The following is a 108492-nucleotide window of genomic DNA, read 5'->3' as shown; positions in this document are numbered from 1 at the left end:
CCTGGGGTGAAGACGCCGCCGTCGCTGGTGAATATCTATAAAGAGCTCAAGCGCGACCTGAATATCGACATTCCCGATCACGGCAACCTGCAGCATTGGGCGGAGCAGGGCGTGTTGCTGCTTAACACCTCGCTGACCGTGGAGCATGGCATTGCTGGCTCCCACGCCAAGATCGGCTGGCAGACGTTTACCGACAAGGTGATCGAGGTGGTCAGTCAGCAGCAGGAGCGCCTGGTGTTTTTGCTATGGGGCGCCCATGCACAGAGCAAGGAAAAACTGATCGATGTCAGCAAGCACCTGGTGCTGAAATCCGTGCACCCTTCGCCGCTGTCGGCGCACCGTGGCTTTATCGGCAACGGCCATTTCAGCCGCACCAACAAGTTCCTCCAGCAGCATGGGCTAAGTCCGATTGACTGGCGCCTGCCCGAGTCGGCTTAAACGCTGCACTGTTGCTCGGCCAGATCCCTGCGCAGGTCGCGCAAGCGGTGACTCAGGCGCTCGCGCTGCGCTTCATCGCTATTGCTCAACAGCTGACTGAACAGCGTGGCCAACGCCAGGCGTGAGCGGCCATAACTGGCGCGGTACTCGTCGCTGTAGAAGCGCTCGCGTTGTTGCAGCAGCGGCGTCAGCCGCTCGGCGAAGTCGGCGCTATCGCGTTCGGCGACCACTTTGCGCAGTTCGGCTTGCCACAGCTGCCTATTCTCCAGCCACAGACGGTTCTGCTCACCGAGGCTGTTGGCCCAATCAGCAATATGTTCTGTCTGCGCCTTATTCAGGCGGCCGAGCCAGGGCCGTAGGCGTTCCTGCATGCGCGTCTGGCGTTCGCTGATCTGGGTGGTCAGGGGCGGGTCGAGAAAGTCCTGGCGGTCTTCCAGGTTGTCTTCATCCAGCGCCGCGTAGAGCTCGCTAACCTGCTGCTCGCTCAGGCCCTGCAGCAGTTCGATAGCGGTGGGAGTGATCTCGATGCCGATGCGTTTGAGCGCGGCATCGAACTGGACGAATTGTTCAAGCAGCTGAGCGCTGTCTGGCTGCGGCTGGGCGAGGATGCTTTCGGTGGTGTGCAGCCAGTCGATATAGCGCGGCAGCTCGGCGCTGCAGTGCCACTGCAGATGTGTCTGTAAGCGGGGTTTTAGCCAGGCCTGTTGCTGGCTGTCGAGGTTCAGGTAATTGTTCAAGCGCCAGGGCAGCAGCCAGTCCAGGTTGCGATAGGCCAGGCCTGCACGGCTGCAGGCGCTGATCAGCAGGCTCAGGCAGAGCAATAGCAGCAGGGTTTTCACGGCAGGCCAACGCAATACGCTCATGGAGGATGCCTCGGTGGTGAAGGCCTGAGGGTACGTCAGACGTGCCTGTGTGCGTTGCCGTAGACATATCTGTTAAACAAAAACTGCCGGTATGCAGGCAAAAAAGAGCCCGCACAAGGCGGGCTAAACGTGGTCGCTAAAGTGCTTTCAGCTGCGTTGCCAAAGCCTGAATAACGGTTCGGCGAGAAACATCACCAGAAACAGCCGCAGCACCTGCAGGGCCGTGACCAGCGCCACCGAGAGGTGTAGGGCCTCTGCGGTCAGGCACAGTTCGGTGATGCCGCCGGGCATCATGCCGAGCATCAGTGCGTTCTGGTTTTCCCCGGCCAGCCAGCCCAGGCCTTGGCCCAACGCGGCGGCGGCGAGCATGGCGAGCAGACAGAACAGCAGGATGCGTGCGAGAAAACCCGGTGCGCTGCGAAAGAAATTGCGGTCGAAGTGACAGCCCAGGGCGCAGCCGATCAGCCATTGGCCGGTCTGGCCGAGGCCATCGGGCAAGCCCAGGTGCAGATCGAAGCTGACACTGGCTACGGCGCAGACAGTCAGCGGGCCTAGCATCCACGGGTTGGGTTGGCCCAAACGTCCCCATAGCCAAGCCAGTAGCGCGCCAGCTGGTAGCAGTACCGCCAACCAGGGCCAACTCACCGCTGCAGGTGCTGGCGGTGCGATGGGTGGCAGGCTCCAGGTGAAGATTGCCGGAATCAGCAATACCACCAGCAGTAATCGCAGGCTATGGGCGGCGGCCACCTTGGCGGTTTCGGCGTTGTGCCGTTGCGCCAGGTTGACCATCTCGCTGGCACCACCCGGCATGCTGGCGAAGAACGCAGTGGCGCGATCGAGGCCGGCGCGGCGCAGTACGATGATGCCGATCAGGCTGAGCAGCAGGGTGAGCAGGGCGCCGAGCAGAATCACGCCGAAGTGACTGAGCAGTTGGCCGAATACTTCACTGGTGAAATGCAGGCCGATGGCGCTGGACACCAGCCATTGGCCGGTCTTGCGTCCGCCTGGCAGTTCGCTGATCAGCCAGCCGCTGCAGCGGGCGGCGATCACCGCCAGCAGCGAGCCGATGATCCACGGCAAAGGCCAGCCGATCAGGCTGGCCAGATAGCCGCCTAACAGGCCGACCAAAGGGGTGGCCCACCAGCTTTGCCAGCCGGTGAGCGCAGACGACTTAGGCATTGGCCAGTTGCGCCGCACGGCGCGAACGCCACCAGCGCAGGCCTGGCAGAGCCAACATCAGCGCGGTGAGTGCCCACAGGCACAGGCTGATCGGGCTGTTCCAGAGGATGCTCAGGTCGCCAGCAGAGATCGACAGGGCGCGGCGCAGGTTATCTTCCATCAGTTCGCCGAGGACGAAGCCGAGGATCAGTGCCGACAGCGGGAAATCCAGCTTGCGCAGGATATAGCCGAATACGCCGAGGCCGATCATCAGCACCAGGTCGAAGGTGGTGCTGTGCACCGCGTAGACGCCGACCATGCTGATCACGGTGATCGCCGGCACCAGCACCCAGTTGGGTACGCTGAGCATGCGGGCGAACAGGCCAACCAGCGGGATGTTCATCACCAGCAGGATCACGTTGCCGATAAACAGCGAGGCGATCAGGCCCCAGACCACATCCGGTTGCTGTTCGAACAGCAGCGGGCCTGGGGTGATGTTGTACAGCGTCAGTGCGCCGATCATCACCGCCGTGGTGCCCGAGCCCGGTACGCCGAGGGTCAGCATGGGGATCAGCGAGCCGCAGGCCGAGGCGTTGTTGGCCGCTTCCGGCGCCGCCAGGCCACGCAGGTCGCCGTCGCCGAACTTACCGTTCGGGCCGGCCATGCGCTTTTCCGTCATATAGGTCATGGCGCTGGCAATAGTCGCTCCGGCACCCGGCAGCACACCGATAACGAAGCCGGCCACGGCGCTGCGCACCATGGTCCAGAAGCTGAAGCAGAATTCCTTGAAGTTGAACAGCAGACGGCCGCTGGCCTTTACCGCTTTCTGGCCGTTGTGGGTTTTTTCCAGCATCAGCAGCACTTCGCTGACGCTGAAGAAGCCGATCACCACGATGACGAACTGGATGCCGTCCGACAGGCTGACGCTGCCGAAGGTGAAGCGATACACTCCGGTGGTCGAGTCCACGCCAACGGTAGCCAGGGCCAGGCCGATCAGCGCGGCCATCAGGGTTTTCACCGGCTTGTCGCCGACCATTCCGCCGAGGCAGGCGATGGCGAAAATCATCAGCACGAAGTATTCGGCCGGGCCGAAGGCCACCGCCCACTTCGCCAGGATCGGGGCGAAGAGCACCACGCCACAGGTGGCGATGATGCTGCCGATAAACGAGCTGACGGCCGACAGTGACAGGGCGATTCCGGCCTTGCCCTGGCGAGCGAGTGGGTAACCGTCGAGGGTGGTCATCACTGCCGCGGCGTCGCCCGGTACGTTTAGCAGAATCGCCGAGATACGTCCGCCATACTCACAGCCCAGGTACACGGCGGCGAGCAGGATCAGTGCGGTTTCCGGCGACAGGCCGAGGGCGAAGGCCAGTGGCAGCAGCAGCGCCACGCCATTGATTGGGCCCAGGCCTGGGAGCAGGCCGACGATGGTGCCGACAAAGGCACCGAACAAGGCTACCAGCAGGTTTTCCGGTCGGGTCGCGACTTCGAAGCCTTGCATCAAGAAATTCAGGGTTTCCATTTTCAGCTCTCCACGAAGGCTTCGAACAGGCCGAGGGGCAGCGGCACATCCAGCAGGTAATCAAACAGGCCATACAGCAGCACACCCATCAGTACGGCGCTGATGGCGCAGGGCAGTGGGCGACCGGTAAACAGCAGGCCAAGGGCGAAGGTGGCCAGCGTGGTGCTGATGACGAAACCGAGCACTTCGAACAGCAGCGCGTAAGCCAGCAGCGCCAATATGCACAGCACGGCGCGCACGGCAGCGCGGGTATTCAGCGTCTGCTCGAGCAAGCCGGGCTTGAAAACCAGCCACAGGCTGCCAGCAGCCATCAGGCTCAGCAGCAGCAACGGATAGGCGCGCGGCCCCACCGGGTCGTAGGCGAAGGGTGCCTGGAAGCCCCAGGCGATGACGGCGAGAACGGCGCAAAACAGCAGCCAGCTCGCGGCGAACAGGCGAACGTACATGGTGGATTACCTAATCGAGGGTCAGGGAAAGACCGTGAAGCCGTAGGATGGGTTGAGCGCAGCGATACCCATGGGGTATCACAGCATGGGCCGCGCCGCTGTGCGGCTAACCTACGTGGCCCGACCCATCCTACGAATTGCGGCGTGGCCGCTTATTGCATTAGGCCGAACTCGCCAGCCAGCGCCTTGTATTCCTCAACTTGCTTGAAGACCAAGGTTTTCAGCTCGTCGCCCGTCACCGACAACGGCAGCAGGTCGCGCTGCTCGCGCAGGGTGGCGAAGTCTTCACGGGCGAGCAGGCTGTCGAACTGCTGTTTCCACCAGTTGTACTGCTCGTCGCTGACCTCTGGGCCCATATAGAAGCCGCGGATCACCGGCCAGGAGATGTCATAGCCTTGTTCCTTGGCGGTGGGGATGTCGGCCAGTTTGCCGGGCAGACGTTCATCGGACAGCACGGCGAGGATGCGTACTTTCTTCGCCGCCAGCTGCGGGGTGACTTCGCCCAGACCGCTGGAGGTGACCTGAACATGGCCGCCGAGCATGGCAGTGAGGGTTTCGCCGCCACCTTCAAAAGCCACGTAGCGCAGGTTTTTCGGGTCGATGCCGGCCAGGCGGGCGATCAGCGCGGTCTGCATCCAGTCCTGGCCGCCGATGGTGGCGCCAGCGCCGAAGACGATGCTGCTCGGGTCTTTTTTCAGGGCCTGAACCAGGTCGTCCAGGCTCTGATACGGCGAGTCGGCACGTACGGTGATGGCGCCGTAATCGGTGCCTACGGCAGCCAGCCAGCGCACGCCGGTTTCGTCGTAACGGCCGAATTTGCCTTGCGCCAGGTTGAGCAGAGAGCCACTGGAAAATGCGGTGATGGTGCCCGGATCATCGGCACGCTGGGCGATCACCGCGTTATAGGCCACCGCGCCGACACCGCCGGGCATATAGGTGACGCGCATCGGTGCTTTCAGCAGGCCGCTGTCTTTCAGGCCGCTCTGCGCCAGCTTGCAGGTCAGGTCGAAGCCGCCGCCGGGCTTGGCCGGGGCGATGCATTCCGGGCGCTTGGGTTCGGCAGCCAGCAGTTGGCCGGCAAAGGCCATGCAGGCGGTGGCCAGGGCGATGCGGGTAAAGGCAGTTTTCATGGGGTATTCCTCTGAGCTCTTATTGTGGATTACCAGATCGGCAGCGTGTAGCCGACGATGACGCGGTTCTCGTCCGCATCGCGGGCGAAATCGGATTTGAAGCTGGCGTTGCGCAGGCGTACGTAGACATCTTTCAGTGGCCCGCTTTGCACCACGTACTTGACCTCGATGTCGCGTTCCCACTCGCCGCCGGTGTCATCAGTGCCAGCGATTTGCGCGTCGCTGCCTTTGATGTAGCGGGTCATAAAGCTCAGGCCGGGTACGCCGAGCTTGCCGAAGTCGTAGTCGTAACGGGCCTGCCAGGAGCGCTCGTCGGCGTTGGCGAAGTCGTTGATCTGCACGAAGTTGACCAGGAACGGGTCGCTGCCATCGATGTAGGCATAACCGGTGTCGCCACTCATGTCCTGAAAGCCCAGGCCCAGTTTGTGACCGTGGATGGCGTAGCTGAGCATGGCGCCCACGGCGCGGTTGTCGATCTTGCCGGCATTGGATGCGCCGCTGTCCTTGCTCAGCATCAGGCGTATATCGGCGCTGAGGGTGCCGCTGCCCAGCGGTTGGCTGGCGAGCAGGCCGAAGAAGTGCTGGCGGTAGATATCGTCGAGGTCGGCGAAGTAATAGCGGCCTTTGAGCTGCTGGTTGAAGCTGTAATCGAGGCCCATCAGATCTAGGTGATCAGCTGTCACGCCGCCGGCGAAGCGACGGTTCTTGCTATTGAGGATCAGCTCTTCGGAGTTGGTCGAGGCACGGTCGATCACCTTGTCCAGGCGTCCGCCGGTAAAAGTCAGGCCTTCGAGTTCGCTGGAGGTCAGTAGGCCGCCTTCGAACACCTGCGGCAGCAGGCGGCTGTCGCTGGCCTTGACCACGGGCAGTTCTGGAACGTGTGAGCCATAGCGCAGCTCGGTATTGGAGACCTTGACCTTGGCCGTCAGGCTCAGGCGGCCGAACTGGTCTGGGGTGCCACCATCGTCCTGTACCGGCAGCAGGTCGGTGCCGGTGCGGCCACCGCCGGAATCCAGTTTGACCCCAACCAGACCCAGGGCATCAAGGCCGAACCCCACGGTGCCTTCGGTGTAGCCGGACTGGACATCGAGCCAGAAACCCTGGCCCCACTCTTCACGCTTGTTCTGCTGGCTGCTGGTGCCTTCGCGGAAATCACGATTGAGGTAGATATTGGTGGTGGTCAGGCTGGCTTTGCTGTCAGCCACGAAATCGGCATGGGCAGCGGGGGCAAGCAGCGCGGCGGCGATGGCCAGGCTAAGCAGGTGAGCAGGCGCAAGCGCCTGATGAGATGCAGTCGGCATCCTGTGGTCTCCATTGTTGTTTTTGTCACGACTGCGCACCACTGCGTCAGTCGTTCAGGTCGGTGGATCGAGCCACCTGAAACCGATGCTAGGGGGTCAAGCTTTCACCAGGCTTTCAGTTTGAAAGAAAGTCGCTGGGGCATTCGCAGCGGCTTCTGCGCCGTTACACTGGGCGCATAACAACAAGTTTGTGGAGTGCTATTACCGTGCGAATCCTGCTGGTCGAGGACCATCTGCCCCTGGCTGAAAGCGTGGCTCAGGCCCTGCGTGGCATCGGGCTTAATGTGGACATGCTGCATGACGGCGTGGCGGCCGATCTGGCCCTAAGCAGCGAGGATTACGTCCTGGCGATTCTCGATATCGGCCTGCCGCGCCTGGATGGCTTTCAGGTGCTGGCGCGTTTGCGTGAGCGCGGCAAGACCCTGCCGGTACTGATGCTCACCGCCCGTGGCGAGGTCAAGGACCGCGTACATGGCCTCAACCTCGGTGCTGACGATTACCTGGCCAAACCCTTCGAATTGAGTGAGCTGGAGGCGCGGGTCAAGGCGCTGCTGCGGCGTACCGTGCTCGGTGGTGAACGCCAGCAGCGCTGCGGCAACCTGCTGTATGACCTGGACACCCGGCGTTTTACCCTGGCTGACGGCCTGCTGACCCTGACCTCCCGCGAACAAGCGGTGCTGGAGGCGATGATTGCCCGGCCCGGACGGGTGATGAGCAAGGAACAGTTGGCCGCTCAGGTGTTTGGCCTGGATGAGGAAGCCAGCAGCGACGCCATCGAAATCTACGTGCACCGCCTGCGCAAGAAGCTCGAAGGCGGCGGGGTACGCATCGTCACCTTTCGTGGCCTGGGCTATTTGTTGGAGGCAGTCGGTGACTGAGGGTTGGAGGCCGTCGGTGGCTGGACGCGGCAAAGCCATGGCGAACCAACCGGGTAGCCTGCGCGGACGGCTGATCCGCCGCCTGGCGCTGCTGCTGGCGTTGATTCTGCTGGTCAGTAGCCTGAGTGCCTACTGGAGTGCGCGCCGCGCTGCCGACACCGCCTATGACCGTACCCTGCTGGCCTCGGCGCGGGCGATTGCCGATGGGTTGTACACCACCGCCGAGCGGCTGAATGCCAACGTGCCTTATGTGGCGCTGGACACCTTCGCCTATGACAGTGCCGGGCGTATCTACTACCAAGTGCTGGATGTGCAGGGCGCGCTGGTGTCGGGCTATGAAGATCTGCCTGCGCCGCCGGCCCATATCAAGCGCACTGAGGATTATCCGGCGCTGGCGCGTTTCTACGACGCGGAATTTCGTGAACAGGGCGTACGGGTAGTCAGTCTGCTGCAGCCGGTCAGTGAGCCGGGCCTCAACGGTGTGGCGGAAATCCGCGTGGCAGAAACCCAGGGCGCGCGTGAGCGCATGGCCCGCGAGCTGTTGCTCGGCACCTTGCTGCGCATGGGCGTGCTGTCGCTAAGTGCATTGCTCTTGGTGTGGCTGGCGGTAAGCGCTGCGCTGCGGCCACTGGAAGCCTTGCGCCGCAGTGTGGCGGCGCGCACCAGTGATGATCTGCAGCCGCTGTCGGATCTCGGCATGCCGCGCGAGCTGCGTCCATTGATTGATGCGCTGAACCAGTTCAATGCTCGGCTGCGCAGCCTGTTCGAGCGCCAGTCACAATTTATTGCCGATGCCTCCCACGAGCTGCGCACGCCCCTGGCGGCACTCAAGGCGCGGGTCGAGTTGGGGTTGCGTGCCCAGGAACCTTCGATTTGGCGCAGCACGCTGGAAGAGGCGGCGCTGAACACCGACAAGCTGACCCATCTGGCTAACCAGCTGCTCTCGCTGGCGCGTATCGAAAGCGGCGCACGGGCGATTGCCGAGGGCGGCGCGCAGCATCTGGATCTCAGCCAGCTGGCGCGTGAGCTGGGCATGGCGTTGGCGCCGCTGGCCCATGCGCGGGGCATCGCCCTGGCGTTGGAAGCTGAGCAGCCGGTGTGGGTCAGTGGCGAGCCGACGCTGCTCAACGAGCTGTTGTGCAACCTGCTGGATAACGCGTTAGCGCACACCGCTGCCGGCGGCAATGTGATCCTGCGGGTATTGCTGGCAGGGGTGCTGGAGGTCGAAGACGATGGCCCGGGGATTCCGTCAGAAGAGCATGAGCGGGTCTTTGCGCGTTTCTATCGGCGCAGTAACAAGGGCTCTGGGGCGGGGTTGGGTTTGGCGATTGTCGGTGAAATCTGCCGGGCGCATCAGGCCGAAATCAGCCTGCATCAGGCGCAGCCACAGGGTTTGTTGGTGCGCGTCGAGTTTGCCGGCGTAGAAGTCTGAGTCAGGGCGCCAGGCTAAGCGGTTGCTGAATTTCCAATAGGTATTGGGCGACCTTGCCGCTTTCGCGCAGTTGCGCCAGGCCCTGGTTGAAGCGGGCGATCAGCTCAGCATTGCCAGGCACCTCCCGCGAGAGCAGCAGGTGCAGGCTGTCGCTGCGCAGCGGCTTGGGGTGAAAGCTCAGTTGCGCGCGTTCGGCGGCGCTGAAGTGCTGATGCAGCATGTCGAAGCCGACCACTTTGTCCATCGGAAACAGATCGACGCGGCCGGCAATCAGTTGGCGAAAGGCGGTTTCATCACTGGTCACTCGATTGACCCGCAGTTGTCCACTGGCTTCAGCCTGCTGAAAGGCTTCGCCGTAGTCATAGCCGCGAGTGCCGACCAGACGTCGGCCTTGCAGGTCGCCAACCTGTTGCCAATCAAAGCTGTAGCCCTTGCGGTGGAACAGGTAGTAACCGCTTTCCACCACCGGGTCGCTGATAAAGAACTTTTCTTCACGTTCACTGCTGTGTAGCCAGACCGCACTGCCATCGCGTTTGCCGCGCTCGGCCAGTTGCAGTGAACGTGCCCAGGGGTGGAATTCCCAAGCCACATCAATCCCCTGCAGAGCAAAGGCTTCGGCAACGATGCGTGAGGCAACGCCCTTATGCGGCAGTTGTTCGCCCAAGTAAGGCGGCCATTCACCGTTGGTCAGGCGCACCGGTTCTGCAGCGGTCAAAGCACCGCAAAACAGGCTAAACAGGGCAGATAACAGCAGGGCGCGCATGAGCCGTAAGCCAATTGTGGGGACTGTATTCAGTCTAGTTGCATTCGGCTGCATGCGCGTGAAGGGCTTTACTGGAGCATGCTCATGGCCGCTTCCATCGCGGCGGAGAGATCTTCGTCTTCATTCAGATTCTGGCTTGGGTCCAGGCCGAGTTTGCGGAACGCCGGGATCTGGCTCCAGTCCAGCTGGGTATAAGGGTGCTCGCTGCCCAGATAGCTCTGCAGGGTGGCAACCTGAACGATATCGACATAGTCGACCTTGGCGCTGTCGCGAGTGAAGTCCAGGTACTGGCTGGGCACCATGGCGATCAGCTCGGGGAATTCCCAGGCACGCAGGATCTTGTCGCCGATGATCGGGTGAATCTGCTCGATCACATGGTTGAGGCTGATCGAGTCAGCCAGCAGCTCGCTGTGCTCTTCGGCGTAGGTGAGGATTGGCAGCACGCCGATCTGATGCACCAGGCCGGCGAGGGTGGCTTGGTCGGGCAGCAGGCGCGTGTAGTGTTTGCAGAGAACGTGGCAGATGCCGGCAATTTCTGTGCTTTTGTTCCACACTTCGCGCATTTTGCGGTCAACTACGTCGCTGGTAGCCTGGAACATTTGTTCCATGGCGAGGCCCGTGGCCAGGTTGCAGGTGTAGTTGATGCCGAGGCGACCGACGGCCATCTGCAGGTCGGTGATTTCCTTGTTGGTGCGCAGCAGCGGGCTGTTCACCACCTTGATGATGCGCGCCGTCAGGGCGGCATCATTGCCGATCACTTTGCTCAGTTGCGGGATGCCGATATCCGGATTCTCTGCTGCCTCGCGGACTTTCAGCGCGACCTCCGGCAATGTCGGCAGAACCAGTTCATCACTGTCGATGGCCTGGATCAGTTCCTTTTGGACTTTCTCGGCAAGCTTGCTCATGGGCAATTCTCTTTAGGCGGTCAGGCAATAGTAAGTGTAGTAAGTGCTTAGCGCTGTATTTCGCGGTCTGGGTCCAGTGTATACGGCAAATCGAGCACGCTCAGCGTGCTGCCTTCGGCAGAACCCAGGTGAATCACCCCATTCAGGGCGGCTTCGTCCTGCAGTACGGCAAGCAGTTCGACGCCTGCCGGACTGCGCGCGGCCAGCACCACTTCACCAACGCTGGAGCTGTGGGGCGGCGAAAACAGCGCAGTGGCGGGCTCTGGCAGCTGATTGTCGTGCAGCTCCAGGCGATACAGGCGGCGTTTGAGTTTGCCCAGGTACTGCATGCGCGCGACGATTTCCTGGCCGGTGTAGCAGCCTTTTTTGAAACTCACGCCGCCTACGGCCTGCAGGTTGATCATCTGCGGAATAAACAGCTCGCGGGTGCTGCCCATGACCTGGCCGATACCAGCGCGTACTTGCGCCAGTAGCCAGTCATTCAGCGGCGCTTGCGGCAGGTGGCTGGCCAATTGCGCCTGTACGGCCGCGGGCTGACCGGCGGGCAGCCAGAGTTCGGCGCGGCCATCGCTCAGGCGCAGGGCCAGCAACTCATTGCTGCGTGCGACGCTGTCGGCGGTCTCGGCAAGCTCAAGGCCAAGCCTGCGCAGGGCGTCATCGCCATTGCTTAGGCCGATGCGCAGCCAGTCCTGGCTTTCGTCGGTGAGCTTGGATTTGCTGAAGACGGCGTATTTCTTCAGGTCAGCCAGTTGCGTTTCGAGCAAATCGCTGGCCATCGCCAGCAGGAAACCGTCATCTACGCTGACAATGCGAAAACTCGACTGCATGCGGCCCTTGGGGGTGCAGCGTGCGCCCAGGCTGGAATGGTTGTCGCTCAGGTAGTTGAGGTTGCAGGTGACTTGGCCCTGGAGGAACTTGTTGGCGTCCGGGCCGCGCACGGCGAGGATGCCTTCGTGGCTGAGGGTGCAATAGAACGCGGTATCGGCCATGGTGGATTAGGTATCGCTGGATAAAAGTTAGGGGGCTCATCATAGAGCGCGCCTCGCGCCTTGTCAGCGCTTGCCGCTGCTTCGTCTCGGCGCAATGCCTGGTCGGGTGATGCGTGCGGTCAACAGTGGGGCTTTTCATCGGTATACTGCGCGCCTTATCCAAGGAGCATACCCATGGTTGACTCGATTGAACTCAATCGTCTTTTTTGGCACAGCCGCCGCGGCATGCTGGAGCTGGATGTGCTGCTGGTGCCGTTCGTCAGGGAGGTGTACCCACACCTCGATGAAGCTGACCGTGAGCGCTATCGCAAACTGCTCGAATGTGAAGATCAGGATATGTTCGGCTGGTTTATGCAGCGCGGCGAGCCGGAAGATGCCGATCTCAAGCGCATGGTTCGGATGATTCTGGACCGTGTCCAGCCCAAGTGATGCCTTCGAGTGTCAGTGGCAGCCTTCACGGCGGCTGCTGGCCTGCTATGCCCTGATTCAGGGGGGGGCGCTGCTCAGTCTGGTGCTGGTGGATATTCCCATTTGGGCGCGGTTGCTCGGAATGGGCTTCTGTTTCGCCCATGCTGCCTGGGTACTGCCACGCCATCTGCTGCTGAGTGCGCCACAGGCTTACCGGGCGCTGCGTTACACGGCGGATGGTTGGCAGGTACATAGCGCGGCGCAGGGCTGGCAGGCTATCGAGTTGCACCCTGATAGCCTGGCTTTACCGCAGGTTGTGCTGCTGCGCTTTCGTCTGGCCGGGCAGCGCCGCGTACGCTCGCTGTGCATTGCCAGCGATAGCCTGGCGCGTGATCAGCACCGCCGCTTACGGGTGAGGCTGAAATTCAGTCGCCATAGGTGGGCGGCAGCAGAATAGTATCCTTGGCCTCGGTCAACTGCTGCGGGTAGTCCAGGGTGTAATGCAGGCCGCGGCTTTCGTGGCGCAGCATGGCCGAACGGATCATCAGCTCGGCAACCTGGGCCAGGTTACGCAGCTCGATCAGGTCACGGCTGACCTTGTAGTTACTGTAAAACTCGTGAATCTCATCAAGCAGCAGGCGTACGCGGTGTTCGGCCCGTTGCAGGCGCTTGTTGGTGCGCACGATGCCGACGTAGTCCCACATAAAACGCCGCAGTTCGTCCCAGTTGTGCGCAATGATCACGTCCTCATCCGAGTCGGTGACCTGGCTGGCGTCCCAGCTCGGTAGCGTGCTCGGCATGCTGATCTGGTCGAGCTCAGCGAGGATGTTCTCGGCCGCTGAGCGGGCATAGACGAAGCATTCCAGTAGCGAGTTGCTGGCCATGCGGTTCGCCCCATGCAGGCCGGTAAAGCTGGTTTCACCAATGGCATACAGGCCGGGGATATCGGTGCGGCCGCTCTGGTCGACCAATACGCCGCCGCAGGTGTAGTGCGCAGCCGGTACTACTGGAATCGGTTCTTTGGTGATGTCGATGCCGAAGTCCAGGCAGCGCTCATAGACGGTAGGGAAGTGCGATTTCACAAAGTCAGCCGGTTTGTGGCTGATGTCGAGGAACACGCAGTCGATCCCTAGGCGCTTCATCTCGTGGTCGATGGCGCGGGCGACGATATCCCGCGGCGCTAGTTCGGCGCGCTCATCGAAGCGCGGCATAAAGCGTTCACCGTTGGGTAGCTTGAGCAGTGCGCCTTCACCACGTAGCGCTTCGGTGACCAGAAAGCTCTTGGCTTTTGGGTGGTACAGGCAGGTCGGGTGGAACTGATTGAATTCCAGGTTGCCGACTCGACAGCCGGCGCGCCAAGCCATGGCGATACCGTCGCCGCAGGCGCCGTCCGGGTTGCTGGTGTAGAGATAAACCTTGGCTGCACCGCCGGTGGCGAGAATCACAAAACGTGCGCTAAAGGTGTCGACCTCGCCGCTGGCGCGGTTGAGCACGTAAGCGCCCAGGCAGCGCTGGCCCTCCAGGCCAAGTTTGCGCTCGGTAATCAGGTCGACGGCGACACGCTGCTCCAGCAGTTCGATATTGCTGCGCTGACGGGTCTGTTCCAGCAATGTGTTGAAGATCGCCGCGCCCGTGGCGTCGGCAGCATGGATGATGCGTCGGTGGCTGTGGCCGCCTTCGCGGGTCAAGTGGAATTCGAAGCCGCCGTCTTCGCGAGCGGTCTGGTCGTCGCGGGTAAAGGGCACGCCCTGGTCGATCAGCCACTGGATGGCTTCGCGGCTGTGCTCCACGGTGAAGCGCACAGCGTCCTCGCGACACAGGCCGCCACCGGCATTGAGGGTGTCTTCGACATGCGACTCGATGGTATCGGTATCGTCTAGCACTGCCGCCACACCACCTTGCGCCCAGTAGGTCGAGCCGTTGGACAGGTTGCCCTTGCTCAGAACGGCAATGCGCAAGTGTTCAGGCAGGGTGAGGGCCAGGGTCAGGCCGGCGGCACCGCTACCGATAACCAGAACGTCGTGTTGGTAATGTTGGCTCATGTCCGAATTCCGCGAAAAGCGGCCTCTAGTATATAGAGGGGGGGGGCTGCACAATAGCCGGCTTATGACCAAGTGCGTTACTCGGGAACTTTTTAAGCGTTTCGGGTTCCATAGGCGGTTGTTTAGATGGTAATTCGCCTGAGTCAGGCGTCTTTGCAGCGGCCTGCGGTTTTGCCTTGCCGACGGCTGGTCCAGACTACAAGCGCAGTGGTGGAGTCCCTTTGCTGCGCTATTCCGTGCAGGACTTTTAAGTGTTCTGCAGGAAGCTTGTTTGAAGGAGAGAACTTTTGCGTAATGCCCAAGTCTACTTTGGCAGACCGAGTAAAGGGTTGGCGTTACGCTCCTTCAAACCTTATGAGGAGTTTTCATGCTAACCCAGGAAGATGATCAGCAACTGGTCGAGCGCGTACAGCGTGGCGACAAGCGTGCATTTGATCTATTGGTGCTCAAGTATCAGCACAAGATTCTCGGGTTGATCGTGCGTTTTGTGCATGACACCCATGAGGCACAGGATGTGGCGCAGGAAGCCTTCGTCAAGGCATATCGGGCGTTGGGTAATTTTCGTGGGGACAGTGCGTTCTACACTTGGCTGTATCGCATTGCCATCAACACAGCGAAGAACTACCTGGTGTCGCGTGGTCGGCGCCCACCAGACAGTGATGTAAGTGCTGAGGATGCCGAGTTCTATGATGGCGATCATGCCCTCAAGGACATCGAATCGCCGGAGCGCGCCCTGTTGCGCGACGAGATCGAGGCCACCGTGCACCGCAGCATCGAACTGTTGCCGGAAGATTTACGTACAGCGCTAACCTTGCGTGAATTTGATGGTCTGAGTTACGAGGACATTGCCAGCGTCATGCAGTGTCCAGTCGGCACCGTGCGTTCGCGAATTTTCCGGGCGCGTGAGGCTATTGATCGATCCCTGCAGCCGTTGCTGCAGGAAACCTGAGACAGCGGCGTCAGCCAAGAGAGGAACCGCCATGAGTCGTGAAACCCTGCAGGAATCGCTGTCCGCGGTGATGGATAACCAAGCGGATGAACTTGAATTAAGGCGAGTGCTGGCGGCCAGTGATGACCCTGAATTGCGTGCAACCTGGTCGCGTTACCAGATTGCTCGGGCGGTTATGCACAAAGAGCTGCTTGAGCCGCGTCTGGATATTGCCGCTGCTGTATCCGCAGCCCTTGCTGATGATGTTGCCCCGGTTGCGCAACAAGTACAGCACGGCCCTTGGCGCACTGTGGGTCGCCTGGCTGTTGCAGCTTCGGTTACCGTGGCAGTGCTGGCGGGTGTGCGTTTTTACAACCAGGACGACATCACCGGTGCCCAATTGGCGCAGCAATCCAGTCAGCCGGTGTTGAATATCCCTCAGGTCAGTGGGCCGGCCATGCTGGCAGGCTTCAATACATCCGAGGAACAAGCGGCTCCTGCGGCCAGTGCTGTGGGGCAGGGTCAGCCTGGCTGGCATGAGCAGCGTCTGCCTGCTTATCTGCGCCAGCATGCGCAGCAGGCAGCCATGAGTACGAGCGAAGGTGCGCTGCCTTACGCGCGTGCAGCCAGTCTGGAAACCCGTTAACGGCCCGTTGTTAAGGAATCGCATGCGCTTTATTCCTTTAGGCGTTCTGTTGCTGGGCAGTTGGCTGGCGCTGCCGGCAATTGCCGATGAAGGTCGTGCCTTGCTGCAGCGTTTGGCAGATGCCGAACGCACACAGAGTTTTCAGGGCACCTTTGTTTACGAGCGCAATGGTAGTTTTTCGACACACAGCATCTGGCACCGTGTCGGTGAGGGTGGTGCCTTGCGTGAGCGCTTGTTGCAGCTGGATGGCTCCGCGCAGGAAGTGTTGCGTGTCGACGGTCAGGTGCAATGCGCAAGTGGTGCATTGGCTGACCAATTGATCGACAGCCAGCTGTGGCCCGCCCGGGCGCTGAATGCCGAGCAGTTGAATGAGTGGTATGAGCTGCGTGTGCTCGGCAAGTCCCGCGTGGCGGGACGGGCCACCAACGTGCTGGCCCTGGTGCCGCGCGATCAGCATCGCTATGGCATCGAGTTGCACCTTGATCAGCAAACGGGCTTGCCGCTCAAGTCCTTGCTGGTCAATGACAGGGGGCAGTTACTTGAGCGCTTCCAGTTTACCCAGCTGCAAACCGAAGTACCTGCAGGCTCTAACCTTGAGCCTGGCACAGGTTGCCGTCCGGTGCGTTTGTCTCCTGCTCAGATGGATGCAGTCGAAGCCTGGCGTTCTGACTGGTTGCCGCCAGGCTTTAGTCTGAGTTCGGTTACCCAACGCCGCAGCCCAGCATCGGACGAGCCAGTCGCCTGTCAGGTGTATGGCGATGGCCTGGCGCGCTTTTCCGTCTTCATGGAGCCTTTACGTGGCGCCGCCGTTGAGGACGTCCGTACCCAGCTGGGCCCCACTGTAGCGGTTTCGCGCAGACTGAAGACTGATGATGGCGACGTCATGGTCACCGTGGTCGGCGAAATACCCTTGGGCACAGCTGAGCGAGTGGCCTTGTCGATGCGTTCAGCGGCCGAGGTGGAGCAATGATCGAGGAGCAGGGGCGGGTCGTTGCGGTTGAGTCCGGCGCTGTCTGGGTCGAAACCCTGCGTAAAAGCACCTGCTCCAGTTGCTCTGTCAAAGCTGGCTGCGGCCAGGGTTTGCTTGATCAGCTCGGGACAAATAGTCGTCGTGGTTATGTGCGTGCATTGTCAGATCTGCAGCTGAATGTTGGCGATGCAGTCATTATCGGTGTGCGCGAAGATCTGCTGGTGCGTGGTTCGCTGCTGGTTTATCTGCTGCCGTTGCTCGGTTTGTTTGCTGCGGCTGTTCTTGCTGGGCAGGCGGGCTTGAGCGAGCCCTGGGTCATACTCAGTGCGCTGTTCGGTTTTGCCTTTGCCTGCTGCGCGGTGCGCTGGCGCAGTCGTGTCACCGCCGGTGATCCGGCGTTACAACCGGTGGTGTTGCGTGCATTGCTTGGCGGTGCCGTAGCAGCGTTTTAAGACTTTTGCTGGCCTGATGGGGAGTTGTATGTCGAAGCTTGGTCTGAAATCTTCATTTACTGCGTTATTTGCCGTGCTGCTGATGGGGCAAGCGTTGTTTGCTCAGGCGAGCCTGCCGGATTTTACCGAGCTGGTTGAGCAGGCGTCGCCTGCGGTCGTCAATATCAGTACCCGGCAGAAAATGCCGGATCGCGCGGTTGCTGGCAGTGGTCAGCTCAATGTGCCTGACCTGGAAGGTCTACCGCCGATGTTTCGCGAGTTCTTCGAGCGCAATATTCCGCAGATGCCACGTGCGCCTGGCGGTGGTCGTCAGCGTGAAGCTCAGTCGCTGGGCTCGGGCTTTATCATTTCCGCTGATGGTTACGTGCTGACCAATAACCATGTGATTGCTGATGCTGATGAGATCATCGTACGCCTGTCAGATCGCAGTGAGTTGGAAGCCAAGCTGGTCGGCACTGACCCGCGTAGCGATGTTGCGCTGCTTAAAGTTGAGGGTGCTGGCTTGCCAACCGTCAAGTTGGGCAAGTCAGAAGAGTTAAAGGTCGGCGAGTGGGTCTTGGCGATTGGTTCGCCATTCGGCTTCGATCACTCGGTGACCGCCGGGATCGTTAGCGCCAAAGGCCGTAGCTTGCCAAACGAGAGCTATGTGCCGTTTATCCAGACGGATGTGGCGATCAACCCGGGTAACTCTGGCGGCCCACTATTCAACCTGGCCGGTGAAGTGGTCGGTATCAACTCGCAGATTTTCACCCGCTCCGGTGGCTTTATGGGGCTGTCGTTCGCCATTCCCATGAGTGTAGCGATGGATGTGGCCGACCAGCTCAAGGCTGAGGGCAAGGTCAGTCGTGGCTGGCTGGGTGTGGTGATTCAGGAGGTGAACAAGGATCTGGCTGAGTCGTTCGGTCTGGATAAGCCGGCTGGTGCGCTGGTGGCGCAGGTGCTGGAAGAGGGGCCTGCTGCCAAGGGCGGCTTGCAGGTAGGTGATGTGATTCTCAGTCTGGATGGTAAGCCGATCATCATGTCTGCTGACCTGCCGCATCTGGTCGGTGCGCTGAAGCCAGGTAGCAGCGCCGAACTGGATGTGGTGCGCGATGGTGCACGCAAGAAGCTGAAGCTGAGCATTGGTGCGCTGCCTGAAGATGGCGAAGCACTGGCTGGCACTGCCGCGCCTGGGGTTGAACGCAGCAGCAATCGTCTTGGGGTCAAGGTGGTTGAGTTGACTGCCGAGCAGAAGAAGAGTCTTGATCTTAAGGGTGGTGTCGTGATCTCCGAAGTGCAGGATGGTCCGGCTGCGCTGATTGGTTTGCGTCCGGGTGATGTAATCACTCATCTGAACAATCAGGCGATCAACTCGGCCAAGACCTTTACCGAGGTGGCGCAGGCGCTGCCGAAAAATCGGTCGGTATCGATGCGTGTACTGCGTCAGGGGCGCGCCAGCTTTATTACCTTCAAGCTGGCCGATTAACGGTGCAGGCAGGCTAAAAGGGCGACTTCGGTCGCCCTTTTACATAGTGCTGCCGTGCGGCCTTGATGACGTGCAAGGTGGCTTTCGGGTACACTTCGCGGCTATTTTCGGCGGGCAGTCGCCTGCGACCTTTTTGAGTGTTGATCCGTGAGTGATTTGAGTCATATCCGCAATTTCTCCATCATCGCCCACATTGACCACGGCAAGTCGACCTTGGCCGACCGGTTTATCCAGATGTGTGGCGGCTTGGCCGACCGTGAAATGGAAGCCCAGGTACTGGATTCCATGGATCTGGAGCGTGAGCGCGGGATCACCATCAAGGCGCACAGCGTTACCCTGTATTACAAGGCTAAAGACGGCATCACCTATCAGCTGAACTTCATCGATACCCCCGGTCACGTAGATTTCACCTATGAGGTCAGCCGCTCCCTGGCAGCCTGCGAAGGCGCACTGCTGGTGGTCGATGCCGGTCAAGGCGTGGAAGCGCAGTCGGTTGCCAACTGCTACACCGCCATCGAGCAGGGCCTTGAGGTCATGCCGGTGCTGAACAAGATCGATTTGCCTCAGGCTGAACCCGACCGGGTCAAAGAAGAGATCGAAAAGATCATTGGTATTGATGCAACCGACGCTGTGACCTGCAGCGCCAAGACCGGTCTGGGTGTGGATGAGGTGCTTGAGCGGTTGGTGCACACAATCCCGGCACCGACCGGTGATATCGATGCGCCATTGCAGGCGCTGATCATCGACTCCTGGTTCGACAACTACCTGGGTGTGGTCTCCTTGGTGCGTGTGCGCCATGGCCGGATCAAGAAAGGTGACAAGGTGCTGGTGAAGTCCACTGGCAAGACGCATTTGGTGGACAGCGTCGGGGTTTTCAACCCCAAGCATACGGCCACCGCCGATCTAAAAGCCGGCGAAGTGGGCTTTATCATCGCCAGCATCAAGGATATTCACGGCGCGCCGGTGGGCGATACCCTGACTTTGGCGGCCACCCCTGATGTGGAAGTGCTGCCCGGCTTCAAACGCATCCAGCCGCAGGTCTACGCCGGCCTGTTCCCGGTCAGCTCGGATGATTTCGAGGACTTCCGCGATGCCCTGCAGAAACTCACGCTGAACGACTCGTCGCTGCAATATTCACCGGAAAGTTCCGATGCCCTGGGCTTTGGCTTTCGTTGCGGCTTCCTCGGCATGCTGCACATGGAGATCATTCAGGAGCGCTTGGAGCGCGAATACAACCTGGATCTGATCACCACGGCGCCAAGTGTAATCTTCGAAGTGGCGCTGAAGAGCGGCGAGACGATCTACGTCGATAACCCGTCCAAACTTCCGGATGTCTCGTCCGTAGAAGACTTTCGCGAGCCGATCGTGCAGGCCACTATTCTGGTGCCGCAGGAGCATCTGGGTAACGTGATTACCCTGTGTATCGAAAAACGCGGTGTGCAGCGTGATATGCAGTTCCTTGGTTCTCAGGTTCAGGTGCGCTATGACCTTCCGATGAATGAAGTGGTGCTCGACTTCTTTGATCGCCTGAAATCCACCAGTCGTGGTTATGCCTCTCTGGACTACCATTTTGATCGCTACCAGTCGGCCAATCTGGTCAAGTTGGATGTGTTGATCAACGGTGACAAGGTCGATGCGTTGGCGCTGATCGTGCACAAGGACAACGCTCATTACAAAGGTCGTCAGTTGACCGAGAAGATGAAAGAGCTGATTCCTCGGCAGATGTTCGATGTGGCCATTCAGGCAGCCATCGGTGGGCAGATTGTGGCGCGGACTACGGTCAAGGCGTTGCGTAAGAACGTATTGGCCAAATGTTACGGCGGTGACGTCAGCCGTAAACGCAAGCTGCTGGAAAAGCAGAAGGCCGGTAAGAAACGCATGAAGCAGGTCGGTAACGTGGAAATTCCACAGGAAGCCTTCCTCGCTGTGCTCAGGTTGGATAGTTAAGGTCCTATGTCGATCAATTTCCCGCTGTTACTGGTTATCGCCGTCGCCGTTTGTGGTGCGCTGGCGTTGTTCGATCTGATCTTTCTGGCTCCGCGCCGGCGAGCGGCTATCAACACCTATCACGGTCAGGTCAGTGAGCCTGATGAGGCGGTGGTGGAACGCTTGAACAAAGAACCTTTGCTGGTGGAGTACGGTAAATCGTTCTTCCCGGTGCTGGCGATTGTGTTGGTGCTGCGCTCGTTTCTGGTCGAGCCTTTCCAGATTCCATCCGGCTCGATGAAGCCAACCCTGGAAGTGGGCGATTTTATTCTGGTCAACAAGTTTGCCTATGGCATTCGCCTACCGGTGCTGGACACCAAGGTGATTGAAGTCGGTGACCCGCAACGTGGCGATGTGATGGTGTTTCGTTACCCGAGCGACCCGAACATCAACTACATCAAGCGCGTGGTCGGCCTAGCCGGTGACCGCATTGCCTACAGCAGCGACAAACGTCTGACTATCAATGGTAAATCTGTAGCGCAGCAGTTGATTGGCGATGAGCCAGGTAGCCTGGGCAGTGCGACGCTGTATAACGAGAAACTGGGTGAGGTAGAGCACCAGATCCGTAAGGAAATGCAGCGCTATCGGGTTGAGCCGGGCCGCGAGTGGGTAGTGCCGCAAGGGCATTACTTTATGATGGGTGACAACCGCGACAACTCCAATGACAGCCGTTACTGGAATGATCCGGCCATCCCCAAACCGCTGCTGGGCATGGTGCCGGACCAGAATATCGTAGGCAAAGCTTTTGCCATCTGGATGAGCTGGCCTGATCCCAAGTCGCGCAACCTGCCGAATTTCTCCCGCGTAGGTCTGATTCACTGACCTGCTGACGAATTTGCGACGCTGTTAAATGCAGCGTCTCAGGCTATATATAGTCTTGCCTCCAGCCGTAATGGCTTTTACATAACTTGAATATGGGGACAAATATGAAATCTGTGCATTCGCAAAAGGGAATGTCGATTCTTAGTTGGTTGATGGTGTTGGCGGTAGTCGCTTTTTTAGCTAGTGCGGCGTTCAAGGTTTTGCCGCATTACTTCGACTATATGTCGCTGGAGAAAATGATTACTTCGGTTGAGACCGATAAGGCAGCTGATGTTCGCAGCGTCAATGACTTTTACAGCCATATCAGCAAGGGCATGCAGGTCAATAGCATTCGCGATTTGAATATGGAGGACGCGATTAAAGTAAAAATCGAAAACAACGAATTTCGCGTGCACCTGAAATATGAGAAGCGTGAGCCGTTGATCGAAAATATCGATCTGGTCGTGCGCTTCGATAAAGAATTCCGCGTGCGTATGCCGTGAGTGCGTCGTTAGCCCGTCTCGAGCGGCAGCTCGGTTATACCTTCAAGGACCAGGAGCTGATGATCCTGGCCCTTACCCATCGCAGTTTCGCCGGGCGCAATAACGAGCGTCTGGAGTTTCTCGGTGATGCGATCCTCAACTTTGTTGCTGGTGAGGCGCTGTTTCAGCGTTTTCCGCTGGCCCGTGAAGGGCAGTTGTCACGTTTGCGCGCGCGTCTGGTCAAGGGTGAGACCCTCGCCATTCTGGCCCGTGGTTTCGATCTGGGTGAGTACCTGCGCTTGGGCTCTGGTGAGCTGAAAAGTGGTGGTTTCCGCCGTGAGTCGATTCTCGCCGATGCTCTGGAAGCGCTGATCGGTGCCATCTATCTTGATACTGGGATGGATGCGGCTCGCGAGCGTGTGTTGGCTTGGTTGACCACTGAGCTGGACAGCCTGACCCTGGTCGACACCAACAAGGATCCGAAAACCCGTCTGCAGGAGTTTCTGCAGTCACGTGGCTGTGAACTGCCACGTTATGAAGTGGTGGATATCCAGGGTGAGCCGCACTGCCGGACATTCGTGGTCGAATGTCAGATCACCCTACTTAATGATAAAACCCTGGGGCAGGGTGCCAGCCGGCGTATCGCCGAGCAGGTTGCGGCCGCTGCCGCGCTGATCGCCCTGGGTGTGGAGAATGGCAATGACTGATTCACCTGTTACACGCTGTGGCTATGTCGCCATCGTCGGCCGGCCCAACGTGGGCAAGTCGACGCTGCTTAACCACATTCTCGGGCAGAAGCTGGCGATTACCTCGCGCAAGCCGCAGACCACGCGACACAATATGCTCGGCATCAAGACCGAGGGTGAGGTGCAGGCGATCTATGTCGATACCCCCGGCCTGCACAAAAACAATGAAAAAGCGCTCAACCGCTACATGAACAAGAACGCCTCGTCGGCGCTGAAGGATGTCGACGTGGTGATCTTCGTGGTCGATCGCACTCGCTGGACCGATGAAGACCAGATGGTGCTTGAGCGCGTTCAATATGTTGAAGGCCCGGTAATTCTGGCGATCAACAAAACCGATCGCATCGAAGATAAGACCGAGTTGATGCCACATCTGGAGTGGCTGGCCACCCAGTTGCCGAAGGCCGAAATCGTGCCGGTCTCCGCACAGCATGGGCATAACCTCGATACTCTGGAAAAACTGGTGGGAGAGCATTTGCCGGAAGGCGTGCACTTTTTCCCGGAAGATCAGGTCACCGACCGTTCCAGCCGCTTCTTCGCCGCCGAACTGGTGCGCGAGAAAATCATGCGCCAGCTGGGTGCCGAGTTGCCGTACCAGATCACCGTGGAAATTGAGGAGTTCAAGCGCGATGGGCGCATCCTGCATATCCACGCCCTGATCCTGGTCGAGCGTGATGGCCAGAAAAAAATCATAATCGGCGACAAGGGTGAGCGGATCAAACGCATTGGCCAGGAAGCACGCAAGGACATGGAGGTGATGTTCGACTCCAAGGTCATGCTCAACCTCTGGGTCAAGGTCAAGGGTGGCTGGTCCGATGACGAGCGCGCCCTGCGCTCCCTGGGTTACGACAACATCTGAGTTGCCCTCGGGCGCGCTTGCGCCCGCTTTGCGAGTAAACCCATGCTTGCCCCTAGTCAACCCGCCTATGTCCTGCACACTCGTGCCTACCGCGAAAGTAGTGCGCTGGTGGACTTTCTCACTCCGCAGGGTCGTCTGCGTGCAGTATTACGCGGTGCACGGGGCAAGGCCGGCAGCCTGGCACGGCCGTTTATCCCGCTGGAGGCCGAGTTTCGCGGACGTGGTGAGCTGAAGAATGTTGGCCGTCTCGATCCCGCCGGTATCCCCAATCTGCTGGTGGGCGAGGCGCTGTTTAGCGGTCTGTACCTCAATGAGCTGCTGATTCGCCTGCTGCCTGCTGAAGATCCCCATCCCACTATTTTTGAGCATTACGCCATGACTGTGCTGGCCCTGGCTGAGGGCCGTGCCTTGGAGCCTTTATTGCGCTCTTTTGAATGGCGTCTGCTCGATGAGCTGGGCTATGGTTTCGCCCTGGATCTGGACAGCGAAGGCCAGCCTATCGCCCCCGCGGGTTTGTATCGACTGCATACCGAAACCGGGCTGGTGCCGATTGGCCAATTGCAGCCCGGCGCTTTTCAAGGGTCCGAATTGTTGGCGATGGCCGACGCGGATTGGACTGCGCCCGGCGCCCTGGCTGCTGCCAAGCGTCTGATGCGCCAGGCTCTAGCCCCCCATTTAGGTGGCCGACCACTGGTCAGCCGCGAACTGTTTATGACGCTCAAGGAGCCAAGCCGTGACTGATGCCAATCGTATTCTGCTGGGTGTAAACATCGACCATGTGGCCACCCTGCGTCAGGCCCGTGGCACCCGTTATCCGGACCCGGTCAAGGCCGCGCTGGACGCCGAAGAGGCCGGGGCCGACGGTATCACCGTGCACCTGCGTGAAGACCGCCGACATATCCAGGAGCGTGATGTGCGCCTGCTCAAGGAAGTCATGCAGACGCGCATGAACTTCGAGATGGGCGTGACCGAGGAAATGCTCGCCTTTGCCGAAAGCATTCGCCCTGAGCACGTCTGTCTGGTACCGGAGACGCGTCAGGAGCTGACCACCGAAGGTGGCCTGGATGTGGCAGGACAGGAGGCGCGGATTTGCGCCGCCGTGGAGCGACTTAGCAAGATTGGCTGCGCAGTGTCGCTGTTTATTGACCCGGACCCGCAGCAGATCGAGGCGTCCAAGCGCGTCGGCGCACCGGCCATCGAGCTGCACACCGGTCGTTATGCCGATGCGCATACCCCGGAAGAGGCGGCGCGTGAGTTGGCGCGAATTCGCGACGGTGTGGCCTGCGGTCTGCAGCATGGGCTGATTGTTAATGCCGGTCACGGTCTGCACTATCACAACGTGGAGCCGGTGGCAGCGATTGCCGGGATCAACGAGCTGAACATTGGCCATGCCCTAGTGGCGCACGCGCTATTTGTCGGCTTTAAGCAGGCGGTGGCAGAGATGAAGACGCTGATCGTCGCGGCGGCCAACCGCGGCTAGCTAAAGATGTAAGTGGGTCCGGCAGGCGGTGGATATGCAGGTGCATGTCCACCTTACGGGATTATGGCTTGCGGGCGATCAGCACCGCCCGGCTCGGTGCCGGCAGGCCTTCGATGGTGCGGCTATGGTCGGCCGGGTCGAGAAATTCCGGCAGCGACTGGAAGCGCATCCACTCGGTCGAGCGCTGCTCTTGCACGCTGGTTGTGCTGACATCTACGCAGCGCACATCGACGAAGCCGGCGCGGCGTAGCCACAGTTCCAGGGCCGGTACCGAAGGCAGGAACCAGACGTTGCGCATCTGTGCGTAGCGGTCCTCGGGAACCAGCACCTGCTGCGCGTCACCTTCCACCACCAGGGTTTCCAGCACCAGTTCGCCGTCCTTGACCAGGCAGTCCTTGAGGTCGATCAAATGATCGATGGGGGAGCGGCGGTGATAGAGCACGCCCATGGAAAAGACTGTGTCAAAGCCTTGCAGCTTGCCGGGTAATTCTTCGAACGCCAGCGGCAGGTGCCAGGCGGGCAGGTCGGGCAGGTAGTTCTTCATCGCCAGGAACTGGCAGAGAAACAGCCAGTTGGGGTCGATGCCGATCACACTGTCCGCGCCCGCGCCGAGCATGCGCCACATGTAGTAGCCGTTGCCGCAGCCGACATCCAGCACGCGCTTGCCTTTGAGGTCGAGGTAGGGCGCAACTCGCTGCCATTTCCAGTCCGAACGCCATTCGGTGTCGACATGCACGCCAAACAGGTGAAATGGCCCTTTGCGCCAGGGGATCAGGCCCTGCAGTGCGGTTTTCAGCGTAGCGCGGGTTGGTTCGTCGCAGCCGCCGTCGAAGGTGAAACGGTGCAGCAGCTCCAACTGTTCGACGTTCAGTTCCGGCAGGGCCTGTACTGCGCCGTACCAGCGCGGCAGGTCGCCATGGCCGATGGCCAGTTTGGCGTCGATCTGCCCGGGCAGATCGGCCGACCAGTCCTGCAGCGGGGTACCGGCAAGGGTGGCTTGTAGGGCGTCGAGGTCGAGGCGGCTGATCATGGCAGGGCAATCATCGAGGCGAAGTTAAGGCACTGGAACCATGGCACTACCTGACTGAAGCCGGCGGAGAGCAGGCGTTCGCGGTGCTGCTCGAGGCTGTCGGGCAGCATGACCTTCTCGATGGCGCTGCGCTTCTGGGCGATTTCCAGTTCGCTGTAACCGTTGGCCCGCTTGAAGGCGATATGCAGCTCGCTCAGCAGTTCGTGCTGCTGCGCGTCCTCGAAACGCAGCTTCTCCGAGAGAATCAGCGCGCCACCGGGCAGCAGGGCCTGGCGAATCCGCGTGAGCAATTCGAGGCGTTGGTCAGGCTGGATAAATTGCAGGGTGAAGTTCAGTGCCACCAGCGAAGTTGGCTGCAAGTCGAGGCTGAGAATGTCGGCTTCAATCACCTCGACGGGCAGCAGCTCCTGAAACATCGCGTCCTGCGCATGCAGGTATTCGCGGCAGCGCTCGACCATGGCGCTGGAGTTGTCCACGGCGATCACTCGGCAATCGTCGATCTGCACGTGGCGGCGCAACGCCTGAGTCACTGCACCGAGGGAGCTGCCGAGGTCATACAGCACGCTATGCGGCTGGGCGAACTGACCGGCAAGTACGCCGATGTTCTCGACAATGGTCGGGTAACCCGGCACCGAGCGTTTGATCATGTCGGGGAAGACCCGCACCACATCTTCGTTGAACACGAAGTCCGGCACCTGGGCCAGGGGTTGGGCGAAAAGACGGTCGGGCTGTTTGCTCACGATGGCTGCGCACTGGTCAATAAAGCCGGGCATTTTAGCCAAGTGCGCGGTATAGCCAAACCTTGATTGCCGTTATTGGTCGCAAATCTGTGCGGCGATGGCTTAGCGGGCCTGTTTAAAGGCCGAGGCCGCGATAGCCCATTGTCCTAGCCAGTAGCTGAGCATGATCGCCAGTGGCGCCGCCTCAAAGGGAGCAACAAAGCGGTTGATACCGATTAGGCTGTCGGACAGCACAAATAGCGCGGCACCTACAGCGGCCAGGCGCGTTGAGGCACTGGGCAGCCCTGGTTGACCGAGGCGGGCGAGGGCGCGCCAGAGCATGGCGCTGATAGCCAGAGCGTAACAGGCCACGGGGATCAGCAGCGGACCCAGGTTGGCACTGGCGAGGATGGCAAACATCGTCCCGCCTGTGCCCAGGGCCAGCAGCAGGGCCAGCCAGGCCGGTTGTTTGCAGTCGCTGAAGTAGGCGCGCAAGTAGGCCAGATGCGCCAGCAGGAAGGCGCCGAGGCCGAAGACGAACAGATCCGCCGGCCAGTCGAGCAGAATGTCGCCTGCCAGCGAGGCAAGCAGACCAAGGCAGATCCAGCGTCTATACAGTCCCCCGGGTGCCGTTCGCAGCCACAGCAACAGGGCGATGACCGGGATGCCTTTGCTGAGCAGGCCCAGCTCGCTCAGACCGTTAAGCCGTGCATAGAGAAACACGGCAGCGCCCAGCAAACCCGGTAGCAGATAACGCATGAGCTTTTCCTTGAAGCGCGCAAGGTCTGCACTATGGCGTGTCGCCAATTAACTGACCACGCCGTGGATGCCAGTTAGAGCAGCATTTCGCGCCAGTAGCAGGCTGTTGAAAAACTACCTACGGTGTCATCGCCGCGTTAAAAACAGGCTGGGACGCGGCGTCTCAAAATGCTCATTTCAGCTTTTCGCCTGTTATTGCTTTACGCTGCCTGCCTACGTTTTCAACGGTCTGCTAGCGCACCTTGATCGTGCAGTTGAAGCGCTGTGCGGGCACAACGCCGACTTCCCAGGGGCGCTCATAGGTCAGGATCAATTGGCCTTCACCGGCCTGCGCGACCTCGAAACGCCAGGTGGAAACCCCGGCGCTGCCGACCAGGCCGGCATCTTCCGGGTTGCTGTAGACCTCGGGACCAAGGCTTTTCAGCACCTGTGGCGCGGAGTCACGCAGCAGCCAGCGGAAACCGGTGGTGGGGTTGCTCGGCAGGCGCAGGTTGAATTGCTGGCCGACGTGCAACGACAGCGGGCATTTGCCCTGCTGGTTCTGCTCCAGGGTAACGCTGCTGGGCTTTTGTGCGCAGGCTGCGAGCAGTGCAAGGCTGAGTGCCACTGTCAGGCGGGGGGCAAGCATGGTGAACTCCTGGCAAAAGTCGAGGCTGCCAGCATAGCCGCTAGGGCTGCCCTGCGGGAGCCCGTGCTGCGAACGCCGCCTGCAATGGCGCGCGCAACTGCTGGACATACTCGTCGATCAGCGGTGTGAGCAGGGCAAAGCATTCGTGTGGTGCCAGGCGTACTTCGCGGCTGTCGATCAGCTCATGTTCCAGGCGCTGCAGCGCCTGCTGCAATGAGGCGCCGACGGGTGATTGTTCCAGCAGCAGGCAGAGTTGCTGAATCTGCTGTTTCAGGCTTGGCGGGGATTGACTGTAATTGGCCGCACGTACGCTCAGACCGCGCAGGCGCGCAAGGTTTTCCAGGCCATGGCAGGCCTGGGCGATGCCCTCTATTTGTGAATTGCCAGCCTGGTGCAGGCGGGACTCGAGTGTGGCGATAACCTCCAGCAAACCGTCGATAACCTGGCAATGCGCGGCAAAGTCCGCCGGGTTGCGCCGCAGGCGTGGCCAATCCTGCTGTAGCGGGGCAAGTTGCAGGCTCGGGCCGGGCCAGTTCAGCCAGAGCTGGTCGAGTTGACGGGCCAAGACGTTGCGCTGGCTGGTGCTGAGCAGATCTTGTTGGGCACCCAGACCACGGTGTTTTTGCAGGGTTTGCAGCAGATCAATCGCGCGTTGCAGCAGTTCAGCTTGCAGCTCATTGAGATGCTGCTGGTGGCGTTTGCCGGCGAGCTGGCTGAGGAAGTGGCCAGTGAGTAACAGCGCCAATGCCAGGGCGAGAGCAATGCTGATGACCATAAGCTGGTTTCCTGAAACCGAACGGTTTTCCGGTCGAGCAAATCCCTTGCCAGGCATCGCAAAGGCCCAGTTTCAGGCGTTTTGCATGGGCTGGCGGCCAACTGTTTGCCCTGTATTCGGGCGCTTTTAATGGTGTGGCGAGTTTTTGGTGCGGGTGCTGCCCATTTGTCGTGCAGGCTGCAGTTTTACCGGGCAAAAGGTTAAAGTTGCACCTCTGCTTTCCAGGGTTGCACTTTTCATGTTCAACGCGCGATTGATGCGTCTTGATGACCAAGCCCACGAACACACCCACGACCATCATCAACTGGTGTTGTCGCTGGCTGGGCGCGCGGAGTTTGAGGTCAACGGTCGCGGCGGCGAAGTCTGCCGGATGCGTGCCTGCCTGGTGCCAGGGGATGCCGATCACCAGTTCGCCGGTATGGGTGATAACCGCATGCTGATCATCGATCTGGATGAGCAGGGCACCTCCAGCGAAGACCTGCAATTGCTGACTCGCCTGTTCGAAACCCCGCGTTACCCGCAACTGGATGCCGATTTCCAGAACCTGCTGAGCTATGCCGGCGCCGAGCTTGAACGTTATGGCTCTGATCCATTGCTGCCTCGCGCGTTGGGCGGTGTGCTGCTGCGCGCCCTGCACCTGCGCCTGTTTGGCGAGCCCCATACGCGGCCTGTGGGGGCGCTGAATCTGGAAAGAATCGACAGCTATATCTTCGAACATCTGGCGCGGCGCATCAGCGTGGCCGAGCTGGCGCAGGTGGCTTGTCTGAGCCCCAGTCATTTCCATGCACAGTTTAAGGACAGCGTCGGCCTTACGCCGCACCAGTACTTGCTGAAAACCCGTCTGGACCGCGCCGTGCGGCTGTTGCGCGAAAGCGGCCTGCCGCTGATTCGCATCGCTGAAGAGTGCGGTTTTTCTAGCCAGAGCGCGCTGACCACCGCCATGCGCCGCTACCTGGGCCTGACGCCGAAACGCCTGCGCAGCGCCGAATAAGCCCTTCGTGCCGGGCTGCTGTCCATCGCGGATGGCGGGCATAACCGGCAGCGACCCCGACGAAGCGTGAACTTCTTCACGCTGCCGACTAAGCTGTGGCTCACAGAGACATTTACTGTGCCCGGGCAAGGATGCTGTTCATAGTCAAGTGTGCCCCCCCCAGAGTACGAGTAGTCTTGATGAACAAGCACCTGCACCTGTCGTTCACGCTTTCGCTGCTGGGGATGTTGCTGCTCGGCGTACCGCTGCATGCAGCCAGCCTGCAAGCCGAGTTGGTGGATAGCCAAGGCCAGCCTTTGGCCAATGCCGTGCTCAGTTTGCGCAGCGCGGTTGCACCTGAGGTTGCACCTGCTGCTGCGGTGATGGATCAGCGCTCACAACAATTTGCGCCAAATGTGTTGGCCGTGCGCAGCGGCACCTCGGTGTCGTTCCCCAATAGCGACAATATTCGCCATCACGTTTATTCGTTCTCCCTCGCCAAGCGCTTTGAACTGCGCCTGTATCAGGGCACGCCCAGCGAACCGGTGATTTTCGACACGCCCGGCGTAGTGGTGCTTGGCTGCAATATCCATGACTGGATGGTGGGTTATGTCTATGTCACCGACGATCCCTGGTTTGCCGTCAGCGATGCGCAGGGCAAGCTGAACCTGGAGCAGCTGCCGGCCGGCACGTACACAGTCAGCCTGTGGCACCCGCAAGCGCCGGAGATGTTGCCGCAGGCTGCCGGCCAGGTGCAGCTGACGGAGGCCGGCAGCCAGCAGCGCTTTACCCTGGCCATGCAGGCGCCTGCCACCCAGGCAGCACCGAGTGCGCCGGCCAGCGCCTTTGGTGATGCGTTCAAGAAGGCTCGCGATGCTGCGCAATAGTTTTCAGGCGCGCATCGCCGGCGTACTGGTACTGCTGCTGTTGGTGGTGATCGGTGCGCTCTATGCGGCCGTGCAGACCGCCACCAACGCCGCCGTACGCAGCCAGGCCCGTGAGCAGCTGGATGTGGGCAGCCTGGTGTTTCAGCAGTTGCTCGAAGTGCGCGGCCGTCAATTGCACGATGCGGTGCAGGTGCTGGCCGCCGATTTTGGCTTTAAGGATGCCGTGGCCAGTGGCGACACTGAGACCATTCGCTCGGCCCTGACCAACCACGGTGCACGGATCAACGCCAGCGCGGTAATGATGCTGGACCTGGATGGCAATCTGGAGGTCAGCAGTGATCGGCAGATCAGCGGCAAAACAGCCCAGCGCCTCAGCGCACAGGTGATGCAGCGCCAGCGCGAGGGCGTGCAGATATTCCTGATGCCGATTGCCGACAAGATCTACCTGCTGGTGCAGGCCACGGTCACCGCGCCGTTGCCGATTGCGCGGGTGATGATGGGCTTTCAGGTTGATGATGTATTTGCCGCCGAATTACGCGAACTGACTCACCTGGACCTGACCCTGTTGGCGACCCAGGACGGCGTGGCCGATATCTGGATCAGCACCCTGCAGCCGGCACAGCGTGAGCAACTGCAAGGCAGCATGGCCGAGCTGGCAAATGATGCGGTAAGCCTGATCGGTGCCGAGTCTTACCTTAATCAGACCCTGGTGCTGGCCAGCGGCGATGGCTTTGAGGTGCGCGCGCTGCTGCATAAGTCCCTGAGCCAGGCGCAGCAGGCGTTTGCGCCTCTTGATCAGAATATTCTGCTGATTGCCCTGGTGGCGCTGACTGCCTCCCTGGGAGGTGCCCTGTTGCTGGCGCGTTCGGTGTCGCAGCCGGTGCAGCAATTGGCGGCCGTCGCCGAGCGGGTGCGGCAGGGCGATTATCAGGCCAGCCTGGACCTGCAGCGTGGTGATGAGCTAGGGCGTTTGGCCACGGCCTTTAAGGCCATGCAGCAAGGTATCGCCGAGCGTGAGCGGCAGTTGGCGCACAACGCGTTGCATGATGCGCTGACCGGCTTGCCAAACCGCACCCTGGCGTTGGAACGACTGGGCAGCGCGATTACGGCCGGACGGCCCACTGCGTTGCTGTACCTGGGGGTAGGCAATTTTCGCGCGGTCAATGAAAGCCTGGGCGCGGAGGGCGGCGACCTGGCGTTGCAGCAGCTGAGTCGACGCCTGCAAGCGGTTCTGCGCCCTGGCGATAGCGTGGCGCGGATTATTGGCGATGAGTTTCTCCTGCTGCTGGAAAACACCGACAGCGACAGCGCCGTGGGCATCGCCGACAAGGTGCAGCAGCTGCTGCTCAAACCGTTGCGCGTCGCCACCCATGACTTCGCTCTGGATTGCCGTATCGGCATTGCCAGCTACCCGGTCGATGGCAACGCCGCGGAAGAGCTGCTGCGCCGAGCGAGCATCGCCATGCAGGATGCCGCCGGCATGCCCAGCCATCTGCAGGTCTACCAGCGCGGTCGTGATGATGCCCAGCAGCGGCAGATTCGCCTGATTCGTGATCTACGCCATGCGCCGAGCAAGGCCGAGCTGTTGCTGCACTATCAGCCGAAACTGGACATTGCCGCTGGCCAGGTGCGTCAGGCCGAAGCCTTGCTGCGCTGGCAGCATCCGGTGCTGGGCATGGTCTCGCCGGGCGAGTTTATTCCGCTGGCCGAGCGCACCGGCAGCATTCAGCTGTTGACCGCCTGGGTGATTGAGGAAGTCATGCGCCAGCTGCGTGAATGGGCCGGGCGCGGGCTGCGCGTGCAGGTGTCGCTGAATATCTCCACCGAAGATCTGATCGATCCGCAGTTGCCTGCGCGGGTCAGTGCACTGTTGGCCGAGTACCAGGTGCCGCCCGAGCAGCTGATTTTTGAAATCACCGAAAGCGGGGTGATGCTCAATCCCGAACTCGCCCTGCAGGTGCTGCATGGTCTGCGGGCATGTGGCATCAGCTTGTCGGTAGACGACTTTGGTACGGGCTATTCTTCCCTGACACAACTCAAGCGTATGCCGGTGCAGGAACTGAAGATCGACCAGTCGTTTATCCGTGACCTGGACGATGCCAGTGAAGACTCGGTGATCGTGCGCTCGACCATCGAGATGAGCCACAGCCTGGGCCTCAAGGTTGTGGCCGAGGGTGTCGAGTTCGAGCGCAGCCTGCAACTGCTCGGGCGCTGGCAGTGCGATACCGCTCAGGGCTACCTGATCAGCCGGCCGTTGGCGGCGAAAGCCTTTGAAACCTGGATGGCGCAATACACCCATGCCTCCTCGACCCTGGTGCATTGACCATGAGCCAACTGCCTCGCTGCATTGCCCTGTTGTTCGGTCTACTGGCCAACCTGGCCTGGGCCGACGGCCGCTTGCTGGCCACGGGTGGCGCCAGCAGCATTGAAGGTGCGGCAGGTGGCGGGATTACCCCCTGGGCGGTGCTCTCCGGTTATGGCGAACGCGGTGAGTGGGGCGCGGATGTATTTGCCACGCGGGTGGAAACCGGCGATTACCGCCTGGATGTGGCCGGTGTTGGCGTAGCCTTCGATAACCGCATCGAACTGTCCTATGCCCGTCAGCGCTTTGATCTGGGCACCCTGGCGCGCAATCTGAATCTGCCGGAAAACAGCCTGAGCCAGGATATCTTCGGCCTTAAGGTGCGCCTGTTTGGTGACCTGATCTACGACCAGCTGCCGCAGGTGTCATTGGGCATTCAGCACAAACGCCAGAAGGATTTTCTGATCCCCAGCCTGGTGGGCGCGCAACGCAGCGAGGATACCGAGGGCTATATCAGCGCCAGCCGGCTGATCCTCGGTGGCGCCTTTGGCTACAACCTGCTGCTCAACGGCGGTGTCCGTTATAGCCGGGCCAACGAGCTGGGCCTGCTGGGGTTTGGGGGGGATCGCCGTGACCGTCATTCCGTACTCAAGGAAGGCTCCGTCGCTGTGCTGTTCAACCCGCGCTGGGCGCTGGGCGTGGAGTACCGCGAGAAGCCGGACAACTTAAGCTTTGCCGGCGAAAGTGACTGGGCGGATCTGTTTCTCGGTTACTTCCCCAACAAAAACCTGGCTGTGGTGCTGGCCTATGCGCGTCTGGGGGAAATCGCCACGCTGGATAATCAGGACGGGGTTTATCTGTCCGTTCAGGGGAGTTTCTAAGCATGCGCAGTCTGCTGCTGGTGGTTGTTCTGAGTCTGGCGGCCTGTGCCCAGCAAGCGCCGAAAGACGACAGCCTGTACCGTGACCTGGGTGAGCAGGCCGGAATTACCCGCATTGTCGAAGGCATGCTGCTGAATATTGCCGCCGATGCGCGCATCGTCCGACATTTCGAGAATATCGACATCGTGCGCCTGCGCGACAAGCTGGTGGAGCAGGTTTGCGTCGAAGCCGGCGGCCCGTGCACCTACACCGGCGACAGCATGGAAGAAAGCCACAAGGGCCAGAACCTCACTCCCAGCGACTTCAACGCCCTAGTGGAAAACCTGCAGGAGGCAATGAGCGCTCAGGGCGTGCCCATGCCTGCGCAGAACCGCCTGCTGGCGCGGCTTGCGCCCATGCGCGCGCAGGTGATTGATCGTTAGTGTGCTGTCTCGGTGTCAGGTTGGGCGAAGGACTAGGGATTTATACCGAGGCGCTGGCCTGGTTGTGGATCGAGGCTTTGCTACGTCGGCGGTAGAGCAGAACTGCCCATGCCCACAGCCCTAACTCCAGGGCAAAGGACCAATGCAGTAGGAAATTCAGCCACCAGGGGCTGAACCGCGCGGGTACGCTAAAGAGCGCATAGGGTTGGTCTACCAGGGGCGCGAACCACCAGATATCGCCCACGATGCTGTCGAGTAGTAGATGCAGCACACCAGCAGCACAAAAGGTGCTGGCCAGTAAGGCTGCTTTGCTGCGATCACTCTGTCGGTAAACAATCAGGCTGAGTATCAGAGCGCCGATCCAGGCTATTGGCCAATGGCTGAAGTAGGTGTGGTGATGATGCTGGCGTTGGTCGATCAGATGGAAATACAGCATATCCAGATCAGGGGCGACGCCACCCAGTAGCCCCGCGCAGATAAAAGCCTTGGCAGGAAGACGTGCAGCGAAAAGCTTGCTGTGTAAGAGCGCTGCAGCGATGTAGGCTGCTGGCGCATGTCCGATGATCATCTGTATCTCGTCCCTGAGTTGCGTTCGTATGCCGTATGAGCGGTGCAGATGCTCTGCTTTCAGTTTGCTTAGCGCAAGGTCTGGGCAATCGCCAGAATATCGGCGCGGTGGCTGATCACCAGGCTGAGTTCGCCGTTCTCACCGATAAAGTCCTGCGGCGGCATCAGCTTCTGGTAGGCGGCCAGCTCTTGCAGGGGCGGCAGGTCAGCGTCTGGGGTGCGTTCCTTGATGGCGTGGTAGAGCGCCAGGTTGACCAGATCGAGCAATTGCAGGTTATGTCCTGGGCTGCGCTGCCAGTTGCCAGTGTCGCGGATGATCTCGATATATTCGTTATCCACTGACCATTTCTTCAGCACGATAATGCCGAGCGATTTGCTGTATTCGCGGCACAGCTTGTAATACAGCTCGCTGGAGGGCGTTACGCTTTCATTTCTGAACGCCGAGAGTACGGCCAGGGTGCCCACTTCACTGAGCAGACTGGCCAGCAGGGCGTGTTCCGCCGTCACATGGCCCAGCAGGCGTGCCAGCATGGCGCTGGTGCTGGCTTTGATTACCAGGCGCTCCCAGGCATCGACAAACAAGCGCTTATGCCCTGGGCTGTGCAAGGTGAACAGGCTTTTGATGCTGTGCACCATGGTGATTCGGTCGACTTCACCCATGCCAAGCAGGCCGATCACTTCGTGCAGCGTCTTGGGCGCCAAGGTATGCCGATACAACGCGCTGGACGCATGCTTCATCAGCAGGGCGCTGAGGGCCGGGTCGCGGCTGATCAGGCGCACCAAATCTTTTAGCGAAATATCCGGGTCACCCAAGGCACGGCGGATATCCAGGGTAATGGTCGGCAGGCTGGGCAATTGCTCTTCGCCTTGCATCAACTGCGAGACTACGCGCCGGTAGATTGAGTAATCGGATGCTTCGCTCTGCAACGCACACCTCCAGCTTTATGGATGCAGTCTAGATGGCCGTTACACGCGTGGTACAAGCGGCGATGGATGGCTGTAATCCACAAGGAATATAGCGTTGCGCTTTAAACAGCTGTTTGCAGTAAGTTCCTGTGCCTGGAGTTTTCTGCAAAAACTCCAGAGTTTTTTGTAAGAAGCGGTCATGCCTCTGCCACTAAATTCCGTGCTCGATTTACGCGGTGCGCAGGTTTCTGCCCATCGGCTTGCTCCGGCAAGCCTGTGAGTTGGGCTAGACCTAATACAGACAGTGAGCAAATAAAGGGATAAGGCGTGATCGTAATAGCCCGTCTGACCTTGTCCGAAATTGCGCCTGCGCAGGCCGTGGTGAGTGGTGCTGAGTTTTTACCGGCGTGCAGCGGTTGTCAGAACCTTGAATGCGCGCAGGGCCTGGCCAGGTGTCAGGCGCTGGCAGGTAGTTAAAAGGATTTTCACGGGCGAATGTCTTGCGGCATACGCCCGTTGTTGTATTGGGGCCTTAAAGCCTTTTTACGATCTCGCGAGCTTAAGCGTTGTAGGGCGGTTTTTAGTCCAGCAGAGAAAGCGCGCCGCAGATCGTAAGCAGGTTCTTTGTGCCTCGGTTGCGGTAACCGGCTTCACCTGCATAGGCAGGCGTGCAATGCCACATTGGCGACGGGGGCTACTCCCTGTTGCTTGAATAACAACAATCAAGAGGGGAACTCCCCAATGACTGCAAATACTCCGATGCTCGTCACCTTTGTGGTGTACATCGCACTCATGGTGCTGATTGGCCTGTTCGCGTACATGCGCACCAAGAACCTTTCCGACTACATCCTGGGCGGTCGTAGCCTGGGCAGTTTCGTCACCGCCCTGTCGGCAGGTGCGTCGGACATGAGCGGCTGGCTGCTGATGGGCTTGCCGGGTGCGGTATACCTGTCCGGTCTGTCCGAAGGCTGGATCGCCATCGGCCTGATTGTCGGTGCTTACCTGAACTGGTTGTTTGTTGCTGGCCGTCTGCGCGTACAGACCGAGCACAACGGCAACGCCCTGACCCTGCCGGATTACTTCACGCACCGCTTCGAGGACAGCAGCCGCGTGCTGCGCATTTTCTCCGCGCTGGTGATTCTGGTGTTCTTCACCATCTACTGCGCCTCGGGCGTGGTGGCCGGTGCCCGTCTGTTTGAAAGCACCTTTGGCATGTCCTACGAGACTGCGCTGTGGGCCGGTGCTGCAGCGACCATCGCCTACACCTTTATCGGTGGTTTCCTGGCGGTAAGCTGGACTGACACCGTGCAGGCCACCCTGATGATCTTCGCGCTGATCCTCACCCCGGTCGTGGTGCTGATTGCCACCGGCGGTGCCGATGCGACCTTCGCGGCGATCGAGCTGAAAGATGCGACCAGCTTCGACATGCTCAAGGGTGCGACCTTTGTGGGCGTGATCTCGCTGATGGCCTGGGGCCTGGGCTACTTCGGCCAGCCGCACATTCTGGCGCGCTTTATGGCGGCTGACTCGGTGAAGTCGATCCCGGCAGCCCGCCGTATCTCCATGACCTGGATGATCCTGACCCTGGCGGGTGCCGTGGCTGTGGGCTTCTTCGGTATTGCGTACTTCTCCGCCAACCCGGATCTCGCTGGCCCGGTAACCGAGAACCCGGAACGCGTGTTTATCGAACTGGCCAAGCTGCTGTTCAACCCATGGATTGCCGGCATTCTGCTGTCCGCCATTCTGGCTGCCGTGATGAGCACCCTGAGCTGCCAATTGCTGGTGTGCTCCAGTGCCCTGACCGAAGACTTCTACAAGGCTTTCCTGCGTAAAGGTGCTTCGCAGACCGAACTGGTATGGGTCGGCCGTGGCATGGTGCTGCTGATTGCGATCGTCGCCATCATGCTGGCCGCCAACCCGGAAAATCGCGTGCTGGGCCTGGTGTCCTACGCCTGGGCAGGCTTCGGTGCTGCGTTCGGTCCGGTGGTGATCCTCTCGCTGGTCTGGAAGCAGATGACTCGCAACGGCGCGTTGGCCGGCATGCTGGTCGGCGCCCTGACCGTGATCCTGTGGAAGAACTTCCTCGGTCACCTGGGGCTGTACGAAATCATCCCGGGCTTTATCTTCGCCACCCTCGCCATTCTGGTATTCAGCAAGATCGGCAGCGGCCCATCGGCCAGCATGATCAAGCGCTTCGATGAAGCCGAGAAGGAATATCAGTCGGTCTGATGGCTTGAGATACCTGGCAACTGACTGGTCGCTCAGTTGCCCCGCGGAGTTGCTTCGCGGTGATGTGCGTGCGACCCGATAGCGCTTCGCCGGCCCACACCTTTGGTGTCGGGCCGGTTTTTTTATGGCTGGCCATCCGTGGCCGCCACCCTACGGGCCGTCGCGAGGCGGCGTTAAAAATTGTTCCAGATAATTTTTTATTGTCTGCCTGCTATCAGAGTGCACTCAGTGGGCCGCGTCGCTATGCGGCGTTAAAAAGGACTCCCGGCCATTTTTATGCCAGCAATAAACTTTCAGGCCGCGCGCCGCGCTTTCGATTGGCCACTGGTTTGGCTAATGTGGCTGGGTTTGCCTTAATCGAGCTGTCCGTACAGGTTCTGCATGACTCAATCACCGAAAGACCCGCTGCATGGCGTGACCCTTGAAGCCGTTCTCACCGCTCTGGTTGCCCGGTACGGCTGGGATGGGTTGGCCGAGCGGATTGATATCCGCTGCTTCAAGAGCGATCCGAGCATCAAATCCAGTCTGACTTTCTTACGCAAGACGCCCTGGGCGAGAGACAAGGTCGAAGCCCTGTATATCCGCTCGCAGGCGCGCAAATAGGCCCTAAGGCCCTGTTCGAAATCTGGCACCCTTGTTGCAATACCTCTGCAAACGCCGCGAAGCGTCAAAAAACCGCGGCCAGTGGAGGTAGTGATGAGCCAGGGTGTTGAATTCAATCGCTTGATGCTGGAAATGCGTTCCATGCAGGCCGACGCCATGGCGCGTCAGAAGCCTGTCGCCAGCACGCCGGAGCCCGGTGCACCGAGCTTTTCCGAGATGCTCGGGCAGGCGGTGGGCAAGGTCAACGAAACCCAGCAAGCCTCCAACAAGTTGGCCACAGCCTTTGAAATGGGCACCAGCGGCGTGGATTTGACGGACGTGATGATCGCTTCGCAAAAAGCCAGCGTTTCCTTTCAGGCCATGACCCAGGTGCGCAACAAGCTGGTTCAGGCCTATCAAGACATTATGCAGATGCCGGTTTAAGGGTAGGGCTGAATCATGGCTGAAGCCGTCGCTGCAAACGTACCTGCCACCACCGGTGGTGATGAGCCGAAGAAACCGTTGTTCGGCCTGACCTTTCTGGAAAACCTCTCCGATATGTCGATGTTGCGGCAGATCGGTTTGCTGGTTGGTCTGGCCGCCAGTGTGGCGATCGGTTTTGCCGTGGTGCTCTGGTCGCAGCAACCCGATTACCGCCCGCTGTATGGCAGCCTCGACGGCATGGATGCGTCTCAGGTGATGGAGACGCTGGACGCTGCCAGTATCAAGTACACCGTGGAGCCCAACTCCGGCGCGCTGCTGGTCAAGTCCGATGACCTGGCGCGGGCGCGTATGCGCCTGGCCGCTGCTGGCGTTGCGCCCAAGGACAATAGCGTCGGTTTTGAAATCCTCGACCAGGAGCAAGGCCTGGGCACCAGTCAGTTTATGGAAGCCACCCGCTACCGTCGTGGCCTGGAAGGTGAGCTTGCGCGTACGGTTGCCAGCCTGAATAACGTCAAATCGGCACGAGTGCACCTGGCCATCCCGAAAAGCTCGGTGTTCGTCCGTGATGAGCGCAAGCCCAGCGCCTCAGTACTGGTTGAGTTGTATTCCGGGCGCGGCCTGGAGCCGAGCCAGGTGATGGCGATCGTCAATCTGGTAGCCAGCAGCGTGCCAGAAATGAACAAGGCCCAGGTCACCGTGGTCGACCAGAAGGGCAACCTGCTCTCGGATATTCAGGAAATGTCCGAGCTGACCATGGCCGGTAAGCAATTTGATTACAGTCGCCGCATGGAAAGCCTGTTTACCCAGCGCGTGCACAACATTCTGCAGCCAGTGCTGGGTTCGGGCCGCTACAAGGCTGAAGTGTCGGCTGATGTGGATTTCAGCGCGGTGGAATCCACCTCGGAAATGTTCAACCCGGATCAACCGGCGCTGCGCAGTGAGCAGTCGGTCAACGAACAACGTACCAGCAGCCTGCCGCCGCAAGGTGTGCCGGGTGCGCTGAGCAACCAGCCACCTGGTGCGGCCGCCGCACCTGAGCAAGCGGGCGGTGCTGCGGCAGTGCCTGGCCCGGTCGCGCCAGGCCAGCCACTGCTGGACGCCAACGGTGCGCAGATCATTGATCCGGCCACCGGCCTGGCCATGCTGGCGCCGTATCCGGCGGACAAGCGCGAGCAGTCCACGCGCAACTTCGAGCTGGACCGTTCGATCAGCTACACCAAGCAGCAGCAGGGCCGTCTGCGCCGACTGTCGGTAGCGGTGGTGGTGGACGATCAGGTCAAGGTCGATGCGGCCACTGGCGAAACCACTCGGGTGCCATGGAACAGCGATGATCTGGCGCGCTTTACCCGCCTGGTGCAGGACTCGGTGGGTTTCGACGCCAGCCGTGGTGACAGCGTCAGTGTGATCAATACGCCGTTCTCCGCCGAGCTGGGCGAGGAGATGATTGATATTCCGTTCTACACCCAGCCGTGGTTCTGGGATGTGGTCAAGCAAGTGCTCGGCGTGCTGTTTATCCTCATATTGGTGTTCGGTGTGCTGCGGCCTGTGCTCAACAACATCACCAATGGTGGCAAAGGTCAGAGCGATGGCCGCGATGGTGATGTCGAGCTGGGTGAAATGGGCGCTCTGGGTGGCGATCTGGCCGAGGACCGCGTGAGCCTGGGCGGCCCGCAAAGCATCCTCCTGCCGAGCCCGAGTGAGGGGTATGATGCACAATTGAACGCCATCAAGAGCCTGGTCGCCGAAGACCCAGGCCGCGTAGCCCAGGTTGTGAAAGAGTGGATTAACGCCGATGAGTGAGAATCGAACCGCCACTAAATTGAGCAAGGTCGACAAGGCCGCGATTCTGCTGCTGTCGTTGGGTGAAACCGATGCGGCTCAGGTGCTGCGTCATCTGGGGCCGAAGGAAGTGCAGCGGGTCGGCGTGGCGATGGCCGGTATGCGCAATATCCAGCGCGAACAGGTCGAACTGGTGATGGGCGAATTCGTCGACATCGTCGGCGATCAGACCAGTCTGGGTGTCGGTGCCGACGGCTATATTCGCAAGATGCTCACTCAGGCGCTGGGTGAAGACAAGGCCGGCAACCTCATCGACCGCATCCTCCTCGGCGGCAGCACCAGCGGTCTGGACAGCCTGAAATGGATGGAGCCACGCGCTGTTGCCGACGTGATCCGCTACGAGCACCCGCAGATTCAGGCGATTGTGGTGGCCTATCTCGATCCCGATCAGGCCGGTGAAGTGCTTGGCCACTTCGACCACAAGGTGCGCCTGGATATCGTCCTGCGCGTATCCTCGCTGAATACCGTACAGCCAGCGGCGCTAAAAGAACTCAACCAGATTCTCGAGAAGCAGTTCTCTGGCAGCTCTAATACCACCCGCGCAGCGCTCGGCGGGGTTAAGCGTGCCGCCGATATCATGAACTTCCTCGACAGCTCGGTCGAAGGCCAGCTGATGGATTCGATCCGTGAAGTCGACGAAGACCTCTCCAGCCAGATCGAGGATCTGATGTTCGTCTTCGACAACCTTGCCGATGTCGACGACCGTGGCATCCAGGCGCTGCTGCGCGAGGTGTCTTCGGACGTGCTGGTGCTGGCGCTCAAAGGTGCCGACGAGGCGATCAAGGAGAAAGTCTTCAAGAACATGTCCAAACGTGCCGCCGAACTGCTGCGCGACGATCTGGAAGCCAAGGGGCCGGTGCGCGTCAGCGACGTGGAAACCGCGCAGAAGGAAATCCTCACCATCGCCAGGCGTATGGCCGAAGCCGGGGAAATTGTCCTGGGTGGCAAAGGTGGCGAGGAAATGGTCTAAACCATGTCCAGTAAAGAGCCGCCTAGCGAACTGATTCGCGCCAAGGATCTCAAGGGTGTTGATCTGTGGGCGCTGCCCAGCTTCGACCCGGAAGTCGAAATACCAGAACCTGGCGAAGAAGAGCAGGCGTCCGAGCAGCCTGATGAGGTGAGCGAGCCGGCGCCTGCCGAAAGCGAAGAAGTGGCTCTGGAAGACGTCAAACCCTTGACGTTGGATGAGTTGGAGGCAATCCGTCAGGACGCTTACAACGAAGGTTTTGCCACCGGCGAGAAGGACGGCTTCCACGCCGGCCAACTGAAGGCCAAGCAGGAAGCCGATATGGCCCTGGCCGCCAAACTGGCAGGGCTGGAGCAGTTGATGACGCAACTGTTCGAGCCGATTGCCGAGCAGGATCAGCAGCTTGAAGAAGCCATGGTCAGTCTGCTCGGGCAGATGGTGCGCCAGGTGATTCAGCGTGAGCTGGTCAGCGACTCCAGTCAGATTCGTCAGGTACTCAGCGAGGCGCTCAAGCTGCTGCCGATGGGCACTGCCAACATCCGTATTCACCTCAACCCGCAAGACTTCGAGATGATCAAGGCCCTGCGTGAGCGTCACGAAGAGAGCTGGCGGATTCTCGAAGACGCTTCCTTGCTGCCGGGCGGTTGCCGGGTGGAAAGTGAACTCAGCCGTATCGACGCCACCGTGGAAACCCGTCTGAATCAGGCCATCAAGCAGTTGTTCGAGCAACAGCGCGAACAGGCGGCGCACCCGCTGGAGGCCGATTTGCATACCGATCTGGGGGCTCAGCAGCATGCGGATCTTCAGAAGGATGCGCCTCAGCTGGATGCTCCTCAGGTAGATAGCCAGGCGAGTCCGGATGCGCCTTGATCGGGTGAGTTTCGCCAAACGCCTGGCCGGTTACAGCGAGGCCGTGGCGCTGCCAACTCAGCCGTTGGTCGAAGGGCGCCTGTTACGCATGGTTGGTCTGACCCTGGAAGCCGAAGGCCTGCGCGCCGCCCTAGGTAGCCGCTGCCTGGTAATCAACGACGACAGCTATCACCCGGTGCAAGTCGAAGCCGAGGTTATGGGCTTTTCCAACGGCAAGATTTTCCTGATGCCGGTCGGCAGTCTGGCCGGTATCGCTCCAGGTGCCCGCGTAGTGCCGCTGCCGGATACCGGGCGTCTGCCGATGGGCATGTCGATGCTCGGGCGGGTGCTCGATGGCACCGGCCGCGCCCTCGATGGCAAAGGCGGCATGAAGGCGGAAGACTGGGTGCCGATGGATGGCCCGGCGATCAATCCGCTCAATCGCCACCCGATCAGCGAACCGCTGGATGTCGGCATTCGTTCAATCAATGGTCTTCTGACGGTGGGGCGTGGCCAGCGCCTTGGCCTGTTTGCCGGTACCGGTGTGGGTAAATCTGTGCTGCTGGGCATGATGACGCGCTTTACCGAGGCCGACATCATCGTGGTCGGGCTGATTGGTGAGCGGGGCCGCGAGGTAAAAGAGTTTATTGACGAGATCCTCGGCCACGAGGGCCTCAAGCGCTCGGTGGTGGTGGCCTCGCCAGCCGATGATGCGCCGCTGATGCGCCTGCGTGCGGCGATGTATTGCACGCGCATTGCCGAGTATTTCCGCGATAAGGGCAAGAACGTCCTGTTGCTGATGGATTCGCTGACCCGTTTCGCCCAGGCCCAGCGGGAAATCGCCCTGGCTATTGGCGAGCCACCGGCAACCAAAGGCTATCCGCCCTCGGTGTTTGCTCGCCTGCCCAAGCTGGTCGAGCGCGCCGGCAATGCGGAGAAAGGCGGCGGCTCGATTACCGCGTTCTATACCGTGCTCAGTGAGGGCGACGACCAGCAGGACCCGATTGCCGACGCCGCCCGTGGTGTGCTCGACGGCCATATCGTGCTGTCGCGCCGCTTGGCCGAGGAGGGGCATTACCCGGCCATCGATATCGAAGCCTCGATCAGCCGGGTGATGCCGCAGGTGGTCAGCGAAGAGCATCTGCGTCTGTCGCAGCGCTTCAAGCAGCTGTGGTCACGCTATCAGCAGAGCCGCGACCTGATCAGTGTTGGCGCCTATGTTCCCGGCGGCGATGCTGATACCGACCTGGCCATCGCGCGCCAGCCGGCCATGGTCAAGTACCTGCGGCAGAACCTGCAGGACAACGAAAGCCTGGAAAGCAGCAGCGCGCAGCTGGCAGCGACCTTCAACCCTGCCGCAGCAGGCGCTTAAGCCATGGCGCAAAGCCGCGCAGCGCGCCTGGGGCCAGTAGTCGATATGGCCGAGCGCGCCGAGCGTGAAGCGGCCTTGCAGCTGGGGCGTTGCCAGGGGCTGCTGCGTCAGGCCGAAGTGCAGCTGGGCGATCTGGAGCGTTACCGCGGGGATTACCAGCAGCAATGGATCAGTGAAGGTCAGCGCGGCGTCTCCGGTCAGTGGCTGATGAACTATCAGCGTTTTCTTACCCAGCTGGAAACAGCCATTGGCCAGCAGCGCAACAGCGTCGACTGGCACCGCGCCAATATGGAAAAAGTGCGCGAGGTCTGGCAGCAGCGTTATGCACGCCTGGAGGGTTTGCGCAAGCTGGTCAAGCGTTATCAGGACGAAGCGCGACTGGCTGAAGACAAGCGTGAGCAAAAACTGCTGGATGAGCTTTCACAGCGTATATCCGCCCGTGATTCGCAGCCTTGAGCGCGAACTGCCGTTTGCTTGAAACTGAAGACGACATATCAACTCAACCGAAACAGTTGCCGCATGGGCATTGCGATGCTACATCTTGATCATGCATAACCTGCAGTCTGGCCCACCTGAACGTGCGGCCTGGTCTTTTCGTTGATAGGAGTAATTCATGGCCATCACCTCGCTGCCCTCATCCGATGGGCAAGAGCTGACCATTCTGATTCAGGGACGCTTCGATTTCGGTGCGCATCAGGAATTTCGCAATGCCTACGAACGCGTCAACACCACCCCGCAGCGTTACGTCGTAGACCTCAAGGACACCACCTACCTGGACAGCTCGGCGCTCGGCATGTTGTTGTTGTTGCGTGATCACGCGGGTGGCGACAGTGCGCAGATCCGTCTGCTCAACTGCAACCCGGACGTACGCAAGATCTTGGCTATCTCGAACTTCGAGCAGCTGTTCAAAATCGCCTGATCGAGGCGCATGTCATGCCAGAGCGTCTGTCCATTCTTATCGCCGAGGACAACGCGGCTGATCGCATGCTGCTGTCGACCATCGTCAGCCGTCAGGGGCATCGGGTACTAACCGCCAGCAATGGCCTGGAAGCCTTGGCGCTGTTTGAGCAGGAGCGTCCGCAGCTGGTGCTGATGGACGCCTTGATGCCGGTCATGGACGGCTTTGAAGCCGCGCGGCGAATCAAGCAGGTGGCTGGCGAAGAGCTAGTGCCGATCATCTTTCTGACCTCACTGACCGAAGGCGAAGCCCTGGTGCGCTGCCTGGAAGCCGGTGGTGATGACTTTCTGGCCAAGCCCTATAACCGGGTCATCCTCGAAGCCAAGATCAAGGCCATGGATCGCCTGCGTCGCCTGCAGGACACCGTGCTGCAGCAGCGCGACCTGATTGTCATGCACAACGAACACCTACTCAACGAGCAGCGTGTAGCCAAGGCGGTGTTCGACAAGGTCACCCATTCCGGTTGTCTGGATGCGCCGAATATCCGTTATCTGCAATCGCCCTATGCAGTGTTTAACGGCGACTTGTTACTGGCTGCGTTCAAACCGTCCGGCGGCATGCATGTGCTGTTGGGGGACTTCACCGGCCACGGCTTGCCTGCGGCGATTGGTGCGATGCCGCTGGCCGAGGTGTTCTACGGCATGACGGCCAAGGGCTATTCGCTGGCTGAAGTGCTGCGCGAGATCAACGCCAAGCTCAAGCGCATTCTCCCGGTCGGGGTGTTTTGCTGCGCCACGGTGCTGAATATCAGTTTCCAGCGCCAGGTGGTCGAGGTGTGGAACGGCGGCCTGCCGGATGGTCATCTGCTGCGCAGCAGTGGCGAGCGCTTGCCGCTGGTATCGCGGCATTTGCCGTTGGGGGTGCTGGAGCCGACCGCATTCAACGACAAGTACGAGGTTTATCCGCTGGCGCTGGGGGATCGGGTTTTCCTGCTCTCCGATGGCGTGCTGGAGGCCTGTAACAAGCAGGGCGAGTTGTTCGGGGAGTGGCGTCTGCTTGAGGTGTTCGCTGCCAATAGGCAGCCTACGTCGCTGTTCTCTGAGATCCAGCAGGCGCTGATCCATTTCAGTGGCGAGCAGCAGGATGACGTCAGTCTGCTTGAGGTCAGTCTGGTCGATGACACCGAGCTGAGCCGCCCGCCGCTGGCCTTCGCCGACAATGGCCAGAGCCATTCACTGGACTGGTCGGCCAGCTTCGAGTTTCGCGGAGAAACCCTGCGGCACTTCAACCCGTTGCCGTTCCTTTTGCAGTTGCTGCTTGAGGTGCAGGGCTTGCGGCCTCAGGGCGGCGCCTTGTTCAGTGTGCTGGCCGAGCTGTATTCGAATGCCCTGGAGCATGGTGTGCTGGGCCTGGACTCGGCGCTCAAGGCAAATGCCGAGGGTTTTGCCGAGTACTACCGCCAGCGCAGTGTGCGATTGGCTGCGCTGACCGATGGGTATGTGCGCTTTCATCTGCAATTGTTGCCTGAGGGCTTGGGTGGACGGTTGATCGTTCGGGTTGACGACAGCGGTTCGGGCTTCGATGCGCAGCTATTGCCGACAGAACCCCGCGATGCCCATAGCTTGAGCGGTCGTGGGCTGGCGCTGGTCAGGCAGTTGAGTGAGCGTTGCAGTTGGGGCGACGGCGAACCGGGGGTGCGCGTAGAGTTTTCCTGGTTGCCTGGGGCATAATCCAAGGCAACAGGCGAGGGGAGCGAGCAGTTGTCCGATATTCACCTTGATAGCGCGGTATTGGCGGCTTTGCAGGACGTCATGGAAGATGAATACCCGGTTCTGCTGGATACCTTCCTGGTCGACTCCGAAGAGCGCCTGCTGGTATTGCGTCAGGCTGAGCGGGCAGCCGATGCGCAGAGCCTGCGCCTGGCAGCTCACAGCTTCAAGGGCAGCTGCAGCAATATGGGCGCGCTGATGTTGGCCGGGTTGTGCAAGCAGCTGGAGGAGGCCGGGCGGCGTGAGCAGCTGGAGCAGGCCCCTGATCTGGTTGAGCAGATCGAGCGTGAATTTGCCATCGTGCGCATTCTTCTCAAGTCCGAGCGACAGCGTTATCGGCACTAGTCTTGCTGTTTCTGTCTCTGATTGCTGCATTTTCCCCTGCTGAACCTGCCCGCTAACAAGTTGGCCCGCGCCTTGCAGAACTCTCCACACGACCAACCCCGAGCGGAGAGTATCCATGTCCGTTGCCCCCGATCTGCTGCTTAAGTCGGCATCTGAAGTAAAGCCCAGGGCTGCTGCATCAAAACCGCCGGAAAAACCTGCGCAGCCCAATAGAAATGAGGCTTCTAGCTTCTCTGAGGTGTATGCCAAAGAGCGTCAGGCCAAGGCGGCAGAGCGCAGTGATGCACCTGCCAAGCCTGTGCGTGAGAGCAAGGCTGACCAAGAAGAGCCGCAGGATCCACAGGTGCCCGCTGCCGCAGGGCAGGCCGAGGTTGCCGATAGCGGCAAGCCTTTGCCGACTGACCCGGCAAACGATGGCGCAGTGCTGGATCCGCTGCTGTTGCTCGGCATAACAGGCGAGATGCCAGCGGAGGAGGTTGAAGAACTGGCGCTGGACCCCGAGCCTGCGCCACTGCTGGTTACTACCGGCAGTCTGACCAGTTCAGGCCCAGCGAGCATGACCGAAGCCAGCTTCGATGCTGAATTGGATGCGCTTAACCAGCTGCCAGCGGTGCGCATGGCACTGGAAATGGGGACGAAGGAAAAGGCGCTTGCCGAACAGGCTGCTGCGCCTTTGGCCCAGGCCAATCTGGCAACACAGAATGCTAGTCAGACTATGTTGGCCAGCCAGATGATGCAGGATGAGCTGCCGGTAGAGGGCGAAGCCCTGGAACTGCCGGAATTGCAGCTCGAAGCGCTCACCGGCACACGCCTTGAGGCGCTGAAGGAAGGTACGGCGAATAACACGCCGGAGAACTTTGTCAGCAAGCTCAATGCGCTGAGTCAGGCGATTGCTCAACAGACTCCGCTGTCCGCACGCGCGCCGGTTGTAGTTGGGCAGCCGGTGCCTATGCAGCAGGGAGGCTGGAGTGAAGCGGTGGTGGATCGGGTGATGGTGATGTCCAGCCAGAACCTCAAGTCCGCCGAGATTCAGCTCGATCCAGCTGAACTGGGACGTTTGGAGGTGCGCATCAGTGTCAGTCAGGAACAGAGCCAGGTGACGTTCGCCAGCCCGCATGCCGGAGTGCGCGAAGCGCTGGACTCGCAGATGCACCGTCTGCGTGAGCTGTTCGCCCAGCAGGGCATGAACCAGCTCGATGTGAACGTCTCCGATCAGTCGCTTAGCCGCGGCTGGCAAGGGCAGGAAGGTGATGGTGGCAAAGGTCGCGGCGGCTCCTCCGGCGAGTTACTTGGCGCGGATGAGGAGCTGCATTCGAGTACTGTGGAATCTGCTCGCGCGACGTCTGTGAGTGCCCGAGGCTTGGTTGATTACTACGCCTAAAAATTCATTCAAGGGCTAGCGAGCTAGAGTCATGCAGGGCGTTACGTAGCAACCGCCTTCGGCTGGTCAAGGCAGGTAAGGAGATGGAGTGTACGGCTGTGCATGAACACTACTCGTTGCACTCGCCCTTCGATCGCGCTAAGGCGCGTTAGCCGAAGAGCGGTTTGCCGAGCCTGCTTTTTATGCAGTAAAGCTGACGCGCAGCTGGCTTTGATTGGGTTCTGAAGCGCTTGCTGCTGTAGTTGCGTGCCCCACTGATCTAAACTGCATTTCGCCCGACTCCCATTGTGTGGGAGTCGGGCGATTTTGTTTGGGGCGTGGGTTTATCTGATGCCTTGGTCGTATCACCCTGGGGTGCTGCACCACTCGTATTGAGCAGGTTTGTTAATAGACTGGCATAACACTTGCTCTTAACCCTTTGAAAACGGATAGAACTCCGAATAACGACGGATTATTGGCATGGCTAAGAAAGAAGCAGCACCAGCGCCGGCAAATGCCGAGGCGAAACCAGCCGGCAAAATGAAGCTGATCATTATCATCGCTATTGCTGTGTTGCTGGCTGTGGGCCTTTCCGTGGGGGGCACCTGGTTCTTTCTGAGCAAGAAGGATGGCGGCGCTGAAGAGGCCAAGGCAGAAGCCAGTGCCGAGCCTGCGGTGCCAGTCAAGCAAGCGGCGATCTATGAAGAACTGTCACCGGCCTTCGTGGTGAACTTCACCCATCAGGGCCGCGCCCGCTATATGCAGGTCAGTGTGGCCCTGATGACCCGTGATCAGGCTGCTCTCGATGCGCTCAAGGTGCATATGCCTGTATTGCGTAATCGCCTGGTTATGCTGTTTTCCGGTCAGGACTTTGCATCTTTGATTACCCCAGTGGGCAAGGAAATGCTGCGCCAGCAGGCCACCGCCAGCGTGCAGGAACTGGCCGAAAAAGAGACCGGCAAGACGACCGTCGAGCAAGTGTTGTTCACCAACATCGTATTGCAGTAACCGGGAGCCGAAGATGGCTGTGCAAGACCTGCTTTCCCAGGATGAAATCGACGCGCTATTGCATGGCGTCGACGATGGTTTGGTTGACACTGAAGATGAGGCCGAGCCCGGTAGCGTCAAACAATATGACCTGACCAGCCAGGATCGTATCGTCCGTGGGCGCATGCCGACCCTGGAAATGATCAACGAGCGTTTTGCCCGTTATACCCGCATCAGCATGTTCAATCTGCTGCGCCGCTCCGCTGATGTGGCGGTGGGCGGGGTGCAGGTGATGAAGTTCGGCGAGTACGTGCACTCGCTGTACGTGCCGACCAGCCTCAACCTGGTGAAGATGAAGCCGCTGCGTGGCACTGGCCTGTTTATTCTCGACGCCAAGCTGGTGTTCAAGTTGGTGGATAACTTCTTCGGCGGGGATGGCCGGCACGCCAAGATCGAGGGGCGCGAGTTCACTCCCACCGAGTTGCGAGTGGTGCGCATGGTGCTGGATCAGGCTTTTATCGACATGAAAGAAGCCTGGCATGCGGTCATGGATATCAACTTCGAGTACGTCAACTCGGAAGTAAACCCGGCTTTGGCCAACATCGTCAGTCCCAGTGAAGTGATTGTGGTTTCCACCTTCCATATAGAACTCGACGGTGGCGGTGGTGACCTGCACGTGACCATGCCGTATTCGATGATCGAGCCGATTCGCGAAATGCTCGACGCCGGTTTCCAGTCGGATGTCGATGACCAGGATGAACGTTGGATCAAGGCCCTGCGTGAAGACATTCTGGGCGTTAGCGTGCCGCTAAGTGCCACCGTGGCGCGACGTCAGCTCAAGTTGCGCGACATATTGCACATGCAGCCGGGTGATGTGATCCCCGTCGAGCTGCCAGAAAATATGGTGCTCTGTGCTAACGGCGTACCTTCATTCAAGGTCAAGTTAGGGGCCCACAAAGGCAACTTGGCGCTGCAGGTGCTCGATCCGATCGAGCGCTTGCGCTAACTGTTAACCCAATTCAACGCCAGCCGAGGAAGAACGATGGCAGACGAAAATGACACTGTAGACGAAGGCGAAGAAGCATCCTCCCCAGAGGAGCAGGCGCTTGCCGATGAGTGGGCGGCTGCCTTGTCCGAGTCCGGCGATGCTGGGCAGGATGATATCGATGCCATGCTGGCTGCCAGTGATGCAGCGCCTGCACCGCCGCGGGCGCCGATGGAAGAGTTCAGTAGTGCGCCGAAGATGAACCTGCCGGTTAACCTGGATGGGCCGAATCTGGATGTGATTCTGGATATCCCGGTGTCGATCTCCATGGAAGTCGGTAGTACCGATATCACCATTCGTAACCTGCTGCAGCTTAACCAAGGGTCTGTCGTTGAACTGGATCGCCTAGCCGGTGAACCATTGGACGTGCTGGTCAATGGCACCCTGATTGCTCACGGTGAAGTGGTGGTGGTGAACGAGAAGTTCGGCATTCGCCTGACCGACGTGATCAGCCCAAGTGAACGTATCAAGAAGCTGCGCTAACCATGCATAGAACCCTGCTGCTGGGCTTGGCTTTACCCTTTGCTGCACTGGCTGCCGAGCCGGCAGCGCAAACTGCTGTACCCCTTGCCGGAACGGGCATGGGAGGGCAGCTTGTGCAGTTGTTGCTAGGCCTGTTGCTGGTGATTGGCTTGATCTTTCTGCTGGCTTGGTTGATGCGCCGGGTGCAACAGATCGTGCCGCGTGGCGGTCAGGTGATCAAAGTGGTTGCAACCCAGGCTTTGGGGCCGCGTGACCGCCTGGTGCTGGTGCAGGTGGGCAGCGAGCAGGTGTTGCTGGGTCTGACGCCTGGCACCATTACATCGCTACATGTGCTGAAAGAACCGGTGCATTTACCGGACGCCGAACCAGCCTCGACCGAGTTTGCCCAGCGTCTAATGGAGCTGTTGGGCAAGGACCAGAAGGACAAGTCCTGATGCTGCGTTTGTTACTGGTACTGGTTTTCAGTCTGTGCGCTTCTCTGGCGTTCGCCGCCGATACGCCAACTGCCAGCACCTTGATTCAGTCGGGCAGCAATCCGCTGTCGATCCCGGCCATTACCCTGAGCACCGACACTGCCGGGCAGCAGGAGTATTCGGTCAGCCTGCAGATCCTGCTGATCATGACCGCGCTGAGCTTTATTCCAGCGTTCGTCATGCTGATGACCAGCTTTACCCGGATCATCATCGTTTTCTCGATTCTGCGTCAGGCCCTAGGCCTGCAGCAGACGCCGTCGAACCAGATTCTGGTCGGGCTGGCGCTGTTTTTGACCATGTTTATCATGGCGCCGGTATTCGATCAGATTAACCGCGAGGCGTTGCAGCCCTATCTGAATGAGCAGCTGCCTGCGCAGGAAGCGATTCTCAAGGCCGAAGGGCCGATCAAGAACTTTATGCTGTCGCAGACCCGTGAAAGCGATCTGGAATTGTTTGTGCGACTGTCCAAACGCACCGATGTCGCAACCCCGGAAGATGCGCCGCTGACCATCTTGGTGCCGGCCTTTGTCACCTCCGAACTGAAAACGGCCTTTCAAATCGGCTTTATGATCTTTATCCCGTTTCTGATCATCGACCTGGTGGTGGCCAGTATTTTGATGGCGATGGGGATGATGATGCTTTCGCCACTGATTATTTCCCTGCCGTTCAAGATCATGCTGTTTGTGTTGATTGATGGTTGGGCGCTGATCATGGGCACTCTGGCCGCCAGCTTCGGAGGTACTTAAGTATGACCCCCGAGATAGCCGTTGACTTGCTGCGTGGCGCTCTATGGCTGACGGCCATGATTGTGGCGATTCTGGTAGTGCCGAGCCTGATGGTGGGGCTGCTGGTCGCGATGTTTCAGGCCGCGACGCAGATCAACGAGCAGACCTTGAGTTTTCTGCCGCGCCTGCTGGTGATTCTCCTCACCCTGATCTTTGCCGGCCCCTGGCTGGTGCGTCAGTTGATGGAGTACACCGAGACCTTGATCATGAATATTCCGCTGTTGATCGGCTGACATGCTCGAGCTAAGCAATGAGCAGATCGGCGCTTGGGTGGGCAGCTTCCTGCTGCCGCTGTTTCGCATTGCGGCGCTATTGATGTTTATGCCGATCATCGGCACCCAGTTGGTTTCGGCGCGGGTGCGCCTGTATCTGTCCCTAGCCATTTGTCTGGCGATCATGCCGACCTTGCCACCGATGCCGGTTATTGATGCGATCAGCGTGCAGGCATTTATCTGGATCGCTCAGGAAATTCTGATTGGCATGATGCTGGGTTTCGTTCTGCAGCTGTTCTTCCAGGTATTTGCGATTGCCGGACAGATCGTGGCCATGCAGATGGGGCTGGGGTTTGCCTCTATGGTCGATCCGGCTAATGGCATTTCGGTGCCGGTGATCGGTCAGGTGTTCATGATCTTAGTGACCCTGCTGTTTCTTGCCATGAACGCTCATCTGGTGGTGTTTGAAGTGTTGACTGAGAGCTTTTTCACCTTGCCGGTTGGTGGTGGCTTTCTGGTGGATAATTACTGGGAAATTGCCAACAAGCTGGGCTGGGTGTTGGGCGCGGCTCTGCTTCTGGTATTGCCGGCGATCACCGCGCTGTTGGTGATCAACCTGGCATTCGGGGTGATGACCCGCGCTGCGCCGCAGTTGAACATCTTCTCCATCGGTTTCCCGCTGACCCTTGTGTTGGGTCTGGTCATCGTCTGGATCGGCATGGCCGATATCCTTGCGCAATACCAGGTATTTGCCACCGAGGCTTTGCAATTCTTGCGTGAAATGGCGCGGGCGAGTTAAGCCATGGCCGAATCCGAGAGTGGTGCCGATAAAAGCGAGGAACCCACGGAGAAACGCCTGCGCGAATCCCGTGAGAAGGGCCAAATTGCTCGTTCCAAGGAACTTAATACCCTGGCGGTAACCCTTGGCGGTTTTGGTGGCATGCTGGCTTTCGGTGGCAGCATGGGCAGCGCCATGCTCGACATCATGCGTGGCAACTTCTCGCTACCTCGTGACGTGATCATGGATGAGCGCAACATGGGGTTGTGGTTTGCTGCTTCTGGGCAGATTGCGATTGAAGCGTTGTTTCCACTGTTTATCTTGTTGTTGATCGTGTCCATCGCGGGTCCGATTTCTCTGGGTGGATGGATATTCTCTGCCGAAGCCATGGCGCCCAAACTGAGTCGGATGAACCCGCTGGCAGGGCTCAAACGGATGTTTTCCGTGCAGGCGCTGGTCGAGCTGCTCAAGGCCTTGGCCAAGTTCATTCTGATTCTGCTGGTGGGCATTGCGGTACTGTCGGCCTGGCAGGACGATCTGTTGGCGATTGTCCATGAGCCAATTGAGTCCGCCATATTGCATGCCGCGACCGTGGTGGGCTGGAGTGCGTTGTGGATGTCCTGCGGGCTGATTCTGATTGCCGCTGTGGATGTGCCGTTTCAGCTCTGGAGCAGTAAGCAGAAGCTGATGATGACCAAGCAGGAAGTACGCGACGAGTACAAAGACAGCGAGGGCAAGCCCGAGGTCAAGCAGCGTATTCGCCAGTTGCAGCGCGAGATGGCCGAGCGGCGCATGATGCAGTCGGTACCCGACGCCGACGTGGTCATCACCAACCCGACGCACTTCGCCGTGGCCTTGAAGTATGACCCTGCTAAAGGCAGTGCCCCGGTCTTGCTGGCCAAGGGTGGCGACTTCACTGCATTGAAAATTCGCGAAATTGCCAATGAACACAAGGTCATGGTGCTGGAGTCGCCGGCGCTGGCGCGGGCCGTGTTCTATTCCACCGAACTGGATCAGGAAATCCCTGCCGGCCTGTATTTGGCCATCGCTCAGGTGCTCGCCTACGTCTACCAGCTGCGTCAGTACCAGGCTGGCAAGGGCAAGCGTCCGGCGCCGCTGCCGGAACTGCCAATCCCTCCGGATTTACGCCGCGACGAGTGACGGTTGGCCCATTGCAGCGGGCTTGGTTGCTGTTTTACTCGGCCTGGCAAAGTTGGACAGCTTCTTGCAAACCCTCCCCAGAGACGCGATTCGCGTCAAAAGATTGAATTGGCTGGGGTAGTGGTGTGGCAATAGATCGCTCGCAAATGATCGGTGATGTGCGCAACAACCTGTCGGGGTTGAAACAGGGCAACCTGGGCATTCCGCTGATGCTGCTGGTCATGCTCGGCATGGTCATGCTGCCGATTCCGCCGTTTCTCCTCGATGTGTTGTTCACCTTCAGTATTGCCCTGTCGATCGTGGTGTTGCTGGTGGCGATCTACGCCTTGCGCCCGCTCGATTTCGCGGTATTCCCGACCATTCTGCTGGCAGCAACCTTGCTGCGTCTGGCGCTTAACGTCGCCTCCACGCGGGTGGTGCTGCTCAATGGTCAGGATGGTCATGATGCTGCCGGCAAGGTGATCCAGGCTTTTGGTGAGGTGGTGATCGGCGGTAACTACGTGGTCGGTATCGTGGTGTTCGCCATCCTCATGATCATCAATTTTGTGGTGGTGACCAAGGGCGCCGGGCGTATCTCCGAAGTCAGCGCGCGTTTTACCCTGGACGCCATGCCCGGTAAGCAGATGGCCATTGACGCCGACCTGAACGCCGGCCTGATTGACCAAGCAGAAGCCAAGAAGCGCCGTTCCGAAGTGTCCCAGGAAGCCGACTTCTACGGCTCCATGGACGGTGCCAGCAAGTTCGTGCGCGGCGATGCGATAGCGGGTTTGCTGATTCTGTTCATCAACCTGATCGGCGGCATCGCCATCGGTATTTTCCAGCATGACCTGAGCTTTACCGACGCGGGGCGCATCTACACCCTGCTGACCATCGGTGACGGCCTGGTGGCGCAGATTCCTTCACTGTTGCTGTCGACTGCCGCAGCAATCATGGTGACCCGTGTTTCCAGCTCCGAAGACATGGGCGCCCAGGTCAATCGGCAGATGTTCGCTTCTCCGCGTGCGCTGGCGGTGACAGCTGCGGTGATGATTGCCATGGGCCTGGTGCCCGGCATGCCGCATTTCTCTTTTATCAGCCTGGGTCTGGTCGCTGCCGGTGCCGCGTACTGGATAGCGAACAAGCAACGTGCAACCAAGGAAAATGAGATCAAGGAAGTTCAGCGCCAGCAGGAATTGCTGCCAGCGCAGAAGGCTCAAGAGGTCAAGGAACTGGGTTGGGACGACGTGACGCCGGTGGATATGGTCGGCCTGGAAGTGGGCTATCGCCTGATCCCGCTGGTAGACCGTAACCAGGGTGGCCAGCTGCTAGCGCGGATCAAGGGCGTGCGCAAGAAACTCTCCCAGGAAATGGGCTTTCTCATGCCTTCGGTGCATATCCGCGACAACCTCGATCTGCAGCCCAACGCCTACCGTCTGACTCTGATGGGCGTCAGCGTGGCCGAAGCCGAGGTGTACCCGGATCGCGAACTGGCGATCAACCCCGGCCAGGTGTTCGGTCCGCTTAACGGCATCGCCGCCAAAGACCCGGCATTCGGTCTGGAGGCGGTGTGGATTGACCCGACTCAACGCGATCAGGCGCAGTCCCTCGGCTACACCGTGGTGGACGCCAGCACCGTAGTCGCGACCCATCTCAACCAGGTGTTGCACAAGCATGCGCACGAGCTGCTCGGGCATGAGGAAGTGCAGCAGCTTATGCAATTGCTGGCCAAGAGCTCGCCCAAGCTGGCCGAGGAGCTGGTACCAGGGATGATTTCCCTGTCGACCCTGCTCAAGGTGTTGCAGAGCCTGTTGCAGGAACAGGTGCCGGTGCGCGATATCCGCACCATCGCCGAGGCCATCGCCAATGTCGCGGTGAAGAGTCAAGATCCCGCCGCGATGGTGGCTGCGGTACGCGTCGCGTTGGCCCGCGCAATCGTGCAAAGCATTGTGGGACTAGAGCTGGAGCTGCCTGTAATCACCCTGGAACCCAGGTTGGAACAGATATTGCTCAACAGTATTCAGAAGGCCGGTCAAGGCTCCGAGGAGGGCATCCTCCTGGAGCCTGGCATGGCCGAGAAGCTGCAGCGTTCCCTGGTGGAAGCGGCGCAGCGCCAGGAAATGCTCGGCAAGCCAGTGATTCTGCTGGTGGCCGGTCCGGTCCGGGCGATGCTCTCGCGATTCGCGCGGCTGGCGGTTCCGAGTATCCATGTACTGGCATACCAGGAAATTCCGGATAACAAGCAGGTCACCATCGTTGCGACGGTGGGGCAGAACTAACCGAGGTTACAGGCCATGCAGGTCAAACGCTTTTTCGCCGCCGATATGCGTACCGCCATGAAGCTGGTGCGTGATGAGCTGGGTGCCGATGCCTCGATCATTGGCAATCGCCGGGTTGCCGGCGGTGTCGAGCTGACCGCCGCGCTGGATTATCAGGTGCCTGCCGCGCCAGCCCGTCAGCCCAACCCGGCGCTGGAAGCCGAGCTGCGCAAGACCCAGGCAAAAATCGCCACGGCCCAGGCCGAACTGACCACCCGCACCCAGGTGGATGCCGGCAAGGACCGCCAGCTGTTTGGCGCCGCTGCGAGCCAGCCTGCTGACAGCCTGGCCGCCGTGATGCGCAAACCTCAGGCAGTGCCTGCTGCAACCGATCAGCGCGCCCTGGATGCCATGCGTTTCGAACTCCACGGCCTGCGTGAGCTGATTGAAGTGCAGCTGGGCTCGATTGCCTGGGGCCAGTTGCAGAACCGCCGCCCACAGCAAGCCAATCTATGGCGCCGCCTGCAGCGTATGGGGTTGTCGGCCGACTTGTCGAAAGCGCTGCTGGAACGTGTCAGCACTGTGACCGAACCTCGCCAGGCCTGGCGCATGGTGCTGGCGCATCTGGCCCACGCGGTCAAAACGCCGAAGCAGGAGCCGATGGAAGAGGGCGGCGTGATCGCCCTGGTCGGTCCGGCTGGCATGGGCAAAACCACTACGCTGGCCAAGCTGGCCGCTCGCTACGTGCTCAAGTACGGCGCGCAGCATATTGCGCTGGTAAGCCTGGACAGCTACCGCATTGGTGCTCAGGAACAACTCAAGACTCTCGGGCGCATCCTCAATGTTCCGGTGACCCTGGTCGATCCCGGCCAGTCGTTGACTCAGGCCTTGGCCCCGCTGGCGCGTAAGCGTGTGGTGCTGATCGACACTGCCGGCCTGCCTGCCAACGATCCAGCCCTGCGCATGCAACTGGAAACACTGGCCAGTCGCGGCGTCAATGCAAAAAATTATCTGGTAATGGCCGCTACCAGTCAGGGCCAAGTGCTGAAAGCCGCCTACCATAGTTATAAGCGCTGCGGCTTGTCTGGCTGCATCCTGACCAAGGCGGATGAAGCTACCAGCCTGGGGGAGGTTTTAGGACTGGCTATTAGCCAGCGTCTACCGGTAGCCTATCTCACTGATGGGCCACGCATTCCCGATGACTTGCATGTTCCCCGCAGTCATCAACTGGTGAGCCGGGCCGTAGGGCTGCAGGCTAGCCAGGACCCAAGCGAGGATACGATGGCGGAGATGTTTGCCGGCCTTTACCAGCAACCCACCCGACGCGTCAGCTAAACGTCGGGCTGTTGGGATTGAACCGCGCTTAGCCGGACAAGTGGCTCCAGTCGAAGTTAGACAAGGTGTGTAGAAATATGGGTATGCATCCCGTACAGGTGATTGCGGTAACCGGCGGCAAAGGTGGCGTCGGTAAGACCAACGTGTCGGTGAACCTGGCGTTGGCCCTGGCCGATCTTGGTCGCCGGGTGATGCTGATGGACGCCGACCTGGGCTTGGCCAACGTCGATGTGCTGCTTGGCCTGAGCGCCAAACGCACCCTGGAAGACGTCATCAGTGGCGAGTGCGAACTGCGCGATGTATTGCTGCAGGGGCCGGGCGGTATTCGTATCGTGCCGGCCGCGTCTGGTATCCAGAGCATGGTGCAGCTGTCACCCATGCAGCATGCAGGGTTGATCCAGGCGTTCAGTGATATCAGCGACAATCTTGATGTGCTGATTATCGACACTGCCGCCGGTATTGGTGATGGTGTAGTCAGCTTTGTCCGCGCCGCCCAGGAAGTGCTGGTGGTGGTGTGTGATGAGCCTACGTCGATTACCGACGCCTACGCGCTGATCAAACTGCTCAACCGCGACCATGGCATGAACCGTTTCCGGGTACTGGCCAATATGGCTCACAGCCCGCAGGAAGGTCGCAACCTCTTTGCTAAGCTGACTAAAGTCACTGACCGTTTTCTCGATGTTGCCCTGCAGTATGTAGGTGCAGTGCCTTACGACGAGTCAGTGCGCAAGGCCGTGCAGAAGCAGCGCGCGGTCTACGAAGCCTTCCCGCGCTCGAAGTGCGCGCTGGCGTTCAAGGCGATAGCCCAGAAAGTCGACGCCTGGCCGTTACCGGCCAACCCGCGCGGTCATTTGGAGTTTTTCGTTGAGCGTCTGGTGCAGCAACCGATCGCGGACACGGCCATATGACAGCAGCCTCTGGACTTCGTATGTATAGCAAGGCGCAGGCGCAGGATTCCCAGCACCAGTTGATCGAGCGCTACGCGCCCCTGGTCAAACGCATTGCCTATCACCTGTTGGCCCGTCTACCGGCCAATGTGCAGGTCGACGACTTGATTCAGGCCGGGATGATCGGTCTGCTTGAAGCGTCAAAAAAATACGACTCCAGCAAAGGTGCCAGTTTCGAGACGTTCGCCGGTATTCGCATTCGCGGCTCAATGCTTGATGAAGTGCGCAAAGGTGACTGGGCGCCGCGTTCGGTGCATCGCAATAGCCGCATGGTCAGCGACGCAATTCGAATAATTGAGGCCAGAACCGGCAGAGACGCTAAAGATCAAGAGGTTGCGGCCGAACTCCAATTGAGTCTCGAGGATTACTACGGCATTCTTGGCGACACTTTAGGCAGCCGCCTGTTCAGTTTCGACGACCTGCTGCAGGACGGCGAACACGGTGGGCTGGGTGAAGACGCTGGCAGCAACCACCTCGAACCTTCTCGTGATCTGGAAGATGAACGCTTTCAGGCGGCCCTGGCAGATGCCATTGCCAACCTGCCGGAGCGCGAACGCCTAGTGTTAGCGCTATATTACGATGAAGAACTGAATCTTAAAGAGATCGGCGAGGTGTTGGGGGTTAGCGAATCACGTGTAAGCCAACTACACAGTCAGTGTGCCGCTCGTTTACGCGCTCGTTTGGGCGAGTGGCGTGCACATTGAGTTGTATTCGCTAACGCTGGGCCGGTTTCACGATTAAAAGCGCACGCAGGTTGCTGGGTGCGTTTGGGACTGTACGGAGGTCGACTTGGACAAGAACATGAAAATCCTCATCGTTGATGACTTTTCAACGATGCGACGGATCATCAAGAACCTCCTGCGTGACTTGGGGTTCACCAACACAGCGGAAGCCGATGATGGCGTCACCGCGCTGCCCATGCTGCAGAGCGGCAGTTTCGACTTTCTGGTGACGGACTGGAACATGCCTGGCATGACAGGCATCGACCTGCTGCGCGCGGTGCGTGCAGACGAGCGCCTGAAAACTCTGCCGGTGTTGATGGTCACCGCAGAAGCCAAGCGCGATCAGATCATTGAAGCAGCCCAGGCTGGGGTTAACGGTTATGTAGTTAAACCGTTCACTGCCCAGGTGCTGAAAGAGAAGATTGAAAAGATCTTCGAACGGGTCAACGGCTGATGTCTGCCATGAGGGTGCTATGGAACATAAAGATTCCGTTCAGGGTGACCTTGAGTCGAGCCTGAAACACAACGCTCGCCAACTGGTAGACAGCCTGGAACAAGGCAATTTTGGTGAAGCGGTACAGCTGATACATGAGCTCAACAAAGCGCGTGACCGTGGTCTGTATCACGAGGTCGGCAAGCTGACCCGTGAGCTGCATAACGCCATCGTCAATTTTCAGCTCGACCCCCGTGTGCCGCATGCCACTGAGGTTTCGCAAATCACCGATGCCACCGAACGGCTGAATTACGTGGTAACGATGACCGAAAAAGCGGCCAATCGCACCATGGATCTGGTTGAGCAGAGTGCCCCACTGGTTAACGACCTCAGTGATGAGGCGCAGAGCCTGAGCGCTGATTGGGGACGCTTTATGCGCCGCGAGATGAGCGCCGATGGTTTCCGTGAACTGGCCAAGCGTGTTGAGCTGTTTCTTGCGCGTAGCGAGCGCGACGGTGCCAAGCTGTCTGGGCACCTCAACGATATTTTGCTGGCTCAGGACTATCAGGATTTGACTGGGCAGGTGATCAAGCGAGTAACCCAGCTGGTTACCGAGGTGGAAAGCAACCTGCTGAAACTGGTGTTGATGGCCAGTCAGGTGGACCAGTTTGCCGGCATTGAGCACAACCATGAGTTGCTCCGCGCCGAACAAGAAAAACAAAAAGAGCCTTCCCGTGGTGAAGGTCCGCAGATTCATGCCGATAAGCGTGAAGACGTCGCATCCAATCAGGATGATGTCGACGACCTGCTTTCCAGTCTGGGATTTTAGGAGCACGTCTTATGAGCTTCGGCGCCGATGAAGAAATCCTCCAGGACTTCCTGGTAGAGGCCGGCGAGATTCTTGAACTACTGTCCGAACAGCTTGTAGAGCTGGAAAGTCGCCCGGACGACATGAATCTGCTCAACGCTATTTTTCGCGGGTTTCATACCGTTAAAGGTGGTGCCGGTTTTCTCCAGCTCAACGAGCTGGTGGAATGCTGCCATATCGCAGAAAACGTCTTCGACATCCTGCGTAAGGGTGAGCGGCGCGTCGACTCCGCTTTGATGGATGTGGTGCTGGAAGCACTGGATGCCGTCAACAGCATGTTTACCGAGGTCCGTGAGCGCACTGATCTGACTCCTGCTACTCCTGAGCTGCTTGCCGCCCTGGCACGCCTGGCTGAGCCGGCAGGTGCTGAAGAGGCTGCGCCGATTGAAGCGCACGCCGAGCCTGAGCCTGAAGCCGAGGTTGCAGTCGAAGAATCCACTGGCGATATCACCGACAGCGAGTTCGAGCAGTTATTGGGGGCCTTGGATGAGTCTCCGGCGCAAGCGCCCAGCGCCGCCAGCAGTGATGAGATTACCGATGATGAGTTCGAGTCCTTGCTCGATCAGCTGCACGGCAAAGGTCAGTTTGTAGCGCCTGACGTTGCTGTTGCACCTGCCGCACCTGTTGCGGCTGCGCCAGTGGCAGCGGGCGGCGATGAAATCACCGATGATGAATTCGAGTCGTTGCTTGATCAGTTGCATGGTAAAGGTCAGTTTGCTCCGCCACCTGTGTCAGCACCTGCTACACCTGCTACACCTGCTACACCTGCTACACCTGCCGCACCTGCGGCCAAGGCCGAGCCTGCTGAAGCACCGAGTGGTGATATCACCGACGATGAATTCGAAGCCTTGCTTGATCAGCTGCACGGCAAAGGCAAGTTTGTCGAACCTGAAGCGATCAAACCCGTTGCCCCTGCGCCGGTTGCCAAGCCTGCCGAACCTGTCAAGGCCGCGGCTAAACCCGCCGCCAAACCCGCTGCCAAGGTAGAGCCTGTCAAAGCCTCTGCGCCACCGGCCGCCGCGCCTGCAGCTGAGAAGGCTGCGCCGCCTAGTGAGGCGGAAACCACTGTGCGGGTCGATACCGCACGGCTGGATGAAATCATGAACATGGTCGGCGAACTGGTGCTGGTGCGTAACCGACTGGTGCGCCTGGGGGCCAGCAGTGCCGACGAAGCCATGTCCAAGGCAGTGTCCAATCTGGATGTGGTGACGGCCGACCTGCAGACCGCGGTGATGAAAACCCGCATGCAGCCGATCAAGAAGGTCTTCGGGCGCTTCCCGCGTCTGGTTCGCGATCTTGCGCGTAACCTGAAAAAAGAGATCAATCTGGAGCTGGTCGGTGAGGAAACCGACCTCGACAAGAACCTGGTCGAAGCATTAGCCGATCCGCTGGTCCACTTGGTGCGTAACGCGGTCGACCACGGTATTGAAACCCCGGAAGAGCGTGAGGCTTCGGGTAAGGCGCGTGGCGGTAAGGTGATACTGTCCGCCGAGCAGGAGGGCGATCACATCCTCTTGTCGATCTCTGATGATGGCAAGGGCATGGACGCGGATGTGCTACGCGCCAAAGCGGTGGAAAAAGGCCTGCTTGATAAAGACGCGGCCGATCGTCTCAATGAGTTCGAATGCTACAACCTGATTTTCGCTCCGGGTTTCTCGACCAAGACCGAAATTTCAGATGTGTCCGGCCGCGGTGTTGGCATGGACGTGGTGAAAACCAAGATTTCCCAGCTCAATGGCACGGTCAATGTCTTCTCGGTCAAGGGCCAGGGCTCGAAGATCGTGATCAAGGTGCCGCTGACCTTGGCGATCATGCCGACACTGATGGTGATGCTGGCCAATCAAGCGTTCGCTTTCCCGCTGGTCAACGTCAATGAAATTTTCCACCTCGACCTGTCGCGAACCAATGTGGTTGACGGTCAGGAAGTGGTCATTGTGCGTGATAAGGCCTTGCCGCTGTTCTACCTCAAGCGCTGGCTGATCGGCAGCGCTGCTCATGTGGAGCAGGGTGAGGGGCATGTGGTGATTCTCACCGTTGGCAGTCAGCGTATCGGCTTTGTGGTCGATCAACTGGTCGGCCAGGAAGAAGTGGTGATCAAGCCGCTGGGCAAAATGCTGCAGGGCACTCCAGGTATGTCGGGGGCGACCATCACCGGTGATGGACGTATTGCCCTGATTCTTGACGTGCCGAGCATGCTCAAACGTTACGCGCGGCGTATCTGATTGTTAGCGGCGCAGCTATCTGTCGCGCCGCTTAGGAGTGTTTATGGCTGTTAAGGTGTTGGTGGTTGATGACTCCGGCTTTTTTCGTCGGCGCGTGTCGGAAATTCTTTCAGCCGATCCGAATATTCAGGTAATCGGCACTGCCACTAACGGCCGTGAAGCCATCGAGCAGGCGCAGTCGCTCAAACCGGACGTAATCACCATGGATTACGAGATGCCGATGATGGATGGCATCACGGCCGTGCGTAACATCATGCAGCGCTGTCCGACGCCGGTGCTGATGTTTTCCTCGCTGACCCACGAAGGCGCACGCGTGACGTTGGATGCGCTGGAAGCCGGTGCGGTGGATTTCCTGCCGAAGAATTTCGAGGATATTTCGCGCAACCCGGAGCGGGTCAAGCAGCTGCTCTGCGAAAAAATCCACACCATTGCCCGTAGTAATCGCCGCAGCCTGAGCCCGCCTCCTGTGGCTGCGCCTGTCGCGACACCTGCTGCGCAAAGCAAGCCAGCAGCCCGTCCGGCGACTACCACCAGCACCTTGGCGCGTCCAGCTGCGGCGCCCACTCCGGCTGTTGCCAGTGCTGCACCTAAGCGCAAGTCCTACAAGCTGGTGGCGATTGGTACCTCGACAGGTGGGCCGGTGGCGCTGCAGCGTGTGTTGACCCAGTTGCCGGCTAACTTTCCGGCGCCGATTGTACTGATCCAGCATATGCCAGCGGCCTTTACCAAGGCCTTTGCCGAGCGCCTCGACAAGCTCTGTCGTATAAGCGTCAAGGAAGCCGAGGACGGTGATGTGTTGCGTCCAGGCCTGGCGCTGCTGGCGCCTGGCGGCAAGCAGATGATGGTCGATGCGCGCGGCGTGGTGAAGATCCTTCCTGGCGATGAACGCCTGAACTACAAGCCTTGTGTTGATATCACCTTTGGTTCGGTAGCCAAGTCCTATGGCGACAAGGTGCTGGCGGTGGTGTTGACCGGTATGGGCGCAGACGGTCGTGAAGGTGCGCGCCTGCTCAAACAAGGTGGCAGCCAGGTGTGGGCGCAGGACGAAGCCAGCTGCGTGATCTATGGCATGCCCATGGCCATTGTCAAAGCCAACCTGGCCGACGCCATCTACCCGCTGGATGATATTGGCAGGCACCTGGCGGAGACCTGCATTTAATGGATGTACTGAGCCTTATCGGGGTCATTCTGGCCTTTGTCGCCATCCTCGGTGGCAACTATCTGGAAGGTGGCCACGCTACGGCGCTGCTCAATGGGCCTGCTGCGCTGATCGTGATCGGCGGCACCCTGGGGGCGGCGTTTTTGCAGGCACCGATGAACGTGTTTAAGCGCGCTCTGGCCATCATCAGCTGGATCTTCTTTCCGCCGCGTGTGGATCTTGCCGGTGGCATCAACCGGGTGGTTGGCTGGAGCATGACTGCGCGCAAAGAAGGCTTGCTTGGCCTGGAAGCGGTGGCGGATGTTGAAGCCGACCCATACGCCCGCAAAGGTTTACAGCTATTGGTTGATGGTGCGGAGCCTGAGGCCATTCGCAGCATTCTCGAAGTCGATCTGTACACTCAGGAAGGCCGGGATATCCAGGCCGCCAAGGTGTTTGAAAGCATGGGCGGCTACGCGCCGACCATTGGCATTATCGGCGCGGTGATGGGCCTGATTCACGTGATGGGTAATTTGGCGGACCCGAGCAAGCTGGGTGCCGGGATTGCCGTAGCCTTTGTCGCCACCATCTACGGCGTGGGTTTTGCCAACCTCCTGCTGCTGCCCATAGGCAACAAGCTCAAGGCCATTGCCCAGCGTCAATCGCGTTATCGCGAGATGTTGCTCGAAGGCATCCTGTCGATTGCCGAGGGTGAGAACCCGCGCTCCATCGAATTGAAGCTGCAAGGCTTTATGGATTGATGGGGACACCATAATGGCCCGCAGGCGTCACCAAGAAGAACATGAAAACCACGAGCGTTGGTTGGTCTCCTATGCCGATTTCATCACCTTGCTGTTCGCGTTTTTTGTGGTCATGTATTCGATTTCCTCGATCAATGAAGGCAAGTACAAGATTCTTTCTGACAGTCTGACCGGGGTGTTCAATCAGCCTGATCGGGCGATCAAGCCTATTCCGGTGGGTGAGGAGCGGCCACGCACTACTGAGCCGGATCGTTCGCTGGTAGATGAGGAGCGCGCGCAGTCATCCGCCGATGACCTGCAGAGCATTGCCAGCAGCGTGCGTGAGGCATTTGGCGACTTGATTCAGTCCGAGCAGCTCAAGGTCAGTGGCAATGAGCTGTGGATCGAGATTGAACTCAGCTCCAGCCTGCTGTTCACCAGCGGCGACGCCATCCCTAATAATGCGGCTTTTGACATTATCGAGAAGGTAGCCAAAATTCTGGCACCTTACGAAAACCCGATTCACGTGGAAGGCTTTACCGACAATCTGCCGATTCAGACGGCTCAGTTCCCGACCAACTGGGAGCTGTCTACCGCGCGGGCTGCCAGTATCGTGCGTATGCTGACTATGGATGGGGTCAACCCCAGTCGGTTGGCGGCAGTCGGTTATGGCGAGTTCCAGCCTGTCGCAGATAACACCACGGTCGAAGGGCGTGGGCGCAATCGCAGGGTCGTGTTGGTAATCTCGCGCAATCTAGATGTGCGCCGCAGTGTGAGTGGTGTCGGCAGCGCTAATGCCAAACCCGATGCGGCCTTGCAACGGGCTGGCACGCAACCTGCACTAGCCCCCGCAGCGCCGGCCCCGCAAGCGGGTGCCGTCAATCCGCCGTCGCCGGCCCCATAAGGGTGGCCCCGTTCTCGGTCAGGCTGCAGCTGCACCGGGAGGATGATAACGATGAGAGTCTGGGCAGTAGCCAATCAAAAAGGTGGAGTCGGCAAGACCACCACATCAATCGCTCTGGCAGGCCTGTTGGCCGATGCTGGCAAGCGTGTGGTGATCGTCGACCTCGATCCCCATGGGTCGATGACCAGCTATTTCGGGCATGACCCGGACAGCCTGGAACACAGCTGCTTTGACCTGTTTCAGCATAAGGGCAGTGTGCCTCGCGGCTTGCCGCAGCAATTGCTGTTGCCCACCAGCGATGAGCGGATCTCCTTGCTGCCCTCGAGTACTGCGCTGGCCACGCTTGAGCGCCAGTCGCCTGGGCAGAGTGGTCTAGGGCTGGTGATTGCCAAGAGTCTGGCGCAGCTCTGGCAGGACTTCGATCATGCGGTGATCGACAGCCCGCCCTTGCTCGGTGTGTTGATGGTCAATGCTCTGGCCGCCAGTCAGCAGCTGGTGATTCCGGTGCAGACCGAGTTCTTGGCTGTCAAAGGCCTGGAGCGGATGGTCAATACTCTGGCGATGATCAACCGTTCGCGTCAGCAGGCGTTACCCTACACCATCGTACCGACCCTGTTTGATCGGCGTACCCAGGCTTCCATGGGGACACTGCGGGTGTTGCGCAATACTTACCCAGAGCGTCTATGGCCAGCGTACATTCCGGTGGATACGCGCTTGCGTGACGCCAGCCGGGCAGGCGTTACACCGTCAACGTTCGACAACAATAGCCGTGGTGTAATCGCCTACCGGGCCTTGCTCAAGCACCTGTTATCGCAGCAGATTGCCGCACAGGTCGCCTGAGATGAACGGCTATGCTGAAGATATAGGCTCAAGTCTGTCGCTAGCGCGGCCGATAGTCTGTACAGATTGTTATTGTGGGTTGTATTCATGAGTCGTCCCCTAGCCACTGCTACACGTTCGCAACTGGCCTTACAGTCCTATCTGGACGGCTTGCTGCAGGAGGCTGCGGTCGAGTTTGCCGAAAGCATCACGCTCGATGAATTCGAGGCCGCGGTGCTGGAGGAGCAGGTGCGCGATGCTCGCAGCATGCCACAAGTGCAAGCTGTACCGGCCAAACCATTGGCTGAGCTGGCGCCGCGGCCATTGGTGCTGCCCACCATCGAGATGCCGGCACCGCAGATTGACGTTCAGGTCGAGCCGCCGCAGGAGGTGGTTGAAACTGCTGTGGTGGTTGAGGCTGTGCAGCTTGCGCCGCAAGTGGTGCCGGAGCCATTGCCTCAGGGGCGTCCTGAATGGGCTCAAGGGCCTTTTGAATGCCTGTTGTTTGATGTTGCCGGGTTGACCCTGGCGGTGCCGCTGGTGTGCCTGGGTTCGATTTATCCCCTGGAGGGCCAGGAGCTCACGCCATTGTTTGGCCAGCCAGACTGGTTTCTCGGCATACTGCCTTGTCAGGCCGGCAATCTGAAGGTGCTGGACACTGCGCGCTGGGTTATGCCGGATCGTTACCGCGATGACTTTCGCGAAGGTCTGCAGTATGTGATTTCTGTTGAAGGCTATGAGTGGGGGCTGGCTGTGCATCAGGTCAGTCGCTCGATTCGTCTTGATCCCAACGAGGTCAAATGGCGCAGTCAGCGCACTCAGCGTCCCTGGCTGGCAGGTACGGTTATCGAACATATGTGCGCTTTGCTGGACATCGCATCCCTGGCTGAGCTGATCGCCAGTGGTGCGGCCAAACGCATGGCAGCCAACCGGATTCACTGAATAACGCCAGGCTGTGCGATGTGCGCAGCTTTGCATCTATAGTAATGACAGCGGGGCGTACACCCGCGATTGCCGCCGCGAGCGGTTCATGACGAGGCTAGGGACATGAAGAAAAGTTCTGCACAAGGCGCTGAAGATCCGATCCTGCAGTGGGTAACGTTCCGCCTGGACAACGAAACCTATGGCATCAACGTGATGCAGGTTCAGGAAGTCCTGCGCTATACCGAGATTGCTCCGGTACCGGGGGCTCCGAGCTATGTGCTGGGCATCATCAACCTGCGCGGCAATGTAGTCACGGTGATCGACACCCGTCAGCGTTTCGGCCTCGATTCCAGTGAAGTCACGGACAACACTCGTATCGTGATCATTGAGGCGGACAAACAGGTGATCGGTATTCTGGTCGACAGTGTGGCCGAGGTGGTTTACCTGCGCCAATCCGAAGTGGAAACCGCGCCTAACGTCGGTAACGATGAGTCTGCCAAGTTTATCCAGGGCGTGTGCAACAAGAACGGCGAGCTGCTGATTCTGGTTGAGCTGGACAAGATGATGAGCGAAGAAGAGTGGTCCGAGCTGGAGAGCATCTAGGCCATGTTCGACGCGCTGCTGATCGCGCTGGCCCTGGTCTGCCTGGGGTTGGTAGGCGCATGCATCTGGCTGACCCGGCAGTTGCGTGATGCCATCAAGCTGCAAGGCGAGCGTGATGCGGTTCGTGATCGGCGGCTCAAGGAGCTGAGCCGGCGTCTGGATGCCTACCTGACCGGCAGTGTGCAGATGGGCGAGGAGTTGCATGAGTTGCGCAGGGTTGTCGCGCCGTTACCGGACAAGCTCAATCAGATTGAGCAGCGTGACCCCAGTAGCCTGTCGTTTACCCAGGCCGCACGGCTGGCGGGCATGGGCGCCAGCGTGGATGATTTGACCCAGTCTTGCGGTTTGAGCAAGGCCGAGGCCGAGTTGGTCAGCAAAATGCAGCAGGCCAAATTGCAGCGTTCCTGATTCTTCCAGCCCTCGATAGTACTTAACGTGTTGGCCCTTCCAGCAGGCGTAGTGGTGGTGTGATATCGCTATCACACTCACTTGCGGCTGGTGCTTTACCCTTCAGATACCAGGCAAAGGCGATGATTTCCGCGATGCAGCGATACAGCTGTTCGGGGATCCCATCACCCAGTTCCAGTCGCGCCAACAGGCGCACCAGTTCGGCATTCTCGTAGATCGGCACTTCATATTCGCGGGCGATTGCCAGAATGGCTTCGGCCAGTTCGTCATCGCCTTTGGCGCTGAGCACCGGCGCATTCTGGCCGTCGTAGGTCAGGGCGATAGCCTGGCGTGCCGTGGTCTTTTTCATGCGGTTTCATCCACCCAGCGTTGTTCCAGGGTTGTGCGCGGTCCGCGTGGCGGTGTGCCCTGGCTGCAGGCCAGTTCGCCAACCTGCACGCCAGCGGCGTTCAGGCGCTGGCGCAGATTGTCCAGTTCCGCATCGATCAGGCTAACGGTGCTAGTGCGTTCAGCCCAGAGTTGGCTGGACAGACGGCCATGAGCCAGTTGCGCCTGCACTTGCAAGGGGCCCAGCGGATCAAGGTCGAAGGCCAGCTCGACTTTCCACAGGGTTTCCTTTTTCTCCGGCTTGCCTTGCGGGTTGCTTTCATCGCGCTGGATTTTTACCTGCAACGGCACCAGCTCCTGCTGGTTGCGCATAGGTAGTTCCAGTTGCCAAGTGGTGAGCAAGTTGCCGTCTGGGCCGACCTGGCTCTGCGCCAGGCTTGAGAGCTGATGGGTCTGCAGGCGCGAGATGGCTGCAGCGGCCAGCTTCAGCAGGGTTTCCAGATCGGCGTCACCTTCCATGGCCTGCAGCAGGCGTGAGGGCAGGGGGAAATTCAGCGCTTGCTGGCGGCTGGTGGCTTTACCCAGGCTGCCGAGCAGGTCGCGGGCCAGGGCAGGCATCGCCTGGGCCAGGGCTGAGCCAGCATTGGCAGCAGCCAGTGGGGTGCCGGCTGACAGGTTAGGTAGCAATTGGGTGATCAGGCGCAGCAGGTTGGCTTTCAGGTCGGTCGGCAGTGCCTGGCCCTGTCCGCCGAGCAATTTGCTTTCCAGCAGAATGCCGCTGTTCTCCAGGGCTACTGCCAGTCCTTTGGCTGTACTTAGCTGGGCGGCGTCGGGCAGGGTGCCGAAGAGTTTGTCGATACTGGTACGCAGGCCTTCACTCATCTCGGCATTACCACGCAGCCCTTGCAGGGCGCTAAACAAGCCATCCAGGGAGCCTTGGCGGTTGTTTTGACTGCCCAGCTGCTGACTCAGTGCGAGCTGATCCAGGCGACCGCTCAGGGGCAGGAAGTTCAGCGCCTGGCTGCCTTGTACCTGAGCGCTGAGCAGGCTGCCCAAAGGGAGTGCCAATGGAGTTTCCAGAGACAGCTTGCTGCCAGCCAACGGTGTGTTGAGCAGGCTGACCAGCACCTTGTAGATCACCTGCTGCGAGCGTGTTTGCAGTATTTGTTCGCGAGCCACTACCTTGCCCTGCAGCAAGGTGCCAACCGGCAACTGGTCGAGGTCCAGACTGGTCAGGGGCTTGTCAGCGCCCATCAGTACGGATAGCGCCAGGCGAGTTTCCGACAGGGCGGTTACGGCCAGGGATGTGCCTTGAGCAATCGGGCGCGGGCTGGTGGCTTCCAGGGTGGTCTGGCTACCGTTGTTCAGGGTCAGCTTGAGCAGCATCTGAAAACTCTGCGCCACTTCCTTGAGGGCGACGACTTCGGCCTTGGCGGTTTCGCCGCTGGCCAGCAGGCCCTGCATGGGCTGCAGCAGTTTCACCGCCAAGTCAGCCGCTATGGCGTTGGGGCGAGTGCTGGGGGGCGTCGGCGCAATAGGCCGCGAGCTGCTGATTTCGCTCATTGGCGGGTTACACCCTGTCGAAAATGCTCGCTGCGGCAGGCGCAGCTGGGCATGTATAATCGCGCCCCGTCTGGTTCGGCTGCGCATTCCACTTGCGTCAGTATAGCGGCCAAGACTCTGCCGACTTGAACAGCTTTTGCCATCCATCTGAGGTGCCGATGTCTTGACCAGTCCTCTTCTCGAAGCCGTGGCGCTCGCCTGTGAGCGAGACTGGCGCATGCTCTTCGAGCGTCTGGAACTGCGTCTGGTTCCCGGTGAGATGCTGCAGGTGGCCGGCCCTAACGGCAGTGGCAAGACCAGCCTGCTGCGTTTGCTCGCCGGCTTGATGCGGCCGACAGCTGGCGAGATCCGGCTGAATGGTCTCCCGTTGTCCGCGCAACGGTCTGAGCTGGCGCGCAACCTGCTGTGGATCGGCCATGCCGCTGGCATCAAGGGCTTGCTGACTGCCGAGGAAAACCTCACCTGGCTTTGCGCCCTGCATCAACCCGCTGAGCGTGATGCCATCTGGCAGGCGCTGGCTGCAGTGGGGTTGCGCGGTTTCGAGGACGTGCCCTGTCACACCCTGTCCGCTGGGCAGCAACGCCGCGTGGCGCTGGCCCGTCTGTATCTACCAGGCCCGCCACTGTGGGTGCTGGATGAGCCGTTTACCGCGCTGGATAAAGCCGCGGTGGCGCAGCTGGAGAATCATCTGGCTGCGCATTGTCGGCAGGGCGGCCTGGTGGTGCTGACCACGCACCATGAATTGACGGTCAAGCCGGCCGGTTACCGCGAGCTTGATCTGGGGCAGCGTCCGTTATGAGCAATGTCTTTAGCCTATTGCTGGCCCGTGAGGCGCGCCTGTTGTTTCGTCGTCCGGCCGAGCTGGCCAACCCACTGGTGTTCTTTGCCATTGTGATTGCGTTGTTCCCGCTGGCGGTGGGGCCGCAGACGCAGTTGTTACAAAGCCTTTCGCCGGGGCTGGTGTGGGTAGCGGCGCTATTGGCCGTGCTGCTCTCGCTGGACGGGCTGTTTCGCAGTGATTTCGAGGACGGCTCGCTGGAACAGTGGGTCCTTTCGCCGCACCCCCTGGCTCTTCTGGTTCTGGCCAAGGTGCTGGCACACTGGCTGTTCTCGGGCCTGGCGCTGGTACTGCTGGCGCCGTTGCTGGCGTTGATGCTCGGTTTGCCAGGGCGCTGCCTGCCGGTATTGCTGATTTCCCTGCTGCTCGGCACGCCGGTGCTGAGTCTGCTTGGCGCAGTCGGCGCGGCGCTGACGGTGGGCCTCAAGCGTGGCGGTCTGCTGCTCGCGTTGCTGATTTTGCCGTTGTATATCCCGGTGCTGATTCTTGGCAGCGGTGCGTTACAAGCCAGCCTGCAAGGATTGCCGGCGGTCGGCCACCTGTTGTGGTTGGCCAGCCTCACCGCATTGGCGGTGACCTTGACACCTTTTGCCATCGCCGCTGGTCTGACGATCAGTGTCGCTGAGTAGACAATAAGCCTGAATGGCCGGTTGATCCGGGTGCCTGCCTGCGCCCTGATCAGCCCTAGCACTGATGAGTAACCTGATGAACTGGACGTGGTTTCACAAGCTCGGCTCGCCCAAATGGTTTTATGAAATCAGCAGCCGCTGGCTTCCTTGGTTGGCCCTGGCCGCTGCCGTGCTGTTGGCGGTTGGTCTGGTCTGGGGCCTGGCCTTTGCGCCGCCGGATTACCAGCAGGGCAACAGCTTTCGCATCATTTATATCCATGTACCTGCGGCGTTTCTCGCTCAGTCGATCTACGTGATGCTGGCGGTGGCAGGCACGGTTGGTCTGGTGTGGAAGATGAAACTGGCCGATGTCGCCCTGCAACAGGCCGCCCCCATCGGTGCCTGGATGACCGTGATCGCTCTGGTGACCGGCGCGGTGTGGGGCAAGCCAACCTGGGGTACGTACTGGGTCTGGGATGCCCGCCTGACCTCAATGCTGATTCTGCTGTTTCTGTATTTCGGCGTGATCGCTCTCGGCAATGCCATCACCAACCGTGACAGCGCGGCCAAGGCTTGCGCGGTGCTGGCCATCGTCGGCGTGGTGAATATCCCGATCATCAAATACTCGGTGGAGTGGTGGAATACCCTGCACCAGCCCGCCACCTTCAGCGTGGTGGAGAAACCGGCCATGCCGTTCGAGATGTGGATGCCGCTACTGATCATGGTGCTGGGCTTCTACTGCTTCTTTGGCGCGGTATTGCTTATGCGTATGCGCCTGGAAGTGCTCAAGCGTGAGGCGCGCAGCAGTTGGGCTAAAGCCGAGGTCAAGGCGCTGGTGGAGAAAGGCCGATGAGTTTTGCCAGCTTTAGTGAGTTTATCGCCATGGGCACCCATGGGCCTTACGTCTGGTCCTGTTACGCCATCAGCCTGGCTGTGCTGGGGCTGAATGTGGCGCTGCCAATCCTGGCGCGTCGCCGTTATCTGCAAGACAAGGCGCGTCGTATGCGCCGGGAGGAGTCGAAGTGAACCCCGTGCGTAAAAAGCGCCTGTATATCGTCCTGGCGATCATTGCCGGTGTCGGCATTGCCGTGGCCCTGGCCCTCAGCGCGTTGCAGCAGAATATCAACCTGTTCTACACCCCCACCCAGATCGCCAACGGCGAAGCCCCGCAGGACACCCGCATCCGTGCCGGCGGCCTGGTCGAAGAAGGCTCGGTGAAGCGCTCCAGCGATTCGCTGGACACCGATTTTGTGGTTACCGATGGCGCCAAAAGCGTGACCATCCGCTACAGCGGTATTCTCCCGGACCTGTTTCGCGAAGGGCAGGGCATCGTCGCCATGGGCAAGCTCGATGGCAACGGCGTGCTGATCGCCGATGAAGTGCTGGCCAAACACGATGAAAACTACATGCCGCCGGAAGTCATGCAGGCCCTGGAGCAGAGCGGCATGAAACAGCAGCACGACGCGGCCAAAGCAGCCAAGCAGGCGTCCCCAGCGGAGTACGCGCAATGATCCCCGAGCTCGGCCATCTGGCGATGATTCTGGCGCTGTGCATGGCGCTGGTGCAGGCGACGCTGCCGTTGATCGGTGCCTGGCGCGGTGACCGCCAGTGGATGAGCCTGGCGCAGCCGGCTGCCTGGGGGCAGTTCAGCTTTATGCTGTTTGCCTTTATCTGCCTGACCTACGCCTTTATGGTCGACGACTTCAGCGTCGCCTATGTGGCCAACAACTCCAACAGCGCGCTGCCCTGGTATTACAAGTTCAGCGCCGTGTGGGGTGCCCACGAAGGATCGTTGCTGCTCTGGGGTCTGATCCTTGCCGGCTGGACCTTTGCCGTGTCGATCTTCTCGCGCCAGTTGCCGGAAGAGATGCTCGCCCGCGTGCTGGCCGTGATGGGCATCATCAGCATCGGTTTTCTGCTGTTTCTGATCATCACCTCCAACCCGTTCGAGCGCCTGCTGTTCGATACACCAGCCAATGGTCGTGACCTCAACCCGCTGCTGCAGGACTTCGGCCTGATCATCCACCCGCCGATGCTCTATATGGGCTATGTCGGCTTCTCCGTGGCCTTCGCCTTCGCCATTGCCGCCTTGCTCGGCGGCAAGCTGGACGCCGCCTGGGCGCGCTGGTCGCGGCCCTGGACCATTGTTGCCTGGGCCTTCCTCGGCATCGGTATCGCCCTGGGTTCCTGGTGGGCCTACTACGAACTCGGCTGGGGCGGCTGGTGGTTCTGGGATCCGGTGGAAAACGCTTCCTTTATGCCCTGGCTGGTCGGCACTGCGCTGATCCACTCGCTGGCCGTGACGGAAAAGCGTGGCGTGTTCAAGAGCTGGACCGTGCTGCTGGCGATCGCGGCGTTCTCCCTGAGCCTGCTGGGGACCTTCCTGGTGCGCTCTGGCGTGTTGACGTCGGTACATGCCTTCGCCAGCGATCCTGAGCGTGGCGTGTTTATCCTGGCCTTCCTGTTGATCGTGGTGGGCAGTTCGCTGGCGCTGTTTGCCATCCGTGCACCAGTGGTCAAGAGCCAGGTCGGCTTCGCCCTGTGGTCGCGAGAAACCCTGCTGCTGGTGAATAACCTGATTCTGGTGGTGGCCGCAGCGATGATTTTGCTCGGCACCCTCTACCCGCTGGTGCTGGATGCCATGACCGGGGCCAAGCTGTCGGTTGGCCCGCCGTATTTCAACGCGCTGTTCGTGCCGTTGATGGGCCTGCTGATGGCCATGATTGCGGTTGGGGTGATCGTGCGCTGGAAGGACACGCCGCTGCAGTGGCTGCTGAGCATGCTTGCGCCGGTGCTGATCGGCAGTGTGGTGCTGGCAGTGATCGCCACCTTGCTGGTCGGTGACTTCAATTGGGCGGTGCTCGGTGTCTGCCTGCTGGCGGCGTGGGTGGTGCTGGCCGGTGTGCGCGACATTCTCGAGAAGACCCGTCATAAAGGCTTGTTACGCGGCCTGCCAGGCCTGACCCGTAGCTACTGGGGCATGCAGATGGCGCACCTGGGCATGGCCGTATGTGCTTTGGGCGTGGTGCTGACCAGCATGGGCAGCTTCGAGCGCGATATGCGCATGGCGCCGGGCGAATCCGTGGAAATTGGTGGCTATCAGTTTATCTTCGAAGGTGCCGAGCATTTCGAAGGGCCGAACTTCACCTCCGACAAAGGCACGGTGCGCATCCTCGAAGAGGGCAAGCAGATTGCCGTGCTGCACCCGGAGAAGCGCTTGTATACGGTGCAGCAGTCGGTGATGACCGAGGCCGGCATCGACGCCGGGATCACTCGCGATCTGTTCGTCGCCCTGGGTGAGCCGTTGGAAAACGGCGCCTGGGCGGTACGCGTGCATATCAAACCGTTCGTCCGTTGGATCTGGTTCGGCGCGCTGCTGATGGGCTTTGGCGGCTTTCTGGCGGCAGCTGACAAGCGCTACCGGATGAAGGTGCGCACCCGCGTGCGTGACGCACTGGGCATGGCGGGGGCGCAGGCATGAAGCGTTTACTGCTGCTGTTACCGTTGCTGGTCTTTCTCGGCGTGGCGGTGTTTCTCTACCGTGGTTTGTTCCTCGATCCCACCGAACTACCATCGGCGCTGATCGGCAAGCCGTTCCCGGCGTTCTCCCTGCCAGCGGTGCAGGATGGCAAAACACTGAGCGAAGCCGATCTCAAGGGCAAGCCGGCGCTGGTCAACGTTTGGGCGACCTGGTGCGTGGCCTGTCGTGTGGAACACCCGGTGCTGAACAAGTTGGCCAAGCTCGGCGTGACTATCTACGGGGTCAACTACAAGGATGACAACGCCGCCGCGCAGAAGTGGCTGGTGGAGTTCCATGACCCCTATCAGCTGAACATTAACGATGCGCGTGGCACTCTCGGCCTGGACCTGGGGGTGTACGGCGCACCTGAGACCTTCCTGATCGACAAGGACGGCGTTATCCGCCACAAGTTTGTCGGGGTGATTGATGAGCGCGTCTGGCGCGAACAGTTGGCGCCGCTTTATCAGGAACTGGTCGATGAGGTCACCCCATGAAGCGTTTGCTGGTTGCCGCAGTACTGGGCTTGGCGTTATTGGGCACTGCCCAGGCCGCTATCGACACCTACGAATTTGCTACTGAGGCTGAGCGTGAGCGTTACCGCAATCTGGTGGAAGAACTGCGCTGCCCCAAGTGCCAGAACCAGAACATCGCCGACTCCGATGCGCCGATAGCCATGGATCTGCGTGCGCAGATCTACCGCATGCTGGAGGAGGGGCAGAGCAACGAGCAGATCATCGACTTTCTGGTCAGTCGCTATGGCGATTTTGTGCTCTACAAACCGCCGGTAACCGCGCGCACGCTGTTGCTGTGGTATGGCCCGGCTGGTTTGCTGGCCGGTGGTTTCGTCCTGCTTGGCGTCATTCTGTTACGTCGTCGTAGCAAGCCAGGCGTTGTCGCCAGTGGCCTGTCTGCCGATGAACAGCAGCGTCTGACTGCTCTGCTTAATCAAACGCCCGTGGATAAGAAAGACTGATGATTGAATTCTGGTTATGCGCCGGCCTGCTGTTGCTGACGGCCCTGGCGTTTCTGCTGATCCCGGTGCTGCGCGCGCGCAAGGTGCAGGCCGAAGAAGACCGCACCGCCCTCAACGTGACCCTCTATCAGGAACGTCTGCAGGAGCTGCAGGCGCAGCACGACGCGGGTGCGCTAAATGCTGAGCAATTGGCCAATGGTCGTGATGAGGCCGCCCGCGAGCTGCTGGCCGATACCGAAGGCGCGCAGGCGCAGCCGGCTCAGCGTTCGCTGGGTGGCAAGATTCCGCTGATTGCTGCGCTGCTGATGCCGTTGCTGGGGTATGGCCTGTACCAGCACTGGGGCGCCATCGATGACCTCGAGCGTGCGCAAACCTTTGCCCAGCAACCGAAGACCATCGAAGAAATGACTGCACGCCTGGAAGCGGCGGTGAAGAACGATCCCAAATCCGCCGAAAGCTGGTACTTCCTCGGTCGCACCTATATGGCCCAGGAGCGTGCCGGTGATGCTGCGTTGGCCTTCGAGCGCGCTGTCGATGTCGCCGGGCGTGAGCCGGAGCTGCTCGGGCAGTGGGCGCAGGCGCTGTATTTTACCGGCAACAAGCAATGGACCGAACAATTGCAGGCGTTGACCGATGAGGCGTTGAAAGGCGATCCGGCGGAAGTTACCAGCCTCGGCTTGCTCGGTATTGCCGCCTATGAAGCCGGGCAGTTCCAGCAGGCGATTGACCGCTGGCAACAGCTGGTGGCTGTGCTGCCGGCCGAAGACCCTTCACGCCTGGCGATTCAGGGCGGGATTGATCGCGCTCGTGAGCAGCTTGGCGCGCCTGCGGCCGATGCTGCACCTGCTGCCAGTCAGGGGTTGACCGTACGCGTTGCCTTGGCCGCCGAACTGCAGGCCCAGGTGCAACCGGGCGATGCGGTATTTATCTTCGCTCGCGCCGTATCCGGGCCGCCAATGCCGCTGGCGGTCAAGCGCCTGAGCGTGGCGGACCTGCCGGCTGAAGTCAGCCTGTCAGACAGCGATGCGATGATGCCGCAGCTGAAAATCTCTGGCTTCGAGCAGGTGCAACTGGTTGCGCGGATCTCGCGCAGCGGCAACGCCACGGCCGGCGAATGGATCGGCAGCAGTCAGCCGCTGGCCAGCAAGACCACTGAGTTGCAGCAGCTGCTGATCGACAGCGTCGATAGCAAAACGCAATGAGGTCATTACTGCGTGGCGTCGTGCTGATTGGCCTGCTGGGGCTCGGTGCTTGCGTGCAGACACCAACTGCTACCGCGCCGATCACCAGTCCAAGTGGTAGCAGCAACCACCCACGGTTTGCCCCGCCACCGGGAGTGGACAGCCAGTGGAATGCGCAATTGGGGGTGTACGTGGTGGGTGGCGCCTCTCACCTGTATTACCGTGAGCGCACTTACTACCGCTGGAGCTCTGGCTGGAGCTGGGCGAGTAACCCGCAGGGGCCCTGGTTGCCGACTGACAGCAGTGGTGTGCCGCCGGGCTTGTACCGCCGCTACGCTCAGTAAGAGCCTATCTACGATCTGCTGCGTGTCGGCCCTGCTGCGTTAAAAACAGGCCGGGACCCGGCGTCTCGGAATGCTCATTTACAGCTCGTAAACTCCGCTTCCTTGCCTGTTTTTGCCTTGCATGGCTCTAGCTCGCGAGATCGTAAACAGGCTCTCAGCGCCGTTAGTGTGCCGGGCAGGGCGTCGCCGGGCGGCGCTCGATATCTGGCTCGAAATCTTCGATCAAACGGCAGATGGCTTGGCCATCGGGGGCACATTCGCCCTTGTCGGCCCAGTCGTCGAAGGCGTTCTGCATCACCAGTGCCAGGCGTTGGCACTCCTCGATATGCGCCTGTAGCGCCGTCAGGCGTTCGCTGAGCAGGTCACGGACCTCGGCGCAGGGCGCATGGCCGTTATCGGCACTGGCGAGAATCTGCTGTGTGTCTTTCAGGCTAAAACCCAGGCGACGCGCACGCGCGATAAAGCGCAGGCGTTGCAGGTCGGTGCTGGAATATTCCTGGTAGCCGTTATCCGGATTGCGCGTGGGCCTGAGCAAGCCAAGATCGGTGTAGTGGCGCACGGTCTCACTGCTGACAGCGGCGGCTTTGGCCAGTTGGGCGACACGCATAGATAAAAGCTCCGAAGGACTAAAGGCCGCGCCAGGTTAAAACCTGGGGGCGGCCCTTGGGTCAAGCTCGCAGGGTTATTCGGCGATCTGCAGCTTGCGCGCCTCGTGGTAGAAGAAGCGAATTTTTTCGTACTCGAACGGCGAGTTGAGCTGGCCGTAACGGAAGTTCACCGTTGAGCGCTGGTCGACGACTTCCAGCAGGGTGATTTCCGGATGGCTGACACTGGCTTCGGCGACGTTCAACCAGTTGACCTGGCTTTTCGCTGCAAAGTCCACCACCAGGCCGCCAGTATCGCGCAGGTTCGACGGGCCCAGCAGCGGCAGAATCAGGTAGGGGCCGGCTGGCGTGCCGTAGTAGCCCAGGGTCTGGCCGAAGTCTTCGCGCTGCTTGGGCAGGCCCATGCGTGTAGCCGGGTCCCACAGGCCGGCTACGCCGATCGTGGTATTGAGCAGCAGGCGTGCCGTGGTCTGCATGGTGCGCTTGCCCTTGAGCTGCAGCGCGCTGTTGAGCAGGTTGGGCACATCACCGAGGTTGCTGAAGAAGTTGCTGACGCCGGTCTGCACCAGATTGGGGGTGATATAGCGGTAGCCGTCGACAATCGACAGGAATACCCATTCATCGAAGCGGTAGTTGAAGTGATAGACGCGGCGGTTCCACGACTCCAGCGGGTCATAGACTTGCAGTGCGCTGAGGGTTGAGCGCTCGAACTCGCGCTGATCCAGACCCGGGTTGAACTGCAGATGCTGCAACGGCTGCTTGAAACCGTCGTCATCAACGGCGTGCTGGGCATGCGCCAGGCTGCTACCGAGCACCAGGGTGAACAACACGGCAAGAAAGGTTGGCTTAGCCACGGAAGAACTCCAGCATGGCGTCGCTATTGACGCGGTAGTTGAGGTTGCCGCAATGGCCACCCAGCGGGTAAACGGTCAGGCGATCACCCAAGGTGCGGCGCAGAAAGCCCAGGTCACCAGGGCCGAGGATCACATCATCGGCGTTGTGCATGACGGCGATCTTGCTGCTGTTTTTCAGGTAATCGGCCACGCCATACAGGCTGACCTGATCGATCAGCTGCGCCACGCTGCCGCCATCGGTGCGCGCGCGCCACATGGGGATCAGCTGCTCGGTCAGGTAGCAGTCGAAATCACACTGCAGGGCACGACGGAAGAACGGCGTGAGGCTGGTGCCTTCGCTGATCGGGTAGTTGATCGGAGTGATCAGGCCGCGACGGTTGATCAGGTCCGAGGTAAAGGCGATATCGGCGGAGGAAAAGCGGAACGCTGCGCCGATCAGCATGGCCATCTGCTCGTCGCTGAGCTGCTCGGTGGAGTTCTGGAAGTCATAGAGCAGGGCATCGTTGATATCGACGTAACCCTTGTTCTGGAAGTAGCGGGTCAACTTGCCCAGCACCAGTTCATAGAAGGTGGTGCTGTTATCGATGCCTTCAACCTTGGTTTGCACCAGGCGGTCGAGGTTGGTGACCGAGGTGTAGAGATTGACCGGAGGGTTGAGCAGCAGCACGCGCTTGAAGTTGAAGCTGCGGCGGGTTTCATCCAGCTCGCTGACAAAGGCTGCCTGCAGCGCGCCCAGACTGTAACCGGTGAGGTGGTATTCGCTGACTTTCAGGCGTGGATGCTGTGCGCGCACGGCCTGCATGGTGCGGTACAGATCGTCGGCGTCTTCACGGGTGATGCCGGGCGTGGCAAAGCGCGAGGCCGAGGTCATAAAGTCATAGCTGGTCGGTGAGGACAGTTGCACCACGTGATAACCGGCACCGTAAAACAGCTTCTTCAGGTATTCCGGGGTGCTGCTGGCGTAGTGCGCACCGGTGCCGGCGATAATAAAGATCAGTGGCGCTTCGCCAGACTGCTTGGCCATGCGGTAGCGCATCTTGGTGACCGGCCAGAAGTTGTCTGGCAGCTCAAACTCGCGCTCTGGGCGCAGTTTGATCTGGTAGTCACTCTGGTTGATGTCGGCGTCGGTCGGAAGCTTGGGGCGCAGCTCTGGCGGGGTGGTCGCCAGGGTGGCTTCGAATGGGTTTTTGATCGGGTAGCCATAACTGCTGGCATCAATATCGGTCGCGCTGACGGGAGCAATCAGGGCTAGGCAACTGAGAAGGGCAAGCAGACGAGGGACATGCGACATGGCTAAATCTCTTGAGAGCTAGGGCTGATGCTGATGGAGCGGGTCAGGTGCGGAACGATTTGACCATATAAGTTCGGCTAAGTGCCGTTTAGTTATAGAGCCGCCGCTTTTCAGGCAAAAGCGCCATGTCAAAAGCCGATTTCTAGGGCAGTACCGCCAACTGCTCGACCCAGATCAGCTCACAGGCGCCGTCGCCGGTGTCTTCACGGCTCAGTGAGCTGGTCCAGCGATAGCCATCATCACCGTCGATTCGTACCAGTTGCCCGCTCAGGCGAATCTGCTGGCCTTCTTTGAGCCCTGCCAGGGTGCTGGCTACTTCAGGGGTGGCTGGTATCAGGTGCATATTGGCGCTGTTGATCTCAATCTGCCGGCGCTCGATCGGCAGTTGCTCGGCGCGCCAGAAATACCAGCGGTTGCGCTGGCTGATGCTGATATGGCGCAGCACCTCGGGGTCGGCCATTGGCCCCCAGCCGAGCGCCAGGTCAGTCGGTGAGAGCTTGGCGCCGCGGTCGAAGTAGTAGTCTTCGCGGCCTAGAATGCGTGCTTCCAGCTGGAAACTCTCCAGTCTGCTGACCGTGTGTTCCGCCACGCGCCAGCTGCCGCTGGACAGTGGCGCGCTGGGCGGCAGACTGCTGGGAGTGGGCAACAACATGACCCACAGCATCCAGAGGCCGAGCAGGCTTGCGGTGATCAGTATCAGGCGACGTATCAGCATGGCTGGATTCTAGCTGCAGAGACCGCAAGGGGCGATCTCGGGGGGTGTTATCCGTGACGCGGCGGCTTATTCTACGCAGCCTTTTTACCTGCCTGAGTTACCTATGTCCCGTTATCTGCCCCTGACTGCTCTGCTGATCGCTGCAGCCCTGTGTCTGGCGCTGAGCTTTGCACTGCGTTACCAGTTGATGGAAGGTGCGCAATGGGTTGGTCTGTGTGTCGAGGCCCCGCAGCAGTTGGCCTGCCAGGTACGTGCGAGTCTGGGCTGGTTGATCCACTTTCGGGTCTTGGCCTGGGCTGCGCTGATCTGTGCCGTGCTGGCGTTTGTGCTGCCCGGCGTTTGGGGCAAGCGCTTGGCGGTGCCAGCATTGCTGATCGCTCTGCCGGCTTTGGTGTTGTACAGCGCCAGCCTCGCGGTATTTGCCGTTGTGCTGGCACTGCTGCGCTGGGTGCGTGCGCCGCGGAGCGCCTGATCAGGCGGTCTGCGTTTTAACCCGCAGGCTGCGCCATAGAGCCGCCACCAGCAGCACGCAGGTCAGCGCCCAACCCAGGGCCTGCCAGTTGCTCAGGGTTTCCTGGTACAGCTGCGGCGCAATGCATGCGCCGATCAGCAGGGCGAGCAGGGCGACTTCACGGCGATAGCCGCCCACCGGACGGCACAGATAGACCAGTGCCGGCAGCAACAGTGCCGCACTGGGGAAGCTGCGGTAGCGCGCATCCACTACCAGCGCGAGCATCATCACCGCCCCGGCAAAGCCGCTTAGGGCCAACCACAGTGCGCCCTTGCTATGCAGCCAGTTGAATAGCCGTTCACGCCAGCCCGTCTGCTGGCTGAGCAGCAGGGCGGCGTGGGCCAGCACCAGCAGATTCAGTACAAGCAGTGCGCCGGCCCAGAGCCATTCGCCAAGGTAACGGCTGGTGACCAGCGTCAATTCAGCAAACAGACCGATACAGCCGGCGCTCAGCGCCGCCAGCAGCGGCAGCAACAATGCAGTGCGGGGCGAGTGCGGCCGGCCGGCCAGCAGTAGAGTGGCTGCTGCAAGGGCCAGGCTTAAGGTCAACCAGGCCGGCCAGTGCGGTAGATTGGATACGGAACCGGCGAGGATTGATTTATCCTGGCGATCAGCGTCATACAGGCCCCAGTAACCACCCACGGCGCCTTCGCTGACGCGCTTCCACGGCTGATCGAACGCCTCGATCAGGTTATAGCGCCAGCCGTTCTGCTCGGCCATGGCGACAAAGCCGCGGATGAACTTGGCCTGGTTGACCAGGCTGGGCACGGCGGTTTCACGCTGGCGGCCTTCGCTCGGCCAGCCGGTTTCGCCGATCAGGATGTCCTTGGGTGCATAAGCGTTGCCAAAGGTCTGGCGCACCTCGGCGACCTCATGCAGCGCGCTCTCGATACCGGCGGGATTGTCTTCCCAGTAAGGCAGCAGGTGGATGGTGATGAAGTCCACTGCGGGGGCGACTTCCGGGTGCTTGAGCCAGAACTCCCAGACATCGGCATAGGTCACTGGCTGCTCGATCTGCGCCTTGACCTGTTCGATCAACGCCACCAGTTGCTGCGGGGTGACTTCCTTGCGCAGCAGCGCCTCGTTACCGACGATCACCGCCTGCACCACGTCCGGGTTGGCGTTGGCGATTTTCACCAGGCCGGCAATCTCAACCGCAGTGTCGGCCGGGTTACGGCTGACCCAAGCACCGGCAATCAGTTTCAGGCCATGTTTGCGGGCCATGTTCGGCAGTTCTTCCAGGCCGGTCACTGAATAGGTACGCAGGCACTCGAAGCGTTCGGCCAGCAGCGCCAGATCCGCCTCCATGCGCTCGGGGCGCAGTTGCATGGGCTGATCGAAGGGTGATTGGTCTTTGTCGAAGGGCGTGTAGGACGCGCACTGCAGCTTGTGCGTGGGCGTTGCGGCATCCGCCAGTTCGACCGGTTGGCCAATGCCAAACCACAGACCGAAAAGCGCCAGCAGGCCAAGCAGGCAGGCAAACACGTAAGGCGCAGCAGGGAAGCGAGAAATAGCAGGCATGATCGGGCGCGTATGGTGGCTGAGCCGCGCATAGTAGCGGATTGGCTCAGCACCTCGCTGGCTGTTTTTACGCCCTGCTCAAAGGGTTGGCCGTAGCTTCAAGCGCCTATGCCTGATGATGCAGCCAGGCATGTTTGGGGTGAGCAGCGGCACCTGTCGAACGGCCTTCGATGCGCTGCCAGACCTTCTCGTGAAAGTAGAAACCCACCGAGTTGCAAAGCGGTTCGATGGCTGCCACCAGACCGCTGGCCGCGATGCTGCCGGTCAGCGCGTACGTGACGGCAAAGGCGATACAGAAGTGCATCAAGGTAAAAGTCAGAGTCTTGAGCATGGCGCGCCTCGAGCGAGAATGATTCTTTATTGAGGTGCAGCCTAGTTGCTCAAGTTCGATTGGTAAAATGTTGTGCTTGAATGGCTTTAATAGTTTTTGACGATTTATTAGCTGGCTGGCCATGTAGCCGTGAACAAATAAATAGCCAATAAAAAACTGTCTGGAACAGCTTTTAACCACGCGCAGCGACGGCACGAAGGGTGGCTGCCTGGATGACAAGTAATAAAAAACCCGCACTAGGCGGGTTTTTACTTTCAAGCAGGCTTGAAAGGGTGGTGCATGTGGCTTTCTGGCCCATGAGTAATCGGTTAAACACCAATTGCTCTACCAGCTCAACCAACGACCAAAAATGGTCGGGGTAGGGGGATTCGAACTCCCGACATCCTGCTCCCAAAGCAGGCGCGCTACCGGACTGCGCTATACCCCGATGAACTATTGGCTCCGCGACCTGGACTCGAACCAGGGACCCAATGATTAACAGTCATTTGCTCTACCGACTGAGCTATCGCGGAACAACGGCGCGTATCCTACTGATTAGAAAGGGGAAGTCAATACCTTATCGACTTCCCCAGTGACTCAGAGAACCGCAGCAATGGCCTGAGTAACGGCGGGCAAGTTGCGCTGGTTCAGCGCGGCGACGCAGATGCGGCCGGTGCTGACGGCGTAGATGCCGAACTCGGTTTTCAGGCGCTCAACCTGCTCGGCGGTAAGGCCCGAGTAGGAGAACATGCCGCGCTGCTGGGCAACGAAGCCAAAATCGCGTTTGCAGTTGAGCGCCGCCAGTTGCTCGACCATGGCCATGCGCATGCCGCGAATACGCTCGCGCATGCCGGCCAGCTCTTCTTCCCACAGGGCGCGCAGCTCAGGGCTGTTGAGCACGCTGGCGACCACAGTGGCACCGTGGGTCGGTGGGTTGGAGTAGTTGGTGCGGATAACGCGTTTGGCTTGTGACAGCACGCGGCCGGCTTCTTCCTGGCTGCCGGTGACGATCGACAGAGCGCCGACGCGCTCGCCGTACAGCGAGAAGGACTTGGAGAACGAGCTGGAAACGAAGAACGGGATGCCCGCTTGAGCGAACAGGCGCACGGCAAAAGCATCCTGCTCGATACCGTCACCAAAGCCCTGGTAGGCGATGTCGAGGAACGGCACGTGCTCACGCTCGCGCAATACCTCCAGTACGGCTTTCCAGTCGTCCAGCGACAGGTCGACACCGGTCGGGTTATGGCAGCAGGCGTGCAGCACGACAACCGAGCGCGCAGGCAGATTTTTCAGGTCTTCGAGCATGCCGGCACGGTTAACCCCATGGCTGGCTGCGTCGTAATAGCGGTAGTTCTGTACCGGGAAACCGGCGGACTCGAACAGCGCGCGGTGGTTTTCCCAGCTCGGGTCGCTGATGGCGACCACGGTGTCGGGCAGCAGGCGCTTAAGGAAGTCCGCGCCGGTTTTCAGTGCGCCGGTGCCGCCGACGGCTTGAGTGGTGATCACTCGGCCAGCGGCAACCAGCTCGGAGTCAGCACCCAGCAACAGTTTCTGCACAGCGCTGTCATAGGCGGCAATGCCCTCAATGGGCAGGTAACCACGCGGGGCGTGGGCTTCAATCCGGGCTTTCTCGGCTTCGGCTACGGCGCGCAGCAGGGGAATGCGGCCTTCCTCGTTGTAGTAAACGCCAACGCCCAGGTTGACCTTGGTCGCGCGGGTGTCGGCGTTGAATGCTTCATTGAGGCCCAGGATGGGGTCGCGCGGAGCCATTTCGACGGCAGAGAACAGACTCATGGATGCGGCAGCTCGCAGAGGAGAAGTTGAGTATCAGGCAACACCCTGCTAGGGGTTGCGTAAGTGGGCCGGTAGTATACCGGCGCATAACCTGTGCTGCGACAGCAGGCACACGCTTTTCACCGGTTTTGACGTAGGCTTTCAGGCCGCGTCACAGCCGCTTGTCGAGGTCCGTCATGTCCGAGTTTCAATTGGTCACCCGTTTCCAGCCGGCCGGCGATCAACCCGAGGCTATTCGGCAGATGGTCGAAGGTCTGGAAGCAGGCCTTTCACACCAGACACTGCTCGGTGTAACTGGCTCGGGCAAGACCTTCTCCATCGCCAACGTGATTGCCAAGGTGCAGCGCCCGACGCTGGTGCTGGCACCGAACAAGACCCTCGCCGCGCAGCTGTATGGCGAATTCAAGAGCTTCTTTCCAAACAACGCGGTGGAGTATTTCGTTTCCTATTACGACTACTACCAGCCGGAAGCCTATGTGCCGTCGTCGGACACCTTTATCGAGAAGGATGCCTCGATCAACGACCATATCGAGCAGATGCGCCTGTCGGCGACCAAGGCGCTGATCGAGCGCAAGGACGTCATCGTGGTCTGCACCGTGTCGTCGATCTACGGCTTGGGCAGCCCCGAGGAGTACCTGAAAATGGTGCTGCACCTCGATCGGGGCGACAAGATGGATCAACGCGCGCTGCTGCGTCGGCTGGCCGAGTTGCAGTACACGCGCAACGACATGGACTTTGCCCGCGCCACCTTCCGAGTGCGTGGTGATGTGATCGACGTTTTTCCAGCGGAATCGGACCTCGAAGCCATTCGCGTCGAGCTGTTCGACGACGAGGTGGAGAGCATCAGCGCCTTCGATCCGTTGACCGGTGAGGTGATCCAGAAGCTGCCGCGCTTCACTTTCTATCCCAAGAGCCACTACGTCACCCCGCGTGAAACTCTGCTGGAGGCGGTGGAACACATCAAGGTCGAGCTGCAACAGCGCCTGGACTATCTGCGCGGGGCGAACAAGCTGGTGGAAGCGCAGCGCCTGGAGCAGCGTACGCGCTTCGACCTGGAAATGATCCTCGAACTGGGTTATTGCAACGGCATTGAGAACTACTCGCGCTACCTCTCTGGCCGTCCGTCCGGCGCGCCGCCACCGACGCTGTACGACTACCTGCCGGACGAGGCGCTGCTGGTGATCGATGAGTCCCACGTCTCGGTGCCGCAGGTTGGCGCGATGTACAAGGGCGACCGCTCGCGCAAGGAAACCCTGGTCGAATATGGCTTCCGCTTGCCATCGGCGCTGGATAACCGGCCGATGCGTTTCGAGGAATGGGAAGCGGCTAGCCCGCAGACCATCTTCGTGTCTGCCACACCCGGACCTTACGAGGCCGAGCACGCGGGGCGGGTGATCGAGCAGGTGGTGCGGCCGACTGGTCTGGTTGACCCGCAGATTGAGGTGCGTCCGGCGCTGACCCAGGTCGATGATCTGCTTTCGGAAATCCACAAGCGCGTGGCCATCGAGGAGCGCGTACTGGTCACCACGCTGACCAAGCGTATGGCTGAGGACCTGACGGACTACCTGGGCGATCACGGGGTCAAGGTGCGTTACCTGCACTCGGACATCGATACGGTAGAGCGGGTCGAGATCATTCGTGACCTGCGCATCGGTGCATTCGACGTGCTGGTCGGCATCAACCTGCTGCGCGAAGGCCTGGATATGCCGGAAGTGTCGCTGGTGGCGATTCTCGATGCCGACAAGGAGGGCTTCCTGCGCAGCGAGCGCTCGCTGATCCAGACCATTGGCCGCGCGGCGCGCAACCTCAACGGCAAGGCGATTCTCTATGCCGACCGCATGACCGGCTCGATGGAGCGTGCGATTGGTGAAACCGAGCGGCGGCGTAACAAGCAGATCGCCTTTAACGAAGCTAACGGCATCACCCCCAGGGGGGTGTTCAAGGATGTTCAGGACATCCTCGAGGGCGCAGTCGTGCCCGGCGCGCGCAGCAAGAAGCGCAAAGGCATGGCCCAGGCCGCCGAAGAAAGCGCGCGTTATGAGAACGAACTGCGCTCGCCGAGCGAGATCACCAAACGTATTCGCCAACTGGAAGAGAAGATGTACGCCCTGGCCCGCGATCTGGAGTTCGAGGCGGCGGCGCAGCTGCGCGATGAAATCCACAAGCTGCGCGAGCGCTTATTGCAGGTTTAACTGGCTGAGTGGTGGGGCTTTATGTGGGAGGAGCTTTAGCCGCGACAGGGTGTTATTTGGTTCGCGGCTAAAGCCCCTCCCACCATACCCTTGAGAAGCTGTTTACGATCTCGCGAGCTAGAGATAAACGGTGGCGAAAAGGGCCGAGGAAGCGGAGTTTACTGGCTGTAAATGAGCATTCCGAGGCCATTTTCAACGCCGTTTAGCCGACGCGCAGCAGATCGTAAGCAACTTCTTAGCGCCGGCCGAAGATAATCAGTACTACGCCGCCCAGCGTAATGCCGCAGGCCAGCATCGCCAGCAGGCTCAACCGTTCGTCCAGCAGCAGGTAGCCCAGCAGCAACGCCACCACCGGGTTGACGAAGGCGAAGGTCGACACCAGGCTCGGCCTGACCTCGCGCAGCAGCCAGAAATACGCCGGGTACACGCCGAGGCTGACCGGCAGTACCAGATACGCCAGCCATAGCCAGGCATTAGCGCTCATCGCGCGTAAGTCGAGTGCCTGCCAGTCGCCGTGCCATAGGCCGAACAGCGCCAACAGCAGCGCACCGATCAGCATTTGCAGGCTCAGCCCCAGCCAGCTGGAGCGAAACGGCGGTCGCTGACGCATCAGCCAGGCACCGCCGGCCCAGAGCAGAGTGGCAAACACCACCAGCAAACCGGCGAACCACTGTTCGATAGAAGCGCTGTGGTCCAGGCCGTTGTTCATCAGCAGTACGATGCCGCTGCAGGCCAGGGCCAGGCCGCACATCACCCACAGTGGCGGGCGCTCACCGAGCAGCCATTCCAGCGCCACACTCCACAGCGGCAGGGTGGTGTAGAGCATCGCCAGCATGCCGGTGGGCAGATACTGGTTGGCGTAAATCAAGGCGCCCTGGCCGACTGCAATCAATGCCAGACTACCGATCAGCACACCGCCCCAGTCGCTGCGCTGCATGCGCAGTTGCCCACTGAGCAGTACCCAGGCCAGCGCCAGTATTCCGGCAATCGAGAAGCGCAGGCTGCCGATCACGAACGGCGGCAGCTCCAGCAGGAGGAAGTGATTGGCCAGGTAGGTGGTGCCCCAACCGATATAGATAGTGGCAAAGGCAATGACCAGCAGCAGGCTGCGGGCGGGGGAGGAGCTCGTGGGCATGAACAACCTGAATGCAGGATGCGCCGCCAGGCGGCGCGAAATAATTAGAATTGGGGGCGGTCGCTGGCTTCAATGAGCCGCGCCGCCGGTGGCGCCGGCAGGCAGTTTGCGCGTCAGTAGCACCGCCAGCATGCTGATGCCAAGGGCGATGCCGATGCAGTGGAAGGCGTCATTGTAGGCCATGATCGCCGCCTGCTGATGGGTGATTTCGCTGAGCTTGGCCAGGGCCGCCTGCTCGCTACCGAGCTTTTCGGTCAGCAATGCCAGGCGCTCGGCAACCTGCGGATTGCTCGGCACCAGGGCTTCGCGCAGGTAGTCGAAATACACCTTGGCGCGGCTGTCGAGCAGGGTGGCAAGCAAGGCAATACCGATGGCTCCGCCGAGGTTGCGCAGGATGTTGAACAGACTTGACGCCGAGCCGGCATCCTGCGGCAGGGTGTAGGCGGTGGCGATCAGTGAGATGGTCACCATCACCAACGGCTGGCCGAGTGCACGCAGAATCTGGATATGGTTGAACTGCTCGCCAGCGAAGTCCGGATTGAGTACCCCGGAGAGGAAGCTGGCGCCGCCGAACAGGCCAAAGCCCAGGGCGCACAGCCATTTCGGCGAGATCTTCTTCATCAGCAGCGGCACCAGCGGAATCAGAAACAGCTGTGGCACGCCCATCCACATGATCACTTCGCCGATTTGCAGGGCGTTGTAGCCCTGGATCTGCGCCAGGTACAGCGGCAGCACATAGATCGAGCCATACAACCCCATGCCCAGGCCGATACTGGAAATGCTCGACAGGCCGAAGTTGCGCTCGCGCAGCACGCCGAGGTTGATCAGTGGGTTGGGCCGCGAGATCTGCAGGATGACGAACAGCACCAGGCTGATCGCGGCCACGCTGCCCAGCCCGCTGATCAGGCTGGATTCCAGCCAGTCCTTGCGGTGGCCTTCTTCGAGAAACACTTGCAGGCAGCCCAGGCCCATTCCGAGGGTGACGATGCCGGCGTAATCGGTGCTTTTCAGCAGCTGCCAGTCTGCAGGCTTTTTTTCCAGGCCGTACATCAACCCGGCGATCATCAGCAGGCCCGGCGGCACGTTGATATAGAAGATGTATTCCCAGCCGAAGTTTTCCGTCAGCCAGCCTCCCAGGGTCGGTCCGATCGACGGGGCGAAGGTGGCGGTCAGGGCGAACAGCGCCATGCCCTTGGCGCGGTGGTGTTCCGGCAGCTTGATCAGGGTCAGGGTGAATGCCAGGGGGATCAGCGCGCCGCCGGTAAAGCCCTGCATGGCGCGAAACACGATCATGCTTTCCAGGCTCCAGGCCATCGAGCAAAGCAGCGAGGAAGCGAGGAAGCCCAGTGACACCCACACCGCCAGGCGGCGTGCCGAGAGCAGCTGCACCAGCCAGGCAGTGAGCGGGATCATGATGATTTCCGCCACCAGATAAGAGGTGGAAATCCACGAGCCTTCCTCCAGGGTCGCCGACAGCGCGCCCTGGATGTCCTTGAGTGAGGAGTTGGTGATCTGGATGTCCAGCACCGCCATAAAGGCCCCGAGCATCACGCTCATCACCGCAACCCAGTCGCGTCGGCTCGGTTCGCCGGTGGGGCGAATCAGCGCATCAGCCGCCATGTTGTGCTGCACTGGCGATATCGACCTTGACCTCAACCGACATACCCGGACGGATCAGGCCCTTGAGCGGGTTGTCTGCAGCAAAGGTCAGCTTCACCGGGATGCGCTGCACCACCTTGGTGAAGTTGCCGGTGGCGTTGTCCGGCGGCAGCAGGCTGAACTGCGCTCCGGAGGCCGCGAACAGGCTGTCGACCCGGCCTTCGATCGGTGTGTCGGGGAAGCTGTCGAAGGTCAGCTTTGCTGTCTGCCCAGAGCGCATGTGGCCGATCTGGGTTTCCTTGAAGTTGGCCTGGATCCAGATGTCCTGATCCGGCACCAGTGACAGCAGGTATGCACCAGTCTGCACGTACTGACCGTGGCGTGCGGCGCGCTGGCCGACAAAGCCGCTGATCGGCGCGCGGATTTCGGTACGGGCGATATTCAGCTCAGCCTGAGCGAGGTCGGTGCGTGCACTGCTGATCTGTGCTTCCAGGCGTTTGATTTCGGCGTGCAAGGTGTTGACCTGTTGGCGCTGTGCCTGCAGGTCGGCTTGCGCTTTGCTCACTTGCGAGCGGGCGATGCGGCTGTCGGCGGCCAGGGTGGTGACGCGTTCTTCGGAGACGAAGCCGGGTTTGCGCAGGGTCTGTGCGCGGGACAGGTCGATCTGCGTGCGCCCCAGGGTGGCCTGGCTGGCTGAAACGTCGGCTTGGCTAGCGGCAATCAGACTGGCCTGCTGATCCAGGGTGCTGCGTGCTTGGCTGAGTTCGGCTTCACGGGTGGCCAGGGTCGCTTCGGCGCGCTGTTTGGCCAGTTGGAAGTCGGTGCTTTCCAGCACCAACAGCAGTTCACCCTGTTCGACGTGCTGGTTGTCCTGCACCAAAACCTGCTCGATGCGTGCGCCGAGCTGGCTCGAAACGCGGGTGATTTCCCCCTGCACGTAGGCATTGTCAGTGCTTTCGAGGTGGCGGCCGACCAGCCACCAGTGGCCGAACAGGCTGGCGACGATCAGGGTGAGGAGGGCCAGAAAGATAAACAGGCGGCGTTGCAGTTGGGCAGGCATGGCAGGTGCTCGGGTGCGGGCAAAAATTGTAAGCGAATTTAACAGTGTTCCTTTCTCGCCTGTAGTCGCTAGACTTCAGAAACTTTGTTGCTTATAGGGAACAATTAATGGGGCTGGATGATGCGCTGATCTTCACTCGCGTGGTCGAGTGCCACAGTTTTACCCAGGCGGCTCAGGGTCTTGGGATGCAGAAGTCGACCGTCAGTCGGCGCATTGCCCTGCTTGAAGAACGCTTGGGTGTGCGCCTGATCAATCGCACCACGCGCAAGTTGCGCTTGACCGAAGTGGGGCAGGCTTATTACGAGCGTTGCCGGCAGATCATGCTCGACTTCGCCGAAGCCGAGCAGGCGGTGATGCAATTGCAGCTGGCGCCTGCGGGCCTGTTGCGCATCTCTGCGCCAATCGAATTTGGCCAGCTGTTTCTCGGCCGGGTGCTGGGCGATTTCATGCGTCAGTACCCGCAGATCACGGCGGAAGTCGAGCTGACCTCGCGGCGCGTTGATCCGGTCGAGGAGGGCGTGGATATCGCCATTCTGGTAGGCCAACCGCAGGACTCCACCTTGATCGCGCGCAAGGTCTATGAGACCAGTCGCCGTTTGTATGCCAGCCCGGAGTATCTGGCCCGGCATGGTACGCCGCAGACGGTTGCCGAGCTGGCCGGACACCGCGCCGTGTTGCTGCCGCATGATTCGATGCGTTACTGGCCGCTGGAGGGGGAGAACATTGCCTGCCAGGGTGTGCTGTCGTGCAACAACATCACCTTTGCCCGCGAGGTGGCCATGGCCGGCGCCGGGATTGCCGGCCTGCCGATCATGATCTGCGAAGCGGCGGTGCAGGCAGGGCACCTGGTGGCGCTGCTCCCCGAGGCCCGGCTGCCGGCTGGCGAGCTGTATGCGGTCTACCCGTCTCGGCGCTTTCAGGCCATGAAGGTGAAAACCTTTCTCGATTTTCTGATTCGCAGTCTGCCGCTGTCAGCGGGTCGGCTGCTGGAGCCGTCCCCGGCAGGCCTGTTAACATCGCTGCCTTAATCCGCGTTCATTGCAACTCTTCGAGACTTTCCATGACCACCGTCCGCACCCGTATTGCGCCGTCGCCCACTGGTGATCCGCACGTAGGCACCGCCTATATCGCCCTGTTCAACCTGTGCTTTGCCCGTCAGCACGGTGGCGAATTTATCCTGCGTATCGAAGATACCGACCAGGTGCGCTCGACCCGTGAGTCCGAGCAACAGATCTACGACGCCCTGCGCTGGCTGGGCATCGAGTGGAGTGAAGGCCCGGATGTCGGCGGCCCGCACGGCCCGTACCGGCAGAGCGAGCGCGGGCACATCTACCAGAAGTACAGCGCCGAACTGGTCGAGAAGGGCCATGCCTTCCACTGCTTCTGCAGTGCTGAGCGCCTGGATAAAGTGCGTGCCGAGCAGATGGAAGCCAAGCAGACGCCACGTTACGACGGCCATTGCATGCACCTGACCGCTGACGAGGTGCAACAGCGCCTGGCCGCTGGCGAGCCGAATGTCGTGCGCATGAAAGTGCCGACCGAGGGCGTGTGTGTGGTACCGGATATGCTGCGTGGCGAAGTGGAGATCCCCTGGGATCGCATGGACATGCAGGTGTTGATGAAGACCGATGGTCTGCCGACCTATTTCCTGGCCAACGTGGTTGATGACCACCTGATGGGTATCACCCATGTGCTGCGAGGCGAAGAATGGCTGCCGTCGGCGCCCAAGCTGATTCTGCTGTACGAGTACTTCGGCTGGGACAAGCCGCAGCTGTGCTATATGCCGTTGCTGCGTAACCCGGATAAAAGCAAGTTGTCCAAGCGCAAGAACCCGACCTCGATCACCTTCTATGAGCGCATGGGCTTCCTGCCGCAGGCCATGCTCAACTACCTCGGCCGTATGGGCTGGTCGATGCCGGATGAGCGCGAGAAGTTCAGCCTCGACGAGATGATCGAGCACTTCGACATCAATCGCGTTTCCCTCGGTGGGCCGATCTTCGATCTGGAGAAGCTGTCCTGGCTCAACGGCCAGTGGATGCGCGAGCTGAGCGTCGAAGAGTTCGCTGCGGGTGCGCAGAAGTGGGCGTTTAACAGCGACTACCTGATGCAGATCGCCCCGCATGTGCAGGGCAGGGTGGAAACCTTTAGCCAGATCGCGCCATTGGCCAGTTTTTTCTTCGCTGGTGGGGTGGCCCCGGATGCGGCGTTGTTCGAGCACAAGAAGCTCTCGGCCGAGCAGGTGCGTCAGCTGATGCAGCTGATCCTGTGGAAGCTTGAAGCGCTGCGCCAGTGGGAAAAAGACAAGATCACCGGCTGCATCCAGGCGGTGGTCGAGCATCTGCAACTGAAACTGCGCGACGCCATGCCGTTGATGTTCGCTGCTGTCACCGGTCAGGCCAGTTCGGTATCCGTGCTTGATGCCATGGAAATCCTCGGTCCGGATCTCACTCGCTTCCGTCTGCGTCAGGCTATCGAGTTGCTCGGTGGTGTGTCGAAGAAAGAGAACAAAGAGTGGGAGAAGCTGTTGGCGGCCATCGCCTAATAACCTGCTTCGGATCTGCTGCGCGTCGGCGATACTGAGTTAAAAATGGCCCCGGAATGCTCATTTACAGCCCGTAAACTCCGCTTCCTCGGCCATTTTTGCCTTGTCTCGCTCTAGCTCGCGAGCTCCGAAGCAGGTTCTAAGCAGCTGGATGTCCCGTCCGGCCGTCGTTTTGGCGCGCCGGGATGGGGTAAGTGGTTGTTCTGTCAGCATAAAGAATGCTGATGTCGGTAAAAATTTTGTTGACAGGTGTGGGGCGTGCTCTTAACATGCGCCCCGTCCTTGAGATGGGGCTATAGCTCAGCTGGGAGAGCGCTTGCATGGCATGCAAGAGGTCAACGGTTCGATCCCGTTTAGCTCCACCATCTTCAAAGCCGCAAGGCTTGCCACAATCAGCTCATGTAGCTGGTTGGTTGTAGAAGGGTTACGTCCCCTTCGTCTAGTGGCCTAGGACACCGCCCTTTCACGGCGGTAACAGGGGTTCGAGTCCCCTAGGGGACGCCAGTTTGAAAAAGCAGTGCCAGTTTGGGCTGTGAGCCGAGAGGCGATAAATCTGGGGGTATAGCTCAGCTGGGAGAGCGCTTGCATGGCATGCAAGAGGTCAACGGTTCGATCCCGTTTATCTCCACCAATTTTGCAGTAGTTACAACTGCCACGGGCCAGCGTAAAGCTGGCCTTGTTTTTCGAAGGTTTCGTCCCCTTCGTCTAGTGGCCTAGGACACCGCCCTTTCACGGCGGTAACAGGGGTTCGAGTCCCCTAGGGGACGCCATTTTTGCCCGCTCTGCGGGATTTTAAAGGGTCATTCATTATTGAATGGCCCTTTTGTTTTTATGGCTTGTCATTCCTGGCGATCACCCTCTGGGTCGTCACTGTGCAGCGTTAAAAATTGCTCCAGGCAATTTTTTCTACCTCTTGAAGATTATTTCTCCAACCGATCAGCGGTTGCAGCGCAGGCTTGCTTGATTATATTTCGCCTGTAATATTATGGTTGTAATGTTACGGAGGCGAGCATGAGCAATAAGAAGGCGCAAACCCGCGAGCGCATCCTGGCCGCTGCCAGTGTGGCGTTGCTGCAGCGTGGCCCGGCTGAACCCAGCGTGGCTGAGGTGATGGGCGTTGCGGGTCTGACGGTCGGAGGCTTCTACGCGCACTTCGAGAGCAAGGACGCGCTGATGCTGGAGGTATTCCAGCAGATGCTCTGTCAGCGGCGGGAGCGCTTAGCGCTGCTTGATCCAGCCCTGTCTGCTAACGAGCGTCGGGTACTACTGGCAGCCTTCTATCTGTCACGCAAGCACCGAGATGCCAGTGAACAAGGGTGTCCGCTGCCCAGTTCGATAGGTGAGTTGGCGCGTATGTCGGATGGTTTTCGCGGCGTGCTGGCTGAGCATATCGAGCTGATGACGGCGCATCTTGCGGGCAGTCCTGAGGAAACTGATCAGGCGCTGGCCGATATTGCCTTGATGGTCGGAGGTCTGGCGCTGGCACGCGCGCTGGGCCCCGGTGAGTTGTCTGATCGAGTCTTGCGTGCCGCTAAATCGGCAATCGTTTGAGGATATGGCAATGAATAGCATGAGCTGGGTTCGTGGTTTCAACGCATCGATTGGCCTGCTGGCGCCGCATGCACTGGCCAGCAAGTTGCGCCGTGAGTTTATGACGCCGCATACCCTGCCGCCGCGGGACTGGGAACTGCCGCTGCTGGCGCAGGCCGAGCGCATCACGCTGCGTTTTGGTCTGTCCGCGCTGCGCTGGGGCAGTGGGCCGGCCGTGTTGTTGATGCATGGCTGGGAAGGGCGGCCGACGCAGTTCGCCGAGCTGATCAAGGCCCTGGTCAATGCCGGCTACGGTGTAGTGGCGCTGGATGCCCCGGCCCATGGTCGTTCGCCTGGACGTGAAGCCAATGTGGTGCTGTTTGCCCGTGCCTTGCTGGAGGCTGCCAGCGAGCTGCCGCCACTGAAGGCGGTGATTGGCCATTCCATGGGAGGCGCCAGTGCTTTGCTGGCCACCCAGCTGGGCTTGCGTACTGAGGCTTTGGTCAGCATTGCCGCGCCCAGCCGGATTCTGACCATGCTACGGCGCTTCTCACGCTACATGGGGTTGCCGCGTCAGGCGCGCGCGCACTTTGTCCGTCTGGTCGAAGAGAAAGCCGGAATACCCGCCGGCCAGCTTGATAGCGCGCACTACCAATTGGATTTCCCTGGATTGGTCGTGCATGCGGCGGATGACCCGATGGTGCCGTTCAGCGAGGCGGAGGCGATTCACCAGAGCTGGTTCGACAGCCGCTTGCTACGCCTGGAAAACGGCGGGCACCAGCGGGTGTTGGCTGATCCACGGGTCGTGCAGGCGGTGCTGGAGCTGCTGGAGTCGCTGAGTCAGACATCGTCCACGGCGCTGGCCTCGTAACCGACAACCCTGTTGCGCCCAGCAGCCTTGGCTTGATACAGCGCCTGGTCGGCGTGGCGCAGCAGCTGTTCGCGGTCGCTGCCGGCATCCGGGGTCAGCGTGTAGACGCCGATGCTCAGGCTCAGGTCGATACTCAAGCCCTGGTGCATGCAGGGATGACTGGCCAGGTCTGCACGCAGCTGCTCGGCCAGGTCCATTGCGCCAGCCTGATCGGTGTCGCAGAGCACGGCAGCAAACTCTTCGCCACCAAAACGTACCAGCAGATCGTTACTGCGCATGCGTTGTTGCATACGCAGGGCCGTGTGTTGCAGGCAGGCGTCGCCGACCAGGTGGCCGTGCTGGTCGTTGACCTTCTTGAAGTGATCCAGATCCATCATCAGCATCGCGAGCGGCCGTTGGCTGCGTTTGGCCTGGGCGAGCATGCGCTCCAGTTCTTCGTTGAGCACCTGGCGGTTAAATAACCCGGTCAGGCTGTCGCGGCGGCTGAGTTCGGCCAGCTGGCGGTTGGCGCTAGAAAGCTCCTGCAGAGCATGCTGCAAGGATGCAGTGCGCTCTTCCACCCGGGCTTCAAGGCCTTCGTTGATCTGTTGCTGCAGATCCAGGCTTTTTGCCTGCTCCATACGCAGTTGGTGCTCGTTGGCGTATAGCTGCTCTTGAGCCAGTTGCTGGGCGTGTTGCGCCAGGCGAATGCGTGAGCCGAGGGCAATCGAAAAAATTACCAGTTCAAGCAGGCTGCCGATCTGCTGCGCGTGCAGGGTCAGTAGCGAATTGGCGATCAGGCCGGTGCCGCTGAGCACGCTGAACAGGCTGGCGATAATCAGGGCTGACCAGCCGAGGGCGAAGAGCTTGGCCGGCGGGTAGCCGTCACGCCAGCGTAGGACGGTGAAGATGCAGCCGGAAATCGCGCAGGCCAGCAGCAGTACAAAGCTGCCGATCAGCGCCACAAGGTAGGGCGCGGCAAGTGCCAGCATCATCACCAGCAGGCTGCTGCCGACCAGGCCGTAACTGACCCAGCTGTAGGCCCGGTGCTGGTTCTTGAGGTCGAGCACGCCATAGGTGAACAGCACGCCGAACAGGGTCGCCAGCGCCGAGCTGAACGGGAAGCTCATCTGCTGCCAGGTTAATGACTCGGGCCAGAGCCACTGCAGGGCAAAACCCAGCTGGATGAACTGGTACAGGCTGAAACTGGCGACAAACAGGCTGTACCACAGGTAATTGCGGTCGCGGGTGATGATAAAGATCGACAGGTTGTAGATCATCATCACCAGCAGGGCGCCGAAGAACAGACCTTGTAACAGCAGCATAAGTTGTTCGTGCAGGTTGAATGCGTGGGTGCTCATCAGGCTGGCACTGAGGTTGGCCGAACCGTCGGTCTGCATGCGCAGGATCAGCTCGCGCTCTTCACCGGCAGCCAGGCTGAATGGCAACACCAGTTGGCGGTGATTGACCCAGCGGTGATGGAACGGCCGCTGATCGCCGGCCTGGTATACCCGGCCGTCTTCCAAGCCATAGGCGTCCAGGGTGTCGAGCAGCGGATTGCCGATCAACAGTACCCAGTTGATGGTGGTGTCGGCTGGATTGTGCAGGCTGAAACGCAGCCAGTAGGCGTGTGTGCTGTAGCCGAAACTGGCGTCACGACGGGCCACCGGTTGCCAGGCCGATTCAGGCAGCTGGCGAACACTGTGAATGTCCGCCAGGCCTTCGGGGTCTGACCACACTTGCATGACCGGGCCCGGCAGCAGCGGCGTGTCACTGGCCAGCAGAGGTAGACTGGTGGCCTGCGCCAGTATCGGCAGCAACAGCAGTAGGAGTACGCGCAGCAACACAATCAAAAGAGGCATTCCGTGGCAAGGATGTTGGCGGACACGACAAAGGTGCATTATTGCGCGGCCTTATGACATACCGATAGCTTAGCCGGGGTTGCTTATGAGCCAAAATTTGCTGCATTGCCACGCTGAGCGCGATGCTTGCCTGCACGCGCTAGCTGACGACCTGTCGGCGCAAATTCAGGCCACGTTGGCGCAACAGTCCCGCGCCGGTTTGGTACTGCCCGGCGGCAGTAGCCCGCAGGCTTTGTTGCCCTTGCTGGCGCAGCAGCTGGACACTCAGTGCATTGACCTTAGCCCCAGTGATGAGCGCTGGGTGCCGGCGCTGGCGGCTGAGAGTAACTGGCAGTTGTTGCATCAGGGGTTGCCGCAGGCCAATTGCCTGGATCCGCGCCAGGGCGAAACGCGGGCGCAGGCTGCGTTGCACTGGGGCGAGCAACTGGCGCAGTGGTCGCCGTTTAGCGCGGTGCTGCTGGGTATGGGTGAAGATGGCCATATCGCCTCGCTGTTTCCCTGTATGCCTGGCCTGGCGGGCGCGCTTGATCCGCTGGCTAGACCTGCAGCCTTGCCGGCCTTGGCGCCGCAAGAGCCGCGTGAGCGGTTGTCGCTGAACCTGGCGATGCTGCAGCGTGGCCAGTGGCTCGGCTTGCTGGCGTTTGGCGAGCGTAAACGCGGGTTGATTGATGCTGCGTTGGCCGATCAGCCCTTTGCCCGCGAGTTGCCCCTGTACGCCTGGCTGCAACGCAGCCCGTTGCCGGTGCATATCTACTGGGCACCCTGAGAGCAGTTGCGGTCTGCTGCATAAAGGCTCTGTTGCGTTACAGCAGCGGCTAAGCCGTTACACTGCAAACCTGTACCTCGCCGAGAAAGGGAATAGTCATGTTGCATCCGGTTGTTGAGCAGGTGACCGCCGCACTGGAAAAGCGTTCGGCCAAACGCCGGGAGCGCTATTTGCAGCGCCTGACCCTGGCCGCCGCACGCACCGCACATCAGGCCCTGGGGTGCTCCAACCTGGCCCATGCCCTGGCTGCGCAACCTGATGATGCGCGGCTGATCATGAAGCAGGGCGGCTCGCCGCATGTGGCGATCATTTCCAGCTACAACGACCTGCTCTCGGCCCATGCGCCGCTCAGGGACTATCCCGAACGCCTGAAAGTGGCGCTGGCCAAGGCCGGCGCAACCTCGCAGTTCGCCGCCGGGGTGCCGGCCATGTGCGATGGCATTACTCAGGGCGAAGGCGGCATGCAGCTGTCGCTGTTCTCCCGCGACCTGATTGCCCAGGCTGCTGCCATCGGCTTGACCCACGGTATTTTCGATGGCGCGCTGTATTTGGGGGTGTGCGACAAGATCGTCCCCGGCCTGCTGATCGGTGCGCTGCATTTCGGGCATCTGCCGGCCGTATTCGTGCCGGCCGGTCCCATGCAGTCGGGGCTGCCGAACAAGGAAAAAGCCGCCGTCCGCCAGCGCTACGCCCGCGGCGAAGCCAGTCGTGATGAGCTGCTGGCTGCCGAGTTGGCTGCCTACCACCAGGCCGGCACCTGCACCTTCTATGGCACCGCCAATACCAATCAGCTGCTGATGGAAGCCATGGGCCTGCACGTGCCGGGCAGCGCCTTTATCCATCCCTACACGCCGCTGCGCGATGCCATGACCGATGAAGCCGCGCGCCTGGTGGCGCACAACAGCCGTCAGGGCGAGCGCTATCTGCCCGTCGGTCAGCAGATTGATGCGCGGGCGCTGATCAATGCGGTGGTGGCTCTGCTCGCCAGCGGCGGCTCGACCAACCATACCCTGCATCTGCCGGCCATCGCTCGAGCGGCTGGTTATGAACTGAGCTGGGATGATTTCGCCGCGCTGTCCAAGGTGGTGCCGCTGCTGGCGCGGGTTTATCCCAATGGTGCGGCGGATGTTAATCAGTTTCAGGCCGCCGGTGGACCGGCCTGGTTGCTGCGTGAGCTGCTCGGTGCCGGCCTGTTGCATGACGATGTCGCCACCGCTGCCGGGCATGGCTTGCGTGCTTACACCCGCGAGCCCTGGCTGGAAGGCGAACGCCTGGCCTGGCGCGAGCTGCCTGTACAGAGCCCGGCGCCGGATATTGTCCGGTATGTTGCTGAGCCTTTTGCAGAAGAGGGTGGGTTGGTGCTGCTGACCGGCAACCTGGGGCGCGCCATCCTGAAAACCTCGGCGGTGGATCCGGCGTTCTGGCATATCCGCGCCCAGGCACGGATCTTCGATTCGGAAGCGGCCGTGCAGGCTGCCTACGGTGCGGGTGAGCTGCAAGGTGACCTGGTGCTGGTGGTGCGCTTCCAAGGCCCACAAGCCAACGGCATGCCTGAACTGCACAAACTGATGCCCTTGCTGGCCAACCTGCAGCAAGCCGGCCAGCGGGTCGCGTTGATTACCGATGGGCGCATGTCCGGGGCTTCGGGGCAGGTTTCCACAGCCTTGCATGTAACCCCGGAAGCCGCTGCCGGCGGCCCCTTGGCGCGGTTACAGGATGGCGACTGGCTGGTGCTGGATGCACAAAACGGATTGCTGCAGGTAGAACTGAGCGAGCAGCAACTGGCCGCACGGCCATTGGCGTCTGCCAGTGCCGAGTTGGAATTGGGCTATGGTCTGGAAATGTTCGCCGCGCAGCGCCGCCTGGTCGGCTCGGCAGAGCACGGTGCCAGCAGCCTGTTTGAAGACTGAACGCGACGATTGAATCTTGAGAGCGGGGAGCAAGGCATGAGCCTGACGATGGATGTGGTGCTGCAACAGGCCCGCCCGGTATTGCCGGTGTTGGTAATCGACGATATCAGCCTGGCGCTGGACCTGGCCCGCGCGCTGCACGCCGGCGGCATTCGCGTGCTGGAAGTGACCCTGCGTACGCCGCGGGCACTGGATGCGCTGGCGGCGATGCGCAAGGAGTTGCCGGACCTGTTGGTCGGCGCCGGCACCCTGATTCATGCCGAACAGTTCAGCGAAGCCCGCGACGCTGGGGCGCAATTTGCCGTCAGCCCAGGCTGCACCGAACGCCTGGCGGCGGCGGCGGAAGACTCTGGCCTGCCGTATTTGCCGGGGGTGATGACACCCTCGGAAGTGCTGCTGGCGCTGGAGTATGGCTATCGCTCACTGAAACTGTTTCCGGCCAACGGTGCGACCAGCATCAAGATGCTCAAGAGCTTCAAGGGGCCGTTCACCGGCATTCGTTTCTGCCCAACCGGTGGGGTGACCCCGGATAACCTGCTGAGCTTTCTGCGCCTGCCCAATGTGGCCTGCGTGGGCGGCACCTGGATCGCGCCAAGCAACCTGGTGCGCGCCCGCGCCTGGGATCAGATCACCCAGCTGGCCGCCGAGGCGCGCGCCCTGGCCGGTAGCCTGGAGCAGCCGGCATGAGTTGGGAGCTGAGCAATCCATTTGTCATCGATATTCAGGTGACGGCCGAGGACATCGACGGCCTCGGCCATGCCAACAACGCGGTGTATGTCAGCTGGCTGGAGCGTTGCGCCTGGCGCCATTCGCAGTTTCTCGGGTTGGACCTGGCTGAGTACCGTCGCCTCGATCGCGCCATGGCCGTGCTGCGCCATGAGATCGACTACCTGGCCAGCGCCTATGAAGATCAGCAGCTGCAGATGGCCACCTGGATCGTCGAGTCCGACCAGCGCCTGAAGATGGATCGGCGCTTTCAGCTGATTCGCCCGGAAGACGGCGTGACCCTGCTACGGGCGAAAACCACTTTTGTCTGTATCGAGCTGTCCAGCGGCAAGCCCAAACGTATGCCAACGGAGTTTGTTGAGGGTTATGGCGCCGCCTTGCAGCCACCTTTCCCGATGGAGCTGTGACGCGCCGTTGGGCTAATGCCTGAGCGTTTCACCATTACGCCGCGTACACTACGCGGCGTTTTTCTATCTGCGACTTTTAGCCGAAGCGCAGCACCGCATTTTCAAGAGACTGCCTATGCAAATCGCCCTGGCCCCGATGGAGGGGTTGGTCGACGAAATCCTTCGCGATGTGCTCACTCAGGTGGGCGGCATCGACTGGTGCGTGACGGAATTTATCCGGGTCACCGAGCGGGTCTTGCCCGTCAGCAGCTACGAGAAGCTCGCGCCTGAGTTGTTCAGCGGCGCGCAAACGGCCGCCGGCACGCCGCTGCGCGTGCAGTTTCTCGGCTCGGATCCGGCTTGCCTGGCGGATAACGCCGCCTTTGCCTGCACCCTGGGCGCGCCGGTGATTGACCTCAACTTCGGCTGCCCGGCCAAGACGGTGAACAAATCCCGTGGCGGTGCGGTATTGCTCAAAGAGCCCGAGTTGCTGCATGCCATCGTCCGTGAGGTACGTCGCGCAGTACCGGCAGCGATTCCGGTGACGGCGAAAATGCGCCTGGGTTTCGATCACAAGGATTACGCCCTGGAATGCGCCGAGGCGCTGGCCGAGGGCGGCGCGGCGCAAATCGTGGTGCACGCGCGGACCAAGGTCGAAGGCTACAAGCCGCCGGCGCATTGGGAGTGGGTGGCGCGGGTGCAGGATGTAGTGAAAGTGCCGGTGTTTGCCAATGGCGAGATCTGGACCCTGGATGACTGGCGGCGTTGCCGAGAGGTCAGCGGGGTGGAGGACATCATGCTCGGCCGTGGCCTGGTGGCGCGTCCGGATCTGGCCCGGCAGATTGCGGCGGCCAGGGCCGGGCAGGAGGTGGTGGCCATGAGTTGGGCGGAGCTGCAGCCGCTGCTGGCGGATTTCTGGCTACAGGCACGGCGCAAGATGTCGCCACGCTACGCGCCGGGTCGGCTCAAGCAATGGTTGGCCATGCTGACCCGCAGCTACCCGGAAGCGACCGAGCTATTCAACCTGCTGCGTCGCGAAAACGACTGCCAACGTATCGATGCTCTGCTCGGTATCGAGTTTGCCGAAGCTGAGCGTGTCGAGCAGGCGAGCGCCTAGCGGCGGTATGGCAATCCCCGCAGGCGATTCACTTGTCGCGGCTAAAGCCCCTCCCACTGCTTCTCCCATTGTCTAGGAGTAAGAGACATCTACTGGCATGACCACGAAATTGTCTCGTGGGAGGCGCTTTAGCGGCGAGCTTTTCGGGCACCTGGGCTATGCGATTGCCCGGCTAGCGCCCACCGCTCACATCCAGCAGCGCGCCACTGGTGTATGAAGCCTGCTCGCTGGCCAGCCAGAGCACGGCTTCGGCCACTTCGCGGGCCAGGCCGCCGCGGCCCATGGGCACACTCTGGCTGACCCGCGCAACCCGCTCCGGCTCACCACCGCTGGCGTGAATTTCGGTTTCGATCACCCCTGGGCGCACGGCGTTGACGCGAATGCCATCGGCCGCCACTTCCTTGGCCAGGCCCAGGGTCATGCTGTCGATCGCGCCTTTGGCTGCGGCGTAGTCGATGTATTCCCCAGGTGCGCCGAGCCGCGCGGCCACTGAAGAGAGATTGACGATAGTGCCGCCAGCGCCGCCCTGGCGCGTCGACATGCGCTTGATCGCCTCACGACTGCAGAGAAAGCTGCCGAATACATTGGTGGCGAACACCCGCTGCCAGCGCGGCAGATCCATCTGCTGCAAAGGCATCTGGGTTTCCAGGATGCCGGCATTGTTGACCAATACATCGAGGCGGCCAAAGTGTTGATCGAGGCGGGCGAACAGCTGCATCACCTGGTCTTCATCCGCAACATCCGCCTGCACGGCAATGGCCTGGCCGCCCGCCTGGATGATCTCGTTCACCAGCGCTTCCGCCGCGGCCTGTTGTCGGTGGTAGTTCAGGCATAGCGCGTAGCCCTGAGCAGCCGCCCGCCTGGCGGTGGCAGCGCCAATACCACGGCTGGCGCCGGTGATCAGCATGACCTTTTCCATCGACGTCTTCTCCCTGTAAGAAAATTTTGCAGAGGCTTGAAATCTACCCGAGCAGCCACATTTTTATTTATGCGGGATGCCGAAGTCGGGTTCCGCGGTTAACCACTCGCTGAATTTCAGGAGATTTAAATCATGAGCACCGCATTTTCCATGACCCCGCTGTTCCGTCAGTCCGTTGGCTTCGACCGTTTCAATGATCTGTTCGAGTCGGCCATGCGCAACGAGGCGGGTAGCAGCTATCCACCCTATAACGTCGAGAAGTATGCCGACGATCAATACCGCATCGTGGTCGCAGCGGCGGGCTTCCAGGAAGACGATCTGGAGCTGCAGGTTGAGCGCGGCGTGCTGACCGTGACCGGTGGCAAACGTGATACCAGCGCCGAGAACGTCACTTACCTGTACCAGGGCATCGCTCAGCGCGCGTTCAAGCTGTCGTTCCGCTTGGCCGACCATATCGAGGTCAAGGCCGCCAGCCTGGTCAACGGCCTGCTGAATATCGACCTGGTGCGCATCGTGCCGGAAGAGGCCAAGGCCAAGCGCATTCCAATTGGTGCTGGCCGCACTGTGCTGCAGAGCTAAGCAGTCTCGCAGTTAACAACAAGGGCACCTGTGGGTGCCCTTGTTGTTTTACAGGGGCGCCGGTATGCGGTTGTCATGTAGCAACTGGCGGAACTGCTGCAGTGGCACCGGCCGGCTGAACAGGTAGCCCTGGTAGTGGTGGCAGCCCTGTTGCTGGAGGAACTCCAGCTGGTCGATCTGCTCGACGCCTTCGGCAATCATGGCCAGGCCCAGGCTGCGCGCCATGGCGACGATGGCGCGGATGATTTCCGCATCGTTGGCGTCCAGGGTGGCATCGCGGACGAAGGACTGGTCGATCTTCAGTACATCCACCGGCAGGCGTTTGAGGTAGGTCAGCGAGCTGTAGCCGGTGCCGAAGTCGTCCATGGCGAAGGTTACGCCGTGGCGCTTTAGGCGATTCATCTTGGCGATGGTGTCGTCGATGTTCTGGATCACGATGCCTTCGGTGATTTCCAGCTTGAGCATGTGCGGCGGCAGGTGGCTGCTGGTCAGGCTGCTTTCCACCAGCTCGACAAAATCATTCTGGCGGAACTGCCGTGGGCTGATATTCACACACAGGCTGAATTGCGTGGCGTTGATCATGCCTTGCTCAAGCAGTTGGGCGCAGGCGTGGCAGGCTTCGGTGAGCACCCAGCCGCCGACTTCGAGAATCAGCCCGCTTTCTTCGAGCACATGGATAAACAGCGCCGGTGATTGCGCGCCCAGTGTCGGATGTATCCAGCGCAGCAGGGCTTCGGCACCAATGATCTGGTTGTTGCGTGCATCCACCTGGGGTTGAAAGTGCAGCTCGAACTCGCCCCGGGCGAGCGCCAGGCGCAGGTCATTTTCCAGGCGCAGGCGTTCACTGGCGGCTTTTTGCATGGTGTTGCGAAACAGCTGGATGCAGTTGCGCCCGGAGTCCTTGGCCCGGTAGAGGGCGATATCAGCGCGCTTGAGCAAATCCGAAGGGGTGTCGCCATGGTCGGGAATCAAGGCAATACCGATGCTCGGGGTGACCTGCAGTTGATGGCCGTCGAGCAGCATCGGTTCGGCGAGCAGGTGGCGCAGCTTTTCCGCCAGGGCGCGGACCTGCTGGACCACTTTCGAGCGTTTGCCTTCCAGGCCGGAAATCAGCACGACAAACTCGTCGCCACCCAGGCGTGCCACGGTGTCTTCCTGGCGCACGCTGGCTTCCAGGCGCGCGGTGACCAGCTTGAGCACCGCATCGCCGACCGGATGACCAAGTGAGTCATTGATGTGCTTGAAGTGGTCGAGGTCGATAAACAGCAGAGCACCGCGCAGTTCATGACGTCTGAGCAGGGATATCTGCTGGGTCAGGCGGTCGAGCAACAGGGCGCGGTTAGGCAGGTTGGTCAGTGAGTCGTGATAGGCCAGGTGCTGCACCTGGGCCTGGGCTTCCTTCAGCTCGCTGATGTCGCGGGCGGTGAGCAGCAGGCAGGGCGTGTTGTTAAGCTCGATGGGCTCAACCGACACCTCGACCAGCTTGACCGTGCCGTCGCGGTGCTTGCCGTGCATCTCCATGTGGTAGACATGCCCATCGCGCTGCAGCCTCTGGATCATCGCGTCACGCTCAGCCATATCTGCCCAGACATTGAGCTCCATGGCGCTGCGGCCGATCACCTCGTCAATGTTGTAGCCGGTCAGGCGACCGAAGCCTTCGTTGACTTCGATATAGCGGCCGCTGTCGCGTTCGGTAATGGTGATGGCGTCGGGGCTGGAGTGGAATGCCAGGGAGAACTTTTCCTGGCTGGCCTGCAGCTCGGCCTGGGCTTTCTGTCGTTCACTGATGTCGCGAAAAGTGGTGAGGATGCAGCGTTGGTTATTCAGCAGCATGGGCCTGGAGGAAACCACGCAGGTGATCACTCGGCCCTGTTTGTCGAGGTAGTCCGCCACTTCGTTATGCAGGCTGTGGTCGCGTTCGAGCTTGTCGTATAGCGCGGCCCGCACCTCGAGGTCTGCCCAGAATTTCAGCTCGGTCATCCGCCGGCCGATGATTTCCTCGGGTTGCCAGCCGAAGGTTTGACTGAAGCTCGCGTTGATTTCCATGGCCACGCCTTCCGGCAGAGTGGTCAGGGCAACGGGGTCTGGGCTGGCCTGGAACAAGTTGGCAAATTTGGCTTCGGAGGCGGCCAGATTCTGTTCGCGGCGCACCCGCTCGCTAATGTCGATAAGAATGCCGGCCATGCGCTCGGGTTTGCCGTCGGCGTCGCGGTAGAGCTTGGCGGTGCTTTCCAGGTAATGCACTTCCTTGTTGGCGTACACCGCGCGGTAGGTGACCTGATAATCCTCGGTCAGGCCCAGTGCCAGGTTGTTGAAGTGCTTGCGCATGGCGTGGCGGTCTTCCAGCGGGACAAAGCTGAAGAACTTGCGAAAATCGTCATGGAAGGGCTCGTCCGCCAGACCGTGCAATTTTGAGGCTCGGGCCGAGCCAAACAGCATGTTGCTGGGGATGTGCCAGTCCCAGGTACCGAGGTCGGCCGAGTCCAGAGCCAGGTTCAGGCGCTCCTGACTGTCGTGCAGGGCTTGCTCCTGATGGCGTTGCTGGGTGATATCGCGCAGCGACAGAACCAGGCAGGGGATGTCGCCCAGAAGTATTTCGCCGCCAAACAGCAGGTTCCTGCGGATGCTGCCATCGCGGTGGTAGAGCGGTACTTCCAGGCCGTTGAGGGTGTTGCTCTTGATCGCATCCATCATCCGTTGGCGATCTTCGAGGCAGGCCCAGATACCCATTTCCAGCGAGGTACGGCCCAGGGTTTGTTCGCTGCTCCAGCCAAATTGTCGCTCGAAGCCCGCATTGATCTCGATAAAGCGGCCGCTGGATTTCTCGGTGATGACCACGGCGTCGGGGCTGTAGTTGAAGGCCTGGGCGAACTTTTCCTCGCTGCTGCGCAGTGCCTGTTCACGGGCTTGCTGGCTGGTTATGTCGCGGATGACGCCAATAACACGCTGTTTGCCGTCGGCATCCAGCTGCAGGCTGCCGCTGATTTCCAGCCAGTGCAGGCTGCCGTCCGGCCAGCGAATTCGGTGACGAAAAGCGCGGTTACTTGGGTTGCCGGCGAGCAGCTGCTCGAAGAGGCGCAGGACATCGGGGCGGTCTTCCTCGGGGATCAGCTCGATATAGTCGATGCGCTTTTCCAGCGGCAGCTTGGGGTCGAGGCCGAACAGCGCCTGGGCGCCGCGTGACCAGCTGACGCGGCCGCTTTCGATGTCCCAGTACCAGGTACCCAGTTTGGCGCCGTTGAGGGCGCGTAATAGACGCGGGGCATCGTTCCAGGTGCTTTCGAATTCGGCAGGATCCAGTGCCGGGATAAACGGCAGTGGCGGACGGCGATCACTGGATTTAGCCACGACCAACTCTTCCTTTGTATACGTGGGTTTCCTGGCCTGTGGCTGAGCAACGGGGCTGAGTCATGCAGAAACCTTTCTTATCGTTATAAGCCCACGTTAGCCCTTAGTCGCTGGCCATTGCAAGGCCGTCACGCTGGGCATCCAGCAGGTTCATAAAGGCCCGCGCGGCGTTGGAAAGGGTGCGCTCAATGTGGCTGATATAGCCCAG

111 protein-coding genes and 6 tRNA genes (2 of these 117 cut by a window edge) are annotated in these 108492 nt (G+C 60.3%); 82 read left to right on the top strand and 35 right to left on the bottom strand.

Annotation, left to right across the window (positions count from 1 at the left end):
- A protein-coding gene (ung, locus tag ACIN8IBEIGE_RS15230; RefSeq protein ID WP_160015397.1) for a uracil-DNA glycosylase crosses the window boundary here: on the top strand, positions 1-438 show its 3' portion. Its footprint begins 258 nt before the window's first position; the window shows 438 of its 696 coding nt (coding positions 259-696); its start codon lies off the left edge, out of view; the stop codon is at positions 436-438.
- On the opposite strand, the gene ACIN8IBEIGE_RS15225 is transcribed toward ung, so the two are convergent.
- From ACIN8IBEIGE_RS15225 to ACIN8IBEIGE_RS15200, 6 genes are all read right to left on the bottom strand, one after another.
- Complete coding sequence (locus tag ACIN8IBEIGE_RS15225; RefSeq protein ID WP_160015396.1) at positions 435-1301, bottom strand: DUF6279 family lipoprotein; 867 nt, start codon at positions 1299-1301, stop codon at positions 435-437. The two genes, ung and ACIN8IBEIGE_RS15225, sit on opposite strands and share 4 nt — an antisense overlap.
- 147 nt (positions 1302-1448) lie before the next feature.
- Positions 1449-2480 carry an AbrB family transcriptional regulator gene (locus ACIN8IBEIGE_RS15220; RefSeq protein ID WP_160015395.1) on the bottom strand — a complete coding sequence of 344 codons (1032 nt, stop codon included), beginning with the start codon at positions 2478-2480 and terminating at the stop codon, positions 1449-1451.
- Positions 2473-3981 (bottom strand): tripartite tricarboxylate transporter permease, encoded by a 1509-nt coding sequence (locus ACIN8IBEIGE_RS15215; RefSeq protein ID WP_160015394.1) that lies wholly within the window; start codon positions 3979-3981, stop codon positions 2473-2475. The genes ACIN8IBEIGE_RS15220 and ACIN8IBEIGE_RS15215 overlap by 8 nt, the downstream gene beginning before the upstream one ends.
- A gap of 2 nt (positions 3982-3983) precedes the next feature.
- Complete coding sequence (locus tag ACIN8IBEIGE_RS15210) at positions 3984-4427, bottom strand: tripartite tricarboxylate transporter TctB family protein (RefSeq protein ID WP_160015393.1); 444 nt, start codon at positions 4425-4427, stop codon at positions 3984-3986.
- 152 nt (positions 4428-4579) lie between these two features.
- On the bottom strand, positions 4580-5557 hold the full coding sequence (locus tag ACIN8IBEIGE_RS15205) for a tripartite tricarboxylate transporter substrate binding protein (protein WP_160015392.1): 978 nt from the start codon (positions 5555-5557) through the stop codon (positions 4580-4582).
- A gap of 29 nt (positions 5558-5586) precedes the next feature.
- Positions 5587-6858: an OprD family porin gene (locus tag ACIN8IBEIGE_RS15200; RefSeq protein ID WP_160015391.1), complete on the bottom strand. Its 1272-nt coding sequence runs from the start codon at positions 6856-6858 to the stop codon at positions 5587-5589.
- 206 nt (positions 6859-7064) lie between these two features.
- Between ACIN8IBEIGE_RS15200 and ACIN8IBEIGE_RS15195 the strand changes: the two genes are divergently transcribed.
- Positions 7065-7736 carry a response regulator gene (locus ACIN8IBEIGE_RS15195; protein WP_090383599.1) on the top strand — a complete coding sequence of 224 codons (672 nt, stop codon included), beginning with the start codon at positions 7065-7067 and terminating at the stop codon, positions 7734-7736.
- Positions 7737-7773: 37 nt separating this feature from the next.
- Complete coding sequence (locus ACIN8IBEIGE_RS15190; RefSeq protein WP_160015390.1) at positions 7774-9168, top strand: sensor histidine kinase; 1395 nt, start codon at positions 7774-7776, stop codon at positions 9166-9168.
- A 1-nt stretch (position 9169) separates the two neighbouring features.
- On the opposite strand, the gene ACIN8IBEIGE_RS15185 is transcribed toward ACIN8IBEIGE_RS15190, so the two are convergent.
- The 3 genes from ACIN8IBEIGE_RS15185 to ACIN8IBEIGE_RS15175 all read right to left on the bottom strand — a co-directional run bounded on the left by ACIN8IBEIGE_RS15185 (position 9170) and on the right by ACIN8IBEIGE_RS15175 (position 11825).
- The gene (locus ACIN8IBEIGE_RS15185) at positions 9170-9931 is read right to left on the bottom strand and encodes an ABC transporter substrate-binding protein (RefSeq protein WP_160015389.1); all 762 of its coding nucleotides are present in this window, start codon (positions 9929-9931) and stop codon (positions 9170-9172) included.
- A gap of 68 nt (positions 9932-9999) precedes the next feature.
- On the bottom strand, positions 10000-10836 hold the full coding sequence (locus ACIN8IBEIGE_RS15180; protein ID WP_160015388.1) for an HDOD domain-containing protein: 837 nt from the start codon (positions 10834-10836) through the stop codon (positions 10000-10002).
- Between the two features lie 47 nt (positions 10837-10883).
- Entirely contained in the window at positions 10884-11825 is a 942-nt protein-coding gene (locus ACIN8IBEIGE_RS15175; RefSeq protein ID WP_160015387.1) for a folate-binding protein YgfZ, read from the bottom strand.
- A gap of 174 nt (positions 11826-11999) precedes the next feature.
- Between ACIN8IBEIGE_RS15175 and ACIN8IBEIGE_RS15170 the strand changes: the two genes are divergently transcribed.
- Both ACIN8IBEIGE_RS15170 and ACIN8IBEIGE_RS15165 read left to right on the top strand, forming a co-directional pair.
- Positions 12000-12254, top strand: a complete 255-nt coding sequence (locus ACIN8IBEIGE_RS15170; protein WP_090383608.1) for a succinate dehydrogenase assembly factor 2 — start codon at positions 12000-12002, stop codon at positions 12252-12254.
- The gene (locus ACIN8IBEIGE_RS15165; protein ID WP_160015386.1) at positions 12238-12690 is read left to right on the top strand and encodes a protein YgfX; all 453 of its coding nucleotides are present in this window, start codon (positions 12238-12240) and stop codon (positions 12688-12690) included. The genes ACIN8IBEIGE_RS15170 and ACIN8IBEIGE_RS15165 overlap by 17 nt, the downstream gene beginning before the upstream one ends.
- Here ACIN8IBEIGE_RS15165 and nadB read toward each other — a convergent pair.
- A complete protein-coding gene (gene nadB / locus ACIN8IBEIGE_RS15160) occupies positions 12659-14275 on the bottom strand; it encodes an L-aspartate oxidase (protein WP_160015385.1) in 1617 nt (538 codons plus the stop codon). The two genes, ACIN8IBEIGE_RS15165 and nadB, sit on opposite strands and share 32 nt — an antisense overlap.
- Before the next feature lie 367 nt (positions 14276-14642).
- On the opposite strand from nadB, the gene rpoE reads away from it, so the two are divergent.
- From rpoE to pdxJ, 12 genes are all read left to right on the top strand, one after another.
- A complete protein-coding gene (rpoE, locus tag ACIN8IBEIGE_RS15155) occupies positions 14643-15224 on the top strand; it encodes an RNA polymerase sigma factor RpoE (RefSeq protein WP_160015384.1) in 582 nt (193 codons plus the stop codon).
- Between the two features lie 31 nt (positions 15225-15255).
- Positions 15256-15849, top strand: a complete 594-nt coding sequence (locus ACIN8IBEIGE_RS15150; RefSeq protein WP_160015383.1) for a sigma-E factor negative regulatory protein — start codon at positions 15256-15258, stop codon at positions 15847-15849.
- A 22-nt stretch (positions 15850-15871) separates the two neighbouring features.
- Complete coding sequence (locus tag ACIN8IBEIGE_RS15145) at positions 15872-16819, top strand: MucB/RseB C-terminal domain-containing protein (RefSeq protein ID WP_160015382.1); 948 nt, start codon at positions 15872-15874, stop codon at positions 16817-16819.
- Complete coding sequence (locus ACIN8IBEIGE_RS15140) at positions 16816-17271, top strand: SoxR reducing system RseC family protein (RefSeq protein WP_090383639.1); 456 nt, start codon at positions 16816-16818, stop codon at positions 17269-17271. The genes ACIN8IBEIGE_RS15145 and ACIN8IBEIGE_RS15140 overlap by 4 nt, the downstream gene beginning before the upstream one ends.
- 82 nt (positions 17272-17353) lie before the next feature.
- Positions 17354-18736, top strand: a complete 1383-nt coding sequence (locus ACIN8IBEIGE_RS15135; protein ID WP_372240020.1) for a DegQ family serine endoprotease — start codon at positions 17354-17356, stop codon at positions 18734-18736.
- 147 nt (positions 18737-18883) lie between these two features.
- Positions 18884-20683 carry a translation elongation factor 4 gene (lepA, locus tag ACIN8IBEIGE_RS15130; protein WP_160015380.1) on the top strand — a complete coding sequence of 600 codons (1800 nt, stop codon included), beginning with the start codon at positions 18884-18886 and terminating at the stop codon, positions 20681-20683.
- Between the two features lie 6 nt (positions 20684-20689).
- On the top strand, positions 20690-21544 hold the full coding sequence (lepB, locus tag ACIN8IBEIGE_RS15125; RefSeq protein WP_160015379.1) for a signal peptidase I: 855 nt from the start codon (positions 20690-20692) through the stop codon (positions 21542-21544).
- Positions 21545-21648: 104 nt separating this feature from the next.
- A complete protein-coding gene (locus ACIN8IBEIGE_RS15120) occupies positions 21649-22026 on the top strand; it encodes a DUF4845 domain-containing protein (protein WP_160015378.1) in 378 nt (125 codons plus the stop codon).
- A complete protein-coding gene (gene rnc, locus ACIN8IBEIGE_RS15115; RefSeq protein ID WP_160015377.1) occupies positions 22023-22712 on the top strand; it encodes a ribonuclease III in 690 nt (229 codons plus the stop codon). The genes ACIN8IBEIGE_RS15120 and rnc overlap by 4 nt, the downstream gene beginning before the upstream one ends.
- Positions 22705-23607: a GTPase Era gene (gene era, locus ACIN8IBEIGE_RS15110; protein WP_090383668.1), complete on the top strand. Its 903-nt coding sequence runs from the start codon at positions 22705-22707 to the stop codon at positions 23605-23607. Before rnc ends, era begins: the two co-directional genes overlap by 8 nt.
- A gap of 42 nt (positions 23608-23649) precedes the next feature.
- Positions 23650-24348 (top strand): DNA repair protein RecO, encoded by a 699-nt coding sequence (gene recO, locus ACIN8IBEIGE_RS15105; protein WP_160015376.1) that lies wholly within the window; start codon positions 23650-23652, stop codon positions 24346-24348.
- Positions 24341-25087, top strand: a complete 747-nt coding sequence (pdxJ, locus tag ACIN8IBEIGE_RS15100) for a pyridoxine 5'-phosphate synthase (protein WP_160015375.1) — start codon at positions 24341-24343, stop codon at positions 25085-25087. Before recO ends, pdxJ begins: the two co-directional genes overlap by 8 nt.
- A gap of 61 nt (positions 25088-25148) precedes the next feature.
- Here pdxJ and cmoB read toward each other — a convergent pair whose 3' ends face one another.
- The 5 genes from cmoB to ACIN8IBEIGE_RS15075 all read right to left on the bottom strand — a co-directional run bounded on the left by cmoB (position 25149) and on the right by ACIN8IBEIGE_RS15075 (position 28998).
- Positions 25149-26117 carry a tRNA 5-methoxyuridine(34)/uridine 5-oxyacetic acid(34) synthase CmoB gene (gene cmoB, locus ACIN8IBEIGE_RS15095; protein WP_160015374.1) on the bottom strand — a complete coding sequence of 323 codons (969 nt, stop codon included), beginning with the start codon at positions 26115-26117 and terminating at the stop codon, positions 25149-25151.
- Entirely contained in the window at positions 26114-26890 is a 777-nt protein-coding gene (cmoA, locus tag ACIN8IBEIGE_RS15090) for a carboxy-S-adenosyl-L-methionine synthase CmoA (protein ID WP_160015373.1), read from the bottom strand. Before cmoA ends, cmoB begins: the two co-directional genes overlap by 4 nt.
- Positions 26891-26959: 69 nt before the next feature.
- A complete protein-coding gene (locus tag ACIN8IBEIGE_RS15085; RefSeq protein ID WP_160015372.1) occupies positions 26960-27595 on the bottom strand; it encodes a lysoplasmalogenase in 636 nt (211 codons plus the stop codon).
- A 232-nt stretch (positions 27596-27827) separates the two neighbouring features.
- Positions 27828-28223 (bottom strand): protease inhibitor I42 family protein, encoded by a 396-nt coding sequence (locus ACIN8IBEIGE_RS15080; protein ID WP_160015371.1) that lies wholly within the window; start codon positions 28221-28223, stop codon positions 27828-27830.
- Positions 28224-28263: 40 nt separating this feature from the next.
- A complete protein-coding gene (locus tag ACIN8IBEIGE_RS15075; RefSeq protein WP_160015370.1) occupies positions 28264-28998 on the bottom strand; it encodes a hypothetical protein in 735 nt (244 codons plus the stop codon).
- A gap of 238 nt (positions 28999-29236) precedes the next feature.
- Here ACIN8IBEIGE_RS15075 and ACIN8IBEIGE_RS15070 point away from each other — a divergent pair, with 238 nt between their 5' ends.
- The 5 genes from ACIN8IBEIGE_RS15070 (at position 29237) to ACIN8IBEIGE_RS15050 (ending at position 34460) form a co-directional block, all read left to right on the top strand.
- On the top strand, positions 29237-29989 hold the full coding sequence (locus ACIN8IBEIGE_RS15070; protein WP_160015369.1) for an AraC family transcriptional regulator: 753 nt from the start codon (positions 29237-29239) through the stop codon (positions 29987-29989).
- 179 nt (positions 29990-30168) lie between these two features.
- A complete protein-coding gene (locus ACIN8IBEIGE_RS15065) occupies positions 30169-30855 on the top strand; it encodes a methylamine utilization protein (RefSeq protein WP_372239991.1) in 687 nt (228 codons plus the stop codon).
- Entirely contained in the window at positions 30842-33178 is a 2337-nt protein-coding gene (locus tag ACIN8IBEIGE_RS15060; protein ID WP_160015368.1) for an EAL domain-containing protein, read from the top strand. Before ACIN8IBEIGE_RS15065 ends, ACIN8IBEIGE_RS15060 begins: the two co-directional genes overlap by 14 nt.
- Before the next feature lie 2 nt (positions 33179-33180).
- Positions 33181-34038, top strand: coding sequence for a DUF3034 family protein (locus tag ACIN8IBEIGE_RS15055; protein WP_160015367.1), 858 nt, complete (start codon positions 33181-33183; stop codon positions 34036-34038).
- A gap of 2 nt (positions 34039-34040) precedes the next feature.
- Positions 34041-34460: a group 1 truncated hemoglobin gene (locus ACIN8IBEIGE_RS15050; RefSeq protein WP_160015366.1), complete on the top strand. Its 420-nt coding sequence runs from the start codon at positions 34041-34043 to the stop codon at positions 34458-34460.
- 40 nt (positions 34461-34500) lie between these two features.
- Here the strand turns inward: ACIN8IBEIGE_RS15050 and ACIN8IBEIGE_RS15045 are convergent, their stop codons facing one another.
- Positions 34501-35028: a metal-dependent hydrolase gene (locus tag ACIN8IBEIGE_RS15045; protein ID WP_160015365.1), complete on the bottom strand. Its 528-nt coding sequence runs from the start codon at positions 35026-35028 to the stop codon at positions 34501-34503.
- A 68-nt stretch (positions 35029-35096) separates the two neighbouring features.
- Entirely contained in the window at positions 35097-35954 is an 858-nt protein-coding gene (locus tag ACIN8IBEIGE_RS15040; RefSeq protein WP_160015364.1) for an HDOD domain-containing protein, read from the bottom strand.
- A gap of 720 nt (positions 35955-36674) precedes the next feature.
- Between ACIN8IBEIGE_RS15040 and putP the strand changes: the two genes are divergently transcribed.
- From putP to ACIN8IBEIGE_RS14870, 34 genes are all read left to right on the top strand, one after another.
- Positions 36675-38162, top strand: a complete 1488-nt coding sequence (gene putP / locus ACIN8IBEIGE_RS15035) for a sodium/proline symporter PutP (protein ID WP_090383745.1) — start codon at positions 36675-36677, stop codon at positions 38160-38162.
- Between the two features lie 381 nt (positions 38163-38543).
- Positions 38544-38765: a VF530 family DNA-binding protein gene (locus tag ACIN8IBEIGE_RS15030; RefSeq protein WP_160015363.1), complete on the top strand. Its 222-nt coding sequence runs from the start codon at positions 38544-38546 to the stop codon at positions 38763-38765.
- 93 nt (positions 38766-38858) lie between these two features.
- A complete protein-coding gene (gene fliE / locus ACIN8IBEIGE_RS15025; protein ID WP_090252062.1) occupies positions 38859-39188 on the top strand; it encodes a flagellar hook-basal body complex protein FliE in 330 nt (109 codons plus the stop codon).
- A gap of 15 nt (positions 39189-39203) precedes the next feature.
- Positions 39204-40988 (top strand): flagellar basal-body MS-ring/collar protein FliF, encoded by a 1785-nt coding sequence (gene fliF, locus ACIN8IBEIGE_RS15020; protein WP_160015362.1) that lies wholly within the window; start codon positions 39204-39206, stop codon positions 40986-40988.
- A complete protein-coding gene (fliG, locus tag ACIN8IBEIGE_RS15015) occupies positions 40981-41997 on the top strand; it encodes a flagellar motor switch protein FliG (protein WP_160015361.1) in 1017 nt (338 codons plus the stop codon). Before fliF ends, fliG begins: the two co-directional genes overlap by 8 nt.
- A 3-nt stretch (positions 41998-42000) precedes the next feature.
- Positions 42001-42864, top strand: a complete 864-nt coding sequence (gene fliH / locus ACIN8IBEIGE_RS15010) for a flagellar assembly protein FliH (RefSeq protein WP_160015360.1) — start codon at positions 42001-42003, stop codon at positions 42862-42864.
- The gene (gene fliI, locus ACIN8IBEIGE_RS15005) at positions 42854-44215 is read left to right on the top strand and encodes a flagellar protein export ATPase FliI (RefSeq protein WP_160015359.1); all 1362 of its coding nucleotides are present in this window, start codon (positions 42854-42856) and stop codon (positions 44213-44215) included. Before fliH ends, fliI begins: the two co-directional genes overlap by 11 nt.
- Before the next feature lie 3 nt (positions 44216-44218).
- Complete coding sequence (gene fliJ, locus ACIN8IBEIGE_RS15000) at positions 44219-44671, top strand: flagellar export protein FliJ (RefSeq protein WP_090383784.1); 453 nt, start codon at positions 44219-44221, stop codon at positions 44669-44671.
- A 157-nt stretch (positions 44672-44828) separates the two neighbouring features.
- Positions 44829-45134, top strand: a complete 306-nt coding sequence (locus ACIN8IBEIGE_RS14995; RefSeq protein ID WP_090383787.1) for an STAS domain-containing protein — start codon at positions 44829-44831, stop codon at positions 45132-45134.
- Between the two features lie 14 nt (positions 45135-45148).
- Positions 45149-46843 carry a fused response regulator/phosphatase gene (locus ACIN8IBEIGE_RS14990; RefSeq protein ID WP_160015358.1) on the top strand — a complete coding sequence of 565 codons (1695 nt, stop codon included), beginning with the start codon at positions 45149-45151 and terminating at the stop codon, positions 46841-46843.
- Between the two features lie 30 nt (positions 46844-46873).
- The gene (locus tag ACIN8IBEIGE_RS14985) at positions 46874-47227 is read left to right on the top strand and encodes an Hpt domain-containing protein (RefSeq protein ID WP_090383797.1); all 354 of its coding nucleotides are present in this window, start codon (positions 46874-46876) and stop codon (positions 47225-47227) included.
- 115 nt (positions 47228-47342) lie between these two features.
- On the top strand, positions 47343-48608 hold the full coding sequence (locus ACIN8IBEIGE_RS14980; protein WP_160015357.1) for a flagellar hook-length control protein FliK: 1266 nt from the start codon (positions 47343-47345) through the stop codon (positions 48606-48608).
- A 459-nt stretch (positions 48609-49067) separates the two neighbouring features.
- The gene (gene fliL / locus ACIN8IBEIGE_RS14975; RefSeq protein WP_160015356.1) at positions 49068-49595 is read left to right on the top strand and encodes a flagellar basal body-associated protein FliL; all 528 of its coding nucleotides are present in this window, start codon (positions 49068-49070) and stop codon (positions 49593-49595) included.
- Between the two features lie 13 nt (positions 49596-49608).
- A complete protein-coding gene (fliM, locus tag ACIN8IBEIGE_RS14970) occupies positions 49609-50580 on the top strand; it encodes a flagellar motor switch protein FliM (RefSeq protein WP_160015355.1) in 972 nt (323 codons plus the stop codon).
- A 36-nt stretch (positions 50581-50616) separates the two neighbouring features.
- Positions 50617-51102, top strand: a complete 486-nt coding sequence (gene fliN, locus ACIN8IBEIGE_RS14965; protein ID WP_160015354.1) for a flagellar motor switch protein FliN — start codon at positions 50617-50619, stop codon at positions 51100-51102.
- A 2-nt stretch (positions 51103-51104) separates the two neighbouring features.
- Positions 51105-51536 (top strand): flagellar biosynthetic protein FliO, encoded by a 432-nt coding sequence (fliO, locus tag ACIN8IBEIGE_RS14960; RefSeq protein WP_160015353.1) that lies wholly within the window; start codon positions 51105-51107, stop codon positions 51534-51536.
- A complete protein-coding gene (gene fliP / locus ACIN8IBEIGE_RS14955; RefSeq protein WP_160015352.1) occupies positions 51536-52321 on the top strand; it encodes a flagellar type III secretion system pore protein FliP in 786 nt (261 codons plus the stop codon). The genes fliO and fliP overlap by 1 nt, the downstream gene beginning before the upstream one ends.
- Before the next feature lie 2 nt (positions 52322-52323).
- Positions 52324-52593 carry a flagellar biosynthesis protein FliQ gene (fliQ, locus tag ACIN8IBEIGE_RS14950; RefSeq protein ID WP_160015351.1) on the top strand — a complete coding sequence of 90 codons (270 nt, stop codon included), beginning with the start codon at positions 52324-52326 and terminating at the stop codon, positions 52591-52593.
- Between the two features lies 1 nt (position 52594).
- Complete coding sequence (fliR, locus tag ACIN8IBEIGE_RS14945) at positions 52595-53371, top strand: flagellar biosynthetic protein FliR (protein ID WP_160015350.1); 777 nt, start codon at positions 52595-52597, stop codon at positions 53369-53371.
- Positions 53372-53374: 3 nt separating this feature from the next.
- On the top strand, positions 53375-54511 hold the full coding sequence (flhB, locus tag ACIN8IBEIGE_RS14940; protein WP_160015349.1) for a flagellar biosynthesis protein FlhB: 1137 nt from the start codon (positions 53375-53377) through the stop codon (positions 54509-54511).
- A gap of 131 nt (positions 54512-54642) precedes the next feature.
- A complete protein-coding gene (flhA, locus tag ACIN8IBEIGE_RS14935; RefSeq protein ID WP_160016398.1) occupies positions 54643-56766 on the top strand; it encodes a flagellar biosynthesis protein FlhA in 2124 nt (707 codons plus the stop codon).
- Between the two features lie 15 nt (positions 56767-56781).
- Entirely contained in the window at positions 56782-58080 is a 1299-nt protein-coding gene (gene flhF / locus ACIN8IBEIGE_RS14930; RefSeq protein ID WP_160015348.1) for a flagellar biosynthesis protein FlhF, read from the top strand.
- A gap of 77 nt (positions 58081-58157) precedes the next feature.
- Positions 58158-58988, top strand: coding sequence for a flagellar synthesis regulator FleN (fleN, locus tag ACIN8IBEIGE_RS14925; RefSeq protein ID WP_090252106.1), 831 nt, complete (start codon positions 58158-58160; stop codon positions 58986-58988).
- On the top strand, positions 58985-59731 hold the full coding sequence (gene fliA / locus ACIN8IBEIGE_RS14920) for an RNA polymerase sigma factor FliA (RefSeq protein WP_160015347.1): 747 nt from the start codon (positions 58985-58987) through the stop codon (positions 59729-59731). Before fleN ends, fliA begins: the two co-directional genes overlap by 4 nt.
- Before the next feature lie 97 nt (positions 59732-59828).
- Positions 59829-60203 (top strand): chemotaxis response regulator CheY, encoded by a 375-nt coding sequence (locus tag ACIN8IBEIGE_RS14915; RefSeq protein WP_178091816.1) that lies wholly within the window; start codon positions 59829-59831, stop codon positions 60201-60203.
- Positions 60204-60222: 19 nt separating this feature from the next.
- Positions 60223-61011 carry a protein phosphatase CheZ gene (locus ACIN8IBEIGE_RS14910; protein WP_160015346.1) on the top strand — a complete coding sequence of 263 codons (789 nt, stop codon included), beginning with the start codon at positions 60223-60225 and terminating at the stop codon, positions 61009-61011.
- Positions 61012-61022: 11 nt separating this feature from the next.
- The gene (locus tag ACIN8IBEIGE_RS14905; RefSeq protein WP_160015345.1) at positions 61023-63272 is read left to right on the top strand and encodes a chemotaxis protein CheA; all 2250 of its coding nucleotides are present in this window, start codon (positions 61023-61025) and stop codon (positions 63270-63272) included.
- 43 nt (positions 63273-63315) lie between these two features.
- Positions 63316-64431 (top strand): chemotaxis response regulator protein-glutamate methylesterase, encoded by a 1116-nt coding sequence (locus tag ACIN8IBEIGE_RS14900; protein ID WP_160015344.1) that lies wholly within the window; start codon positions 63316-63318, stop codon positions 64429-64431.
- Positions 64431-65171 (top strand): flagellar motor protein, encoded by a 741-nt coding sequence (locus ACIN8IBEIGE_RS14895; protein ID WP_160015343.1) that lies wholly within the window; start codon positions 64431-64433, stop codon positions 65169-65171. The genes ACIN8IBEIGE_RS14900 and ACIN8IBEIGE_RS14895 overlap by 1 nt, the downstream gene beginning before the upstream one ends.
- Positions 65172-65184: 13 nt before the next feature.
- The gene (gene motD / locus ACIN8IBEIGE_RS14890) at positions 65185-66054 is read left to right on the top strand and encodes a flagellar motor protein MotD (protein WP_372239990.1); all 870 of its coding nucleotides are present in this window, start codon (positions 65185-65187) and stop codon (positions 66052-66054) included.
- Between the two features lie 51 nt (positions 66055-66105).
- Positions 66106-66894: a ParA family protein gene (locus ACIN8IBEIGE_RS14885; protein WP_160015342.1), complete on the top strand. Its 789-nt coding sequence runs from the start codon at positions 66106-66108 to the stop codon at positions 66892-66894.
- Between the two features lie 87 nt (positions 66895-66981).
- Positions 66982-67815 carry a CheW domain-containing protein gene (locus tag ACIN8IBEIGE_RS14880; protein WP_160015341.1) on the top strand — a complete coding sequence of 278 codons (834 nt, stop codon included), beginning with the start codon at positions 66982-66984 and terminating at the stop codon, positions 67813-67815.
- A 105-nt stretch (positions 67816-67920) separates the two neighbouring features.
- Positions 67921-68400, top strand: a complete 480-nt coding sequence (locus ACIN8IBEIGE_RS14875; RefSeq protein ID WP_090383900.1) for a chemotaxis protein CheW — start codon at positions 67921-67923, stop codon at positions 68398-68400.
- Between the two features lie 3 nt (positions 68401-68403).
- Positions 68404-68808 (top strand): DUF2802 domain-containing protein, encoded by a 405-nt coding sequence (locus ACIN8IBEIGE_RS14870; protein WP_090383903.1) that lies wholly within the window; start codon positions 68404-68406, stop codon positions 68806-68808.
- Between the two features lie 22 nt (positions 68809-68830).
- Here ACIN8IBEIGE_RS14870 and ACIN8IBEIGE_RS14865 read toward each other — a convergent pair whose 3' ends face one another.
- Positions 68831-69157, bottom strand: a complete 327-nt coding sequence (locus ACIN8IBEIGE_RS14865) for an EscU/YscU/HrcU family type III secretion system export apparatus switch protein (RefSeq protein WP_160015340.1) — start codon at positions 69155-69157, stop codon at positions 68831-68833.
- Complete coding sequence (locus ACIN8IBEIGE_RS14860; protein WP_160015339.1) at positions 69154-70698, bottom strand: flagellar hook-length control protein FliK; 1545 nt, start codon at positions 70696-70698, stop codon at positions 69154-69156. Before ACIN8IBEIGE_RS14860 ends, ACIN8IBEIGE_RS14865 begins: the two co-directional genes overlap by 4 nt.
- Before the next feature lie 163 nt (positions 70699-70861).
- Between ACIN8IBEIGE_RS14860 and ccmA the strand changes: the two genes are divergently transcribed.
- The 10 genes from ccmA (at position 70862) to ACIN8IBEIGE_RS14810 (ending at position 78162) form a co-directional block, all read left to right on the top strand.
- The gene (gene ccmA, locus ACIN8IBEIGE_RS14855; protein WP_160015337.1) at positions 70862-71497 is read left to right on the top strand and encodes a cytochrome c biogenesis heme-transporting ATPase CcmA; all 636 of its coding nucleotides are present in this window, start codon (positions 70862-70864) and stop codon (positions 71495-71497) included.
- Positions 71494-72165, top strand: coding sequence for a heme exporter protein CcmB (gene ccmB / locus ACIN8IBEIGE_RS14850; protein WP_090252142.1), 672 nt, complete (start codon positions 71494-71496; stop codon positions 72163-72165). The genes ccmA and ccmB overlap by 4 nt, the downstream gene beginning before the upstream one ends.
- 73 nt (positions 72166-72238) lie before the next feature.
- Complete coding sequence (locus tag ACIN8IBEIGE_RS14845) at positions 72239-72997, top strand: heme ABC transporter permease (RefSeq protein WP_160016396.1); 759 nt, start codon at positions 72239-72241, stop codon at positions 72995-72997.
- A complete protein-coding gene (ccmD, locus tag ACIN8IBEIGE_RS14840; RefSeq protein ID WP_160015336.1) occupies positions 72994-73170 on the top strand; it encodes a heme exporter protein CcmD in 177 nt (58 codons plus the stop codon). Before ACIN8IBEIGE_RS14845 ends, ccmD begins: the two co-directional genes overlap by 4 nt.
- Positions 73167-73655, top strand: a complete 489-nt coding sequence (ccmE, locus tag ACIN8IBEIGE_RS14835) for a cytochrome c maturation protein CcmE (protein WP_090383923.1) — start codon at positions 73167-73169, stop codon at positions 73653-73655. The genes ccmD and ccmE overlap by 4 nt, the downstream gene beginning before the upstream one ends.
- Positions 73652-75625 (top strand): heme lyase CcmF/NrfE family subunit, encoded by a 1974-nt coding sequence (locus tag ACIN8IBEIGE_RS14830; protein WP_160015334.1) that lies wholly within the window; start codon positions 73652-73654, stop codon positions 75623-75625. The genes ccmE and ACIN8IBEIGE_RS14830 overlap by 4 nt, the downstream gene beginning before the upstream one ends.
- Complete coding sequence (locus ACIN8IBEIGE_RS14825) at positions 75622-76158, top strand: DsbE family thiol:disulfide interchange protein (RefSeq protein ID WP_090383931.1); 537 nt, start codon at positions 75622-75624, stop codon at positions 76156-76158. Before ACIN8IBEIGE_RS14830 ends, ACIN8IBEIGE_RS14825 begins: the two co-directional genes overlap by 4 nt.
- On the top strand, positions 76155-76637 hold the full coding sequence (locus ACIN8IBEIGE_RS14820; protein ID WP_090383934.1) for a cytochrome c-type biogenesis protein: 483 nt from the start codon (positions 76155-76157) through the stop codon (positions 76635-76637). The genes ACIN8IBEIGE_RS14825 and ACIN8IBEIGE_RS14820 overlap by 4 nt, the downstream gene beginning before the upstream one ends.
- On the top strand, positions 76637-77839 hold the full coding sequence (ccmI, locus tag ACIN8IBEIGE_RS14815; RefSeq protein WP_160015332.1) for a c-type cytochrome biogenesis protein CcmI: 1203 nt from the start codon (positions 76637-76639) through the stop codon (positions 77837-77839). The genes ACIN8IBEIGE_RS14820 and ccmI overlap by 1 nt, the downstream gene beginning before the upstream one ends.
- Positions 77836-78162 (top strand): hypothetical protein, encoded by a 327-nt coding sequence (locus ACIN8IBEIGE_RS14810; protein ID WP_160015330.1) that lies wholly within the window; start codon positions 77836-77838, stop codon positions 78160-78162. The genes ccmI and ACIN8IBEIGE_RS14810 overlap by 4 nt, the downstream gene beginning before the upstream one ends.
- A gap of 163 nt (positions 78163-78325) precedes the next feature.
- On the opposite strand, the gene ACIN8IBEIGE_RS14805 is transcribed toward ACIN8IBEIGE_RS14810, so the two are convergent.
- The 4 genes from ACIN8IBEIGE_RS14805 to ACIN8IBEIGE_RS14790 all read right to left on the bottom strand — a co-directional run bounded on the left by ACIN8IBEIGE_RS14805 (position 78326) and on the right by ACIN8IBEIGE_RS14790 (position 81627).
- Entirely contained in the window at positions 78326-78769 is a 444-nt protein-coding gene (locus ACIN8IBEIGE_RS14805; RefSeq protein WP_160015328.1) for a MerR family DNA-binding protein, read from the bottom strand.
- A gap of 75 nt (positions 78770-78844) precedes the next feature.
- On the bottom strand, positions 78845-79597 hold the full coding sequence (locus ACIN8IBEIGE_RS14800; protein ID WP_372240019.1) for a VacJ family lipoprotein: 753 nt from the start codon (positions 79595-79597) through the stop codon (positions 78845-78847).
- A 16-nt stretch (positions 79598-79613) separates the two neighbouring features.
- Positions 79614-80912 carry a serine/threonine protein kinase gene (locus ACIN8IBEIGE_RS14795; RefSeq protein ID WP_090384184.1) on the bottom strand — a complete coding sequence of 433 codons (1299 nt, stop codon included), beginning with the start codon at positions 80910-80912 and terminating at the stop codon, positions 79614-79616.
- A gap of 142 nt (positions 80913-81054) precedes the next feature.
- A complete protein-coding gene (locus tag ACIN8IBEIGE_RS14790; RefSeq protein ID WP_160015325.1) occupies positions 81055-81627 on the bottom strand; it encodes a hypothetical protein in 573 nt (190 codons plus the stop codon).
- Between the two features lie 103 nt (positions 81628-81730).
- Between ACIN8IBEIGE_RS14790 and ACIN8IBEIGE_RS14785 the strand changes: the two genes are divergently transcribed.
- Positions 81731-82099, top strand: coding sequence for a hypothetical protein (locus tag ACIN8IBEIGE_RS14785; RefSeq protein WP_160015324.1), 369 nt, complete (start codon positions 81731-81733; stop codon positions 82097-82099).
- Here the strand turns inward: ACIN8IBEIGE_RS14785 and ACIN8IBEIGE_RS14780 are convergent, their stop codons facing one another.
- The 5 genes from ACIN8IBEIGE_RS14780 to ACIN8IBEIGE_RS14760 all read right to left on the bottom strand — a co-directional run bounded on the left by ACIN8IBEIGE_RS14780 (position 82100) and on the right by ACIN8IBEIGE_RS14760 (position 85763).
- Entirely contained in the window at positions 82100-83659 is a 1560-nt protein-coding gene (locus tag ACIN8IBEIGE_RS14780; RefSeq protein WP_160015322.1) for a beta (1-6) glucans synthase, read from the bottom strand. It abuts the gene before it with no gap.
- A 106-nt stretch (positions 83660-83765) separates the two neighbouring features.
- Positions 83766-83990: a DUF2061 domain-containing protein gene (locus ACIN8IBEIGE_RS14775; protein ID WP_090384199.1), complete on the bottom strand. Its 225-nt coding sequence runs from the start codon at positions 83988-83990 to the stop codon at positions 83766-83768.
- Positions 83991-84340: 350 nt separating this feature from the next.
- Positions 84341-84417: transfer RNA gene (locus ACIN8IBEIGE_RS14770), tRNA-Pro, on the bottom strand.
- A 9-nt stretch (positions 84418-84426) separates the two neighbouring features.
- A tRNA-Asn gene (locus ACIN8IBEIGE_RS14765) sits at positions 84427-84502 on the bottom strand.
- A 64-nt stretch (positions 84503-84566) separates the two neighbouring features.
- Positions 84567-85763, bottom strand: coding sequence for an amino acid aminotransferase (locus tag ACIN8IBEIGE_RS14760; RefSeq protein WP_160015321.1), 1197 nt, complete (start codon positions 85761-85763; stop codon positions 84567-84569).
- Positions 85764-85939: 176 nt separating this feature from the next.
- Between ACIN8IBEIGE_RS14760 and uvrB the strand changes: the two genes are divergently transcribed.
- Positions 85940-87955 (top strand): excinuclease ABC subunit UvrB, encoded by a 2016-nt coding sequence (uvrB, locus tag ACIN8IBEIGE_RS14755; protein ID WP_160015320.1) that lies wholly within the window; start codon positions 85940-85942, stop codon positions 87953-87955.
- A 235-nt stretch (positions 87956-88190) separates the two neighbouring features.
- Here the strand turns inward: uvrB and ACIN8IBEIGE_RS14750 are convergent, their stop codons facing one another.
- From ACIN8IBEIGE_RS14750 to ACIN8IBEIGE_RS14740, 3 genes are all read right to left on the bottom strand, one after another.
- Complete coding sequence (locus ACIN8IBEIGE_RS14750; RefSeq protein WP_160015319.1) at positions 88191-89090, bottom strand: EamA family transporter; 900 nt, start codon at positions 89088-89090, stop codon at positions 88191-88193.
- 69 nt (positions 89091-89159) lie between these two features.
- Entirely contained in the window at positions 89160-90650 is a 1491-nt protein-coding gene (locus ACIN8IBEIGE_RS14745; RefSeq protein ID WP_178124397.1) for an MDR family MFS transporter, read from the bottom strand.
- A 49-nt stretch (positions 90651-90699) separates the two neighbouring features.
- Complete coding sequence (locus tag ACIN8IBEIGE_RS14740) at positions 90700-91749, bottom strand: HlyD family secretion protein (protein WP_160015317.1); 1050 nt, start codon at positions 91747-91749, stop codon at positions 90700-90702.
- Between the two features lie 107 nt (positions 91750-91856).
- On the opposite strand from ACIN8IBEIGE_RS14740, the gene ACIN8IBEIGE_RS14735 reads away from it, so the two are divergent.
- The 8 genes from ACIN8IBEIGE_RS14735 (at position 91857) to ACIN8IBEIGE_RS14700 (ending at position 96692) form a co-directional block, all read left to right on the top strand.
- Positions 91857-92777, top strand: a complete 921-nt coding sequence (locus tag ACIN8IBEIGE_RS14735) for a LysR family transcriptional regulator (protein ID WP_160015315.1) — start codon at positions 91857-91859, stop codon at positions 92775-92777.
- 32 nt (positions 92778-92809) lie between these two features.
- A complete protein-coding gene (gltX, locus tag ACIN8IBEIGE_RS14730) occupies positions 92810-94291 on the top strand; it encodes a glutamate--tRNA ligase (protein ID WP_160015314.1) in 1482 nt (493 codons plus the stop codon).
- A 289-nt stretch (positions 94292-94580) separates the two neighbouring features.
- Positions 94581-94656, top strand: a tRNA-Ala gene (locus ACIN8IBEIGE_RS14725).
- A 63-nt stretch (positions 94657-94719) separates the two neighbouring features.
- A tRNA-Glu gene (locus tag ACIN8IBEIGE_RS14720) sits at positions 94720-94795 on the top strand.
- A 51-nt stretch (positions 94796-94846) separates the two neighbouring features.
- Positions 94847-94922 (top strand) — tRNA-Ala (locus ACIN8IBEIGE_RS14715).
- Positions 94923-94985: 63 nt separating this feature from the next.
- A tRNA-Glu gene (locus ACIN8IBEIGE_RS14710) sits at positions 94986-95061 on the top strand.
- A gap of 241 nt (positions 95062-95302) precedes the next feature.
- Positions 95303-95842 carry a TetR/AcrR family transcriptional regulator gene (locus ACIN8IBEIGE_RS14705; protein ID WP_160015313.1) on the top strand — a complete coding sequence of 180 codons (540 nt, stop codon included), beginning with the start codon at positions 95303-95305 and terminating at the stop codon, positions 95840-95842.
- A gap of 10 nt (positions 95843-95852) precedes the next feature.
- Positions 95853-96692: an alpha/beta fold hydrolase gene (locus ACIN8IBEIGE_RS14700; protein WP_160015312.1), complete on the top strand. Its 840-nt coding sequence runs from the start codon at positions 95853-95855 to the stop codon at positions 96690-96692.
- Here ACIN8IBEIGE_RS14700 and ACIN8IBEIGE_RS14695 read toward each other — a convergent pair.
- Positions 96662-98533 (bottom strand): diguanylate cyclase, encoded by a 1872-nt coding sequence (locus ACIN8IBEIGE_RS14695; protein WP_178124361.1) that lies wholly within the window; start codon positions 98531-98533, stop codon positions 96662-96664. The two genes, ACIN8IBEIGE_RS14700 and ACIN8IBEIGE_RS14695, sit on opposite strands and share 31 nt — an antisense overlap.
- Positions 98534-98618: 85 nt before the next feature.
- On the opposite strand from ACIN8IBEIGE_RS14695, the gene ACIN8IBEIGE_RS14690 reads away from it, so the two are divergent.
- The 5 genes from ACIN8IBEIGE_RS14690 to ACIN8IBEIGE_RS14670 all read left to right on the top strand — a co-directional run bounded on the left by ACIN8IBEIGE_RS14690 (position 98619) and on the right by ACIN8IBEIGE_RS14670 (position 103438).
- A complete protein-coding gene (locus ACIN8IBEIGE_RS14690; protein WP_160015310.1) occupies positions 98619-99299 on the top strand; it encodes a 6-phosphogluconolactonase in 681 nt (226 codons plus the stop codon).
- Positions 99300-99400: 101 nt separating this feature from the next.
- Positions 99401-101209: a phosphogluconate dehydratase gene (gene edd / locus ACIN8IBEIGE_RS14685; RefSeq protein WP_218579725.1), complete on the top strand. Its 1809-nt coding sequence runs from the start codon at positions 99401-99403 to the stop codon at positions 101207-101209.
- 36 nt (positions 101210-101245) lie between these two features.
- Entirely contained in the window at positions 101246-101896 is a 651-nt protein-coding gene (locus ACIN8IBEIGE_RS14680) for a bifunctional 4-hydroxy-2-oxoglutarate aldolase/2-dehydro-3-deoxy-phosphogluconate aldolase (protein ID WP_160015308.1), read from the top strand.
- A complete protein-coding gene (locus tag ACIN8IBEIGE_RS14675) occupies positions 101893-102342 on the top strand; it encodes a thioesterase family protein (protein ID WP_160015307.1) in 450 nt (149 codons plus the stop codon). Before ACIN8IBEIGE_RS14680 ends, ACIN8IBEIGE_RS14675 begins: the two co-directional genes overlap by 4 nt.
- A gap of 115 nt (positions 102343-102457) precedes the next feature.
- Entirely contained in the window at positions 102458-103438 is a 981-nt protein-coding gene (locus tag ACIN8IBEIGE_RS14670) for a tRNA-dihydrouridine synthase (protein ID WP_160015306.1), read from the top strand.
- A 172-nt stretch (positions 103439-103610) separates the two neighbouring features.
- Here ACIN8IBEIGE_RS14670 and ACIN8IBEIGE_RS14665 read toward each other — a convergent pair whose 3' ends face one another.
- Positions 103611-104357 carry an SDR family oxidoreductase gene (locus tag ACIN8IBEIGE_RS14665; RefSeq protein WP_160015305.1) on the bottom strand — a complete coding sequence of 249 codons (747 nt, stop codon included), beginning with the start codon at positions 104355-104357 and terminating at the stop codon, positions 103611-103613.
- Between the two features lie 132 nt (positions 104358-104489).
- Here ACIN8IBEIGE_RS14665 and ACIN8IBEIGE_RS14660 point away from each other — a divergent pair, with 132 nt between their 5' ends.
- A complete protein-coding gene (locus tag ACIN8IBEIGE_RS14660) occupies positions 104490-104936 on the top strand; it encodes an Hsp20 family protein (protein WP_160015304.1) in 447 nt (148 codons plus the stop codon).
- A gap of 48 nt (positions 104937-104984) precedes the next feature.
- On the opposite strand, the gene ACIN8IBEIGE_RS14655 is transcribed toward ACIN8IBEIGE_RS14660, so the two are convergent.
- Both ACIN8IBEIGE_RS14655 and ACIN8IBEIGE_RS14650 read right to left on the bottom strand, forming a co-directional pair.
- Positions 104985-108284, bottom strand: a complete 3300-nt coding sequence (locus ACIN8IBEIGE_RS14655) for a bifunctional diguanylate cyclase/phosphodiesterase (RefSeq protein WP_160015303.1) — start codon at positions 108282-108284, stop codon at positions 104985-104987.
- Positions 108285-108387: 103 nt separating this feature from the next.
- Positions 108388-108492: the 3' end of a LysR family transcriptional regulator gene (locus tag ACIN8IBEIGE_RS14650; protein WP_160015302.1), read on the bottom strand. The gene runs 789 nt beyond the window's last position; only the last 105 of its 894 coding nucleotides appear in the window; its start codon lies beyond the right edge, outside the window; its stop codon occupies positions 108388-108390.

This window comes from Pseudomonas sp. 8BK (assembly GCF_902506475.1).
In the GTDB taxonomy this organism is placed as follows: Bacteria; Pseudomonadota; Gammaproteobacteria; order Pseudomonadales; family Pseudomonadaceae; genus Aquipseudomonas; species Aquipseudomonas anguilliseptica.
The sequence above is the reverse complement of the archived record's forward strand: the minus strand, read 5'-3'. Positions and strand labels throughout refer to the sequence as shown.

What these genes read in the sequence shown, in the direction of transcription:
- ACIN8IBEIGE_RS15210 (WP_160015393.1), bottom strand. Translation starts at nt 4,427, where the DNA reads ATGTACGTTCGCCTGTTCGCCGCGAGCTGGCTGCTGTTTTGCGCCGTT.
- ACIN8IBEIGE_RS14665 (WP_160015305.1), bottom strand. Translation starts at nt 104,357, where the DNA reads ATGGAAAAGGTCATGCTGATCACCGGCGCCAGCCGTGGTATTGGCGCT.
- ACIN8IBEIGE_RS14990 (WP_160015358.1), top strand. Translation starts at nt 45,149, where the DNA reads ATGCCAGAGCGTCTGTCCATTCTTATCGCCGAGGACAACGCGGCTGAT.
- ACIN8IBEIGE_RS15030 (WP_160015363.1), top strand. Translation starts at nt 38,544, where the DNA reads ATGACTCAATCACCGAAAGACCCGCTGCATGGCGTGACCCTTGAAGCC.
- fliA (WP_160015347.1), top strand. Translation starts at nt 58,985, where the DNA reads ATGACAGCAGCCTCTGGACTTCGTATGTATAGCAAGGCGCAGGCGCAG.
- ACIN8IBEIGE_RS14750 (WP_160015319.1), bottom strand. Translation starts at nt 89,090, where the DNA reads ATGCCCACGAGCTCCTCCCCCGCCCGCAGCCTGCTGCTGGTCATTGCC.
- ACIN8IBEIGE_RS14995 (WP_090383787.1), top strand. Translation starts at nt 44,829, where the DNA reads ATGGCCATCACCTCGCTGCCCTCATCCGATGGGCAAGAGCTGACCATT.
- fliH (WP_160015360.1), top strand. Translation starts at nt 42,001, where the DNA reads ATGTCCAGTAAAGAGCCGCCTAGCGAACTGATTCGCGCCAAGGATCTC.
- ACIN8IBEIGE_RS15220 (WP_160015395.1), bottom strand. Translation starts at nt 2,480, where the DNA reads ATGCCTAAGTCGTCTGCGCTCACCGGCTGGCAAAGCTGGTGGGCCACC.
- fliL (WP_160015356.1), top strand. Translation starts at nt 49,068, where the DNA reads ATGGCTAAGAAAGAAGCAGCACCAGCGCCGGCAAATGCCGAGGCGAAA.
- ACIN8IBEIGE_RS14660 (WP_160015304.1), top strand. Translation starts at nt 104,490, where the DNA reads ATGAGCACCGCATTTTCCATGACCCCGCTGTTCCGTCAGTCCGTTGGC.
- ACIN8IBEIGE_RS15135 (WP_372240020.1), top strand. Translation starts at nt 17,354, where the DNA reads ATGGGGCAAGCGTTGTTTGCTCAGGCGAGCCTGCCGGATTTTACCGAG.
- ACIN8IBEIGE_RS14865 (WP_160015340.1), bottom strand. Translation starts at nt 69,157, where the DNA reads ATGAAAAAGACCACGGCACGCCAGGCTATCGCCCTGACCTACGACGGC.
- ACIN8IBEIGE_RS14820 (WP_090383934.1), top strand. Translation starts at nt 76,155, where the DNA reads ATGAAGCGTTTGCTGGTTGCCGCAGTACTGGGCTTGGCGTTATTGGGC.
- ACIN8IBEIGE_RS14675 (WP_160015307.1), top strand. Translation starts at nt 101,893, where the DNA reads ATGAGTTGGGAGCTGAGCAATCCATTTGTCATCGATATTCAGGTGACG.
- ACIN8IBEIGE_RS14735 (WP_160015315.1), top strand. Translation starts at nt 91,857, where the DNA reads ATGGGGCTGGATGATGCGCTGATCTTCACTCGCGTGGTCGAGTGCCAC.
- cmoA (WP_160015373.1), bottom strand. Translation starts at nt 26,890, where the DNA reads ATGCCCGGCTTTATTGACCAGTGCGCAGCCATCGTGAGCAAACAGCCC.
- ACIN8IBEIGE_RS15185 (WP_160015389.1), bottom strand. Translation starts at nt 9,931, where the DNA reads ATGCGCGCCCTGCTGTTATCTGCCCTGTTTAGCCTGTTTTGCGGTGCT.
- ACIN8IBEIGE_RS15080 (WP_160015371.1), bottom strand. Translation starts at nt 28,223, where the DNA reads ATGCTTGCCCCCCGCCTGACAGTGGCACTCAGCCTTGCACTGCTCGCA.
- ACIN8IBEIGE_RS14785 (WP_160015324.1), top strand. Translation starts at nt 81,731, where the DNA reads ATGTCCCGTTATCTGCCCCTGACTGCTCTGCTGATCGCTGCAGCCCTG.
- ccmB (WP_090252142.1), top strand. Translation starts at nt 71,494, where the DNA reads ATGAGCAATGTCTTTAGCCTATTGCTGGCCCGTGAGGCGCGCCTGTTG.
- putP (WP_090383745.1), top strand. Translation starts at nt 36,675, where the DNA reads ATGACTGCAAATACTCCGATGCTCGTCACCTTTGTGGTGTACATCGCA.
- ACIN8IBEIGE_RS14780 (WP_160015322.1), bottom strand. Translation starts at nt 83,659, where the DNA reads ATGCCTGCTATTTCTCGCTTCCCTGCTGCGCCTTACGTGTTTGCCTGC.
- ACIN8IBEIGE_RS15055 (WP_160015367.1), top strand. Translation starts at nt 33,181, where the DNA reads ATGAGCCAACTGCCTCGCTGCATTGCCCTGTTGTTCGGTCTACTGGCC.
- ACIN8IBEIGE_RS14880 (WP_160015341.1), top strand. Translation starts at nt 66,982, where the DNA reads ATGAGTCGTCCCCTAGCCACTGCTACACGTTCGCAACTGGCCTTACAG.
- ACIN8IBEIGE_RS14860 (WP_160015339.1), bottom strand. Translation starts at nt 70,698, where the DNA reads ATGAGCGAAATCAGCAGCTCGCGGCCTATTGCGCCGACGCCCCCCAGC.
- ccmI (WP_160015332.1), top strand. Translation starts at nt 76,637, where the DNA reads ATGATTGAATTCTGGTTATGCGCCGGCCTGCTGTTGCTGACGGCCCTG.
- ACIN8IBEIGE_RS14695 (WP_178124361.1), bottom strand. Translation starts at nt 98,533, where the DNA reads ATGCCTCTTTTGATTGTGTTGCTGCGCGTACTCCTACTGCTGTTGCTG.
- ACIN8IBEIGE_RS14775 (WP_090384199.1), bottom strand. Translation starts at nt 83,990, where the DNA reads ATGCTCAAGACTCTGACTTTTACCTTGATGCACTTCTGTATCGCCTTT.
- fliJ (WP_090383784.1), top strand. Translation starts at nt 44,219, where the DNA reads ATGGCGCAAAGCCGCGCAGCGCGCCTGGGGCCAGTAGTCGATATGGCC.
- ACIN8IBEIGE_RS15075 (WP_160015370.1), bottom strand. Translation starts at nt 28,998, where the DNA reads ATGGTCATCAGCATTGCTCTCGCCCTGGCATTGGCGCTGTTACTCACT.
- ACIN8IBEIGE_RS15065 (WP_372239991.1), top strand. Translation starts at nt 30,169, where the DNA reads ATGAACAAGCACCTGCACCTGTCGTTCACGCTTTCGCTGCTGGGGATG.
- ACIN8IBEIGE_RS14830 (WP_160015334.1), top strand. Translation starts at nt 73,652, where the DNA reads ATGATCCCCGAGCTCGGCCATCTGGCGATGATTCTGGCGCTGTGCATG.
- ACIN8IBEIGE_RS14900 (WP_160015344.1), top strand. Translation starts at nt 63,316, where the DNA reads ATGGCTGTTAAGGTGTTGGTGGTTGATGACTCCGGCTTTTTTCGTCGG.
- fleN (WP_090252106.1), top strand. Translation starts at nt 58,158, where the DNA reads ATGGGTATGCATCCCGTACAGGTGATTGCGGTAACCGGCGGCAAAGGT.
- ACIN8IBEIGE_RS14705 (WP_160015313.1), top strand. Translation starts at nt 95,303, where the DNA reads ATGAGCAATAAGAAGGCGCAAACCCGCGAGCGCATCCTGGCCGCTGCC.
- ACIN8IBEIGE_RS15175 (WP_160015387.1), bottom strand. Translation starts at nt 11,825, where the DNA reads ATGGCCGATACCGCGTTCTATTGCACCCTCAGCCACGAAGGCATCCTC.
- fliM (WP_160015355.1), top strand. Translation starts at nt 49,609, where the DNA reads ATGGCTGTGCAAGACCTGCTTTCCCAGGATGAAATCGACGCGCTATTG.
- fliP (WP_160015352.1), top strand. Translation starts at nt 51,536, where the DNA reads ATGCTGCGTTTGTTACTGGTACTGGTTTTCAGTCTGTGCGCTTCTCTG.
- ACIN8IBEIGE_RS15060 (WP_160015368.1), top strand. Translation starts at nt 30,842, where the DNA reads ATGCTGCGCAATAGTTTTCAGGCGCGCATCGCCGGCGTACTGGTACTG.
- ACIN8IBEIGE_RS14700 (WP_160015312.1), top strand. Translation starts at nt 95,853, where the DNA reads ATGAATAGCATGAGCTGGGTTCGTGGTTTCAACGCATCGATTGGCCTG.
- ACIN8IBEIGE_RS15085 (WP_160015372.1), bottom strand. Translation starts at nt 27,595, where the DNA reads ATGCGTTATCTGCTACCGGGTTTGCTGGGCGCTGCCGTGTTTCTCTAT.
- ACIN8IBEIGE_RS15150 (WP_160015383.1), top strand. Translation starts at nt 15,256, where the DNA reads ATGAGTCGTGAAACCCTGCAGGAATCGCTGTCCGCGGTGATGGATAAC.
- ACIN8IBEIGE_RS14680 (WP_160015308.1), top strand. Translation starts at nt 101,246, where the DNA reads ATGAGCCTGACGATGGATGTGGTGCTGCAACAGGCCCGCCCGGTATTG.
- ACIN8IBEIGE_RS15120 (WP_160015378.1), top strand. Translation starts at nt 21,649, where the DNA reads ATGAAATCTGTGCATTCGCAAAAGGGAATGTCGATTCTTAGTTGGTTG.
- ACIN8IBEIGE_RS15140 (WP_090383639.1), top strand. Translation starts at nt 16,816, where the DNA reads ATGATCGAGGAGCAGGGGCGGGTCGTTGCGGTTGAGTCCGGCGCTGTC.
- era (WP_090383668.1), top strand. Translation starts at nt 22,705, where the DNA reads ATGACTGATTCACCTGTTACACGCTGTGGCTATGTCGCCATCGTCGGC.
- ACIN8IBEIGE_RS14795 (WP_090384184.1), bottom strand. Translation starts at nt 80,912, where the DNA reads ATGTCGCATGTCCCTCGTCTGCTTGCCCTTCTCAGTTGCCTAGCCCTG.
- flhF (WP_160015348.1), top strand. Translation starts at nt 56,782, where the DNA reads ATGCAGGTCAAACGCTTTTTCGCCGCCGATATGCGTACCGCCATGAAG.
- ACIN8IBEIGE_RS15200 (WP_160015391.1), bottom strand. Translation starts at nt 6,858, where the DNA reads ATGCCGACTGCATCTCATCAGGCGCTTGCGCCTGCTCACCTGCTTAGC.
- nadB (WP_160015385.1), bottom strand. Translation starts at nt 14,275, where the DNA reads ATGAGCCAACATTACCAACACGACGTTCTGGTTATCGGTAGCGGTGCC.
- ACIN8IBEIGE_RS15170 (WP_090383608.1), top strand. Translation starts at nt 12,000, where the DNA reads ATGGTTGACTCGATTGAACTCAATCGTCTTTTTTGGCACAGCCGCCGC.
- ACIN8IBEIGE_RS14905 (WP_160015345.1), top strand. Translation starts at nt 61,023, where the DNA reads ATGAGCTTCGGCGCCGATGAAGAAATCCTCCAGGACTTCCTGGTAGAG.
- fliO (WP_160015353.1), top strand. Translation starts at nt 51,105, where the DNA reads ATGCATAGAACCCTGCTGCTGGGCTTGGCTTTACCCTTTGCTGCACTG.
- fliQ (WP_160015351.1), top strand. Translation starts at nt 52,324, where the DNA reads ATGACCCCCGAGATAGCCGTTGACTTGCTGCGTGGCGCTCTATGGCTG.
- ACIN8IBEIGE_RS14760 (WP_160015321.1), bottom strand. Translation starts at nt 85,763, where the DNA reads ATGAGTCTGTTCTCTGCCGTCGAAATGGCTCCGCGCGACCCCATCCTG.
- ACIN8IBEIGE_RS14810 (WP_160015330.1), top strand. Translation starts at nt 77,836, where the DNA reads ATGAGGTCATTACTGCGTGGCGTCGTGCTGATTGGCCTGCTGGGGCTC.
- recO (WP_160015376.1), top strand. Translation starts at nt 23,650, where the DNA reads ATGCTTGCCCCTAGTCAACCCGCCTATGTCCTGCACACTCGTGCCTAC.
- ACIN8IBEIGE_RS15070 (WP_160015369.1), top strand. Translation starts at nt 29,237, where the DNA reads ATGTTCAACGCGCGATTGATGCGTCTTGATGACCAAGCCCACGAACAC.
- ACIN8IBEIGE_RS14690 (WP_160015310.1), top strand. Translation starts at nt 98,619, where the DNA reads ATGAGCCAAAATTTGCTGCATTGCCACGCTGAGCGCGATGCTTGCCTG.
- ACIN8IBEIGE_RS15180 (WP_160015388.1), bottom strand. Translation starts at nt 10,836, where the DNA reads ATGAGCAAGCTTGCCGAGAAAGTCCAAAAGGAACTGATCCAGGCCATC.
- fliG (WP_160015361.1), top strand. Translation starts at nt 40,981, where the DNA reads ATGAGTGAGAATCGAACCGCCACTAAATTGAGCAAGGTCGACAAGGCC.
- ACIN8IBEIGE_RS14825 (WP_090383931.1), top strand. Translation starts at nt 75,622, where the DNA reads ATGAAGCGTTTACTGCTGCTGTTACCGTTGCTGGTCTTTCTCGGCGTG.
- ACIN8IBEIGE_RS15205 (WP_160015392.1), bottom strand. Translation starts at nt 5,557, where the DNA reads ATGAAAACTGCCTTTACCCGCATCGCCCTGGCCACCGCCTGCATGGCC.
- cmoB (WP_160015374.1), bottom strand. Translation starts at nt 26,117, where the DNA reads ATGATCAGCCGCCTCGACCTCGACGCCCTACAAGCCACCCTTGCCGGT.
- ACIN8IBEIGE_RS14875 (WP_090383900.1), top strand. Translation starts at nt 67,921, where the DNA reads ATGAAGAAAAGTTCTGCACAAGGCGCTGAAGATCCGATCCTGCAGTGG.
- ccmD (WP_160015336.1), top strand. Translation starts at nt 72,994, where the DNA reads ATGAGTTTTGCCAGCTTTAGTGAGTTTATCGCCATGGGCACCCATGGG.
- fliF (WP_160015362.1), top strand. Translation starts at nt 39,204, where the DNA reads ATGGCTGAAGCCGTCGCTGCAAACGTACCTGCCACCACCGGTGGTGAT.
- fliR (WP_160015350.1), top strand. Translation starts at nt 52,595, where the DNA reads ATGCTCGAGCTAAGCAATGAGCAGATCGGCGCTTGGGTGGGCAGCTTC.
- ACIN8IBEIGE_RS15190 (WP_160015390.1), top strand. Translation starts at nt 7,774, where the DNA reads ATGGCGAACCAACCGGGTAGCCTGCGCGGACGGCTGATCCGCCGCCTG.
- gltX (WP_160015314.1), top strand. Translation starts at nt 92,810, where the DNA reads ATGACCACCGTCCGCACCCGTATTGCGCCGTCGCCCACTGGTGATCCG.
- lepB (WP_160015379.1), top strand. Translation starts at nt 20,690, where the DNA reads ATGTCGATCAATTTCCCGCTGTTACTGGTTATCGCCGTCGCCGTTTGT.
- motD (WP_372239990.1), top strand. Translation starts at nt 65,185, where the DNA reads ATGGCCCGCAGGCGTCACCAAGAAGAACATGAAAACCACGAGCGTTGG.
- ACIN8IBEIGE_RS15215 (WP_160015394.1), bottom strand. Translation starts at nt 3,981, where the DNA reads ATGGAAACCCTGAATTTCTTGATGCAAGGCTTCGAAGTCGCGACCCGA.
- fliN (WP_160015354.1), top strand. Translation starts at nt 50,617, where the DNA reads ATGGCAGACGAAAATGACACTGTAGACGAAGGCGAAGAAGCATCCTCC.
- ACIN8IBEIGE_RS15145 (WP_160015382.1), top strand. Translation starts at nt 15,872, where the DNA reads ATGCGCTTTATTCCTTTAGGCGTTCTGTTGCTGGGCAGTTGGCTGGCG.
- ACIN8IBEIGE_RS14895 (WP_160015343.1), top strand. Translation starts at nt 64,431, where the DNA reads ATGGATGTACTGAGCCTTATCGGGGTCATTCTGGCCTTTGTCGCCATC.
- ACIN8IBEIGE_RS14805 (WP_160015328.1), bottom strand. Translation starts at nt 78,769, where the DNA reads ATGCGTGTCGCCCAACTGGCCAAAGCCGCCGCTGTCAGCAGTGAGACC.
- uvrB (WP_160015320.1), top strand. Translation starts at nt 85,940, where the DNA reads ATGTCCGAGTTTCAATTGGTCACCCGTTTCCAGCCGGCCGGCGATCAA.
- ACIN8IBEIGE_RS14885 (WP_160015342.1), top strand. Translation starts at nt 66,106, where the DNA reads ATGAGAGTCTGGGCAGTAGCCAATCAAAAAGGTGGAGTCGGCAAGACC.
- ACIN8IBEIGE_RS15050 (WP_160015366.1), top strand. Translation starts at nt 34,041, where the DNA reads ATGCGCAGTCTGCTGCTGGTGGTTGTTCTGAGTCTGGCGGCCTGTGCC.
- fliE (WP_090252062.1), top strand. Translation starts at nt 38,859, where the DNA reads ATGAGCCAGGGTGTTGAATTCAATCGCTTGATGCTGGAAATGCGTTCC.
- ACIN8IBEIGE_RS14790 (WP_160015325.1), bottom strand. Translation starts at nt 81,627, where the DNA reads ATGCTGATACGTCGCCTGATACTGATCACCGCAAGCCTGCTCGGCCTC.
- ACIN8IBEIGE_RS14980 (WP_160015357.1), top strand. Translation starts at nt 47,343, where the DNA reads ATGTCCGTTGCCCCCGATCTGCTGCTTAAGTCGGCATCTGAAGTAAAG.
- fliI (WP_160015359.1), top strand. Translation starts at nt 42,854, where the DNA reads ATGCGCCTTGATCGGGTGAGTTTCGCCAAACGCCTGGCCGGTTACAGC.
- ACIN8IBEIGE_RS14915 (WP_178091816.1), top strand. Translation starts at nt 59,829, where the DNA reads ATGAAAATCCTCATCGTTGATGACTTTTCAACGATGCGACGGATCATC.
- ACIN8IBEIGE_RS14670 (WP_160015306.1), top strand. Translation starts at nt 102,458, where the DNA reads ATGCAAATCGCCCTGGCCCCGATGGAGGGGTTGGTCGACGAAATCCTT.
- flhB (WP_160015349.1), top strand. Translation starts at nt 53,375, where the DNA reads ATGGCCGAATCCGAGAGTGGTGCCGATAAAAGCGAGGAACCCACGGAG.
- ACIN8IBEIGE_RS14910 (WP_160015346.1), top strand. Translation starts at nt 60,223, where the DNA reads ATGGAACATAAAGATTCCGTTCAGGGTGACCTTGAGTCGAGCCTGAAA.
- ACIN8IBEIGE_RS14740 (WP_160015317.1), bottom strand. Translation starts at nt 91,749, where the DNA reads ATGCCTGCCCAACTGCAACGCCGCCTGTTTATCTTTCTGGCCCTCCTC.
- ACIN8IBEIGE_RS15045 (WP_160015365.1), bottom strand. Translation starts at nt 35,028, where the DNA reads ATGATCATCGGACATGCGCCAGCAGCCTACATCGCTGCAGCGCTCTTA.
- ACIN8IBEIGE_RS14870 (WP_090383903.1), top strand. Translation starts at nt 68,404, where the DNA reads ATGTTCGACGCGCTGCTGATCGCGCTGGCCCTGGTCTGCCTGGGGTTG.
- ACIN8IBEIGE_RS15225 (WP_160015396.1), bottom strand. Translation starts at nt 1,301, where the DNA reads ATGAGCGTATTGCGTTGGCCTGCCGTGAAAACCCTGCTGCTATTGCTC.
- rpoE (WP_160015384.1), top strand. Translation starts at nt 14,643, where the DNA reads ATGCTAACCCAGGAAGATGATCAGCAACTGGTCGAGCGCGTACAGCGT.